Annotated in this window: 79 protein-coding genes, 1 tRNA gene and 2 pseudogenes (1 of these 82 cut by a window edge); 41 read left to right on the top strand and 41 right to left on the bottom strand. The window is 62.8% G+C overall.

The window, feature by feature from the left end; genetic code table 11:
* A partial coding sequence (ctrA, locus tag ACFE8X_RS10665) for a response regulator transcription factor CtrA (protein ID WP_375451441.1) occupies positions 1 to 586 on the bottom strand: 586 nt, incomplete at its 3' end.
* A 397-nt stretch (positions 587 to 983) separates the two neighbouring features.
* On the opposite strand from ctrA, the gene fliI reads away from it, so the two are divergent.
* Both fliI and fliJ read left to right on the top strand, forming a co-directional pair.
* Complete coding sequence (gene fliI, locus ACFE8X_RS10660) at positions 984 to 2,312, top strand: flagellar protein export ATPase FliI (RefSeq protein WP_375451440.1); 1,329 nt, start codon at positions 984 to 986, stop codon at positions 2,310 to 2,312.
* Positions 2,313 to 2,362: 50 nt separating this feature from the next.
* Positions 2,363 to 2,776 (top strand): flagellar export protein FliJ, encoded by a 414-nt coding sequence (fliJ, locus tag ACFE8X_RS10655; RefSeq protein WP_375451439.1) that lies wholly within the window; start codon positions 2,363 to 2,365, stop codon positions 2,774 to 2,776.
* 49 nt (positions 2,777 to 2,825) lie between these two features.
* Here the strand turns inward: fliJ and ACFE8X_RS10650 are convergent, their stop codons facing one another.
* On the bottom strand, positions 2,826 to 3,410 hold the full coding sequence (locus ACFE8X_RS10650; RefSeq protein WP_375451438.1) for a TetR/AcrR family transcriptional regulator: 585 nt from the start codon (positions 3,408 to 3,410) through the stop codon (positions 2,826 to 2,828).
* Positions 3,411 to 3,628: 218 nt separating this feature from the next.
* Here ACFE8X_RS10650 and ACFE8X_RS10645 point away from each other — a divergent pair, with 218 nt between their 5' ends.
* Complete coding sequence (locus ACFE8X_RS10645; protein ID WP_375451437.1) at positions 3,629 to 4,033, top strand: TspO/MBR family protein; 405 nt, start codon at positions 3,629 to 3,631, stop codon at positions 4,031 to 4,033.
* A 22-nt stretch (positions 4,034 to 4,055) separates the two neighbouring features.
* Here the strand turns inward: ACFE8X_RS10645 and ACFE8X_RS10640 are convergent, their stop codons facing one another.
* From ACFE8X_RS10640 to ACFE8X_RS10625, 4 genes are all read right to left on the bottom strand, one after another.
* Positions 4,056 to 4,985, bottom strand: coding sequence for a PRC-barrel domain-containing protein (locus ACFE8X_RS10640; RefSeq protein WP_375451436.1), 930 nt, complete (start codon positions 4,983 to 4,985; stop codon positions 4,056 to 4,058).
* A gap of 68 nt (positions 4,986 to 5,053) precedes the next feature.
* Entirely contained in the window at positions 5,054 to 5,767 is a 714-nt protein-coding gene (locus tag ACFE8X_RS10635) for a PRC-barrel domain-containing protein (RefSeq protein WP_375451435.1), read from the bottom strand.
* A 372-nt stretch (positions 5,768 to 6,139) separates the two neighbouring features.
* Positions 6,140 to 6,580 (bottom strand): GNAT family N-acetyltransferase, encoded by a 441-nt coding sequence (locus ACFE8X_RS10630; RefSeq protein WP_375451434.1) that lies wholly within the window; start codon positions 6,578 to 6,580, stop codon positions 6,140 to 6,142.
* Positions 6,581 to 6,644: 64 nt separating this feature from the next.
* Complete coding sequence (locus ACFE8X_RS10625) at positions 6,645 to 7,703, bottom strand: putative zinc-binding metallopeptidase (protein WP_375451433.1); 1,059 nt, start codon at positions 7,701 to 7,703, stop codon at positions 6,645 to 6,647.
* A gap of 143 nt (positions 7,704 to 7,846) precedes the next feature.
* Between ACFE8X_RS10625 and ACFE8X_RS10620 the strand changes: the two genes are divergently transcribed.
* Positions 7,847 to 8,458, top strand: a complete 612-nt coding sequence (locus tag ACFE8X_RS10620; protein WP_375451432.1) for a LysE family translocator — start codon at positions 7,847 to 7,849, stop codon at positions 8,456 to 8,458.
* A gap of 27 nt (positions 8,459 to 8,485) precedes the next feature.
* Here the strand turns inward: ACFE8X_RS10620 and flhA are convergent, their stop codons facing one another.
* The 6 genes from flhA to fliF form a co-directional block, all read right to left on the bottom strand.
* A complete protein-coding gene (flhA, locus tag ACFE8X_RS10615) occupies positions 8,486 to 10,618 on the bottom strand; it encodes a flagellar biosynthesis protein FlhA (RefSeq protein ID WP_375451431.1) in 2,133 nt (710 codons plus the stop codon).
* A gap of 253 nt (positions 10,619 to 10,871) precedes the next feature.
* Positions 10,872 to 12,236 carry a sigma-54 interaction domain-containing protein gene (locus tag ACFE8X_RS10610; protein WP_375451430.1) on the bottom strand — a complete coding sequence of 455 codons (1,365 nt, stop codon included), beginning with the start codon at positions 12,234 to 12,236 and terminating at the stop codon, positions 10,872 to 10,874.
* Positions 12,237 to 12,247: 11 nt separating this feature from the next.
* Positions 12,248 to 12,553 carry a flagellar motor switch protein FliN gene (gene fliN / locus ACFE8X_RS10605; RefSeq protein WP_375451451.1) on the bottom strand — a complete coding sequence of 102 codons (306 nt, stop codon included), beginning with the start codon at positions 12,551 to 12,553 and terminating at the stop codon, positions 12,248 to 12,250.
* Positions 12,554 to 12,591: 38 nt separating this feature from the next.
* Positions 12,592 to 13,236, bottom strand: coding sequence for a hypothetical protein (locus ACFE8X_RS10600; protein ID WP_375451429.1), 645 nt, complete (start codon positions 13,234 to 13,236; stop codon positions 12,592 to 12,594).
* 4 nt (positions 13,237 to 13,240) lie between these two features.
* Positions 13,241 to 14,320, bottom strand: a complete 1,080-nt coding sequence (fliG, locus tag ACFE8X_RS10595; RefSeq protein WP_375451428.1) for a flagellar motor switch protein FliG — start codon at positions 14,318 to 14,320, stop codon at positions 13,241 to 13,243.
* 2 nt (positions 14,321 to 14,322) lie between these two features.
* On the bottom strand, positions 14,323 to 15,954 hold the full coding sequence (gene fliF / locus ACFE8X_RS10590; RefSeq protein ID WP_375451427.1) for a flagellar basal-body MS-ring/collar protein FliF: 1,632 nt from the start codon (positions 15,952 to 15,954) through the stop codon (positions 14,323 to 14,325).
* A gap of 157 nt (positions 15,955 to 16,111) precedes the next feature.
* Between fliF and ACFE8X_RS10585 the strand changes: the two genes are divergently transcribed.
* The gene (locus tag ACFE8X_RS10585) at positions 16,112 to 16,732 is read left to right on the top strand and encodes a glutathione S-transferase family protein (protein ID WP_375451426.1); all 621 of its coding nucleotides are present in this window, start codon (positions 16,112 to 16,114) and stop codon (positions 16,730 to 16,732) included.
* A gap of 298 nt (positions 16,733 to 17,030) precedes the next feature.
* On the opposite strand, the gene ACFE8X_RS10580 is transcribed toward ACFE8X_RS10585, so the two are convergent.
* The 3 genes from ACFE8X_RS10580 to ACFE8X_RS10570 all read right to left on the bottom strand — a co-directional run bounded on the left by ACFE8X_RS10580 (position 17,031) and on the right by ACFE8X_RS10570 (position 19,818).
* The gene (locus tag ACFE8X_RS10580; protein WP_192658665.1) at positions 17,031 to 17,309 is read right to left on the bottom strand and encodes a DUF1153 domain-containing protein; all 279 of its coding nucleotides are present in this window, start codon (positions 17,307 to 17,309) and stop codon (positions 17,031 to 17,033) included.
* A gap of 289 nt (positions 17,310 to 17,598) precedes the next feature.
* Positions 17,599 to 18,303 (bottom strand): flagellar hook assembly protein FlgD, encoded by a 705-nt coding sequence (locus tag ACFE8X_RS10575; RefSeq protein ID WP_375451425.1) that lies wholly within the window; start codon positions 18,301 to 18,303, stop codon positions 17,599 to 17,601.
* A 9-nt stretch (positions 18,304 to 18,312) separates the two neighbouring features.
* A complete protein-coding gene (locus tag ACFE8X_RS10570) occupies positions 18,313 to 19,818 on the bottom strand; it encodes a flagellar hook-length control protein FliK (protein WP_375451424.1) in 1,506 nt (501 codons plus the stop codon).
* A gap of 253 nt (positions 19,819 to 20,071) precedes the next feature.
* Between ACFE8X_RS10570 and mnmA the strand changes: the two genes are divergently transcribed.
* Complete coding sequence (gene mnmA, locus ACFE8X_RS10565) at positions 20,072 to 21,223, top strand: tRNA 2-thiouridine(34) synthase MnmA (protein WP_375451423.1); 1,152 nt, start codon at positions 20,072 to 20,074, stop codon at positions 21,221 to 21,223.
* A 181-nt stretch (positions 21,224 to 21,404) separates the two neighbouring features.
* Here the strand turns inward: mnmA and ACFE8X_RS10560 are convergent, their stop codons facing one another.
* Positions 21,405 to 21,608: a hypothetical protein gene (locus ACFE8X_RS10560; RefSeq protein ID WP_375451422.1), complete on the bottom strand. Its 204-nt coding sequence runs from the start codon at positions 21,606 to 21,608 to the stop codon at positions 21,405 to 21,407.
* 110 nt (positions 21,609 to 21,718) lie between these two features.
* Between ACFE8X_RS10560 and ACFE8X_RS10555 the strand changes: the two genes are divergently transcribed.
* The 3 genes from ACFE8X_RS10555 (at position 21,719) to ACFE8X_RS10545 (ending at position 25,266) form a co-directional block, all read left to right on the top strand.
* Positions 21,719 to 22,273 carry an RNA polymerase sigma factor gene (locus ACFE8X_RS10555; RefSeq protein ID WP_375451421.1) on the top strand — a complete coding sequence of 185 codons (555 nt, stop codon included), beginning with the start codon at positions 21,719 to 21,721 and terminating at the stop codon, positions 22,271 to 22,273.
* Positions 22,274 to 22,485: 212 nt separating this feature from the next.
* A complete protein-coding gene (locus ACFE8X_RS10550) occupies positions 22,486 to 24,405 on the top strand; it encodes a von Willebrand factor type A domain-containing protein (protein ID WP_375451420.1) in 1,920 nt (639 codons plus the stop codon).
* A 162-nt stretch (positions 24,406 to 24,567) separates the two neighbouring features.
* Positions 24,568 to 25,266 carry a hypothetical protein gene (locus tag ACFE8X_RS10545; RefSeq protein WP_375451419.1) on the top strand — a complete coding sequence of 233 codons (699 nt, stop codon included), beginning with the start codon at positions 24,568 to 24,570 and terminating at the stop codon, positions 25,264 to 25,266.
* A gap of 80 nt (positions 25,267 to 25,346) precedes the next feature.
* Here the strand turns inward: ACFE8X_RS10545 and ACFE8X_RS10540 are convergent, their stop codons facing one another.
* The 4 genes from ACFE8X_RS10540 to ACFE8X_RS10525 form a co-directional block, all read right to left on the bottom strand.
* On the bottom strand, positions 25,347 to 25,697 hold the full coding sequence (locus ACFE8X_RS10540) for a helix-turn-helix domain-containing protein (protein WP_375451418.1): 351 nt from the start codon (positions 25,695 to 25,697) through the stop codon (positions 25,347 to 25,349).
* A gap of 42 nt (positions 25,698 to 25,739) precedes the next feature.
* A complete protein-coding gene (locus tag ACFE8X_RS10535) occupies positions 25,740 to 26,090 on the bottom strand; it encodes a type II toxin-antitoxin system RelE/ParE family toxin (RefSeq protein ID WP_375451417.1) in 351 nt (116 codons plus the stop codon).
* Between the two features lie 94 nt (positions 26,091 to 26,184).
* Positions 26,185 to 26,502: a hypothetical protein gene (locus ACFE8X_RS10530; RefSeq protein ID WP_375451416.1), complete on the bottom strand. Its 318-nt coding sequence runs from the start codon at positions 26,500 to 26,502 to the stop codon at positions 26,185 to 26,187.
* Positions 26,503 to 26,604: 102 nt separating this feature from the next.
* A complete protein-coding gene (locus ACFE8X_RS10525) occupies positions 26,605 to 27,555 on the bottom strand; it encodes a ring-cleaving dioxygenase (RefSeq protein WP_375451415.1) in 951 nt (316 codons plus the stop codon).
* A 310-nt stretch (positions 27,556 to 27,865) separates the two neighbouring features.
* On the opposite strand from ACFE8X_RS10525, the gene ACFE8X_RS10520 reads away from it, so the two are divergent.
* The 7 genes from ACFE8X_RS10520 (at position 27,866) to ACFE8X_RS10490 (ending at position 35,945) form a co-directional block, all read left to right on the top strand.
* Complete coding sequence (locus ACFE8X_RS10520; protein ID WP_375451414.1) at positions 27,866 to 29,101, top strand: putative DNA modification/repair radical SAM protein; 1,236 nt, start codon at positions 27,866 to 27,868, stop codon at positions 29,099 to 29,101.
* The gene (locus tag ACFE8X_RS10515; protein WP_375451413.1) at positions 29,101 to 30,555 is read left to right on the top strand and encodes a UdgX family uracil-DNA binding protein; all 1,455 of its coding nucleotides are present in this window, start codon (positions 29,101 to 29,103) and stop codon (positions 30,553 to 30,555) included. Before ACFE8X_RS10520 ends, ACFE8X_RS10515 begins: the two co-directional genes overlap by 1 nt.
* 101 nt (positions 30,556 to 30,656) lie before the next feature.
* Positions 30,657 to 30,733 (top strand) — tRNA-Met (locus ACFE8X_RS10510).
* Positions 30,734 to 31,073: 340 nt separating this feature from the next.
* Entirely contained in the window at positions 31,074 to 31,253 is a 180-nt protein-coding gene (locus ACFE8X_RS10505; RefSeq protein WP_375451412.1) for a hypothetical protein, read from the top strand.
* An 819-nt stretch (positions 31,254 to 32,072) separates the two neighbouring features.
* On the top strand, positions 32,073 to 32,456 hold the full coding sequence (locus ACFE8X_RS10500; RefSeq protein ID WP_375451411.1) for a hypothetical protein: 384 nt from the start codon (positions 32,073 to 32,075) through the stop codon (positions 32,454 to 32,456).
* Positions 32,411 to 33,634, top strand: coding sequence for a hypothetical protein (locus ACFE8X_RS10495; RefSeq protein ID WP_375451410.1), 1,224 nt, complete (start codon positions 32,411 to 32,413; stop codon positions 33,632 to 33,634). The genes ACFE8X_RS10500 and ACFE8X_RS10495 overlap by 46 nt, the downstream gene beginning before the upstream one ends.
* Positions 33,635 to 34,061: 427 nt before the next feature.
* Positions 34,062 to 35,945: a hypothetical protein gene (locus ACFE8X_RS10490; protein WP_375451409.1), complete on the top strand. Its 1,884-nt coding sequence runs from the start codon at positions 34,062 to 34,064 to the stop codon at positions 35,943 to 35,945.
* Between the two features lie 1,770 nt (positions 35,946 to 37,715).
* On the opposite strand, the pseudogene ACFE8X_RS10485 reads toward ACFE8X_RS10490, so the two are convergent.
* Positions 37,716 to 37,907 (bottom strand): annotated as a pseudogene (locus tag ACFE8X_RS10485) (toxic anion resistance protein); the annotation flags it as partial.
* A 250-nt stretch (positions 37,908 to 38,157) separates the two neighbouring features.
* Here ACFE8X_RS10485 and ACFE8X_RS10480 point away from each other — a divergent pair.
* The 8 genes from ACFE8X_RS10480 to ACFE8X_RS10445 all read left to right on the top strand — a co-directional run bounded on the left by ACFE8X_RS10480 (position 38,158) and on the right by ACFE8X_RS10445 (position 45,741).
* A complete protein-coding gene (locus ACFE8X_RS10480) occupies positions 38,158 to 39,216 on the top strand; it encodes a LacI family DNA-binding transcriptional regulator (RefSeq protein WP_375451408.1) in 1,059 nt (352 codons plus the stop codon).
* The gene (locus ACFE8X_RS10475; RefSeq protein ID WP_375451407.1) at positions 39,213 to 40,085 is read left to right on the top strand and encodes an inositol monophosphatase family protein; all 873 of its coding nucleotides are present in this window, start codon (positions 39,213 to 39,215) and stop codon (positions 40,083 to 40,085) included. The genes ACFE8X_RS10480 and ACFE8X_RS10475 overlap by 4 nt, the downstream gene beginning before the upstream one ends.
* Complete coding sequence (locus ACFE8X_RS10470; RefSeq protein WP_375451406.1) at positions 40,082 to 41,326, top strand: extracellular solute-binding protein; 1,245 nt, start codon at positions 40,082 to 40,084, stop codon at positions 41,324 to 41,326. Before ACFE8X_RS10475 ends, ACFE8X_RS10470 begins: the two co-directional genes overlap by 4 nt.
* A 60-nt stretch (positions 41,327 to 41,386) precedes the next feature.
* Complete coding sequence (locus tag ACFE8X_RS10465; RefSeq protein ID WP_375451405.1) at positions 41,387 to 42,433, top strand: ABC transporter ATP-binding protein; 1,047 nt, start codon at positions 41,387 to 41,389, stop codon at positions 42,431 to 42,433.
* Entirely contained in the window at positions 42,430 to 43,299 is an 870-nt protein-coding gene (locus tag ACFE8X_RS10460; RefSeq protein WP_375451404.1) for an ABC transporter permease, read from the top strand. Before ACFE8X_RS10465 ends, ACFE8X_RS10460 begins: the two co-directional genes overlap by 4 nt.
* A gap of 2 nt (positions 43,300 to 43,301) precedes the next feature.
* The gene (locus tag ACFE8X_RS10455; RefSeq protein WP_375451403.1) at positions 43,302 to 44,135 is read left to right on the top strand and encodes an ABC transporter permease; all 834 of its coding nucleotides are present in this window, start codon (positions 43,302 to 43,304) and stop codon (positions 44,133 to 44,135) included.
* A gap of 17 nt (positions 44,136 to 44,152) precedes the next feature.
* Entirely contained in the window at positions 44,153 to 44,956 is an 804-nt protein-coding gene (locus tag ACFE8X_RS10450) for a glycerophosphodiester phosphodiesterase (RefSeq protein ID WP_375451402.1), read from the top strand.
* A 512-nt stretch (positions 44,957 to 45,468) separates the two neighbouring features.
* Positions 45,469 to 45,741 carry a helix-turn-helix domain-containing protein gene (locus ACFE8X_RS10445; protein WP_375451450.1) on the top strand — a complete coding sequence of 91 codons (273 nt, stop codon included), beginning with the start codon at positions 45,469 to 45,471 and terminating at the stop codon, positions 45,739 to 45,741.
* Between the two features lie 156 nt (positions 45,742 to 45,897).
* Here the strand turns inward: ACFE8X_RS10445 and ACFE8X_RS10440 are convergent, their stop codons facing one another.
* The 3 genes from ACFE8X_RS10440 to ACFE8X_RS10430 all read right to left on the bottom strand — a co-directional run bounded on the left by ACFE8X_RS10440 (position 45,898) and on the right by ACFE8X_RS10430 (position 49,655).
* Positions 45,898 to 48,201 (bottom strand): putative bifunctional diguanylate cyclase/phosphodiesterase, encoded by a 2,304-nt coding sequence (locus ACFE8X_RS10440; RefSeq protein WP_375451401.1) that lies wholly within the window; start codon positions 48,199 to 48,201, stop codon positions 45,898 to 45,900.
* Positions 48,198 to 49,145, bottom strand: coding sequence for a FecR domain-containing protein (locus ACFE8X_RS10435; RefSeq protein WP_375451400.1), 948 nt, complete (start codon positions 49,143 to 49,145; stop codon positions 48,198 to 48,200). The genes ACFE8X_RS10440 and ACFE8X_RS10435 overlap by 4 nt, the downstream gene beginning before the upstream one ends.
* 69 nt (positions 49,146 to 49,214) lie before the next feature.
* Positions 49,215 to 49,655 carry a hypothetical protein gene (locus ACFE8X_RS10430; RefSeq protein ID WP_375451399.1) on the bottom strand — a complete coding sequence of 147 codons (441 nt, stop codon included), beginning with the start codon at positions 49,653 to 49,655 and terminating at the stop codon, positions 49,215 to 49,217.
* 443 nt (positions 49,656 to 50,098) lie between these two features.
* Here ACFE8X_RS10430 and ACFE8X_RS10425 point away from each other — a divergent pair, with 443 nt between their 5' ends.
* From ACFE8X_RS10425 to ACFE8X_RS10400, 6 genes and pseudogenes are all read left to right on the top strand, one after another.
* Complete coding sequence (locus tag ACFE8X_RS10425) at positions 50,099 to 51,028, top strand: RHS repeat domain-containing protein (RefSeq protein ID WP_375451398.1); 930 nt, start codon at positions 50,099 to 50,101, stop codon at positions 51,026 to 51,028.
* A gap of 3 nt (positions 51,029 to 51,031) precedes the next feature.
* The gene (locus ACFE8X_RS10420; RefSeq protein ID WP_375451397.1) at positions 51,032 to 51,298 is read left to right on the top strand and encodes a hypothetical protein; all 267 of its coding nucleotides are present in this window, start codon (positions 51,032 to 51,034) and stop codon (positions 51,296 to 51,298) included.
* 99 nt (positions 51,299 to 51,397) lie between these two features.
* Positions 51,398 to 51,685, top strand: a pseudogene (locus ACFE8X_RS10415) (RHS repeat-associated core domain-containing protein); the annotation flags it as partial.
* 10 nt (positions 51,686 to 51,695) lie between these two features.
* Positions 51,696 to 52,190, top strand: a complete 495-nt coding sequence (locus tag ACFE8X_RS10410) for a hypothetical protein (protein WP_375451396.1) — start codon at positions 51,696 to 51,698, stop codon at positions 52,188 to 52,190.
* Between the two features lie 176 nt (positions 52,191 to 52,366).
* Positions 52,367 to 52,924 (top strand): RHS repeat-associated core domain-containing protein, encoded by a 558-nt coding sequence (locus ACFE8X_RS10405; RefSeq protein WP_375451449.1) that lies wholly within the window; start codon positions 52,367 to 52,369, stop codon positions 52,922 to 52,924.
* A gap of 14 nt (positions 52,925 to 52,938) precedes the next feature.
* Positions 52,939 to 53,304: a hypothetical protein gene (locus tag ACFE8X_RS10400; protein WP_375451395.1), complete on the top strand. Its 366-nt coding sequence runs from the start codon at positions 52,939 to 52,941 to the stop codon at positions 53,302 to 53,304.
* Positions 53,305 to 53,408: 104 nt separating this feature from the next.
* Here the strand turns inward: ACFE8X_RS10400 and ACFE8X_RS10395 are convergent, their stop codons facing one another.
* The 5 genes from ACFE8X_RS10395 to ACFE8X_RS10375 all read right to left on the bottom strand — a co-directional run bounded on the left by ACFE8X_RS10395 (position 53,409) and on the right by ACFE8X_RS10375 (position 56,051).
* Entirely contained in the window at positions 53,409 to 53,693 is a 285-nt protein-coding gene (locus ACFE8X_RS10395) for a hypothetical protein (RefSeq protein WP_375451452.1), read from the bottom strand.
* Complete coding sequence (locus tag ACFE8X_RS10390) at positions 53,617 to 53,823, bottom strand: superinfection immunity protein (RefSeq protein ID WP_375451394.1); 207 nt, start codon at positions 53,821 to 53,823, stop codon at positions 53,617 to 53,619. The genes ACFE8X_RS10395 and ACFE8X_RS10390 overlap by 77 nt, the downstream gene beginning before the upstream one ends.
* A gap of 25 nt (positions 53,824 to 53,848) precedes the next feature.
* Positions 53,849 to 54,028, bottom strand: coding sequence for a hypothetical protein (locus ACFE8X_RS10385; RefSeq protein ID WP_375451393.1), 180 nt, complete (start codon positions 54,026 to 54,028; stop codon positions 53,849 to 53,851).
* A gap of 50 nt (positions 54,029 to 54,078) precedes the next feature.
* On the bottom strand, positions 54,079 to 54,438 hold the full coding sequence (locus ACFE8X_RS10380) for a hypothetical protein (RefSeq protein ID WP_375451392.1): 360 nt from the start codon (positions 54,436 to 54,438) through the stop codon (positions 54,079 to 54,081).
* A 533-nt stretch (positions 54,439 to 54,971) separates the two neighbouring features.
* Positions 54,972 to 56,051 carry an aldo/keto reductase gene (locus tag ACFE8X_RS10375; protein WP_375451391.1) on the bottom strand — a complete coding sequence of 360 codons (1,080 nt, stop codon included), beginning with the start codon at positions 56,049 to 56,051 and terminating at the stop codon, positions 54,972 to 54,974.
* Positions 56,052 to 56,291: 240 nt separating this feature from the next.
* On the opposite strand from ACFE8X_RS10375, the gene ACFE8X_RS10370 reads away from it, so the two are divergent.
* On the top strand, positions 56,292 to 57,182 hold the full coding sequence (locus ACFE8X_RS10370; protein ID WP_375451448.1) for an AraC family transcriptional regulator N-terminal domain-containing protein: 891 nt from the start codon (positions 56,292 to 56,294) through the stop codon (positions 57,180 to 57,182).
* 208 nt (positions 57,183 to 57,390) lie between these two features.
* Here ACFE8X_RS10370 and ACFE8X_RS10365 read toward each other — a convergent pair whose 3' ends face one another.
* Complete coding sequence (locus tag ACFE8X_RS10365; RefSeq protein WP_375451390.1) at positions 57,391 to 58,641, bottom strand: glycosyltransferase; 1,251 nt, start codon at positions 58,639 to 58,641, stop codon at positions 57,391 to 57,393.
* A gap of 13 nt (positions 58,642 to 58,654) precedes the next feature.
* Positions 58,655 to 58,918, bottom strand: a complete 264-nt coding sequence (locus tag ACFE8X_RS10360; RefSeq protein WP_375451389.1) for a hypothetical protein — start codon at positions 58,916 to 58,918, stop codon at positions 58,655 to 58,657.
* 31 nt (positions 58,919 to 58,949) lie between these two features.
* On the opposite strand from ACFE8X_RS10360, the gene ACFE8X_RS10355 reads away from it, so the two are divergent.
* Together ACFE8X_RS10355 and ACFE8X_RS10350 are read left to right on the top strand one after the other, a co-directional pair.
* Positions 58,950 to 59,795 carry a TetR/AcrR family transcriptional regulator gene (locus ACFE8X_RS10355; protein WP_375451447.1) on the top strand — a complete coding sequence of 282 codons (846 nt, stop codon included), beginning with the start codon at positions 58,950 to 58,952 and terminating at the stop codon, positions 59,793 to 59,795.
* 241 nt (positions 59,796 to 60,036) lie between these two features.
* Entirely contained in the window at positions 60,037 to 60,381 is a 345-nt protein-coding gene (locus ACFE8X_RS10350; protein WP_375451388.1) for a YciI family protein, read from the top strand.
* A 268-nt stretch (positions 60,382 to 60,649) separates the two neighbouring features.
* Here ACFE8X_RS10350 and ACFE8X_RS10345 read toward each other — a convergent pair whose 3' ends face one another.
* From ACFE8X_RS10345 to ACFE8X_RS10315, 7 genes are all read right to left on the bottom strand, one after another.
* Positions 60,650 to 61,525: a sigma-70 family RNA polymerase sigma factor gene (locus tag ACFE8X_RS10345; RefSeq protein WP_375451387.1), complete on the bottom strand. Its 876-nt coding sequence runs from the start codon at positions 61,523 to 61,525 to the stop codon at positions 60,650 to 60,652.
* A 149-nt stretch (positions 61,526 to 61,674) separates the two neighbouring features.
* Positions 61,675 to 62,271, bottom strand: a complete 597-nt coding sequence (locus tag ACFE8X_RS10340) for an NAD(P)H-dependent oxidoreductase (protein ID WP_375451386.1) — start codon at positions 62,269 to 62,271, stop codon at positions 61,675 to 61,677.
* Positions 62,271 to 63,671, bottom strand: coding sequence for an FAD-binding oxidoreductase (locus ACFE8X_RS10335; protein WP_375451385.1), 1,401 nt, complete (start codon positions 63,669 to 63,671; stop codon positions 62,271 to 62,273). Before ACFE8X_RS10335 ends, ACFE8X_RS10340 begins: the two co-directional genes overlap by 1 nt.
* Positions 63,668 to 64,993, bottom strand: a complete 1,326-nt coding sequence (locus ACFE8X_RS10330) for a cytosine deaminase (RefSeq protein ID WP_375451384.1) — start codon at positions 64,991 to 64,993, stop codon at positions 63,668 to 63,670. The genes ACFE8X_RS10335 and ACFE8X_RS10330 overlap by 4 nt, the downstream gene beginning before the upstream one ends.
* Positions 64,994 to 64,995: 2 nt before the next feature.
* A complete protein-coding gene (locus ACFE8X_RS10325) occupies positions 64,996 to 65,853 on the bottom strand; it encodes an ABC transporter permease (RefSeq protein WP_375451383.1) in 858 nt (285 codons plus the stop codon).
* Between the two features lie 2 nt (positions 65,854 to 65,855).
* Entirely contained in the window at positions 65,856 to 66,614 is a 759-nt protein-coding gene (locus tag ACFE8X_RS10320; RefSeq protein ID WP_375451446.1) for an ABC transporter ATP-binding protein, read from the bottom strand.
* A 132-nt stretch (positions 66,615 to 66,746) separates the two neighbouring features.
* Positions 66,747 to 67,754, bottom strand: coding sequence for an ABC transporter substrate-binding protein (locus tag ACFE8X_RS10315; protein WP_375451382.1), 1,008 nt, complete (start codon positions 67,752 to 67,754; stop codon positions 66,747 to 66,749).
* 205 nt (positions 67,755 to 67,959) lie between these two features.
* On the opposite strand from ACFE8X_RS10315, the gene ACFE8X_RS10310 reads away from it, so the two are divergent.
* Both ACFE8X_RS10310 and ACFE8X_RS10305 read left to right on the top strand, forming a co-directional pair.
* The gene (locus ACFE8X_RS10310) at positions 67,960 to 68,355 is read left to right on the top strand and encodes a RidA family protein (RefSeq protein ID WP_375451381.1); all 396 of its coding nucleotides are present in this window, start codon (positions 67,960 to 67,962) and stop codon (positions 68,353 to 68,355) included.
* Positions 68,356 to 68,357: 2 nt separating this feature from the next.
* Positions 68,358 to 69,143 carry a creatininase family protein gene (locus tag ACFE8X_RS10305; protein ID WP_375451380.1) on the top strand — a complete coding sequence of 262 codons (786 nt, stop codon included), beginning with the start codon at positions 68,358 to 68,360 and terminating at the stop codon, positions 69,141 to 69,143.
* 25 nt (positions 69,144 to 69,168) lie between these two features.
* Here the strand turns inward: ACFE8X_RS10305 and ACFE8X_RS10300 are convergent, their stop codons facing one another.
* Positions 69,169 to 70,566, bottom strand: coding sequence for a TolC family protein (locus ACFE8X_RS10300; protein WP_375451379.1), 1,398 nt, complete (start codon positions 70,564 to 70,566; stop codon positions 69,169 to 69,171).
* A gap of 256 nt (positions 70,567 to 70,822) precedes the next feature.
* Here ACFE8X_RS10300 and ACFE8X_RS10295 point away from each other — a divergent pair, with 256 nt between their 5' ends.
* Positions 70,823 to 87,529, top strand: a complete 16,707-nt coding sequence (locus tag ACFE8X_RS10295) for a hypothetical protein (protein WP_375451378.1) — start codon at positions 70,823 to 70,825, stop codon at positions 87,527 to 87,529.
* Between the two features lie 30 nt (positions 87,530 to 87,559).
* Here ACFE8X_RS10295 and ACFE8X_RS10290 read toward each other — a convergent pair whose 3' ends face one another.
* The gene (locus ACFE8X_RS10290; protein ID WP_375451377.1) at positions 87,560 to 88,879 is read right to left on the bottom strand and encodes an HlyD family type I secretion periplasmic adaptor subunit; all 1,320 of its coding nucleotides are present in this window, start codon (positions 88,877 to 88,879) and stop codon (positions 87,560 to 87,562) included.
* Between the two features lie 112 nt (positions 88,880 to 88,991).
* Between ACFE8X_RS10290 and ACFE8X_RS10285 the strand changes: the two genes are divergently transcribed.
* The 4 genes from ACFE8X_RS10285 to ACFE8X_RS10270 all read left to right on the top strand — a co-directional run bounded on the left by ACFE8X_RS10285 (position 88,992) and on the right by ACFE8X_RS10270 (position 94,456).
* Entirely contained in the window at positions 88,992 to 91,199 is a 2,208-nt protein-coding gene (locus tag ACFE8X_RS10285) for an ATP-binding cassette domain-containing protein (protein WP_375451376.1), read from the top strand.
* Positions 91,200 to 91,205: 6 nt separating this feature from the next.
* Positions 91,206 to 92,579 carry a hypothetical protein gene (locus tag ACFE8X_RS10280; RefSeq protein ID WP_375451375.1) on the top strand — a complete coding sequence of 458 codons (1,374 nt, stop codon included), beginning with the start codon at positions 91,206 to 91,208 and terminating at the stop codon, positions 92,577 to 92,579.
* A gap of 86 nt (positions 92,580 to 92,665) precedes the next feature.
* Positions 92,666 to 94,090, top strand: coding sequence for a hypothetical protein (locus ACFE8X_RS10275; RefSeq protein ID WP_375451374.1), 1,425 nt, complete (start codon positions 92,666 to 92,668; stop codon positions 94,088 to 94,090).
* A gap of 3 nt (positions 94,091 to 94,093) precedes the next feature.
* Positions 94,094 to 94,456: a PilZ domain-containing protein gene (locus ACFE8X_RS10270; protein ID WP_375451373.1), complete on the top strand. Its 363-nt coding sequence runs from the start codon at positions 94,094 to 94,096 to the stop codon at positions 94,454 to 94,456.
* Positions 94,457 to 94,529: 73 nt separating this feature from the next.
* Here the strand turns inward: ACFE8X_RS10270 and ACFE8X_RS10265 are convergent, their stop codons facing one another.
* Positions 94,530 to 95,183 carry a TetR/AcrR family transcriptional regulator gene (locus tag ACFE8X_RS10265; RefSeq protein WP_375451372.1) on the bottom strand — a complete coding sequence of 218 codons (654 nt, stop codon included), beginning with the start codon at positions 95,181 to 95,183 and terminating at the stop codon, positions 94,530 to 94,532.
* An 87-nt stretch (positions 95,184 to 95,270) separates the two neighbouring features.
* Between ACFE8X_RS10265 and ACFE8X_RS10260 the strand changes: the two genes are divergently transcribed.
* On the top strand, positions 95,271 to 95,677 hold the start of the coding sequence (locus tag ACFE8X_RS10260; RefSeq protein ID WP_375451371.1) for an efflux RND transporter periplasmic adaptor subunit. Its footprint extends 712 nt past the window's final position; the window shows 407 of its 1,119 coding nt (coding positions 1-407); it begins with the start codon at positions 95,271 to 95,273; its stop codon lies off the right edge, out of view.

Raw genomic sequence — 95,677 nt, 5'->3', positions numbered from 1 at the left:
TGCAGATGAAGACGTCGATGATCTTGAGTTCGGGTTCGTCCATGCCGCCATAGAGGTGGTTGAGGAACATTTCCTTGGTGAGCGTCGTGCCCTTGCGCAGCGAGAGCAACTCGAGCATCTGGTATTCCTTGCCGGTCAGGTGCACGCGCTGGGTCTGCACTTCGACGGTCTTGGTGTCGAGGTTGACGGTCAGCTCGCCGGTCGAGATGACCGACTGGGCGTGGCCCTTGGAGCGACGGACGATGGCGTGGATGCGGGCCACGAGCTCGTCCTTGTGGAAGGGCTTGGTCATGTAGTCATCGGCGCCGAAGCCGAGGCCGCGAACCTTGTCCTCGATGCCCGCAAGGCCCGACAGGATCAGGATGGGGGTCTGCACCTTGGCGACGCGCAAAGTGCGGAGCACTTCATAGCCGCTCATATCGGGCAGGTTCAGGTCGAGCAGAATAATATCGTAGTCATAAAGCTTGCCGAGATCGACGCCTTCTTCACCGAGGTCGGTGGTATAGACGTTGAAACTCTCGGATTTGAGCATCAGTTCGATGCTCTGCGCCGTCGCGCTGTCGTCCTCAATAAGGAGTACCCGCATTATATTCCCCTTGCCATTCGTTCCTGCTGGAACCGTGGGGCGTCGCTGCCGGGGCGCTGCCTCACTCCAACCCTACTGGATATGACTGAACTCTAAGCCTCAATAGTTAACAAAGTTTAATTCGGTTGAGCAATACGCAATATCGAGTAAGGTGAATTAAGTTTAACTCGTTGAAAATTAACGGTTAATTCTCTTCATTTTTCTTAAGAAAATGGTTTAAGTTGGCACTTTAAGCGACTCTTTGGACTCAAGGTATTGGGGGTTTGGCAGGGGTCGGGAGGGTGTCGGCGCCACAGTGGACGCGCACCGCTCCAAACGTCTCACTAACGCTTTGCCGTTAACAATCGGTTACCCTGCGATTCGCGTCGTGAGACGATTCGAGGCCAGGGAGTTCACCATGAAGGCGCTGAGCGCTGCCATCGATGCCATCGACGATGTGGAAATTTTCGGCCGGGTGAAATCGGTCCAGGGGCTGCTGATCGAGATCGTCGGGCCGGTGCGCGAATTGCGCGTCGGCGGGCGGGTCGCCATCGAGACCACCAATGGGGGCGAGTTGGGCGCCGAAATCATCGGCTTCAAGGACGGTCACGCCCTGTGCCTGCCGTTCGGGCAATTGGCGGGCGTGCGGCTAGGCTGCAAGGCGGTGTTCCAGCGCCATGACGGGGCTGCCTTCCCCTCCGAAGGCTGGCTGGGCCGGGTGGTCAATGCCAATGGCGAGGCGATCGACGGCAAGGGGCCGCTGCCGCGCGGCGCCGTGCCGTATCCACTGCGGCAAAATCCGCTGCTGGCGCATGACCGGGTGCGGGTGGGCGATCCGCTGGAGCTGGGGGTGCGGTGCCTCAACACCTTCACAACGGTGTGCGAGGGACAGCGGCTGGGTATTTTCGCCGGCTCGGGCGTGGGCAAATCGGTGCTGATGAGCATGCTGGCGCGCAATACCAATGTGGATGTCGCGGTGATCGGGCTGATCGGGGAGCGCGGGCGCGAGGTGCACGAGTTCATCCAGGAATATCTGGGCGAGGAGGGGCTCAAGCACGCCGTGGTGGTGGTCGCGACCTCGGATGAAGCGGCGCTGATGCGGCGGCAGGCGGCGTATCTGAGCCTGGCGCTGAGCGAGTATTTCCGCGACCAGGGCAAGCGGGTGCTGTGCATGATGGACAGCCTGACGCGGTTCGCCATGGCGCAGCGCGAGATCGGCCTGGCGATCGGGGAGCCGCCCACCGCCAAGGGTTATCCGCCCACCGTGTTCACAGAATTGCCACGATTATTGGAACGCGCGGGGCCGGGAACGGTAAATTCGGGCTCCGTTACCGGTCTATTTACCGTTTTGGTTGAAGGTGACGATCACAATGAGCCCATTGCCGATGCCGTTCGCGGCATTCTTGATGGGCACATCGTGATGGAGCGCGGAATTGCCGAGCGGGGGCGTTACCCGGCGGTCAACGTGCTCCGGTCCATATCGCGCACCATGCCAGGGTGTGTGCCGGCACCATTTCGACCGGTCCTGGCCAAGGCGCGCGAGCTCATGTCGATTTATGCCGACATGGAGGAGCTGATCCGGCTGGGGGCATACCGGAAAGGGTCAGATCCGAAAGTGGACCGCGCGATTGCCGTCAACCCGATGCTGGATGCGTTTTTAAGCCAGCAGCGGGAAGAGACCACAACGATCGCCGAGGGCTATAAACAGCTCGAAGCGATCGTGGAGGCGGCAGGTGCGACGGTTTGAGGGGTGGTATTGGCGCCCGGAGCTGACTTGGTGTGTAAGGAGTACGGGTCGTGAAATCGCGCAGCGAGAGCCTTATCAGGCTCAAGAAGTTCCAGGTGGACGAGAAGCGCCGCCAAGTCGCGCAGATCGAGATGATGGTCAACGACTTTACCCGGATGGCGGGGGAGCTGGACCAGCAGATCGAAATCGAGCAGACCAAGACCGGTATTTCCGATGTCGCCCATTTCGCCTATTCCACCTTCGCCAAGGCGGCGCTGGCCCGGCGGGACAATCTGATCGCCTCGGCCAACGACATGCGCGAAAAGCTGGAAAGCGCGCAGGATGCGCTGGCCGAAGCGATCGAAGATCTCAAAAAGGTCGAATTGCTCGATCAGCGCGAGCATCAGCGCGAAGCGGTCGAGCAGCTCAAGGTCGAGCAGGCCGAATATGACGAGATCGGCCGGCTAAGGTTTCGCGGGCAATAGCCGACATTAGCCACCAGCATGCCGGATTGCGCCCTGATCCATCGAGCGATCAGCGGCCGGAGAATCGGCGCGTCCAGAGATCCACCGCGACCTCCGTGGCCTGGTCGGCGGGAAATGCGGGTTCGATGACCGACTGGAGCCAGAGGCCGTTGCAGTGCGCGGCAAAGCAGTCGGCCTCATGCGCCATGCTGCCCTGATCGAGCCGGGGCGGGACGAGACGCAGCAGCGAGTGCGCCAGGGTATCCCGGTAGGCCACGAGCGCGGCCTGCAGATCGCCGGCCAGGGCTAGGTCGCGCCGGGCCTGCGCCATGACCTCCAGAAGCAGGATTTGCTGGGTCGCCGAGGTGCTCGGGCTGGTGGCCCAGGTGAGCATGCCGGCGACCAGGTCGACCAGGACCGGCGCATGGGCGATCAGAGCGGCCGGGGTCTGGAACATGCGGCCGATCTCGGCCATGGCGGCGTGGCGCAGCAGGGCGTCCCGGCTGCCAAAATGATAGTTCAGCGCGCCCAGGGGCACGCCGGCCCGAGCGGTGATCGAGCGCACGCCGGCGCCCTGCCAGCCCTCCGCCACGATCGTCGCCACCGCCGCCGTGACCAGCGCGGAGCGACTGCCGCCTTTGTCCGCAATCCCCATGGTCTTCCCTCGAACGATTGGACTTGAACACTCGTTCAAGATTCGATAGTGAGTCTGAACGATCGTTCAAAAGGATGGTACCATGACTGCGCATGATATTCACGGGGCAAGCGTTGCTGACGAACACCGGGCCGACCGAGGGGCCGGGGATCGGGTGGCGCTGGTCCTGATCGTCGTCGGCGTCACGGCGATCGGCTCGCTCGCCGCGGCGATCAGCTTTGCCGTTGCCGGGGGCAATCCGTCGGGTCAATGCGGCCCTGCGCTATCCGGCGATCTGGCCGCCCGACTGGGTGTTCTGGATGGTCTGGCTCATCATCTATCCCGCCTCCGGGGTGGCGGCCTGGCTGGTGTGGCGCGCGCGATCGCACATGGACGTGCGCGGGGCGCTCACGGCCTTCACGCTGATGAACGTGGCCAGCGCGCTGTTCCTGCCGATCGCATCGCTGGCCGGGTCCGAGCCGGCAGTGCTGACCCTGATGGACGCAAACGGGGTCGTTCAGGTCTATGCGATCGCCTGGTTGTTCGGGCTGGCCGATCGCCGCGCGGTGTCGTGGATGCTGCCATATTTGGTCTGGATGCCACTGACGGCCCTGCTCAAACTCTGGCTCTGGACGGTGAACTGACGCTCGCAGGCGATGGCACGCCTTATTGCGGCGCGATCATCATACGCTGGGTGGTGCGGTCCTGCGCATAGGTGGCGGGGTCGTAGACGGCCTGGGTTTCGAGTTGTTCGCGGCTGGCATTGATGAACAGATAACGGCTGCCGCTGGTATCGGACGAAAAGCTCAGATTGTCGAACCCAACGGCCACCGGCTTGGCGCCGAGACCCAGGAAACCCCCGACATCGACGATCAGCGCGTCGGGCGATCCGTCCTGGTTGAGCACGACGTCGCTGATGGTGCCGATCGGCTCGTCATTGATGCCGTAAACGCCGGTGCCGCGCAGTTCGTCGGCGGTCAGGCTGGTGCCGTCCAGATCGGTCAGGCCGGTGCGGTCCATGGGGGTGGCGATCGCCGGACGATCGGGCTGGTCGGTGGTGAGGTCGGGATCGGCCGGGGCGGCATTCGGATCGCCGGGCAACATCTGTTCCTGTTCCTCGGCGGGGGTCATGGCCGGGCCGTTGGCCTCCTCGCTGTCGGTCCAGATGAAGGCTGGAGCAGCGGTCAGGGCGTCGGCGGTAGTTTCGAGCGTCCAGCGGCGGCTGCCGTCGGGACGCTGGGCCCATTCGAGCTGGGCGAAATCGATTGCCACATCCTTGGTGCCGATATTGAGGAAACCGCCCACGCCGATGACCACGGCGGTAATGCCCTGGCCGGAGGTGACGACCATGTCGTTGATGGTGCCGATTTCCTCGGCATCGTCGGCAACCGAGGCATAGACCTTCTGGCCCAGGAGGCGCGTGACCAAGGTATCCTGCCCGCTGGTGGAATAGCCTTCGGACAGGACGGTGGGCGGGGTCAGTCCGCTTTGTTCAAGTTCGCTCGGCTGGGCCGGCGCGGCGGGCGCTTCCTGTGACCAGGCCGGTGCGGCCAGCACCAGGGCAAAGGCGGAAACAAGCAGGCGGGCGTGACGCATTTCAATATCCTTGGCGGGCAAAGGCCGACCCCGAAGGGCCGGCCTCATTCATAGAGCAGGTTGACCGATTACATTGCTGGCGCGGTGGTCGTGGTGTCGGCCGGGGCCATAGCCCCACCGTCGGCGGGAGCCATGGCGCCGCCATCGGTCCCGGTGGTGGCACCGGCGTCGGCGGGCTCGTCCTTGGCCCAAACGAAATCAGGTGCGGCGTTCAGCGCGTCGGCTGTGGTTTCGACCACCCAACGTTCGGTATTGTCGGCCGCGGTGGTGAATTGCAGCATCTGGAAGTCCACGGCGACTGACTTTTCGCCAATCCCGAGGAAGCCGCCAACGCCGATCACCACGGCGGAAATGCTGCCGTCTTCGGAAAAGATCAGGTCGCTGACATTGCCGATATTTTCGGCGTCGTCACCAGTGGAGGAATAGACCGGCTGGTCGATCAGTTCGGAAGCCAGATTGTCGGTGTCGACTGCGGTGTAGCCGGTCGCCATGTCCCATGGCTCGTCCATGTCGGTGGTTTCCATCGCGCCGGTTTCCGAAGGAGCGGGCGTTGCAGGATCCATCGCCGGATCGGCCGGTGCCATGGGGGCCGGGGCAGGAGCTGCAGGATCCATCGCCGGATCGGCCGGCGCCATGGGGGCTGCATCGGGAGCGGGCGGCGGCGGGGGAGCGGCTTCTACCGGCGGGGGTGCCGGGGGCGCTGCCGGGGCAGCGTCCTGGGCGAGGGCGCCGGCGGTCAACAGCACCGACAGCGCGGTGGTGGTCAAAAGGGTGCGGATCATTGTAGGCTCCGTGGGTTCATTGTTGTCATGAACAGGGCCGTGCAGCACAAAACTTTCCGGTGGCGTGCTGTGCGGCCCGTTATGGTTTGACAACGTGAAAAGCCCGGCATCGTTCCGGACGATCGGGCCCAACCGCAGCACCTCAATGCAAAAGGCCGGCATGCCGCAGGGTGCGGCCTGCGTGAGGGATATTTCCCGTCCGCGCTATCCGGGCCGTGGGCAAAAAGGCCGGATCAGGATGGCGCCAGGTTCGGCGATCCGGCGGCATCGCGCACAAAGCTTGCGGCATTGCCGACAATAGCCGCCATCATGGGGGCGCATGCCGGCAATGGCAGGCAGGTTATGGGTTGGCCCATTGGTGAACGCGAGGGCTCAGGGCTCGTAATTGCGCATGGCGCGATGCGGCATGCCGGCATCGTCAAAGACGGGGCCGAATGCGGTGAACCCGAGCTTTTCGTAAAGACCCAGCTTGTCGGTCTGGGCCGTCAGGTAAAGCCGGGGCTGGCCGGCGTCGCGGGCGGCGGCCATCGCCGCCAGCATCATGGCCCTGGCGACGCCGCGACCGCGATAGTGCCGCAGTACGGCGACGCGGCCGATCTTGGCATGCTCGGGAAAGTCCAGCACGCGCAGCGTGCCGGCGACCTCGCCGTCCAACACGGCGACGAAGTGGCTGGCGGTCAGGTCATGCTCGTCCCGTTCCAATTCGGGCGGGACGTTCTGCTCGTTGACAAAGACGGTATGACGCAGGGTGAGGGCCATTTCGCACAGGCTGGAGGGGACCGGGACGCGAAAGACGATTATCGGGAAAGGCATAGGTAACTCGGTTTGGATCTGCGGGCGCGCGGCGCACTTAACCTGAGTTAGGCTAGAGCCGTCGCTATGCCTTGCTATGCACCAGATCGTGCACGAAGCCGAGTTTTTCGATCACCATCGGGTTCAGGATGAACGGATAGGCGTCGGGCAGGCCCATGGTGCGATTGAGATTGTTGAGCAAGGAGGCCAGGGGCACCCAATGGTCGGCCAGGTTCTCGATGGTGCCCTGGCCATAGGGGTCGAAATCGAGCCGTACGGTATGGCTGCCATTGTCATCGACGCGCGGACGGGCGCGCAGGCCAAAATCGGCTGCCATTTCGGCGGTGTCGGTGATGTGCAGGTAATGCGCCCAGATTTCGGCAAAGTCCTCCCAGGGATGAGCGGTGGCATAGGCGCTGATATGGCTCTGCTGCCAGTCGTTCGGCGCGCCATTGGCGTAGTAGGTTTGCAAGGCCGCGCCGTAATCGCGGGTTTCGTCACCAAAGAGGGTGCGAAAACGCTCAAGCGCCGGTCCGTTGGCGACCAGCAGGTCCCAATAATGGTGGCCGATCTCGTGGCGGAAATGGCCCAGCAGAGTGCGGTAGGGCTCGCCCATGGCAGTGCGCCTGGCCTCGCGCTCGGCGTCGTCGGCTTCGGCCAAAGCAATGGTGATGATACCGTCCTCGTGGCCCGTCAGCACCTTCTGGGTCTCGATGGGCAAATCGGCCAGAAAGCGGAAGCTGAGGCCGTGCACCGGATCCTCATTGCGGGTTTGCAGCGGCAGCGCGAGGCGCAGCAGCGAATAGAAGAGGCGCTTCTTGGCGCGCTCGATAATCTGCCAGCGACCCAGATTGGCCGGAGCGTCGAAGGCGGGAATGGTTTCATTGTGGCAGCAGGCGGCGCAATAGACATCGGCGCCGGGATCGGCCGGCAACAGCCAGTTGCAGGCGCCAAATCGGGCATTGGCGCAAAAGACGTAGCTCTCGGCGGGGAAGACCGGCGTCGACCAGAGGCCGGCGTTTTCCACCAGCGACACCAGGGCATTGCGCCCGGGCAGATAGCCCAACTGATGGCCGCAGCGCTCGCAATGGGCGTTTTCGAAATAGACGGTATTGCCGCAATGGTCGCAGGCGAAGAGTTTCATGGACGGCCCCGGATCAGTGTTGGCAAAATGCGCGAACCGCCGGCGCGTTCCGCAGACGTTGTGCGCAACGGCGCGCTGGAGCCCAAAGGCAAAGTGTGGGCATGATTGCTTCTGGCGTTCAACCGCGAACAGGAACCGGGACCATGAGCATCGAATTCCTGATCACGACGCTGATCGTGGTGGTGTCCCCGGGCACGGGCGCGCTTTATACCATCGCGGCCGGGCTGAGCCGAGGCGGCACGGCAAGCCTGTGGGCAGCGTTCGGCTGCACGCTTGGGATCGTGCCGCATATGCTGGCGGCGATCACCGGTTTGGCGGCAATCCTGCATACCAGCGCGCTGGCGTTCGAGATCATCAAGTATCTCGGTGTCGCCTATCTTCTCTACATGGCCTGGTCGACGATCAAGCAAACCGGGACCCTGAACGTCGAAGCGGATCGGGTGGAGAAATCGGCGGGCAAGGTGATCATGGAAAGCATATTGATCAATATCCTCAATCCCAAGCTGTCGATCTTCTTTTTCGCCTTCCTGCCGCAATTCGTGCCGGCGGCGGCGCCCGATGCAGTGACGCGCATGCTGGCGCTCAGCGGGGTATTCATGGCGCTGACATTTGTCGTCTTCGCCCTCTATGGCCTGTTTGCGGCAGCGATCCGGGGGCATGTAATTTCGCGTCCGGCCATCATGGTGTGGATGCGCCGCACCTTTGCCGGTGCTTTCGTGCTGCTCGGGGCCCGACTGGCCATGACGGAGCGCTAGCGCCAAGCTTGCCTGCAGAATGTCGTGCTACACGCTGCCGATGGTTTTCAGCCGGATGCGGGGGTGGACTTCGTTTTGGCTCATCACCACGGTTTGGGGGCGGAAGCGCTCGATGATGGCGCGGACATGGGGGCGGATGGAGGGGGAGGTGATGAGCACGGGCAGCTCGCCAAGCTGGGCGGCGCGCTCGAAGCCCTGCTGGACGCCGACGATGAACTGCTGCAGGCGCGAGGGCGCCATGGCCAGGTGGCGATTGTCGCCATCGCCGACCATGGCTTCGGCGAAATCGCGCTCCCAGGTGGGGGAGAGGGTCAGCAGCGGCAGATTGCCGTCGGGGCCCAGATTGGCGGCGCAGAGCTGGCGCGACAGGCGCGAGCGGACGTGTTCGGCGATCATCTGGGTGGAGCGGCCGGCGCCGGCGACTTCAGCCACGCCTTCGAGAATGGTGGACAGGTCGCGGATGGAAATGCGTTCGTTCAGCAGGGCTTGCAGCACGCGCTGGATGCCCGAAACCGAGATCAGGCCAGGGACGATGTCCTCGACCAGTTTCTGCTGGTCCTTGGGCAGGCCGGTGAGCAGGGACTGGACATTGGCGTAGCTCAAGAGGTCGGCGACATTGGCCTTGAGCACCTCGGTCAGATGGGTGGAAATGACCGTGGATGGATCGATGATCGAGAGGCCGCGCAGTTCGGCCTCGTCGCGCAAAGCGGTTTCGATCCAGGTGGCGGGCAGGCCGAAGGTGGGCTCGGTGGTATGGTGGCCGGGCAGGGTAATCTGGCCGCCCATGGGATCCATGACCATGAGCTGGTTGGCCCAGATCTGGCCGTGGCCCGCCTCGACCTCCTTGATTCGCACCTTGTAGTCGTTAGGCTCGAGCTGCATGTTGTCGAGGATGCGCACGGGGGGCATGACGAAGCCCAGTTCGCCCGCCAATTGGCGGCGCAAGGCCTTGATCTGCTCGGTCAGGCGGTCGGAGCCGTTCTCGTCTTCCTTGACCAGGCTCAGCAGGCCATAGCCGAGTTCGAGCTTGAGCTCGTCGATCTTGAGGCTGTCGGCGATCGGCACTTCGCTGGGTGCGGCGGCGCCGGGCGCACCCGCTGCGGCAACCAGTTCGGCGGTGGCGATGGCGGCGCGGGTCTGGTTCTTGCCCATCATCGAGCGCCAGGCAAGATAGCCGACGCCGCCGGCAATGGCGATGAAGGGAATAAAGGGCATGCCGGGCAGGAAGGCCAGCAGCACCATGACGGCCGAGGACATGCCCAGCGCCTTGGGATAGCCGGTGAACTGGGCGGTCAGCGCCTTGTCGGCGGAGCCGGTGACGCCGGATTTGGAGACCAGCATGCCGGCGGCGGTGGAGACGATCAGCGCCGGTATCTGGGAGACGAGGCCATCGCCGATGGTCAAGAGGGTATAGACGTTGCCGGCCTCCTGGAAGCTCAGCCCCTCCTGCAAGACGCCGATGATCATGCCGGCGATGACGTTGATGAAGGTGATGATGAGGCCGGCAATGGCGTCGCCGCGCACGAATTTGCTGGCGCCGTCCATATTGCCGAAAAAGGCGCTTTCGCCTTCGAGTTCAGCGCGGCGCACCTTGGCGGTGGCCTCGTCGATCAGGCCGGCGCTGAGATCGGCGTCGATGGCCATCTGCTTGCCGGGCATGGCGTCGAGGTTGAAGCGCGCGGCGACTTCGGCGATGCGGCCCGAACCCTTGGTGATGACGATGAAGTTGACGATCACCAGGATGGCAAAGACCACGACGCCGATGACGAAATTGCCCCGAGTGATGAAATTGCCGAAGGCCTCGATGACGTGGCCGGCGGCGCCGGTGCCGGTATGGCCTTCGGACAGGATCAGGCGGGTGGTGGCCAGGTTCAGGCCCAGCCGCAGCATGGTGGCGATCAGCAGGACCGTGGGGAAAGACGAGAATTCCAGCGGCTTCTGGATAAACAGGGCCGTCATCAGGATCATGACGGAAAAGACGATGGAAATGGCCAGCAGTCCGTCGAGCAGCAGCGGCGGCATCGGCAGGATGAGAATGACGATGATCGCCATGACGCAGGTGGCGAGCGCGATGTCGCCCGAGCGCAGGACGTTGAAGACCGCGCCGGCGCTGGGGAGCTTGAAGGCGGGGGCTCTGCCGGAGGGGACGAGGTCGGTCATGGGTAGTGGTGTCCGACTGAATGGTCTTGGTGTGACATGATGACCCTGGTTCCTTCGTCCCCTCGCCCCTCAGGGGAGAGGGTAGCGGCGCCGGGAGCGAAGCGACCTGGCAGAGCTAGGGTGAGGGGTGCGATGCCGGGATATCGTTCATGCTGCAGCATTGCACCCCTCACCCGGCGCTGACGCGCCGACCTCTCCCCGGAGGGGCGAGGTGAGGAAAGAACTGAGGCCCGTGCAGCAGAACCGAAAGCCACTACGCGACCCGCTGTTCGCCGGGGCCGGGCACGACGGTGCCTTCGTCGGAATATTGGTTGAGCTTGTTGCGCAGGGTGCGGATGGAGATGCCCAGGATCGTGGCGGCATGGGTGCGGTTGCCCAGGGTGTGGTCAAGCGTGTCGAGGATCAGGTCGCGTTCGACGTCGGCGACGGTGCGGCCGACCAGGGCCTGGGACATGGTCTGGGCGGTTTGCGCCAGCTGAGCAGACAGCGAATGGGCCTGGACGGCGTCGGTCAGGCCGGTGCCATCGGGCATCAGGATGGCGTCGGGGCCGATGGTGTCGCCCGAGGAGAGGAGCACCGCGCGGTGCAGCGTGTTTTCCAGCTCGCGCACATTGCCCGGCCAGGGGGCATGCAGGAGCGCGTCGCGGGCGGCGGCGGAGAGGGTGCGGGGCGGCAGGCCGTTGGCCTTGGAATATTTGGCGACGAAGTGTTCCGACAGCGCGGCGATATCACCGGGGCGATCGCGCAGGGCGGGCAGCTTGAGGTTGACGACGTTGAGGCGGAACAGCAGGTCTTCGCGGAAGGCGCCGGCGCGCACCGCGTCGTTGAGGTTGCGGTTGGAGGTGGCGAGGATGCGGATATCGACGGGGACGGGCTTGGCTCCGCCGACACGGTCGATCAGCCGCTCCTGGATGGCGCGCAGGAGCTTGGCCTGGAGGCGGAAATCCATTTCGGAGATTTCGTCGAGCAGGAGCGTGCCGCCATTGGCTTCCTCGAACTTGCCGATACGGCGGGCGATGGCGCCGGTGAAGGCGCCCTTTTCGTGGCCGAACAGCTCGCTTTCCAGCAACGCCTCGGGAATGGCGGCGCAGTTGATGGAGATGAACGGCATGCTGGCGCGCTTGGAGCGGGCGTGGACGTATTTGGCGATGACTTCCTTGCCGGTGCCCGATTCGCCGGTGATCAGGATCGAGGCATCGGAGCCGGCGATCTGGTCGGCCATGCGCACCAGGCGCTCCATGGCCGGGTCGCGGAACAGGAAATCGGTGCTGTCGCGCGCCACGGCGGCGATGACGGCAGCGATCAGCTCGGCATCGGGGGGCAGAGGAATGTATTCCTTGGCGCCGGCGCGGATGGCGTTGACGGCGGCGGCGGCATTGGTTTCGACGCCGCAGGCGACGACGGGAATGGAGATGCGCTCGGCTTCAAGGCCCGCGATCAGGCCGGCGATGTCCATCATCACATCGACCAGCAAGAGGTCGGCGCCGCGACCGGCGCGCAGGGAGGCCAGGGCGATCTCGATGGAGGGGGCATGGGCGACCTTGGCGCCGCCGGTCATGGCCATCTTGGTGGCGGTGCTCAACTGGCCTTCGAGGGCTCCGACGATCAGCAGTCTCATGAAAAGCTCCCTTATTGCGGCTTGATGATTTCGGTCATGGTGACGCCCAGCCGGCTTTCGACCAGGACGATCTCACCGCGCGCGACCAGGCGGTCATTGATGAAGATCTCGACGGCTTCGCCGACCTGGCGGTCCAGCTCGATGACGGTGCCGGTATCGAGGCGCAGCAATTGGCTCACAGGCATCTTGGTGCGGCCGAGCACGACCGAGATGCGCACGGGAACATCAAAGACCGCTTCCAGTTCGGCAGCGGTGCGTTCGGCATAGCCCTCGTGCTCGCCGGGGGCGGCGGGTGCGTTCATCGCCTCAAAGCTCATTGGCTCGGCAGTGGTGACGTCGTCGGAAATGCCTGCGCTCATGGGTGGGTATCCTCCTGGCCTGGGCCGCTGTGTGCCGCCAGATAAGCGGAAATCCTGGTGTCGATCTGCTTGGAGATCGCGTTGATGTCGCGTGCGAGGCCGCCATCCACCCATTCGAGCCGGCCGTCGCCCAGGCGCTGGTCGGGATCGCCCAGAACGATCAGGCGGCCGGCAAAGCCGGTGGTCGCCATATGACCGGTGGCGATATCGCGCATGGCGTCGGCGATATCGGGATGGCAGCGAATGACCAGGTGCGGCACGGTGCCGAGGCTGGCCATGCATTCGGCGATCAGGGCATCAAGCTCGGCGGTAGGCTGGCGGGCGAGCAGGTGCACGGCCAGCTTGCGGCCGATGCTGGCGGCCAGATCCACTGCCTCGCGCAGATGGGCGGCGTTGGCGTCATCGAGCGAAGCGGCCATTTCGGCGGTGCGGGCAGCCAGGGCCGCGGCGGCGGTGGCCATGGTCTGGGCGGCGTGGGCGGTGGCGTTGCGCTCGCCGGCGGCAATGCCTTCGGCATAGCCGTCGCTGCGGGCCTGGGCCACGAGCTGGGCCACCAGATCTTCGGGCACGCTGGGGCGCGGCGCCGCCGTGGGGCGGCTGCCCAGATCAAGGTCGAAGGTGAAGCGGGCGGGGCTTGCCATGTCCTTAAGCCACCATCTGGTCGTCGGATTTGGTTTTCATGATGATGATCTCGCCCTTGGCCGCCAGGTCCTTGGCGGTGGAGACGAGCCGCCCCTGGGCCTCGTCGACATCCTTGAGGCGGACGGGGCCCATGGATTCCATGTCGTCCTTGAGCAGCTTGGCCGAGCGGGCCGACATATTGGTGAAGAAGAATTCCTTGATCGGATCGTTGGCGCCCTTGAGGGCCAAGGCCAGCTCCTTCTTGTCCATCCTGGACAGCAGCGTCTGGATGGCGGAGGCCTCGAGGCGCGCCAGGTCCTCGAAGGTGAACATCAAAGCCTTGATGCGCTCGGCATCCTCGCGGTTGTTTTCCTCGAGCGTCGTGATGAAGCGCGCTTCGGTCTGGCGATCGAAGGAATTGAAGATTTCGGCCATCTGTTCGTGGCTGTCGCGGCGCTTGGTGTGGCTGAGCGTCGACATGAATTCGGTGCGCAGAGTGGTCTCGATCTTTTCGAGAATTTCCTTTTGCACCGGATCGAGCCCCAGCATGCGCTGGACCACGTCCATGGCCAATTCCTCGGGCAGGACGGCGAGCACCTTGCTGGCGTGATCGGTGGCGATCTTGGACAGGACCACGGCAATGGTCTGGGGGTATTCGTTCTTGAGGTAGGCGGCGAGCACGTCTTCCTGCACGTTGGAGAGCTTTTCCCACATGTTGCGACCGGCGGGCCCGCGGATTTCCTCCATGATCGAGTCCACGCGATCGGAGGGCAGAAAGCTCAGCAGCAGGCGCTCGGTGGTGTCCGAATTGCCCGACAGCGAGCCGTTGGAGGAGACGGTGGTGACGAACTCGATCATCAGATCATCCAGCATGTCCTGGGTAATCGGGCCAAGACGGACCATGGCGCGCGACAATGCCTTGATTTCGAGCTCGTCCAGCTCGGAAAAGATAGGCTTGCCGTAGTCTGGCCCGAGGGCGAGCAGCAGGGCGGCGGCCTTTTCGTCGCCCTTGAGCACGCGCTGGCTGGCATCGCCTCCAAGGACGAGCTGGCCGCCTGCGCGGGTCGGGTCGGAATTGTCGCCGGATTGGGAAACCAGTGCCATGATTATGCCGCGCTAGAGAGCCAGTCGCGCACGATCAGCGCGGCCTGCTTGGGGTTTTCCTCGACCAGGGTGCCGACGGTCTTGAGGGTATTGAGCTGGCTTTCGCCCATGGATTTGGCATTGGCGACCCAGGAGGGCGTCTTGTCGCGCGGGGCGGGTTCCTCGGCGGGCACGATCTGGCCGCCGGCCCCGACCATGCCGCGATGGCCCAGTTCGGCCGCGGGTGGCAGTGCCAAGGGCTGGGTCTCGTTGGCAAGGGCTTTTTTCAGCAGCGGCCGCATGACGAAGAACACCAGCGCCAGGGCGATCAGCAGGGTCACCGCCATCTGCGCGCCGTTCATGATGTCGTCGCGGGTGAAGTCGAACAGTCCCGAAGCGGCGTCGGTGCCGGGGACGGCCAGGTCGGGGCGGTCGGCAAATTGCAGGTTGAGCACTTCGACGCTGTCGCCGCGCGCTTCCGAATAGCCGACGGCCGAGCGGACCAGGGTCAGCAATTGAGCAATTTCATCGGCGGTGCGCGGGGTATAGACCGGATTGCCCGAAGCGTCATTGGCATAGACGCCGTCGACCACGACGGCGACCGACAGGCGCTTGATGGCGCCGGCTTCGGTGACGGCGGTCTCGGTCCGTTTGGAAATTTCGTAATTGGTGATTTCCTGGGAGCTCTTGCCCTGCTCGGTGGTGCCGGCGGCGCCATTGTTCTGGCTGGCGCCGGGCAATTCGTTGGCGACGGTGACCTGCCCATTGGCGCCGTTGGCGAGGTTTTCGTTTTCGCTGGTCTGGGTCGAGCGCACGACCTGGCCATCGGGATCGAAGGTTTCGGAGGTGGTGGTGGAGCGATTAAAATCGACCTCGGCGGTGACCTCGACGCGGGCGCGACCGGCGCCGACCACATTGGCCAGCATGTCCTCGACGCGGGTGCGCACGAGGTTTTCGTAGTTGAGCGTCTTTTCGGCGGCCTCGCCGGCAATGGCACCCTCCGCTCCATCCTCGGTGCCCGAGGCGAGCAGGGAGCCGGTATCATCGACGATCGATACGCGGTTGGGGCTCAAGCCCTCGATGGCGGAGGCGACCAGATGCTGGATGGCGCGGATTTCGCCGGCGGAGAGATCGCCGCGCACGCCGACGACGATGGAGGCCGAGGGCTGCTTGGTTTCGCGGCGAAACAGCTCGCGCTCGGGCAGCACCAGATGGACGCGGGCGCTCTTGATGCGGGCAAGCGAGCCGATGGTGCGGGCCAGCTCGCCCTCGAGCGCGCGCACATTGTTGATGTTCTGCACGAACGAGGTGGCGCCCAGCGTGCCCTGCTGGTCGAAAATCTCGTAGCCGACCTGGCCCTTGGTGGGCAGGCCCGAGCCGGCCAGGTTCATGCGCAGGGTGGTGATCTGGTCGCGCGGCACGAGGATGGTGTCGCCCTCCCCGCGCAGCTCGAACGGAACGTTGAGGGTTTGCAGTTCGGTGACGATGGCCGAGGAATCCTCCAGCGACAGGCCGGTATAGAGCGGGGCCAAGGTCGGGGTCGAGGCGCGCATCACCAGGAAGCCGAAGAAACCCAGCATGAGCGCCGCGACGACGGCCATGGCGGCCAGGCGCGCCAGGCCTATGCGGTTGATGAGCTGGGTAATATTGTCCACGCCGGTACTCGATCTCGAACGAACCACCTGGCGCAAATGCGCGAAGCGGCCGTTAGGCAAAAATTACCTAGTGGATGGTAAACATTGTCTTAATTCTGCGTTGCAGTTTGCAAATTCCGGCACAAACTGCCGGGCAAGGTGAGCAAAGGATGAACGAATGACGCTGAAAATCCTGGGGCGGGTGACTTCGATCAATGTGCGCAAGGTGTTGTGGGCGGCAGACGAGCTGGGACTGGGCTATGAACGCGAGGATTGGGGACAGCCAATGCGCGATCCCAAAGTGCCCGAGTTTTTGGCGCTGAACCCCAATGGGCAGGTGCCGGTGCTGATCGATGGGGACTTGGTGCTATGGGAAAGCAATGCGATCCTGATCTACCTGGCCGAGAAAACCGGGATGCTGCTGCCGCAGGACTTGCCCGGGCGCGGGTTGGCGTTGCAATGGCTGATCTGGCAGGGGACCGAGCTCAATCCCCCCTGGGGATACGCGCTCAACGCGCTGGTGCGCAAGACGCCGGGCTTCAACGATGCGGACAAACTGGCCGATTCCATCGCGCGGTGGAGCCGGGTAATGCTGATACTGGAGGCACAATTGGCGGATGGAACGCCCTATGTGGCGGGCGCCAGCTTCAGCATCGCCGATATCGCCATCGGGCTATCGGTGCATCGCTGGATGATGACGCCGTTCGAGAAACCCGCGATGAGGGGGGTCGAGGCGTATTACGGACGGCTCAAGGCGCGGGCGGCCGGGCAGGCGTGGATGGGGGCGGGGACGCCTTGAAGGCTAGGGCCAAAGCGCAAGGCTTGGCACAATCCCGCCGGGGTCGCCGGGCGGCTTCTCCCCCTTGAGGGGGAGGTTGGGTGGGGGGTGTGGGAGCCGCGATATCGGGGATGGCAGACCCCCACCTTGATCCTCCCCCTGGAAGGGGGAGGTGTTGACTGAGGCATTTTGGCAGGAGCCCCGCCAGATACGACAGCCTGTTTGGGTGGGGGCGCAAACACATGATTGCGTCCAAACAGCAAAACCCGCCCTGGCAACCCGGGGCGGGTTTTGAAATTTCTGAGCGTGGCGCGCGCGCCTAGCCCTCGCGGTAATGCTGGATCCAGGTGGTGCGCAAACCGGCAAGACCGTGCTTGTCGATGGCAGCCTGCCAGTTGAGGAATTCATCGACGCTCAGTGTATAGCGGGCGCAGGCCTCTTCGAGACTGAGCAGCCCGCCGCGCACGGCAGCGACGACTTCGGCTTTTCGTCGAATGACCCACCGCCGAGTGTTCTTCGGAGGCAGATCTGCAATCGTGAGCGGACTTCCGTCCGGCCCGATAACGTACTTAACGCGAGGTCGCATTTGTACGGTCATTTTACTCTCTACTCAACCTGACCATATAGGTTGAAGACTACGGCACCGGCCTTAAAATTCGACTAAGGGGAAACTTACAACAGGTTAAGAATAGTCGCAGAATTCAAGGGGTTTGGTGAGAATTGAACCAATGTGAATGCCTGGACGGGGCAGTGCCGCCGCCGTGAGCCGGACGCATGGTCGCCGGCCGGTGAGACGGACGCATGGCGCAGCGCCGAGCGGGCATGAGGCGGGCCAAAACCGCGAGGCCGGGGCGGCCTGCGCGGGTGCTTGGCGCGATGGAAACGGATCAGGCCGCGGCGTCGTCCGTCTCGGGGGCGGTTGCGGCCGGGATGCGCACATTGGTGACGTCGGAGAGCTTGATCTTGGTGCCGCCCACGGTCAGGACCGGCTCGTCTCCGGAGAAGTCCACGGCGGACACGACGCCGACCGTTGCCGTGTTGATGGTCACGTTCTTGCCGGCAAGGTTCTTGCCGTCGATCTTGATGGTATAGACGCCATCGGGCTTGAGCTGGCCGTCCGAGCCATAGCCGTCCCAGAGGAAATTGCCCGGGCCCTTCTGCAGCGAGCCGGTTTCGGCATAAATCACATTGCCCTTGTCGTCGCTGATGGTCACCTTGGCGTCGGAAACGGCGGCTTCGGCATTGTAGGCCCAGGAGGCGCCGCCATCGGACAGGTTGGCCTTGGTGCCGGAGGCGGTCACTTCCTTGCCGATATAGGAAACGGCATCGACATTGCCCGAGTTCTGGCTGGCCTGCATCAGCGCTTCAAGGAAGGTATTGGTCTTGAGCTGCTGCTCGACACCGGTGAATTGCACCAGTTGCTGGGTGAACTGATTGGTATCGAGGGGATCGAGCGGATTCTGGTTCTTGAGCTGGGTGGTCAGGATGTTGAGGAAGGTATCGAAATTGTCGGCGATGCCGGCGCGCGTGGTATCGAGCGAGGATACCGATGTGTTGACGCCACTGCTGCCGGCGAGCGGATTGACGGCCATGGTGAACTCCTAGGCGATGATGTTGACGCCGCTGGCCGACAGGCTCGCGCGGTAGAGGGTGATCGTGGGGGGCGGCAAGTCCTCGATCTCGGGCTGGCCCTGATCGAACAATGGCAGGCGGCTGGAATTGCCCTGGCCCTGCTGGCCGGACGAATTCTGCTTGAGGGAAAATTCCAGATTGGTCTTGGCGCTGTCGAGCCCCGCCTGCTGCAGGGCTTTTTCCAGGCCGCGCTGGTCGCGCTGCATCAGGTCGAGCGTTTCGGCTTTCTCGACTGTGAGGCGGGCCGTGACCTGGCCGGACCTGTCGATATCGAGGCGCACGTCGATCTTGCCGAGCTCGGGCGGATCGAGCCGCATCTGGAAGCGCGAATTGCCGTCGTTGACCTGGCGGACCAGCTCGAACGCGATCTGGGGCAGGTTGAGCTGCTGCTGGCTGGTCTGGTAGCCGGCGATCACCGGACGAGGACCGGGCACGGCCTCGATGCGGGTGGTTTGATTGGCGGGGAGCGCGGCGGCTTGCGGATCGGCGCCGGCACCGGCAGGTTGCTGGGCGACAGTTGGGGCAGCGGCGGGCTTGGCGTCTTTGTCCTTGGACGGATCGGGCTTGTCGCCGGGGTCGCTATCGACCTTGGTGGCGGTATCGGTCTTGGCCACGGGGTCGGCGGCTTGCGGGGCCGGGGTGTCATCGACAGTGTCGGTTGCGGCAGCCTTGCCGGCCAAGGCGGGCTCGGAGGTTTCGAGCGTCGGCGCGGTGAAGGTCGGGGCAATCGTGGGCGCGATTTCGGCGGGCTTGGCCAGTTTGGCCAGTGCCGCCTGCAGATCGGCGTCGGGCACGCTGTCGTCGGCCAGGCCCAGGGCGGCGAGCTTGTCGGCATCGATGGCGCCGTCGTCGAGGCCCTTGAGCAGAGCGGCCAGTTTGTCGCCGATGGTCTTGAGCTGGTCGGCCTGGTTGGCGTCGGTGGGTGGGTCGGTCAAAAGGTCATAGGCCAAGGGCGCAAGAGCCGCCGTCAGGCTGGCCTGCGGTGTGTCGCCAGCGGCGGCCGGCTGGGCCACCAGGGCGGCGAGCTCATCCAGGGATGGCAGTTGATCCAGCGAAATGCCCAGCGCGTCGGCCAGGGCGTCGAGGCCCTGGTTCACGGCGTCGAGATCCTTGGGCGTTTCGCCGGCCTGAAGGGCATCGCGCAGGGCGACCAGGGCGTCGATGGTATCGGCCAGCAAGGCTTGGCCTGGTGGTGTCGCCGAGGGCTGGATCGGCAGCGTGGCCGGCATCGCCGCAGCGACAGCGTCGGGGGCCTGGTCGGGCGGCTGCTCGGTATCGGCACCGGCCTCGAGATCGGCTGGCTCGGCGGCACCGGTGCGTGACGGCTTGCTGACGGGCGGTTCGGCATTGGTGGCATGGTCCAGCAGGGCCGCGAAGGCGTCGCGTGGCGCGGCCTCGGCATTGGGCTGCGCGTTGAGGCCCTTGACGGGAATGCCGGGAAGAGCGGCGGAGGTGACGGTGATATGGCTTGCCACGGCGTGAGCGGCCCTTGCATGAAACTGATCTGGCTTGGTCAATGCAAGCGGCTTGCCAAGTCGGGAAGAATAGCAAGAACAATATGTTGGCGGAAATTCAGCTTTGGCTCTTTCGGCTCCGGCAGGCAGCAAGTGCCCGCGTGGCGGCAAAAACTGCCGGTGCGTTCGAGCGGTTGCAGGGGCGGGGCAAAGCGCGTAAAAGCGCCCGCACAGCTATCCGCTGGCCCTTGAACCCAACCGGATACCCACGAATATGTTGAACTCGCTTGATATTGCCAAGCGCCCCCAAGACACGCGCGTCGTCGTCGCGATGTCGGGGGGCGTGGATTCCTCGGTCGTCGCGGGGCTTCTCGCCCGGCAAGGCTATGACGTGGTGGGGGTGACCCTGCAGCTTTACGATCATGGCGAAGCCACGTTCCGCAAGGGGGCGTGCTGCGCCGGTCAGGATATCCACGATGCGCGCCGAGTGGCGGCCAGCCTGGGCATTCCCCACTATGTGCTCGACTACGAGGAGCGCTTCAAGAAGGCGGTGATCGCGCCCTTCGCCAATGCCTATCAGCAGGGCGAAACGCCGGTGCCGTGCATTGCCTGCAACCAGAGTGTCAAGTTCGTCGACCTGATGAGCGTGGCGCACGATCTGGGTGCCGATGCCCTGGCGACGGGCCATTATGTGCAGTCGCAGCCGGGTGCGGACGGGCGCCGGATCTTGCTGCGGCCGGTCGATGCCGAGCGCGACCAGAGCTATTTCCTGTTCGCCACTACGCAGGCTCAGCTCGACTATTTGCGCTTTCCCCTGGGCGGCATGGCCAAGGCCGAGGTGCGGGCGCTGGCGCGCGAGATGGGGCTGGAAATCGCCGAAAAGCACGATTCCCAAGACATCTGCTTCGTGCCGCAGGGTAAATATGTCGACATCATCCGCAAGATGCATCCCGAGGCAGTGGCAACGGGGGAAATCGTGCATCTGGACGGACGGGTGCTCGGCAGTCATGACGGGATCGTCAATTTCACCATCGGGCAGCGCAAGGGCCTGGGCGTGGCGGCGGCGGAACCGCTTTATGTGATCAAGCTGGAGCACAGGACCGGCCGGGTCATCGTAGGCCCGCGCGAGGCGCTCAAGACCCATACGGTGCGATTGCGCGACGTGAACTGGCTGGGCGGCACGCCCCTGGCGCAGTTGTCGAGCGGCAATGGCGCCCCTCTCGAGGTCAAGGTGCGCTCGACGCGCGGCCCGCAGCCGGCGGTGATCCAGGAGCGGGACGGGGATGTGTTCGTGACGCTGGTATCGGGTGAGTACGGCATTTCGCCGGGGCAGGCGTGCGTGTTTTATGCCGATGACAGCGCGACCGCGCAGGTGTGGGGTGGGGGGTTCATCGCGGAGGCAGTGCCGCAGGTGTTGGTGGCGTAGGCCCCCTCATCCGGCGCTGCGCGCCACCTTCGACCCTAAAATCGATCCACTGGATCGATTTCCCAGCTAAGGCCGTCGGGACGAAGTCCCACGAGGGGAGAAGGGGACCTCCACTCCTGCCACTCACTGAGTCCCCCTCTCCCCTCGTGGGAGAGGGTGCCCGAAGGGCGGGTGAGGGGGCCTAAGGCGCCGGCGCCTCCTGTCCCGGCAGGGGCTTGGGCAAGGGAATGGCGTCGGCGGGGGCGATGCCTTGTTCGGCTTCGATGCGGTCGTAATTGCCCCACATGCCGAAATTGGTGATGATCGTCGCGCCAATGGTGACGATACCCAGGATGATGAAAATCAGCAGGATGATGCGGCTGCTGTTCAGTTTGAAAGGGCTCATCGGGCGGCTCGCTCAATATTTCCTTGGGCTGACCCCAAGGAAGGCGTCGGCTGCGGCGTCTTAGCATTATAACGGCGCAGGGAACAGGCGAGCGCGGGTATGGCCAGGTGATGGGACTGTCTGCCGCATCGCTGATCGCCGGGCCTGCGGATGCCGCGCGGCTCCTGGTGGCGCGTGCGCAAAAGGGCGACAGCGACGCCTTTGCCGCCCTGATCGAGGCTCATTACGACGTGATCTATCGCACGGCCTACAAATGGAGCGGCAATCGCAGCGATGCCGAGGATGTCGCCCAGGATGTCTGCGTCAAGCTGGGGCAGGCGATCGCAAGTTTCGACGGGCGCTCGGCGTTCTCCAGCTGGCTGTATCGGATCACGCTCAATGGCGTGCGCGACCTGCAAAGGGCGCGCAGCCGGCGGACGAAATACACCGATGCCCTGGCCCGGGTCAGCCCCGAACGGGCGCTGCCCGAACAGGAAGAGGCGGCGACCAGCGGGCAATTGTGGGACGCGGTGCGGCGCCTGCCGGAGCAGCAGCGCGATGCGGTGCTGCTGGTTTATGCCGAAGAGCTGAGCCATGCGGCAGCAGGCCAGATCATGGGTTGCAAGGAAGCCACCGTCTCCTGGCATATCCACGAGGCGAAAAAGACCCTGAGGGGTTTGCTATGAGCGATGACATGAACGATCCGTTGGCGGGGTTGAAGACGATCAAGGCACCGCCGCCATCGACAGCGGCGCGCCAGAGCGCGGTTGCGGCCGCGATGGTCGCATTCGAGGCCGCCAAGACCGCGCCCGCGAAAAAAAGTGCAACCGCCACCCAAGGAGTTCGCCGGCCCAGCCGTCTCAGTTCCATCATCAGTTCCTTGAAAGGGATCAGGATCATGGACATGCGTCTTCCCATCGGCACCGCGGCGGTCGCCCTATTGCTGTTGCCGCTCGGCTACCAGCTTTACAATTCTACGGCGATGAGCCCGGCTGACCGACCGCTGCTCAACGAAAGCCCGACCGTGGTGCCCGAGCCGGATGCCGAGGCGGTCGTTCCCGCGGATGGCGTTGCGCGGACGCAGGCGCCGGCGGCCTTGAACGACATTGCGGCACCCAAACCGGCCGTGACGGTCGCGGCGCCAGCTGAGGCCGCCAAGGACGAGGCCGTTCGCGCCGAGCCGCTGGGGCAGGACATGATTGCCGGCCAGGCCGAAAGCGTTGCTCCGGCACAAGCGCCGCTGGCCGGGACCGTCATGGCGCCGCCGCCTGCCGCACCGCAGAATTTCGAGCGCCAGAGCAATGCGGCGGGTGCGGGGTCCGACGGTTTCGCCTCCATGCTGGCGCCGTCCCCGCTGCCGAGCGCGACCCAGCCGAGCGGCGATGCGTTCACCGCGTTCGAGGAGTCGCGGTTGACCGTGGCGGCGGACCAGCCGGTTTCCACCTTTTCCGTGGATGTAGATACAGCCAGCTATAGCTATGTCCGCTCGATGCTGGACGATGGCTATGTGCCCGAGCCCGATGCGGTGCGGCTGGAGGAATTGATCAACTACTTCCCCTATGATTATGCGCCGGCCGACAGCGCGGCGGTGCCGTTCAAGCCGAGCATGGCGGTTTATCCGACGCCCTGGAACCCCAGGACGCAATTGCTGCATATCGGCATCAAGGGCTATGTGCCGCCCGCGAGCGCGGACACGCCGAGCAATCTGGTGTTCCTGATCGATACGTCGGGCTCGATGGACGAGCCCAACAAATTGCCGCTGCTGAAGCGGGCTTTTGCCCTGCTGGTGGACCAGTTGTCGGCAAAGGACAGTATCGCGATCGTGGCCTATGCCGGCTCGGCCGGCGTGGTGCTGGAGCCAACCCGGGCCGATGACAAATCCAAGATCCTGGCGGCGCTGGACGCCCTTGCGGCCGGGGGCAGTACCGCTGGGGCCGAGGGGATCGCGCTGGCGTATCAATTGGCCGAACAGGCCAGGATCAGCAATGGCACCAATCGGGTGATCCTGGCCACCGATGGCGATTTCAACGTGGGGATCGACGATCCCGAGGATTTGGAAAACTTCATCAAGGCCAAACGCGAGGGCGGGGTGACCCTGTCGGTACTGGGCTTTGGCCGGGGCAACCTGGATGATGCCACGATGCAGGCGCTGGCGCAGAACGGCAATGGCAATGCCAGCTATATCGACAGCTTCCGCGAGGCACAGAAGGTGCTGGTGGAAGAGGGCGGCTCGACGCTGCAGATGATCGCCAAGGACGTCAAAGTCCAGGTAGAGTTCAATCCGGCGATGGTCAGCGAATACCGCTTGATCGGCTATGAGACGCGGGCGCTCAACCGCGAGGATTTCAACAACGATCAGGTGGACGCCGGCGATATCGGGGCCGGGCACACCGTCACCGCGATCTACGAAATCACCCCCGCAGGGGCGGGCAGCGTCGATCCGCTGCGCTATGGCGAGCGGGGCGATGCGACCCCGACAGCGGGCGGCGAGATCGCCTTTCTCAAGATGCGCTACAAGCTGCCGGACAGCGATGTCAGCCAGTTGATCGAGCAGGCGGTGACCCCGGACATGGTGCATGCCGATATTGGCCAGGTCAGCGACGACATGCGGTTTGGCGCCGCAGTGGCGGCCTTCGGGCAAAAGCTCAAGGGCTCGATCTATGGCGGGGATATGGGCTGGGGCGATATCATGGCGCTGGCGCAAGCGGGACGCGGCAGCGACGAAGGCGGCTATCGCGCAGAGTTCATGGGCCTGGTGAAGACGGCGTCGCTGCTGGAGCCGGATGCAGCGACCAAGGACGATGCAGCCATACAATAGAGCCTTGAGCCGGGCCAGGTCCCGGAAAGCTCGCTGAATATTGGAAAGGCCGGGAGCAATCCCGGCCTTGTCGTTTGCCGGGCGGTCTCGCGGTGGAGGCGAACGAACTTGGTCCGACCGTGTTAGGGTTTGGCGATATATCGAACCAATTGGGAGGCCGTATTGCGCGGTATCGATTTCAGCTCATGGACGAGCCTTGCGACCACGCTGCTCGGGCTGGCGCTTGTCACATTGATCGGCATCGGCCTGCGCCTGGTGATCATGCAAACCATCCAGCAGCGCCAGCAGCGGATGAACCGGCAGATCAACGAGCGGCTGCGGGCGCTGATGGCGGCCTACAAGGTTCTGGGCGGCTCGTTCACCGGCACATTGACCGTCGATCCGACGCATCTGCGTGATTTGCGCCACCCGGCCGAACCTGCTTTGGTGGACGGCGGCGCTGTGGCAACTGTGGCAGGGGGGCAATCGGAGTCGGATCGAGGGCGCCGTATCCGCGATGCCGTCGAGGCGGCGCTATCCGATATCATCCTGTTGGGAACCGAAGAGCACGTTCGCCTGGCGGTGCGGGCGGCGCGCGAATTGATCGCCGGTCATGCGGTGCATACCCATGAACTGGTGGTATCGCTGCGCACTTATATCCGCGACGCGCTCGACCTCGATCCCATTCCGGCCGACCTGGCCATTCCGATGCAGGGACCGACGCGGCCTTCGGGCAGCGCGGCGCGCGGCAAAGGCGAGGGAAAGAGCGAAGGGCAGGGAGCGGGCGGCGGTGGCGGCGCGATGGGTGGAATGGGCGGTGGGATGGGTGGAGGAGTTGGCGGCGGGACCGACGATCCGGACGATCCAAATTCACGGCGCTAGGCGCCGGCCTTTGTAGATGAGACCGATCCCCAGCGGGACCGTAACTTAATCACGTTTAGCGGGGAGGGGCGCACCAGGATCTAGCGCGTCCCCTTGGTAATCATTGCGCCATCGGGGTCGATTGCGATGTGCACTTCGGTTCCTTTGGCGCTACGCAGAACAAGTTCTGTCGTTCCACCCAGAGCTCGCATGTAGCGCGCTACGGACGACAAAAGCATGTCATCGCTATTTTCCGTCCGAGAAACGTTGCTCTGGGGGATTGCCGCTTTGGCCGCCAAATCGGCTTGGGTGACACCCGATTCCTTTCTCAACTCCGCCATCGCCTCGCCCGCCAGTCGCAAAGTCCGCTTTTCATTGAGCCTGTCCTGAACGTCAACTGGAAGCTCGTGCCTGATGTCCTTCCAAGAGACGGCTCCTTTCAAACCTGCCATTCCAACTCCTTTGGTGCGTGTTTGCGTGCCTAGTGCGATCGTTCAGCCTGCAGCAAGCCAAAGATCAAAACGGTTATCGGCATTGTGTATCAATCGGTCATAAAACCTGCGCTCGCCCACGCCGCTCTTGTCACCGCCGCAGATGATGATGGCCTGTCGACCAGGATCAAAAGCAAATGCTACTCGCCAGCAGCCGCCGCCCGCATCAACACGAATTTCTTTCATATTATCATGCCTGGAATTCTTGAGCGTATTGACATTGGGCCTGCCCAATTTTGGCCCCACATCTCTAAGCAAATCAAAAACTTCTCCCAAAGCCTCTTTTACCGCTATGTCCAATTCCCTGAATTCTTCGACAAAATCGGGGTAAAAGACGACCTCGTAAGTTTCCATTGCCCCTTCCTCGACGAGAACATGCCTATATCGTTAAGTGCATTTTGTCAAGAGCTATGCAGTTAACGATATGTTCGGCGGGTCTGCGTTGCCGTCATGCCGGTTGCAGGATCAGCAGCCAGGCTATTCCTTGCGCCAGCAGCAAGCCGGCCGTCGCGATCCAGGTGGTCCAGTCGATCCAGGCTGCCGGGCCCGGCAGCCAGCCGATGCCCAGGAGCAACCGGCAGACCAGCAGGACCAGGAAGACCAGGAGATAGACCGCGATGGCGTAGAGCCCCAGTGTCCAGCCGTAAAAATAGGGCGTGCCACCGATGCCGGGAATGCCCAATATCCAGGGGATGAAGGCGAGGAGGCACAGCGCCGCCAAGGCGCCAGGCAGGTAGTTGGCCACGAGTGCCGCCATTGGGATCATGCCGTCCGCCTCCTGTTCTCAGCAGTTACCGGCATCAGCAATGTGGCAAAGGCGTGGAGGGGCGGTGCCGTCCCCCCCTCGAATGGTTTCGCCAACCCTTGATTAAACCAGCGGCTTCAAATTGGCTTCGATGCTCGCCCGGCGACTTTCCAGAAAAGGCGGCAAGGCCAGGCTTTCGCCTAGCGTTTCCATCGGCTCGTCGGCGGCAAAGCCGGGGGTGTCGGTGGCGATTTCAAACAGGATGCCGTTGGGCTCGCGGAAATACAGCGAGGTGAAGTAGAACCGCTCGACTTCGCCGCTGGAGCGCATGCCGGCCTGAGTGACGCGGGCAATCCATTGGCGCAGCGTGTCCTGATCGGGCGTGCGGAAAGCGACATGATGCACGCCACCGGCGCCGGGACGAGAGGCGGGCTGGGTTGGGTCGGCCACAACGTGAAGTTCGGCTGCAGGGCCGCCTTCGCCCATCTGGAACACGTGGGTTTCCCCGGCGGTGCTGGTGGCGGGGTGGGTGCGCACCTTGCTCATATTCATCACCTGGGTGAGCACGGCTTCGGTGCGCTCGAGTTGCGGCACGGCCAGGGTGATGGGCCCCAGGCCGATGATCTGCCGGTCGGGCGGCACCGGTGACTTGGCCCATGGGATGACCGTATTCGCGCTATCGGTAACCATACGGAAGCGTTGGCCTTCAAAATCCTCGAAATCCAGCGACAGATGGCCGGCGCGCTCCTTGATGGCGGACGTGCCGACATTGTGCGTCTGGAGGTGATCTTTCCACCAGGCAAGCGTTTCTTCGCTCCCAACGCGCAGGCCAGTGCGCGACACGGTGTGATTGCCGCGCTTTTCAGGACCGGCTTCGAAATCGAAGAAGGTCAGGTCGGCGCCGGGGGAGGCGACGCCATCGCCGTAGAACAGGTGATAGGCGGTGGTCTGGTCCTGGTTGACCGTCTTCTTGATCAGCCGCATGCCCAGCGTCTGGGTATAAAAGGCCAGGTTCTGCTTGGCCTCGGCGGTGACGGCGGTGAGGTGGTGGATGCCTGAAAGCTGAAGGCTCATTGGGGTCTCCTTGATGGCGCGATGCGTGGTTGACCAAGATGTAGGGGATAGGTGTCGGGTCCGGAAGCGGGTTAATGACGACGGGCTGTTGCGCCTTGTTGAACGGACAACTTTTATTTTGGCGTCATTCCCGCGGAAGCGGGAACCCATCCTTGCGGTCTTGGAATTCGGCCAGGGTAGGTCCCCGGTTCGTGGGGATGACGCAGCATTGGATTGGACTGTCTGTTTACAATCGAGCGCGACCTGTCTTTTTGCAATGCAATGCAACCGCTGACGCGCTATGGCTGTTGTGAACGAAACGGGAACTTCGATGGCCGCCCTGACCCTTCGCCGAAAACTGGCCGTGCTGTCGGATGCGGCTAAATATGACGCGTCCTGTGCTTCGAGTGGCACGGAAAAGCGCGACAGCCGCAAGAGCGGGGGCATCGGTTCGACCGAAGGCAGCGGCATTTGCCATTCCTATGCGCCCGACGGGCGCTGCATCTCGCTGCTCAAAATCCTTCTGACCAATTTTTGCGTCTATGACTGCGTTTATTGCGTCAATCGCTCATCCTCCAATGTCGAGCGGGCGCGGTTCAGCGTCGAGGAGGTGGTGCAGCTGACGTTGGATTTCTACAAGCGCAATTATATCGAGGGGTTGTTCCTGTCCTCGGGGATCATCCGCTCGCCCGATTACACGATGGAGGAAATGGTGCGGGTGGCGCGCAGCCTTCGCCAGGACCATGCTTTTGGCGGCTATATCCATCTCAAGGTCATTCCCAATTCCGCCCCCGAGATTTTGGCGGAAGCCGGGCGCTGGGCCGACCGGCTCTCCACCAATATCGAAATGCCTACCGATGTCGGGCTGCAAACCTTTGCACCGGAAAAACGCCCCGGCGAAATCCGCACTGCCATGGCCAATATTCGCGGCAAGCTGGTGGAAGCCGCGCCCGACAAGAAAGCCAAGGCGCAGCCGGCCAAGTTCGCGCCGGCAGGCCAGTCGACGCAGATGATCGTGGGGGCCGACACAGCCGACGACAATGCCATCCTGACGCGGGCCTCCGGGCTCTATTCCGGCTATAAATTGCGCAGGGTCTATTATTCGGCGTTTTCCCCCATCCCCGACAGCAGCGCCCGGCTGCCGCTCAAGGCACCGCCGCTGATGCGCGAGCACCGTCTGTACCAGGCCGACTGGCTGATCCGCTTTTACGGCTTCGAAGTGCCCGAGATCGTTGCCGGGGGCAGCGATGGCCTGCTCGATCTCGCCATCGATCCCAAGCTGGCGTGGGCGCTGACGCAGCGGCAAAGGTTTCCGGTCAACATCAACCGTGCCGACAGGGAACTGCTGCTGCGGGTTCCGGGCCTGGGCACCCGCAGTGTCGATCGCATCATCGCCACGCGCCGGCATCACAGCCTTCGCCTGGACGATCTGGCGCGCATTGCCGGCGCGATCGACAAGGTTCGCCCGTTCGTTGAAACCGTGGACTGGACGCCGGGCGGGCTGACCGATGATCACCAGCTGCGCGCCAAGCTCGAGCCGCAACCGGAACAGCTGAGCTTGTTCTGATGCACACAGTGGTGCTGCAATCGCTGAACGATTTCGATGAATGGCGCGGCCAGGCGCGCGAATTGTTGCGCGCCGGGGTCGCTCCCGACGAGGTCGTCTGGCGCGATCCGAAGTCCGAGGCGGGATTGTTCGAGCAAAGCGAGCCAGACATCGCGCATGCCGGCGACGTTCGGCCCGTGGGCGCCGTGCCGCCCGCCTTCATAGAACTGGCGCCCAAGGTGCTCTGCCACAGCGATCCCGAGCGGTTCGGCCTGCTCTATCGCGTGCTGTGGCGGCTGCAGGCCGACCGCGCCATTCTGGAGGTCGCTTCCGATCCCGATGTCGTCCGGCTGGCCGGCATGGCCAGTGCCGTGCGCCGCGAAAGCCACAAGATGAAGGCCTTTATCCGCTTCAAGTCGATCGTCGACGACACGGGGCTGGAGCGCTTCGCGGCCTGGTTCGAGCCCGATCATTATGTGGTTGAAATGACGGCGCCGTTTTTCGAACGGCGGTTTACCGGGATGATCTGGGCAATCGTCACGCCGTACCGGTCGGCTTATTGGGATGGCCAGTCACTGGCCTTCGGCGAGGGCGGTACGCGCGCCGATGTTCCCTCGGACGACGCGGTGGAAGGGGACTGGAAAACCTACTTCGCCTCGATCTTCAATCCGGCGCGGCTAAAGGTGGCGATGATGAAATCGGAGATGGCGGTCAAATATTGGCGCAACCTGCCGGAGGCCGAACTCATTGCTCCCCTGATCCGGGGCGCCAAACAAGCGGAGCAAGCCATGATCAAGCGCGCAGCCAGCCAGCCGCCTTCCCATCATCTCAAGCGGGTGGAGCGTCACATCATCGAGCAGCCCGAACCCACCGAAATCGTCAGTCTTGCCGATGCACGGGCTGCGGTGCAGGGCTGCCAGCGTTGCCCGCTCTATGAGCATGCCACCCAGGCGGTGTTCGGCGAGGGACCAGGCGATGCCGACATCATGTTTGTGGGCGAGCAGCCGGGCGATCAGGAGGATCTGGCGGGCAAGCCGTTTATCGGCCCGGCCGGCAAGGTGTTCGATGCGGCCATCGAGGTGGTCGGGATCGATCGCAGCAGGGTCTATGTCACCAATGCGGTCAAGCATTTCAAATTCGAGCCGCGCGGCAAAAAGCGCATTCATCAGCGCCCCGACGCCGGGGAGGTGCAGGCGTGCAAGTTCTGGCTTAACCTGGAGCGTGCATTCGTCAAGCCCAAGGTCATCGTGGCGCTGGGGGCAACGGCTGCGCAGAGCCTGTTGGGAAAAACTGCGACCATTTCCAAGCTGCGCGGCGCCCCGATCACCCTGGAGGACGGCATCGTGCTGTTCGTCACCAACCACCCCTCGTACCTGTTGCGCATTCCCGATCGCGAGATGGCCAAGTTGGAAAGCGCCAAATTCGAGGCCGACCTGGCGCTGGTGCGCGATTATTGGCGCGGTCTCGAGAACTGATGCAGAACAGGCTTGTGCTTGACAGGGGATGGGCACAAATCTAAGAAGTCGGCGCGCTCCCCGAGCGTTCGACATGATGGCTTGCCCATCACGGTCCTTGGGGCGGAGTAGCTCAGTTGGTTAGAGCAGCGGAATCATAATCCGTGTGTCCCCAGTTCAAATCTGGGCTTCGCTACCATCCAAACCCTCGTGAAACCGGGGGTTTTTGTTTTAGAAGCGTTCGTCAAATATCGCGCGCCCGAGGCTAGGTAGCATATAGGTAGCACATGAACGCGCTCCTCTCATATGCCTTGGTTCCCAAGGGTGGGCGGGTTTTTGCGTTCTAGGCGCAAGGCTTGGCGAATGCGCTGACCTGACTGCTTGTGCCTCTGACTAGGCCAATTGGATTTCCCGGCTGATGCCAATTGATCTTTGCCCTATGCCAAAAGCTCTCGGTAAAGGGCAGTGCATCAACAGGAGACCTTCGATGGACAAACTCGAATTGCTCGGCTTTCGGCTCCAAGACTTACGCGACGACCATGAGCCTGATGAAGAAGACATGGATCCAGCGATACTGCGAGACGACCAAAATCTACGATTTGATGATCGCCAATGGTCATCTGACCCGTGACATGTTTGAGCTGGGCGGGATAGGTGACCAAGCCGATAACGCGCTGCCGCAGCGTTACGCGCAATACAGAACAACAATTATCCGATAAGCTTTGTCGTCTTTGCGGACGAGTTTGCTGCGTGGCTCTTGGGCAAGGACGGTCGTGACCGTCTCAACCTGATCGACCTCATAGCCATGAGTACGGAGTTTTCTTGGTTACGGATCAAGATCGTTCCGCAGCTAGACGGTTCGCTCGTAACGGTCCGCTCGACTCCTTATGCCGCATACAAGGTTCGTGAACGGGTGCTGGTAAGCATTTAGTCGACCGGTCCCTTGCTGGGAGCACTCCAGCTCCCGGCAAATACCGATTGGCAGTGGGACCCGAGAGGCCGCCCTCGTCAATGCGTCGGTTGGAGCAGGCATACCGCTTTCACGGTGCCTAGATGTCTGAAATGGGGCCGGCAGCGGACTGACGGCTTTTGGCGAAATGCCTAAGATAGCCGACATGCCGTTTTTATAGTGACGGGCTGAGGTTTGCGTTAATAAGCCGGTCAAGCCGGCATCGAGGTCCGAGCGCGAGGCTCGGCAGCGGTAGCACCATCCAGCAAACTGAGGCGCCATGCGCAAATGGCGTCGTCGTTCTGCTACACCCAATCCGCCAGCCTCTTTACCTCCTCGATTGCTTCCATGAGCCTTCCTCGGTTCGCTTCGGTGACGACCTGGTTCGGCGTGTCCTGAGCGAACGGCATTAGGTTTATGCACCGTTATCGCGATCTTCGACAGTCAGGCAGGTGCTGGTTGCCGGCATGGGTCCGCGCCGGCCGCACCTGGGTCGGTATGGGGGATGTTCCTGACCCGGCGTGCCGGGTCGACGTGCCGAAGTTGGTGCGTTAGCATTTGGACATCCTGCCTTATCGAGCCGCCGCCCATGTTTGACGTCGATCCCGCTCGCATCGAGGACCTTGATGCCAAGACGCTGGTTATTCTCCTTCGCAAGCTCTTGCATGCTGAAGCTCTGACCGCCGGCCTGTCCCTTGCAGCAGTGTCGGTTCCGCTGCAGATTACCGTCCCCGACAATGGAGAGGACGGCAGGATCGATTGGGAGGGCGGCATCGCGACGACCGAATTTTTGCCCGGACGGATCAATCGGTTCCAGAGTAAGGCCGGCAAGCTGGATCGCTCGGGCTGGAAGAAGGAATTCTGGACGAAATCCAGTCAGCGACCGGGGGGGCAAAACGCGTCCTTTCGGGCGCGCTCGAGAATGCCTTGGCCCTCGGTGGCAGCTACGTTGGGTTTACGTCCAAGCCTCTGACCAACGACAAGATCGACGACTTTGTCGCCGCGATCAGAGAAGGCATCAAGGATGCGGGCGGTGAGCCAACCTTGCTCCCGGCAATCAAAATCTATGATGCGAACAAGATCGCGGATTGGGCGTCGAGGCACGTGGCGGTCGCGACGTGGCTGGCGGAGTATGCGAACGGGCAAAGCGTTGCGGGATTTCGGACCGTTTCGGACTGGGCTCGCTCGGACGATTTCTCCGCAACGGTCCACGTGGAAGACGCCGAGCCTCGTTTCCGCAAAGGCGCACGGACCGAGCGGGATGAGGCCGGTGCAGAAAACAAATCGTCAGCGGCCACGGCATGGCGTTGGGTGCTCGATCACATCGCAGAGCTGCGCACGATCGTGCGGATTTCGGGTTCATCCGGCCTTGGCAAAAGTCGTTTCGTCTATGAGGGCCTGAAATCGTCCGAGGGCTCGCTTGCCGAGATACTACGGGCGACGACCGTGTTTGCCGACTATCGGGTCGTGCCCTCGACCTTGTTGGCGATCGCCACCCGGCTGGCGTCCGAAGGAAAGGCCGCCCTCCTGGTCGTTGACGAGTGCCCGAGGGCGGTAGCCGCCGATCTGGCTGTGATCGCGACCGCGGCCGACAGCCGCCTACGCGTCATCACGATCGACACCGACCATCGTCCGCTGGACGGGGAGCGGGTGCTCCATGTGGCCCTCGAGCCGAGTAGCGGTAACCTTGTCCGCGCGATCATCAAACAGAAAAACTCCGCCCTCGCATCCCCGGCCGTCGAACGGTTGCTCGAGATCAGCGGCGGGTTTCCCGTGTCGCTATCCTTGCGGCGGGAACTGCCGATGTGCACGCCACTGCCTACGAAACCGTTGACGACGTCGTCACTCGCCTCCTCGATGGGGCAGGCCTACGCCAGCCCGATCAAGTACGCTCCATCGAAGCCTTGGCGATGTTCGAGGCGCTCGCCTGGCGGGGGCACGACGACAAGCCTCTGCAACTGGATCTGGTCGCGCGGCTGTTCGGTCGGGTGGATCCGGATTCCATGTACGAATATCTACTCGCCGCCGAGCTCCATCATCTGGTCGGTCGGTATGGCGACAATCTGGCCGTTCAGCCGTCGCTCGTCGCTTTGCACCTGGCAGCGCGTCGCCTGTCGGTCCTGCGGCCGGCAACGCTGCAGCGCTTCGTGACCGAAACGGTCGACGATGGCTTGGTCATGGCCATGGTGGGCCGTTGGCGCGACCTTGATCGGCAACCGGTCGTGGTCGATACGGCAAAGCGTTTGGTTGGGCCGGGTGGACCTTTAGCACATGGGGAGGCGGTCTTGACCCGGCGTGGCGCGACGATGATCGACGCGCTGGTTCATGTCGTCCCGGACCGGGTCGCCGATCGTCTCGCCTTCGTGATCGCCAATGCCGAAACCAGGGAGCTCGTGAGCGCCGGTGACGCGCGGCGTGACTTGGTGCGCGCCCTCGCCAAACTCGTCTTCCGGAAGGAAAGCTTCGCCTCGGCATCGCGAGCGCTCAAGCGATTGGCCCTCGCCGAAACCGAAAACTACGCCAACAATGCTACCGGTGCCTTCAAGCAGCTCTTCTTCCTCTACCAAGCGGGACCGAAGTGGCGCCCGCCGAGCGTTTCGCCATGCTCGATGAGGGCCTCGAAAGTGCCGACCCGCAAGAACGGGCGCTCTGCGTTGACGCGTTGGCCAACGCTTTCCGACGGGACTCTACGCGCTTTGACGAAAGCGGGCGGATCGGAACGCGCGAGAAGCTGATCGATTGGGCGCCCGCGACGCGCGACGATGTCGATGCCTTTCACCAGGAGGCCCTCGAGCGGCTCGTACGGACACGCAAGGAACGCCCCGAACTGGCAGAGCGATGCGAAGCGATATTGGCACGGGCGGTCAGGGCAGCCCTGAGCGGCGATCGATACCTCGCGTTCGCGCAGATCCTGCGTGATATCTCCGAAGAGAAAGGGTTTTGGCCGGAAGCGGTCGAGTCCGTCGGCTCCTGGCTCTTCTTCGATCGTCGGCCCGAGGCTAGCGAGCGGGGGACATTCGTCCGGCGTCTCTACGATGAACTGTTTCCGTCCGATCCCGTCGACCGCGCCATTGTCTTCACCAAGTTCTGGCGTGCCAACATCCGGGATCCCGATATCCGCTACTCGGAAGACGACCGGGACCACGGTTACGCCAACCGGGCCGCGCGTGCCTTGGCCATCGAGATCGCCGGCGATCCCGACGCCGCGATTGAGGCCGTGCGGCGGATGTCCGCTCTCGATCTCAAGGAGGTGTTCGATTTCGCCGAAGAACTTGCGGCGAACGCCTCGGACAAGCTCGGCCTCATCGAAGCGGCGGTCGATACCCTGATTGCCGTGGGCCCGGGGACGGGCAATGCGTCCGTACTGCGTGGACTGCTGCGCGGAACGGACCGTTTGGATCGCGATGCCGCGGACCGCGGAGCCCAGGCAGCTCAAGAACGGCTTGATCCGGCGCAATGGCCCCTGGTGAACCTTCACAGCGCCATCTCGATCGACGGGAAGCGCCTTGCCCGAATCCTGACCGATATCGAAAGCGGTCTGCTCGAGCCGCAGCATTGCATCATGCTGTCCTACGGCCGCGGTCTGGACGAACTCGACCCGAGCGACATCGCCCGATTGGCCCTGACCTTGACGACCAAGGGGAGTGAAGGGGCGTGGGCCGCGTTGGAGATCGCGATGATGTATCGGCATGGCGCGAACGTCCCAGCCGAACACCGGCATCTTGTAGCCTTGCTCCTCGGGGCGCCGGTCCTGTTGGCGTCGGGTCACGATCGGGATCGCGATGCCCATCTGCTCGGTGAGTTGGCCACCAGCGTCAGGGCTACCGTGGGCATCGATCGACCAACGGCGCAGGCTTGGTGCGATCAAGTCATCCGGCTGGCGGTTGCCGATGACGGCGCCATGCTGTTCGCGCTTGATAGTGCAATGCGCAAGATCGTCGGGTTGGTTCGCGAGGATATGCCTGACGTGGCCTGGGGCAAGTTCAGTCACTTCTATGCGGCGGCGACCCCGATCGAACGCAACAGACTCAAGCGACTGGTCGGGTCCGAAGAGGACAGGTTCGAAGGTCAGGCCCACACCGATGCCGGCCCTCTTTTCGGCGTCTCCGAGCAATCGATGTTTGACTGGGCGGACGAGGCCGAGGATGGACCGTCTTTCCTCCTCGACTTTTATCCGATCCTTGAAAAATCAGGAGGCGACGCGGCGTGGCACCCCGCCCTAGTGACATTGGTGCAGCGCTACGGCAAGTCCAAGCCGTTTCTGGCCGCTCTCTCACGCCGGATACGACCCAGTTCTTGGTCCGGCTCGGTGGTCCCCCTGTTGGAGGTGTTTCTCAATCCGCTGCGCGGCTGGTTTGACCATCCCCTTCGACTGGTGCAGATCTGGGCGCAGGAGGAGTACCGTCGCATCGAACGCCGCATAGACCGCGAAAAGGAGCACGATCGGGAATGGATGGGCTAGGCCACTGGGGCCGTCGATCCCCTGTCGGCTAACGGCGGGATACTGCACTGCAACATGGATTCTGCTGAAACGGCTACAACAACTCTGCGCCGGCTTATGCACACCAACCTTGAATTGACTTGGAACGTTGCCCAGCCATTGCTTACGGCCGGCGGCCCACTGCGCGAAACGTGTTAACCTGCCTTGGAAGCACTAAGTTGCACCGTACCCAAGTGAGACGACACAGACGTCGTCATCGAAGTCCGCTTTCGACATTTCGCAGAAGACTATCAGACTGCGGAATGGGCCCGAAGCGGACACTATTACGACCCATCATCGCTTGCGTGGGAAGCGATTGGGATCCGACCTCTGTTCCCAACAATTGCGGCCCACTGCGGTAACAGATATTCATAGGCGATGGAGCACGTTTCCGACGACAAGCTGCAGGAGTTACTGGACGCTGCGGAGGGCCGTCCGCGCCCACGACGTAACCTCCAATTCAACCAAGAGCAGAGCGCCATCTACGGTGGCGTATCCGGAGCGCGGTTAGGGGTCGAGCAGTTCGAGGTGGCAAACGGGCTGGTTATCCGTCAAACGTTCGCGCACCTAATTTCCCCTTACATCATGGCCTTTGCCCCGCCCGATTCCCCGTCAAAGCTGCACCCAGGTCCGTGGCGTCCTGTATCGGGTGGTGCTGGCTTCGACGTCCGTATCGAGGTGGCGCTGACCGAAGGTACGTCGCCTGTAGGTTTCGACAGGGTGAATGCTATCTGGTGGACCCTGTCCCTGATGCGCCTGATGACCGGCCTGCCGTTGGTCCTCCCGGTGCTGTCCGATATTCGGTTCGCCGAGGCTGCGCATAGCGTACATGAACCGCGACTCTGGCCTATCGAGGTATCCAGGCCACGGCTGGGGCCAAGGGCGTCCGATGACACGATTGGCGGTGAGCACCTGGCGGCCGTGGCGACACTCTTCGCGCCTGGCGCTGCACTCATGGACATCGAGCATTCCACCGGGCCTACCAGACCTGGGATCAGGCTCCGTTTGCCCACTCCACCGGCGCGGCGATAGTGATGATATGGGCCGCCCTGGAAACACTGTACCGACCGGGTCCGAAAAACCTGACGAAGCGATTGTCCAAGGCGATAGCTACTCACCTAGAGAAGCCTGGCAGTAAGCGCGAGGCACTCCAGCAGAAGGTTGCGGCTCTCTATGAGCTTCGAGGCAGCAGCGTGCACGACTCCCAGGAGGCAACGGGAGGAGCGCTCGCTGACAGTGCCAGCCTAGCTCGGCGCGCGTTCATAGTCTATATGGGTGAGGGAGCTGTCTTTGACTGCGAAGCCTTGCTTCAGCGATGGTCCGCCGAGCACACCCAAAACCAATGAACCACACTCATCCGGGGCGGTGGCGGGGCAAATGACCGCTTTGGGCCTGATGCGGCCGTTGCGCTTTGGGTAGCCGCCAGTCTGCTACCCACCCCGTTGTTGCCATTGCCTCGACCTGAGCGGACCGACTGCTTTTGGGAAGTCGGAATGACGGGTCAACGACCGAAATGGGGGCGCATTTCCGCCCGGCGCTTGCCGACCCGTTCCAGATCAAATTAGAATTCTCCGAAAGCTCCGTTTGAGGTCCTAGGAGCACCTCCGCTTTGCGCCGCATATTGGTCACTCATAGACGCCGCGGACAAATGCAGGACTGCGGCCGGTCTACCCCCTATGATCGGAATGCAGCGGTGGGAAAGACTGCGCTTAGTTTGACGCTGGCGGTGCCCGCCCGAGTTCAGATGGTTCAACGATTGCGCACTTCGTCCAGGATTTTGCCGGCGTAGCTGCTCACCGATTGCTGGGCATTGGCGCCATAGACCGAAATGCCGGCCCGGTCCGTGATGTTGATCTGGTCGCCGATGTGCGCGACTTCGGCCCAATCGGCGGTGATGACCCGCAATATGCTAGCTGGAGCGATTGTGGTAGCGGTTTCGACCATCGCACGCCCCGTCGGTGGCAGATACATCAGCGCTTGTCGTGGCGACGCTGACAGGTCGCAGGACATTTGCAAGCCAATATGTCCCCGAAGACATCGCGGCGAAAGTTTCGCCGGGTTGCAACCAGACTGTCACAGAAGCTCGATAAGACTGCAGCCATTCAAGCAGAATCGGCGAGCGGATGACCAACAGCGACCTCGATGCAATCACGGTAATACGTAATACCATCCTGTGCAGCGGGCCGTGCAGCTGATGGCGCGTCTCAGCACCGCCAAAGCCGTCACTTCGCGCGACGTGGCGCGGGCCGCCAATGTGTCACAGGCCCTGGTCAGCCGGGCTTTTACCGGCAATGGCCGCATCGCCGCCGATACGCGCGAGCGCATCCTCAAGGTCGCGACCGAGATCGGCTGGCATCCCAATGCGCTGGCCGCCAGCATGGTCACCGGGGATGCGCCGCTGGTTTCGGTCATCACCACGCGGCTGAGCTTCGACTGGCGCGCCCAGGTCCTGTCGCACCTGCTCAAGGCTTTCGAGCAACGGCGCCTGCAGCCGCTGATGTTCTACGCGGACAATGACGACGAGGTCGATCGGCTGCTGGGCGAAACCATCAGTTGGCGCACCCGTGGTGTCGTGGTCACCGCGGGCGCCATATCGCCGGCTCGGGCCGAGGCAATCCTGTCGCGCGGGCAGTTCCTTGCGGCGCTCAACCGGCCTGGCAACCATCCCAATGCCTTCTCCATCGCCACCGACAATCTGGCTGGCGGCCAGCAGGCGGCGTCCGTGCTGCTGGCCGAAGGGCGCCAGCGGTTCCTGGTGCTAGCCGGGCCCGAGGATAGCTGGGCCAGTTCGCGCCGCGTTGCGGGCTTTGTGTCCGCGCTGGAGCGGGCAGGGCATCGTACGCTGGTGTGGCACAATGCCGAGATGACGGTCGACGCCGGCCAGGCCTGCGCCGTGCGCTTATTGGACCTCGCGCCCGGGAGCCGCGCCGATGCGGTATTTGCCACCAACGACGCGATTGCGCTGGGCTTTATCGACGGGTTGCGCGCGGATGGTCCCAGCTTGCCTTCCAAACTCTCGCTGATCGGCTTCGACAATCTGCCCGCGTCCGCCTGGGCGCCCTACCGGATGACGACGTTCGAGCAGCGCCTCGATGTCATGGTCGCCGGTGTCCTCGGCCATATCGAGGCGCATCAGAACGATGTTCCGGCCGGGCCGGTGACTCAGTCGGCGCCGCTTTCTCGCAGCGCCGATGGCGTCTGCTATTGCCCGCCACGCCTTGTGGTGCGGCAAACCACGATGGTGCAATCTTGAGTGTCGACCGCCGCCTGCTGCTCGCCGAAACCATCATGACCGGCGCCGGCGCCATCGCCCGCCTGGCCTTTGACAATGCAGCGCTCGAAGTCATCAGCAAGGGGCCGGGTGATGTGGTCAGCGAGACCGATTTCGCCATAGAGCGCATGGCGCGCGAGGCCATCGGCGCGGAATTTCCCGACGACGGTTTTATCGGCGAGGAACTGGGCGGCGGTCTCCTGACGACCGGCTATACCTGGCTGATCGATCCGGTCGACGGCACCGTCAATTTTACCCGGAAGCTTGGCTATTTTTGCGTGGCGCTGGCGCTGCTCGAAAACGGCCGGCCGATCGCTGCCTGGACCCTCGATCCGTTGCTGAACGAGCTGTTTCATGCAGGTCCCGACCATATCGCCCGCCTCAACGGCATGCCGATCCGCTGCGCTAGCCAGTCCGATTTCGGCGAGGCAGTCATCGGGCTCGGCTTCTCGATCCGTCACGACGCCGCGCTCAATGGGGCGATTGCGGATGGCCTGATCCGCTCCGGTGCCGAATACCGGCGCCTTGGGGCAGGCGCGCTGTGCCTGGCCCATGTCGCGGCTGGACGGCTCGATGCCTATTTCGAGCCGCATATGAACCCCTGGGATGCGATGGGCGGGCTTTATCTGGCCGCCTGCGCCGGTGCCGTCACCGCCGACTATATCGGCGCCGGCGGACTGGAGCATGGCGCCGTGGTCTATGCCGCGGCGCCCGCCATCTCATCCCAACTCCTGGCCGCTGTGCCGGGCCTGCTTTCCGGCACTCCGCTTCATCGGGAAAATGATCGGCGGAGTGCCGGAAATATTGCGAGCGATCGCAAGCCTTCCCCCAACGTGGAGACAAAACAATGAAAGCCTTGATTGCAGCGTCTATTGCCCTGCTTCTGAGCACCACCGCTTACGCCGTGGAGCCCGTCGGATCGGACAAATTCAACACCGACCCCGGCTTCGACCTCACCACGCTGACGGCTGACAATTTCTATGATGTCATCGTTCCGTTGGCGAAAAAAGAGGGCAGCGTCACCCTTTATGACTTTACCGACAGCTTCGGCCCGCTGTTCACCGAGCACCTGATCCCCGAATTCGAAGCCAAATACGGCATCACCGTTTCCTACGTTCGCGGTGAAGGCGACGCTGCCAACCAGCAACTGATCGCCGCTCACAATGCTGGAGCCAAGGCGCCGGCCGATGCCTATTTCGTCAGCTCGGGCAGTCTGCCGCTGTTGCGTTCCTCCGATGTCATGGCCAACATTCCCCTGGTCAGTATATTGCCGAGCGGCGCCGGGATCGATCCAAAGATCGCTACCATCACCGGCGGCATCGAGCATGGCGGCACCTTCCTGCCGTTCCATCGTAACCAGACCGACATCGTTTACAACACCACCGCCATCCCCGCCGAAAGCGCCCCGACCGATCTCGATTCGCTGGCTGCCTGGGCCATGGCCAATCCCGGCAAGTTCATCGTCACCTCGCCTGCTGGCGGCGGTTCGGGCAATGGCTTCATGCAGACCGTGGCCTTTGCCAAGGTCACCGATGAAGCCTGCCGCGCCGCCTTCGTCAAATACGACATTACTAAGGAAGAAGCCGACGCCTTCGCCGCCAGCGACTGCATGAAGCCGGTCTGGGACTACTACAAGGCCCTGCTGCCGGTGGTGGAAGTCACTAATGGCAATTCCGATACGCTGAACCTGATCGCCAATGGCGCCGGCGCTATCGGCACCGCATGGGAAGACATGGCCTATGACTTTACTGGCCGGGGCCTGTTGCCGCCGACAGTCCGCCAGACCCTCTTAAAAGAGGGCCAGGTTGGCGGCGGCGACGGCATGTTTTTCCCCGTCAACGGCACCGCGCCGGCTGCCGGCCTGCTGATGCTGGATTTCCTGATGAGCAAGGACGTTCAACTGGAAAAGCTGCAGCTCAACGGTTCGCGTTCGGCGCGTACCGATATCGACCCGGCCGCCAGCTTTACGCCTGAGCAGGTGGCGCGTCTGATCCCGACCGCCGAATTCAGCAGCCGCGCCATCGAGCGCATGCCGGCGATCCTCAACGATCAGCTGACCGCCTATTTCGTCGCCAATATCCTGGCCAAGTAGGTCTCGTATCCAGCGGTGGCGCTCCGGCGCCGCCGCCTCTCTTGCGCAAAAGGTCCACCCATGGACGCTTCCATTTCCATCCGCCGACTGACCAAGCAGTTCGACGCCACGTCCGTGCTCAAGGGCATCAATCTCGACATCCCGCCCGGCCGTTTCCTCATCCTGCTCGGCCCGTCCGGCTGCGGCAAGACCACACTGTTGCGTACCATTTCAGGGATCACCGATCCTACGAGTGGCGAAATCTGGTTGCGCGACAAGCGTATCGACGGCGTGGCGCCCGAAAAGCGCAATTTCGGCCTGGTGTTCCAGACCTATGCACTATTCCCCCATATGAGCGTCGCCAAGAACGTCGCATTTGGCCTTGAAATGCGCCGCGTCGGCAAGGCCGAGATCGACCGCCGGGTGGCGGCAGCGCTCGATTTGGTCGGGCTTGGCCATCTGGCCAGCCGCCTACCCAAGCAGCTCTCCGGCGGGCAGCAGCAACGTGTCGCGCTCGCCCGCGCCATCGTCATCGAGCCCGGTGTGCTGCTGTTCGACGAACCGCTCAGCAATCTCGATGCCAAGTTGCGCGATAGCCTGCGCGAGGATTTGCGCGCCCTCCAGCAAAAGCTGGGCGTCACTTCGATCTATGTTACCCACGACCAGTCCGAAGCCATGGCGCTCGGCGATGAAATCGTGGTGATGAAGGACGGCGCCATTGTCGAGCGCGGTACGCCGATCGAGCTGTACCGCCGCCCGATCTACCGCTTCACCGCCGAATTCCTCGGCATGACCAATGTCATTCAGGCCCAGATCGAGGGCGACCAATGCCGCCTGCCCTGGGGCGCCGTGCGCAGAATTGAAAACCCCGGCGAAAGCCAGGTCGAAGGCGTCGCCATTCGCCCCGAAGACCTGCTCATCGAGCCGGCCGAAGGCGAGCCTGACGGCGTCGTCGAGCAATCGATGTTCATGGGCGCCGCGACCCATTACTGGATCAAGGCGGCTGGAGGGACTCTGCGCGCCATTACCAGCGGCGGCAGCAATACCATCCTGCCGGTCGGCCAGAGGGTCAAGCTGATGCCGCCACCTGCGCTGCACCTACTCAAGTCGCTCGGTGCCCAGTCATGAACGCCGGCAAGATCAATCCCGCGACGCTATGGCTTTGCCTGCTGCCGGGGCTCGGCTATCTCCTGTTGTTCTTCGGCCTGCCCCTGGTCACCGTGGTGTTCGGTAGCTTCACCAGCCGGGAGCCCGGCGCGTCGGCGATTACGCTGGATACCTGGATCGCGCTGTTTTCCAGCCGGGTCTATCTCGACGGGCTGTGGTTTTCCCTATGGCTGGGCATTGCGCCGACCGCCGTCAGCTTGCTCATCAGCCTGCCGCTCTCGGCGCTGATGCAGGCCAATGAGACCAGCCAGAAACTGTTCGGCTCGCTGTATCGCATTCCCCTGGTCGTTCCCGGGGTCGTGGCCGGTTTCCTGATCCTGGTTATTCTCGATCGGGGCGGCATGGCATCGCGCTTGCTGGCGCCGCTCGGCATTCCCATGCCACGGCTGGTGCGTGACGAGTGGGGCGTAGGCGCCATCATTGCCTCGGCCTGGAAGACCGTGCCCTTCATGACCCTGATCATCGCCGGCGCCATGGCGGCGATCAGTAAGGACATCCTCGCCGCCGCCCGCACGCTTGGTGCCAGCCGCCTGACCGTGCTGTGGCGCGTCCAGTTGCCGCTGGCGCAGCCGGGTATCACCGCCGCGGTACTGCTCAGCTTCATCAGCTCGCTTGGCTCCTATGTCATCCCTAGCCTGCTCGGCCCGACCTATCCGCTGCCGCTGAGCGTTCACATGTTTGTCGAGGGCTTCCGCATGGGCAACTGGCCTATGGTCTATGCCATGGGCACGCTGCTCAGCGTGATGGCGATCGCAGTCTTGCTCGCCTATTACGCCATTGTCGGCTCGTTCAGCCGCGGCAGCGCCGCGGTCCAGACGAGGACTTGATCATGGCTACGCGCAGCAGCAGATCGCAGGGACTGATCGGGGCAGGGCTCTACGCCTATCTGGCGCTGACCCTGTTCGTGCCCCTGGTCGTCATCGCCCTCTGGGCCTTCTACGATCCCAAGGTCGGCTGGTTCCCACCCGATATCATTCCGCGCGCCTTTTCGGTCTCGGCCTGGCGCGAAGTGCTGGCCGACCGCAATGTGTGGCCCTCGGCCATGCTCAGTCTATTCGTCTCGGTGGTGGTTACGGCGTTGACCGGCGCGCTGGCTTTCCCCACCGCCTGGGCGCTGGCACAGTTCCCGTTCCGGCTTAAGCGCGCGGTGGAGGTCTTCATTCTTGCGCCGATCATCGTCCCCGGCATCGTCGTTGCCGTCAGCCTGGGCGAGATCTTCTTCCGCTTCGGCCTCGCCGGCACTGTGCTCGGCGTCATCCTGGTGCAGTTGATCGGTACCTTACCATTCATGATCCGCATCCTGACCGCGACGCTCGAAGGCATTCCCAACGAATTGATCTATGCCGCCCGCACGCTGGGCGCGTCGCCGCGGGTCGCAGTGATGCGCATCGCCTTGCCATTGGCCTGGCCGGGCTTTGCGGCGGGGGGCCTCCTCACCTTCATCGCCTCGTTCGAGGAGTTCGAAAAAAGCTTCATGGTCGGTGCGCCCAAGGTGCAGACGCTGGCCGTGCGGCTGTGGAGCTATCTCGGCGGCGACGTTCTGGTGCTGCCCACCGCGGCGGTCGTCACCTTCATTCTTCTCACCCCGATGCTGGTCATCTTCATCCTCGCCGAACGTCTCAGCAAGGATGACGTGATGGCCGCTGGCCTCGGCAAACTTTAATCCCTGGAGCCACCTGAATGAGCAATCCCTTCCTCGCTGCCGATACCGGTCGCATTCGTCTCTGCGGCCATCGCGGCCACAATGTCTCGGCGCCCGAAAATACCTTCGCGGCCTTCCGCGCTGCCCACGAGCTCGGCGCAAGCAGCCTCGAGATCGACACCGTGCTGACCGCCGATGGCCAGATCGTCGTCATCCACGATCTGCTGGTCGATCGCACCAGCAATGGCACCGGTGCCGTCAAGGATTTGACTCTCGCGCAAATCCAGGCCCTCGATGCCGGCGCCTGGTTCGATCCTATATTTGCCGGCGAGCGCATGCCGACGCTCGGCGAAACCATCGCCCTGGCCCATGAGCTGGACATGGTTCTGGAGGTCGAGATCAAGGAAAAGGTCCATCTCGACCGTTACGTCAGCGCCCTGCAGACGGCGCTGGCCGATCCGCGCGACCTGGCACGGGTGATGATGATCTCGTTCGACCATGCCAATCTCAAGGCAGTAAAGGCCGCGATCCCGTCTATTCGCACCGGCGGCATTGTCCATGAAAAGTTTCCTGACACGGTCGCTGTGGCGCGCATTTCCGATCTCGACGAGCTGTGCATCGATCTCGACGTCTTCGATCCGACGGGAGCCGAACAGCTCCACGCGGCCAGCATCGCCATCCGCTGCCACGCCTATAGCCCAAGCACCTGGGACAAGGCGCGCAAGTCGGGGCTGAACTGGAATGAGACGCTGCCGCAATATCTGCGCGCCGGCCTGATCGATACGCTGTCGGGCGACGATGTCGAATGGCTAAAGGACTTCATAGATACAGCGGGCGCATGAACGAACAAGAACCATTGCGATATACAAGTAAGATCGGCTGTTCTGATTTAGAATTAGCGAGCCTGCTTCACTTCGCCGATCGACGATGGCTTGGCAGATGCAACAGCGCCCGGCGCGCCGTGGTTTAGCCAGGGCCCGTGACGTTGATCTGCAGGCTAGCGAAGGACAGCTCCGCAAGTCAACATGACTCTTAACAACGCTGCGCGATGGCTCGCTGGCCCGCAACGTAGGTCTTAGGTGGCATGCCTTCTGGCGCGCTCAGAGCATGCAGAAAACCGACCCCTGAAGGCGAAATTGCTTTTGATACTGGATCGGTGTCAGAGACGTGACGATGCGGAAATGCCGATGCAGCGAGGTGACGCTCATGCCGGCGATCTCCCCGAGTTACTCACCGGGCAGTGCGGACGCCAGTGCGGTGCAGAATCAAGATTCGTGCACCAGTATTCGGGCCTTACAATTTCAACAGCCTGCTTGGTGTATAACTCAGGTTCGCTCAGGCCAAAGCCCAGGGCATCTACACCGGCGGCAAGCGACGTTTCGACCGTGAACAAGTTCGAGCGCTTAGTGCCGCCGGTCTTGGTCCTTCGGAAATAGCCAGCCAAGTCGGCTGCTCACGCATGCAGGTTTATCGAATCCTCCAAGCGAAAGCCGGTAGCTCATTCGAAGTGCCCCTTGCGGAGCACCTCAAACCCAAAGCTGCGCTTGGCACGGGCCGTGATCCTGCGACCGCTAGGCCGCAGATTGGCATAGCTGAACGACCCACTCCGGGAGCAAACATTCGTTAGGCAGTCCCATTTGGAAGGTCGACGCCTCATCCTTCCATTGACGGCATTCTATTCGGTGCGCACGAGCTGCTGTCAAGCTCGCCGACCTTGTTGCGCGTTGGGGCGTTTTCAGGTGAACGACAATTTCGGGCTCTTCGCAGCTAGGGAGGATCATGGCTAAGCTGCCGTTAGACCTGGCTGGTAGGCCAACATCTGGGCCGCGTCGCCTGGACGTCCGAAAAGGTATCCTTGCGCCACGTCACAGCCGATGCCCGCAAGGTACGCGCGCTGCTCGTCAGTCTCGACCCCCTCAGCGACGACAACCTTACCCAACCGCTTGGCCATGAGCACGATGGTTTCCACGATGGCTTGGTGGTGCAGATCCGGCAAAGCCCTCACAAACGATTGGTCGATCTTGATCTCGTCGACGGGTAGCCGCGCCAGATAGCTCAGCGAAGAATAACCCGTGCCGAAGTCGTCCAAGGCGATCGTACAGCCCATCGCCCGCAACGTTTCCAGCGCCGCAACGGTGGTGACAGCGTTATCAACAAAGAGGCTTTCGGTAATCTCGATGACGAGGCGGTGGGGAGATAGGCCCGAGATTGCCACGGCCCGCTGAACCGAACCGGCAACATCGGCCAGCTTGAATTGCACTGCCGAGACATTGACCGAAATGGTCAGGTCCGGATGCCAGTGCGCGGCCTGCCGGCACGATTGCTGCATTACCCAGTCGCCCAGCTCAACGATGAGGCCCGTCTCTTCCGCCAAGGGGATAAACCGAGCCGGCGAAACCATGCCCAGCGTCGGGTTTTGCCAACGAACCAAGGCCTCCGCCCCCAGGAGCCTGCCCGTCTTCAGATCGACCTGAGGCTGGAACAGGACCAAGAACTCCTGCCGAACGACCGCTTGGCGCAAGGCGATGTCCAGCGATCGACGTTGCTCGATTTCCGCGCTCTGGCTGGCTTCAAAATGGACCACGTCCTTGCCGCTCTGGCGCGCCTTGAGCAGGGCGATCTCAGCGCGACGAAGCCGTTCGGCGTCGGGAATCTGGCTGTCGAAAGCGGCAACACCCAAGGCCATGCCGAGAATGACGCTGTGCCCGTCAGCCAGGATTGGAATATCCAAGAACGCCAGCAGCGGCTGCAAGTCGCCGGACCAGGGAAGGGCAAAGCTGTCGGCGTTCAATCGTGCCGGCTTCGATCGAGCCAGCTTTGCAAGCCGGACCTTGACCTCGCCCGCAACGCGTTCGGCCACATGATGGCCAAGGCAGGTAGCGACACCATCGAACCGCAGCAACTGCAGCACGACGATGTCAGCCTTGCCGCCGCGTTGGGTGTCGAGAAAAGCCTCGCGATTGAAGGCACCGGTGGAGGTATCATGACGGGCCAGGTAGCGCAGGCGCGATCGTTGGCGACGCGACCGGCGCCAGAGATGGGCCCGGTCTTCCATGACCGACAACAGCGTCAGCGCCACGAGGCTGGCATGCACCACGCTGATATCGATAACAATCCGGCCATCGCGGAGGAGCAGCCAGGCGAACAGCTCCGCAAGCATGCCGATCACTGCCGCACCAATGGCGACCTGCCAGACCGGCCGTTGTCTTCTCGTGGTCAGGAACAGCAATGTGGCAAGGCACGCTACGATGGCTCCTGGGCCGACCCCCAGATCGTTCAGCGACCGGCCGGCCTTGAGAGTTTCCGTCGCAGCCAATTGGACCAATGGTCCGGGCACGACCCCGAAACGCGGCACTCGGAAAAAGTCGCGCAGCTCGATTGCCGTGGCGCCGATGACCACCTGCTTGTTTTGAAACAGGTCTGGAGGCAAGTCTGAGCCTTCCAGTAAGTCCTCCACCGGCAGACGCTTGATGGCGTTGAGGTCGATGCCGAAATCGATGGTGATGCTGGGGCCGGGAGCGTTCGATTGGGGGGCCAGCACCCGGGCTACGGATGGAATGGCCTGCTCGGGCAAGGAACTGGGCACTGACAGCAGCAGTCCCGTCCCGTCGCCGTCGACATTGACCAGCACTGGATCGCTGAATCGCGCAAATCTGGGCAATGGCCTGTTGAGCGTCAGCCGGCCATCCGCGTCGATCTGCTGGAAAGCCGCGAGGTAGGCGTACCCTCCCGCGCGCTCAAGGGCCGCCTCGAGGGCCGCGTCTCCCGCTTCGGTCGAGGCCGAGCTGAAATCGATGTCGAAAACGACTTCAGCCGCGCCCAGTGCGGTTAGCCGGTCGAGGATTTGCGCGTAGATTTGCCGCGGCCAGGGCCAAGTCCCGATCGCAGCCAGGCTGGCGCTGTCGATCTCCAAAAAAACCGTATCGTGGCTCGGAGCGCGATCGGTGAGCCGAAAGCGCCAGTCGCGCAGGGTTTGGTCGAGCGGGCCAAAGACGCCCAGCGCCGCGCAGCCGAACGCCACGGCCGTCAATCCACAGACGACAAGGCGCCGCAGGGCCGCTCTAGTTGCCGGGCGGAGGACTTTCAATCCTTTTTCTCGTTCCCTTTGTTTCCGCCATTCCCATTCCCATTCCCGTTGTTCCCGTTCCCGTTCCCGTTCCCGTTCCCGTTCCCGCTATTGCCATTGGCGCTCCCATTGTTGCCGTTGCCGTTGCCGTTGCTGCTACCGCTGCCGATGCCGCTGTTGCCGCTATTTCCGTTGCCGCTCCCGCTGTTGCCGCTGCCGCTATTCCCGTTGCTGCCACTGCCGCCGTTGCTACTGCCACTGGTATCGCTGCCGCCTTTGGTGTCGTTGCCAGATTGGCCGGGGGTGGTGCCGGCGTCAGTGGCGCTCGATGGTTTGTCGCCTTCCGGAACCGGATTGGTCTGCGGCGCGGCGGTTGCGGCAGCCGCAACCGCAGGGGTGGGTGAGGGCGGTAAAGTCCGCGAAATCGGCACGACCTGATCCACCGTGATCGGCTCGGAGCCTGAGGATACTTCCTGTCCAGCAGGAAGGTTGATCGAGGTGTCGTAAACCGCGTCGTCCACCTCCACCGTGCCGCGTGTTACGGCCACGGTGCTGTGCGCAGCATCGGACCGCACAACAAAAGCCGTGCCCTTGACGACCGCGGCCAGATAGGCGGTTTGGACGGCAAAATGCTGAACATTGCGGGCCTCGGCGTCGATGCCGACGACGCCCTCATGGTTGTAGACCGTTGTAAACCCGCCGGCATCCTCGATCTGGATTGTCGTATGGGGGCCAATTTCGATGGTTTCGGCGTTGCGGACGAACGTGGCCCGGCTGCCTGGAGCGCTTTTGATAACCCGCTCGTCACTGACGATGCTGCCACGATTGAGTTGGGTCCACTGCCCGTCGGTGAGTACAAAAACGCCACCGCGCAGACGCGTCACCTGCCATTCATCCGCTTGAGCAAGGCTTGGGCAGCAGAAAGCTAGCCCTACGCATAGGGTGAAAACGGATCCAGTAGCCATAACCATCCTCCAATGAGAGGACAGTGCGCCGTGACCTGCTGATGAAGGATGAATGCTGACGCAATGATTCTAGAAGTTGAAGACAATCCCGATCAACAGCAGGTCCTGGTCCGCGTCTCCGGACAGGTCAAAAGCGTGGCGGTACTGCCCACGCAAAGTCAGGCTGTCGCTGAACAGATAGTCCACGCTTGCCCCCAATCCAGCGAACGCGCCGTCGGCGCTGTCAGCACCGAGGCTGGCTTGCGAAAAAATCCTGACGCTGTCAGTCACTGGCAAACCCAGCCGCAGTCCAGCTTCGAGGGAGGACGATCCATCCTCGATCAGACCCATGCCTTCGAGCCCAAATACCACTGTATCCCCCACCACGGCTGTTCCGGCCACGACGCCGATGACACCACGCCCAGTATCATTGGTTGAGAAGCCGCCAACAATCCCGGCATAAAGGCCACCAACACCACCGGCTGGTGCATAATTTTCCGGCAATGGCGGAAGGTCCGGCAGGGTCGGCATGGGGCCAGCCAATGCTGTCGCGCATGAGCACAGAACGACCGCTAGACTCAGAAAAGATCGCGCCATGACACACCTGCTTTTAATAGTGAATAAGCAGTAACCCGGCTTGGTGAACGCTTTCCTAACTTTGGGTTCAATGCGTTTGGTTGCCCGGCCGCATCCATCATTGCCAACGGCCTATGGATATCCCCGCTTTGTTGCGACCGAGGGCCGGCTCAACAGTGGACGTCGGCCGGCGATCCCAGTGACAATGTGAGTTGGACAAAGTTGTGGAGCCGATTTACCAGCAGCAAATAACCACTTTGTATCACCGCAGTTCTTAAAACGCGGAAAAATTTAGAGTCAATGATCTAACTGCGGGATATTTGTCACCAATCCCCCCGATAGCTTCAGCTTCCGTCTTTTCCGCACGTCAAGCTAACTTGCCGCTGTCTGATCTGGTGATGTCGCAGCCTTTGGCTTTCACCCTACAAATTTCCCGCAATGGCGTTCCTGTGCGCTCCTTCACCTACGATGCTGCTGGCAATACGCTCAGCGATACCCTCAGCGGCACCGCCACGACCTACGGCTACAACGACGCCCACCGCATGAGTTCAGTGACCACCGCTGGCGCCCTACGGGGCGAATACATCTACAATGCGCGGGGGCAACTGGTCATCCGCTCGGTGACCAACTCCACGGCCAACGGCGTTACGGTCTATTTCTACGACCAGGACGGGCACGTCATCGCGGAGTTCGATGGCACGACGGGCGACCTCAAGCGGGAATATGTCTGGCTGGGCGATATGCCCGTGGCGATTATCGACCCCGGTACGCCTGCCGACACCTACTATATGACGACTGACCACATCGGCCGCCCGATCATACTGACCGATGCCAGCAAGAGCGTCGTCGCCGATGTCATCTGGTCGCCCTTCGGCGGAGTGATCAACTATAGCGGCTCGGTCGATCTGGATTTGCGGTTTCCCGGGCAATTGTTCCAGGGCGAAAGCGGGCTGCATTACAACTGGTTCCGCCAGTATGATCCGACCACGGCACGCTATACACAGCCTGATCCGCTGGGGCTAGTCGACGGGCCGAGCCGGTATGCTTATGTTGGGAATGATCCGCTGCAACGGATTGATTTTCAAGGACGTGCAGTTACGATAAATATGCCACGACCTGGCGTCACAATATCCTCTACGCGATCCGAGATGACCGCGCCCATGTGTGTCGGTGCTGCCATGGTGCCGTTTCCGGAAGCAATTACTAAAAACAACTGTATTCGTTATTGTTCTGATGTTGCCCTCCCAACAGGAGACTATGGAATGGCATTCGCGCGGTGTATGAATCAATGCATGGCGGGACAACCTTTCAAGGATTGGCTCAGGTAGAAAATGATGAACACAGAACACGGTACTGAAATCCTTCGAACAATGATCCGGGCAATGGCCTTGCTGAATAACTCGGTCGCCAAAATGCAAAATCAAATGAGTGAATCTGAATTCGTAATCTACAAACAAAAAGTCGCCAGCATAATGGGGGCCATTAGTACTGACATAATTGCCGAAATCTATCAGGAATTTCCGTATTTTGAACCGAATGACGTTGATGAATGGAGGGAGGCGGGAGGACTTGATCTTCCGAATTGGCTCGAATCTTAGTTCTGGCGTCTATTTGGAGCGTTATTTCCTAACGAAAACTCTGCAAGTTTTTCGGCCGAATTATGATGTCGAACCATGGACACGTAACGCCAGCATGATCCAACCACGGCGCGCTATACGCAGCCTGATCCGCTGGGGCTGGTTGATGGGCCGAGCCGATACGCCTATGTTGGAAATGATCCGCTGCAGCAGATTGATCCTCAAGGATTAGAGGGTACCCCCAGGAACAATCAGGCTCAGAACAAACAATTTAACGACGTTTGCAAACAACTTGGTTTGAACAAAGATCAGCGGCGTCGCCTTCATGATGAAATCTCCGGGATGAATTTTAGCTACCAAGAGATTATGGAGACTGCGATTTCCATGTTCCCAAACTGTGGTTGTTGAGGATTTGAAATTGCTAGAGGACATAAAAGGCAAATTGGCTTGGGGCTCTAAGAGAGGACTGGGAAATTACCTAACGATTGAGTTTGGGGAGCCGCATCTTAACATTAGAGAACCGCAGTCTGACATCAAGAGCACAATTCCATCAGTTGTTAAGCTGCTTCGAAAAAGGCGAGTTTGGCTCGTAGGGGATTATCAGTTGTGGATACAGGATTGCGACTGGGAGATTATCGAGGGCGAAACAGTCCATGGGGGCGTGTCTCCGGTCGACGGGATCAATAAGGCGCTCGAATTTATCGACGGCCAGATCGTAATTGACATAATAAATTTAGTCGAAGCGGCAGAGAAAAAAATAGTTATTGAATTCGACGGAGGGTCAAAAATTCATCTGTCGTGGCGTTTAGATATAACCAGCGCAGATACCGCATTTTCTCTGAAAGAATTTCGTGGGAAACTTACCTCAATTCTGCTCAGCGGCATTGAGAAATCGATGGAGCATAGCGTTTAGTGATGCAGGCAAGTGAAATAGCCCCAAGTGGGCAATTCCACGGGGAGTGCTTATTGCTTGTTAGCGAGCAATAACATAATGTCACAGTCTATTTCTACGATCAGGACGGTCATGTCATTGCCGAGTTCGACGGCACGACGGGCGACCTCAAGCGGGAATATGTCTGGTTGGGCGATATGCCCGTGGCGATTATCGACCCCGGTACGCCTGCCGACACCTACTATATGACGACTGACCACATCGGCCGCCCGATCATACTGACCGATGCCAGCAAGAGCGTCGTCGCCGATGTCATCTGGTCGCCCTTCGGTGGGGTGATCAATTATAGCGGCTCGGTCGATCTCGATTTGCGGTTCCCCGGGCAGCTGTTCCAGGGCGAGAGCGGGCTCCATTACAACTGGTTCAGGCAATACGATCCGACCACGGCGAGGTACACGCAGCCGGACCCGGCTGGGTTGGTTGATGGACCGAGCCGGTATGCGTATGTGGCTAATGATCCCCTACAACGAATAGACCCTCTCGGCCTTCAACTAATAATTATTCAACAACATGGCCTGAGACACTGGGGTTGGCAATATAGACCACGAGTGCTTTCCACCATTCGCCAATGCGTGGGTTTATTTGGGCCATTCGTACCAGGTACGAACTTTGCCGGTCAAGCGAATGACGTTCATTATCGAGGGTTTGTACTGTCTAATGGCACAATAAGTATTGGAACAACATTCCCAAACTAAATAAAGGACACGATATGAAATCTGATAAACGTGCGCTCACTGCCCAAGAGATACAACTTGTTAGTGCGGTTTTATCGCAGGAGAGGGATGCTCGGGACGAATTTGACGTTACGGCATCGCTGTACAAAGTCTCTATCCTGGACAAGTTCGGCTCTCTCCGTTTTTGGGAAGGGCCTGATCAACCAAGACAGGCTGACCTTAGTGGAGCGGTAGGTGTTGCGACAGCAAAAGTCGAAGGTTCTACCGATCCGGACGACAGTATTGAGTTACTCGTATTTTACTCGCGGGGGGTGATCACTGAACTACAAATCTACACATTGAATGGAAAAGGGCTTGAGCGACCTGTGACGGCCAATCAAATTGTCAAAGTAGGTTACTGACTAAGTAAGACAGCATTTCGTTGTCGATTTTTTACGCTGTTCCACTATGTCCCAGTCAAGGTCAGCGTTAAGGTACCCTCAACATGAACGATATGCATTCGCAGCTAATCCATTAGCGGGTTAACGATAGGCCGGCGCATAGCCGCATATTCTTCGGCGCTGAGCGACCCGCCATCAAACAGGTGCGTGAGCCGTTGCAGCTTTTCTGCAGGGTCATTGTCGGCGGGTTGCAGCGATCTTGGTTCCTCTCGCACGATTACCGCATCGTTGGCGAACAGGTTGATGCCGCTCTCGCCGCCGTGGCTGCCCCCTTCACTGCGATGCACGGCCTGGAACGCCCAAACCAGTGAGCCCAGCCAACCGATCGCGGTTCCACCCGAAGGCAACATTGATCACCATAATGAGCCACCGGTTGGGATGGCGTCGACCGAAGGCAATAAATGTTGGTATGAGGTAGATGGCACCTGCGATGACCGCAATCCAGAAGATCAGCCCAAAGCCGCTATCGTCGTCCTCCATGACCCTCATTGCCCTCGCTGCGCTATCACTGTACGCGAGCGCAATTGGACGCGCTGGTGTTGACCATCTGACCGTCCGGCGACAGGTCGAAAAACTGCACCGTGTCGTTGAGCGAGATCACCATGTAGCGGCCGCGCCCTTGGAAGGCTTGTCCGAGCATCATGTTGATACCAGCTTGCAGCGCTTGCACGCTTTCTTCGCTCATACCCGGCATAGTCGCTGGCACGCCCGAACTGCTTGCGGCGGATTGGCGGATTATGCGACGACAGCGATGGGAGCGCCGTCGCTGGGTGGGGGATCAGCGTATTGCGGCACAATGGTGGTACCGTTCACATGCAACTGACCACTCGCATCGACCGACAAGGTCATCCTCGTCGATTTATTTTCGCCTGAAATGTCCGGCAAACCGGTCAAGGCCGTAGCCGACACGTCGCACAGATAAGTCGCCAACATCGGTTGTTGGCTGTTTTGTAATGCGCTCTCTAGGTCCAGAAATTCGTCACTGCCGGGCGCGCTTTTCCCAACGTTAACATGATGTTTAACGCAACTCGACAGCGCCTCGAAAGCCTGCGTAAAGCCCATAATGTTTATGGTGACCACGGTGGACGCAGTCAAAATTTTCTAGTCGTCAGCAAGAACTTGAAGACGGATGCCATGTTCACAATTAGACTAGGTGAGAATGTGAGGGGCTGGAAGACTTCGAATTCTAACATTCTGGCCGCAGTTGAGGTCGCGATGGTTGGTGCGAGGCCTATAAGGATCAAAAGCAAAGCTCAATCTTGACTATTCCTATCGACGAGAAGTGAGCGAGGGGCCCTCATCGCTGCGAGTGCGGTACTCGTCTGTTCGCTGTAACCCCTTAGTGTTTCGACCGCATGGTCTGCATAGCGAAGGGCGGTTTGTGTTGATTTGTGACCTAGCATCGCGCCGACCTGCGCCAATGACAGGCCACCCATGACCGATCATGACGCGAAGGTGTGGCGAAGGGGTGTGCAGAGTTGCGGTTGCGTCAATTTCGGCAGCTTGACGAATTTTATACCGAGGGCGACGCAATGAAATAGCTGAACCGGTCATTGCCCCCTCGAATACGTTTTATTCAATCGGGACCTGCGCACACGCCGCTAGCGGCGTATGCGCAGGTCTTGATCTCAGTACGGCTTTTCGCCAGGCTGGATGAGCATTGGCGGCGCCTGAACACCGTTGACCGACGTGCCACCATTGTGGATCGCAGGAAAGAACGGCTCCATGCTCTGGGGGAAGCCGAACGTTGGCTTGGTGAGCCCGTCGAGATGGGCAAGATCGTCTTCGGTCAGCTTGACATCGAGCGCCTTCACGTTGCTTTCAAGCTGCGCCAGCCGCCGTGCACCGATGATTGTCGAGGTCACGCCTGCCTGGGCTTGCACCCAGGCGAGCGCCACGGCGGCTACGGAACTCTCATGCGCCTCGGCGATCTGCTCCAGTTCATCGATGAGCGCATAGGTCTTGTCGTTCAGAGCATTGGAGACGAGGAAGGTGCGATCAGGCTTTATCCGGTCGGCGCTGTCGCGGGTGTATTTGCCGCTGAGCGCGCCGCCCTTGAGCGGTGACCACGGTGTGATGCCGAGGCCGAACTCGGTTGCCATCGGGACCAGTTCGGCTTCGACCGACCGCTCGAGCAGCGAATACTCGATCTGCAAGCCGACGAACGCCGACCAGCCGCGGAACTGGGCGATGACATTGGCCTGCGCAACCTTCCAGGCCGGGGTATCTGACACGCCGACATAGCGCACCTTACCGGCACGCACGAGGTCCTCAAGCGCTGCCATGGTCTCCTCGATCGGGGTGTGGACGTCCCAATTGTGGAGCCAGTAGAGGTCGATATAATCGGTCTGGAGCCGCCGGAGCGACTGCTCGCACGCGGCTATGATCGATTTACGCCCCGAGCCGCCGGCGTTCGGATCGCCAAGATAGAGATTACTGCTGAACTTGGTCGCGATGACCAGGCGGTCGCGCTTGGCGGCGTTGTGGCCGACATGGTCGCCAATGATCTTTTCGGAATGGCCCTTGGTATAGCCGTTGGCGGTGTCGATGAAGTTCCCGCCCAATTCAATGAATCGGTCGAGAATTTGACCCGACTCTTCGACGCTGCTGCCCCAGCCATTGTCCTCGCCGAACGTCATGGTGCCCAGGCAAAGCGGGCTGACGCGCAGGCCCGAGCGGCCAAGGGTAATGTATTTATCAAGTGACATTTTTTCATCCTCTGTTCGAGAAGGCACGAAGAGCCTGTAGGTTGCCTGGCTGATCAGACGCCAAAATTGGCCATGTCCATGGCTCCAGCAGAAGGTTAAATCACGCGCCCGAGGCCATAGTTAGACTGATGCTGCCAAATTAATGCACGATCCTGCCAATGTTGGACAAATCCGGCAGGTGACAGCATCTGCCGGACGTGTGACATTGGGCGCATGACGACCGTTTCGCTTGCTGAATTGGTGACGCTGATCGCACGGCATGCCGGGCCCGACGCATGGCCGCTGCGCGGGATGCCCGGTTTTATTCTCGGGATCAAATCCGGGCCGACCTTGCCATGCCCAGTCGTCGTCGAGCCCATCTTTTCGCTGATTGCCCAAGGCGCCAAACGCGTCGAGGTCGGCCAGCAGACCTTTGATTATCGTGCCGGCCAATTTCTGATCGTGTCGGTGGATTTGCCAGCCGATGCGTATGTGGTTGAGGCAAGTGCTGAACGGCCCTATCTGGGATTTGGCCTGATCTTGAAAGCGGAGGCCATTGCCAGCCTGTTGCTTGAATCGGGCAGCCGGCGGCTGGTGAGCGATGACCGGCCCGGCATAGCCGTCAGCGATCTGTCGGGCGATCTGCTCGATAGCGTCGTACGCCTGCTGCGTCTGTTGGACTGCCCGTCCGACATGCCCGTGCTGGGCCCTGCCATCGAGCGCGAAATATTGTGGCGGCTGATCAATGGCCCGCAAGGCAGGTTGGTTCGCGAGATTGGCCTGGCCGATAGCCGCATGTCGCAAATCGGGCGGGCGGTGCGCTGGTTGCGCCACCATTTCGCCGAAACGGTTCGCATCGAACACCTGGCCGAGATCGCCGGCATGAGCGTGACGTCACTGCACCGGCATTTCCGTATCGTCACATCGCTGACCCCGATTCAATACCAGAAGCAGCTTCGCCTGCAGGCGGCGCGGGCACGCCTGATGGCGGCGAGAGAAGATGTCGCCGAGGTCGGTCTTGCCGTCGGTTACGATAGCCCGTCCCAGTTCAGTCGCGAGTACCGCCGGATGTATGGCAAGCCACCGGGCGAGGACGGCGCGGCGTTAAGAAAAAATCCGGATCTGGCTCCCGGTGCTTCCGGCCTGATCTGACGGGAATGGGCGGCGGTTTGCCAAGGCGCCGAAGCAGCTTGCTGAAACTCTTCCTGTCAGAAGGCGCATGCTTTTCGTTCCGGTATCGGCGTCCACGTCTGGAACCTGCGGGAGTGATCTCGATGACCGGCATGGGCGCAGTGCTCCCCGGCGCCTATCGAGCAACCCATGGCAAGGTCAATAGCCCTTTTTCCGGGGTGGCATGGTCTTAATTTTGGTTATTGGTCCAGGTCCGGCTCAATTTAAGCTCGCCGAGACGTGTAACAGCGCCGTGAACTCCATTTTCCTGGCGCAGGAGCGCGCCCAGGTCTGCCGCGCGTCGCTGCATGTCATGGTTGCCAATGGCTTCTGCAATGATCGTGGCAAGTGCTTTGCGGGTCAGTCGGCGGCGCGGAACCGGCTTCGGACCAACGCCCATCGCCACGACGCGGCTGGCCCAGAAGGGTTGATCCACGGCATATGGAATGATGATGGAAGGCCTGCCCGCAGTCAGGGCTGCCCCGGTTGTTCCGGCGCCGCCGTGATGGACGATGGCAGTCATCCGCGGAAACAGCCAGTCGTGCGGCAGGGCATCCGCCCAGAAGACGTTTTCTTGGCTGTCGGCATGGCGAAGACCGCCCCAACCCGACAGCAACACCGCGCGTGTCCCGGCATCTCGCACGGCGCCGAGAACCAGCTCGGTGACCGCGCCAGCATCCTGGTTGGCCATGCTGCCAAAGCCGATGCTGATCACCGGGCCGTCCTGCGCCAGGAATGCGAGCAGATCGGCCGGTGGTTGCCAGTCCGCCGGCGCGGCCAAAGGCCAATAGCCGGTAACGTGGCGATTGGGCGCCGGAGGCATCGGCACGACGTGGTTACTAAAGCCGTAAAGTGCCAACCGGTCGTCAGCAGGTTTTGGCCGTCCGGTGAGGCCCAGGGCTTGGCGCCGTGTTCTTGCCATGACGGGTTTGAACGACATCCAGAGTGCAGCATCGCTGAAAGAATGGCTGGCCCGGCGACCCAATGGACCAAGCCAGTCCGGCACGTTGGCCAGCAGCACGCCGGGATAAGCCGATGAAGGCGCCGCTATAGGTTGCAGGTGAGCCGCGATAAACGGAATGCCCAGCTTTTCTGCGACGGCCAATCCGATGACCATGCCTCCGACGCCGCCGACCATCATGTCCATATCGGCACAGGCATCCAGCGTCTCGACCGTCCAATTGGCCATCATCCGCGGCATGTGCTGGCGCATCATGCGAATGGCGGCCAGTGTTCCGCGCTCGGCACCGCCGGTTCGGAGCAAATCCTCGGAATGGCCGGACAGCGGTGCCATTGGCAGGCCCGCGCCCAGCACCATTGCCGAAAAGGCACCCGGCGCAATCACCCGAACCGTATGGCCAGCATCGCGCAGGCCCTTTGCGAGCGCGACATAGGGCTGGATGCCGCCGCGCGTATCGTTGCAGACAAGAGCAATGCGCATGATCTGGATCACCTTAGAGCAGGCGCAAGCATTGGCCGGCCTTGACTGCATTGTCGGGCGCCGCACTCATGTCGATCTTGCCGCTCATCACCAGTTGGCGGGCTGTGCCGGTTACAACAGCTTGGAGCTCACGGCCTTCTGCTATGGCTGGCGCGCTCGCCTCGAAAATGGCGAGGGCATCGGCGTTGAGGTCCTCGGCGCAGCGTGCCGACGCATTGGTTTGGGCGCTTGCCGGTGTGGCTGCCAATGCAGCCAGAACGATCGCGATCGGAAGCATGATGTGTCCTTCAGGGTTCATCTTGGCCGATATGGTGCGAGACGCCGCGCCTTGGCGCTACTCGCGTTCCCGCCGGATGCTGGTTGGCGGTTTCTTCCGCTATAACATTTTGATTAGTCTCATTTTTCTAGACGTTCGTGCGGGTCTGTCGTTCGTCCAAACGGCGGCGGCTCGTCTTTGCGCCGCGCATGGGAGAGTGATACCAATGACGGCGAGCCTTCCGGCATTTCGCAGGGCGGACCAAAATTTTCCGGAGACAGGCTGCGTGTCGCGAACAGTGCAAAACAGGCGCCGTACGCCGTCGCAGTCACGCTCCGTGGCAACGGTGGAGACGATCCTCGAAGCCGTTGCCCGGATTGTCGAGGCGGAAAGCGCTACTCGTTTCACCACCAATCGGGTGGCCGAAAAAGCAGGCTATTCGATCGGAACGCTTTATAGCTACTTTCCCAACAAGCAGTCCTTGTTGCAGGCTCTTGTCATTCGAGAAACACGCAAGCAGGAAGAACAATTGCGGCGGCTGCTTGCGGTTGAGACTCCCCTGCCGGCAGATCAATTGATCCGTACTATTCTGCGCACCGCGCTACGCCCTTTCGACGACCGGCGTGGCCTGCAGCGAGCCATGATGGAATTGCTGTTTTCCGACCAGGATATGATCAATGCGGCCATGCAGGTCGGTGACCGGCTGATGCCGCTCCTGATGCAGCACGTGGTGCCGCCCGAAACCGATGCGGTGGATTCGATCACCGCTCACGCCACGTTGGGCGCTGTCATCGGGGCGGTCCTGGCCCTGGGCCGCAACGGGTCTGCGGTGCTGCAATCTGCCGAGGTCGAAGACGAATTGGTCCGGCTGATGTTGTTTGCACTGCGGGTCCAGTAATCAACTTCGGAAGCCGCAACAGCTATTCACATTCAGGATGGCAGTCAGTCCGTTCCCCAACCGAATTTGCCAATCGGCGATGTCAGCTTTTCGACCGGGCTCGTTCGGAAGCGGCATCCGTCCCGGCTTTTTGGAGGAGTTGGGCTATCTGGTCACATTAGCTCTGGTCGGTACGTCAATGGTGGGTACGCCCTCGATCTGAGCGAGGGACGGACACATCTTTCACCGTGGAACCGCAATCATGAAATTCGTCCTGATGATCTACCAGCCATTTCCTTTCGATCCCAAGTCGCTGCCTGCCGAAGAACACGCCGCGATCGCGGCAGAGTATGGCGCGGTTAGCTCTACACCGCAGGTCACGCCTGGACCTCCGTTGGGACTGCCCGACGACGCCAAGACAGTGACCGTCCAGGATGGGAAGATCGTCACCACCAACGGACCATATGTCGGCGTTGCGGGAGCGGTCGGCGGCTTCATGATCTTTGACGCCGCCAGTCTTGACGAAGCCGTTGAACTCGCGGGCCGTGTTCCAGCAGCGCGGCTTGGTGGTGCAGTGGAAATCCGGCCCTGCGCGGTCTATTGGTGAGATCAGGCGCCAACGCGGTAGTCTGGCCGTAGCTTTTGCTGGAACGATCACTCCAGACAAACGCGGATCGTCCGGCACGGCCTAATCCCGTTTTTGTCATAGATCACGTCACTGCCAGTTCGCTATCGCTGCCCTGAGAGATCCGACTTCCGCCGTTGGAACAAGTCGGATCTCTTGCAGCGACACTTTCCGGTGGCATGTCGCTGATGGTTGGCGATGTGTGCCTGCTGCGACAGCCCGAACGGCTCGAATTGGCGTAACGTGTTGACTAGTCGAGGACAGTCAGCTGGAGCCGAGTCAAGGCACGCGGTTCGGCCAGGATGGTGATTTCCGTGATCTTGAAACCTGAGGTAAGGAAGGTCATTGCCAAGCCTGGCTTGCCGTTCGGCGCGACGATGATGCCGGCCCGGCCATTCACCAGCATGACCTGAGCGGCACGCTGGTGAGCGGCACCCAGTCGAGCTCGCCGCGCCACGGCATCCGCCCCACGGACGGTATGCCGGCCGCCGAGAACTGGATCGACAGTCAAGGTGACATTGGCATCGAGAACTCTAATCAAGGCCGCCATGTCACCGCCGCGGGATGCGGCGAAAAATGCCTCAACAAGGTCTCGCTGTTGCGCAAGGTTCGCGCTTGTGCCCTCGTTTTGGGTTCCCTGGATGGCGCGGCGGCCTCGACTGGCAAGCTGGCGCGCCGCGTCTGGAGAGCAAGCAATGATGGTCGCGATGTCCTTGAAGGGAAGTGCGAAAAAATCGTGCAGAACAAACGCCACGCGTTCCGCAGGTTTCAACCGATCCAGTACCACCAGCATCGCAATCCCGATCGATTCTGCCAACAAGGCTTCGTCTTCCGGGTCCAGATGGCTGCGTGCATCCCCGCGCTGTACCACGATCAACTGGTCGTCGTGGATCTCTTGGCGGCGCTCACGGGCTCGGAGCATATCGATGGCGATCCGCGAAACGACTGTCGTAAGCCAAGCGCGAGGGTTGTGAATTGCCTCTATGTCGGCTGTCTGCAAACGCAGCCATGTTTCCTGAACCGCGTCTTCCGCATCTGCGGCCGATCCCAACAAACGATAAGCAACGCCACGCAATCGATGTCGCTCGGCCTCGAAGAGCTTCATTGAGGCTGTCTGCTCGATCAAATTACCACCCACTTGCCGGTTGCAAGTGCGTTGACGACCGGAGTGGCGGGTTTGTGACCGAACCAGGGCTTTCCAGGCCTGCCGCATGGTCAATCCGCGCTTCGCCTCCGAGTTCGGCTTCCAGCCGTTCAGTCATCGCCAGGTTGCAACTAGAATTGCTGCATCTCGGCTTTGACCTTCTCGATAAAGCCGGTCAGTCGTTCGGGCGTATTGTTGTTCATGTCATAGAGCGCCAGGTAGCGCGGCGGCGTCCTGGTTCGAAAGGTCACCCAGGCCCAACGCCGCGCCAGGCGCCGCGGTGGGTCGCCCATGACCATGGTGCGCCAGCGATTGCCGCCATAGGTGGTGACGAAGGCGACTTTCTTGATGTGGGTGAGGTTGGGCAACAGCTTGCCACGGTCGCCACCGCCTTCGAGGATGAAGGAGACGCCGGGCAGGAACACCCGGTCGAAATAGCCCTTGAGGATGGCAGGGTAGCCGTAGTTCCACACCGGGTGGACGAAGACCAGCGCATCGGCGGTCATCAGGCGATCGACATAGGGCTTGACCGCAGGGGTCAGATTGCCCGGCACCTCGTGATAGTTGAGGCGTTCCTCGCGGCTGAGCGTGGCGGGGAAAGCCTCGTCATAAAGATTAAGCGCATCGACGGTGTGGCCGCTAGCCGTCAGCGCTTCGATGACGGTGTTGAACAGCGTGCGGTTATAGCTGGTCTCGACGGGATGGGCATGGATGACATGGACGCGCATCAGGCGGCGTTGACCGGATTGAGGCCGTCGAACAGCCAGGCCTTGCCGGCGTTAAAATCGAAATCGGGATTTTCCCAGGCGATCATTTTGCCCGGATTGAGCATGCCCTTGGGATCGGCCTCCTGCTTGAAGGCGAGCTGCTTGCGGTCGGTCTTTTTCATGCCGCCTTCCTCGAGCGTGTAGCGATGGGGATTGAACACGGCGCAATCATTGTCCTCGTGGATGCGCACGATTTCGTCGAGCCGCGCCTCGCTGGTGTAGCGCACCATGGGCAGGCCGGCGAAGGTCACCTCGCCATCCTGCCGCGTGATCTCGATATGCATGGGCAATTCGTCGCCGAGCAGGGCGACGATCTTTTCCACATGCGCCAAGGTTGGATAGCGGGTCTGCAAATAGGTAATGGTCGGATCGATCTTGAGCGCCCGCAGCGTGGTGTGGTTCCAGGCCAGCTCGTAGATCGGGGGCAGGCGCTTGAGCTCTTCGGGCGTTGCTTCGTCGGCGCGGTATAGCATGTCGCCATGGTGATGGTTGACGAACAGCGTCATCGCCTCGAGGGCGACGGGAGCGACCATCAGCAGCACGACGGACTGTCCGTCCTTGATATAGGGTTTGTGGCGGGCAAAGAACGCCTCGGGGATCGGCGCGGCGCAGGGCGAGACTTCCTTGACGAGGAGGCCATCCTGCAGCGCCACGGATTGGCCAAAGCGGCAGGCATCGATGAAGTCGTCGAAGCCCACCATCATGTCGACCCAGTCATAGCTGGTGGTCAGCGGCATTTCGGCTTCGACGATGATGCCATTGGTGCCATAGGCGTGGGCGACCTTGAGGATGTCCTCGCCCTTGAGATCGAGTTCGCGCGGCTCGGCTTCGCAGGTGATGACCTTGAGGCCCAGAATACTGCCCAGGGCCCGCAACCCGCCCCAGCGCACCGAGCCGACGCCGCCCGAACCGCCGGCGATGAAGCCGCCAAGACTCGCCATGCGATAGGTCGAGGGGTGGAAGCGCAATTCGCCACCGACGGCGGTCTTGGTCTGGTGATCGATCTGCTCGAGAATGGCGCCGGCCTGGGCGCGGACCCGGTCCGGCCTGATTTCGAGCACCTGGTCCATGGTCATCAGGTTGAGCATGGCGCCGCCGGCGAGCGGCATGGCCTGGCCGTAATTGCCGGTGCCGGCGCCGCGCGGGGTGATGGCCACATTGTGCCTGTAGGCGGCGGCGAGGATGGTCTTGACCTCCGCGTTCGTGCGCGGCGAGACGACGATTTCGGCGGTGACGTGATCGAGCTTGGCCTTGAGCACGGGCGAATACCAGTAATGGTCTCGGCTGCGCTGCTGCACGATGCGGGGATGGTCTTCAACCGGAATGTCGCCGAGGTCGGCGCGGAAGGCGGCAATGCTCATTGTGGGCGTCCCATCAGGTCGTCGAGTTCGCGATAATCGGGCGGGGTGGTGTCGACCGGCAGGCCTTTGCGGATGACGATGCGGTCGGATTGCGGCCGGCTCATCAGTTCGCTCCAGGCGCGGGCACGGAAGATGACGAAATCGGCGGGCTGGCCGACGGCGATCTTGGCCTTGTACATGAACTCGCCATGCGTGGCGGGGGCGCCGCCGACGGCGCGGACCCAGTCCCAGGCCTGGTCCTGCGGATGATCGAAATGGAGGATGCGGGCGCCCTCGCGGAACACTTCGGCGCCGTCTAGATCGCCATAGGCGTAGAACGGGTCGCGCGTATTGTCCGAGGCGATGGCGACCGTGGCGCCGGCCGCCTTGAATTCGTTGAGCAGGGTGACGCCGCGGCGGAGCGGCGTCCGCACCGCGCCGTTGCCGTTGTCGCGATCCTGCAGGTAGATATTGCACATGGGCAGCGAGACAATGGCGATGCCGGCTTCAACGACCTTGTCGATGGTGGTCTTGACGGTGCGCTCGTCCTGCACCGTCAGAACGCAGCAATGGCCGGCCATGACCTTGCCCTTGTAGCCGGTTTCCAGCACTGCTTCGGCGAGATGCAGCAGGGCGTGAGCGGCGGGGTCGCCGGTCTCGTCGGTGTGCAGATCGAGATCAAGCCCAAGATCGCCGGCCTTTTCCACCACGGCGAGCATGGCTTCTTTCGAGCGGTCATAGACCGCCACCGAGCCACCGAGCAGGCCGCCGGACGACTTCACCTGTCGCGCAATGGTATCAAGCGCCACCGGATCGACCATGGTATCGGGGCCGATGATCGCCACGGCTTGCAACTCGATGCGGTCGGCCCACCTGCCACGCATCTTTTCGAATAGCGCCCAGCTGATTTCATGCTGGGGCGGCGCGGAATCGAGATGCGTGCGGATGGCGGCGGTGCCATGGGCATAGGCGCAGCGGAGGGAGAAATCCATGCGCCGTTCGACATCAGCGGCAGCCCACATGTTTTCGCGGTCGGACTGCACGGCGAGCAGGGCGCCCATCCAGGTGCCGTCCGGGTTTTCCTTGCGCGGCCAGATATGGCCCTTGTCGAGATGGGTGTGGATATCGACGAAGGCAGGCAGGACCAGGCCATTGTCGCAGTCATAGATTTTGCCGTTGTCGGGTGCGTCCACGCTGGGCGCGATGGCGGCGATCAGGCCGTCGACAACCGCAATATCGTGCTGTTCGACGCGGCCGCCGCGCTGGCCCATGGCGGCAACGGGGAGGGTGGCGTTTTTGAGGACGAAGCTGCCGCTGGCGGGGAAGGAGGAGGGGTTTGGCACGCTCAGTTCTCCCGCCGAATGGCACTTTCGTGCCAGCGATGCAACGTTAGCCAGGAAATGAAAGAGGTCAGCCCATAAATGGCGATGCCGGTGCCGCACAGCATGATCAGCGCCGCGAACATGCGCGGCAGGTTGAGCCGATATTGGCTTTCCAGCAACCGGAAGGCCAGGCCCGAGCCTTGCCCGGCCGAGCCCGCGGCAAATTCCGCCACCACGGCGGCGATCAGCGACAGGCCGCCGGCAATGCGCAGGCCGGCCATGAAATAGGGCATGGAGGCGGGGATTTTGAGAAACACCAGCGTCTGCCAGCCATTGGCGCCATAGAGCTCGAACAGGTTGAGCAGGTTATGGTCGACGCTTTTGAGGCCCTGCACCATGTTAGAGAGGATGGGAAAAAAGGCTACCAGAAAGGCACAGATCATCAGCGCGCTTTGCGTATCTGGCGCATAGATCAGGATCAGCGGGGCGATGGCGATGATCGGGGTGACCTGCAGGATGACGGTGAATGGCGAGAGCGCCAGTTCCAGCCATTTGGACTGTACGATGATGATGGCCAGCGTGACGCCGCCCACCAAAGCGATGGCCAGTGCCATGAAGGTGATGCGCACGGTCACCCAAAGCGCGGGCCACAGCGTCGCCGAATCGGTGAACAAGGCGACCGCCGCGTCGCCCGGGCCGGGCAGGATATATTTGGGGATGCCGTTGGCGGTGACGATCCATTGCCAGGCGGCGATGCCCAGAGCCAGGGCCACCAAAGGCACGACGATCTGCATCAGTTTTTCGTTGTTGGACATGCGCGGCAGCAGGACGGCCACGGCGCTGTCGGTACCTTTTTCGGCCACGGCCTTGATGTCGGTCATGCTCAGCTCTCCGCCGATTGAATGGCGCTTTGCAGCGCGTCCGACACGGTCTGGCAATTGGCGCGGTAGAATTCGGAGACGCGATAGGCGCCGTCGCGCACTGCCGGCTGGGCAATGTCGAGATCTGTAAACACCTGGCCCGGACGGGCGCGCATGACCACAATGCGGCTCGACAGATAGGCCGATTCATAAACCGAATGGGTGACGAAAATCACGGTGATCCCAGTCTGCTGCCACAGCGCCAACACGTCGTCGTTGAGCTTCTGGCGGGTGATTTCGTCGAGCGCCGCGAACGGCTCGTCCATCAGCAGCAGCTTGGGGCGGGTGACCAGAGCGCGGGCGATGGAGACGCGCATTTTCATGCCGCCGGAGAGCACGCGCGGATAGGCCTCGGCAAACTCGGCGAGGCCAACGCTGGCAAGGTTGTCCATCACCTTGTCGCGCGCTTCGGCCTGGCGCACACCCTGCAGCTTGAGCGGCAGGTAAACATTGCCGAACACCGTTTCCCACGGCATCAGGGTCGGCTCCTGAAACACGAAGCCGACATCGCCCTCGGGCAGGCCGCGCGAATTGATCTTGGAGCTGGGCCAGTCGATGCTGCCGGAACTCGCGGCACCCAGGCCGGCGATGATACGCAGGGCGGTGGACTTGCCGCAGCCCGAGGGGCCAAGCAGGGAGATGAATTCGCCGCCGCGCACATCCAGCGACATGCCCTTGAGCGCCAGCGTGCCGTTGGAAAACACCTTGCTGACATTGTTCATAGCGACGACGAGGCGGCGTTGCGCAGGAGCAACCGAAGCCTGGGCTTCGGGGAAAGCTAAATCGGTCACGCGTGAACCCATGTTAGGGTTAAAACGGCGCGGACAGGATTACCCGCGCCGATGCCCGGCACTTTACTTGGCGGTGGCGAGTTCCATGCCGACGCCCTTGCAGACGAACTGGGTGGTATAGGCCTTGGTGATGTCGATGCCGGCCTCGTAAACCCCGGCTTCCACCATGCTGTCGTAGAATTCCTTCCAGCGCGCGTCGGTCATGCAGCCAATGCCCTTGGTTTCGGCATCGCCGGAGATCACGATGCCATATTCCTTCATCTTGGCGATGGAATATTCGATCTGGCCATCGGTCATTTCGGGATTGTCGGTCTTGATCAGGTCGTTGGCGGCCTTGTTGTCGCCGTAGAGGTAATTGTACCAGCCGATCGCGGTAGCATCGACGAAGCGCTGCACCAGGTCGGGCGTCTTTTCGACAATCTCCTGGCGCGTTTCGATGGTGGTGGAATAGGGCGCGTAGCCGGCATCGGCGAGCAGGAGAACCTGCGGCTCGGTGCCGGTCTGCTTGCCGATCTCATAAGGCTCGGAGGTCAGGTAACCCTGCTGCACCGCCTTGGGATCGGCAATGAACGGGGCCGGATTGAAGGTGTAGGGCTCATACATTTCGTCCGTGAAGCCCGGAAATTTCGCCTTCATCCAGGGCCAATAGCCAGCAAAGAAGCTGTCCTTGCCCATGATCAGCTTGCTGGCGCCGACGAGGCTCGCCACATCGGTGAAGCCGGCTTCGGGGTGAGCCAGAAGTACCTGCGGGTCCTTCTGAAAGATTGCGGCCACAGTGATGCCCGGAATGCCCTGCTTGACGTCATCGATGGTGGACATGCCGCCCATGTAGAAATCGATCTGCCCGGCAATCAGCAATTGCCCGTTCGGCGCCTGCGGTCCACCCTGGCGGATGGTGACGTCGAGCCCGTATTTGGCATAGGTGCCGTCGGCGACCGCCTGGTAATAGCCGCCATGCTCGGCTTGGGCGAGCCAGTTGGTGCCGAAGGTGACCTTGTCCTGCGCAGCGGCCATCCCGGTCAGGCCGCCCAGGAGTAGGATGGTGGCGGCGGCTCGTATCATCAACTTCATCTTGATCTCCAAAGCTCCGGACGCACCCCATCCGGTCGTGGTGAATTCTTGTGCGCCATTCAGAGGCATGCCCATTCTTTGCGTTATAATGGGACGATGTGAAGCTAAAAATGCGGCAGCAAAAAATATTGCCTTTGTGACGTGCAAACGGCCTTGCAATCGGCTTGTACGCGGCTAACATCCCCGCCTCAAGGAACACGCCCGCATGGCCACGCCGCTCTCCCCAACCGATATCCACCCACCCTTTGCGGCCTACAGCCATGGCATGAGCGTGCCGCCGGGGCAGCAATTGGTGTTTGTGTCGGGTCAGTTGGGCATTGATGCCGCAGGCTTAGTGCTGCCCGATTGCGCCGGACAGGCGCAGGTCTGTTTCGACAATATTGCGGCGGTCCTGCGCGAGGCGGGACTGGGCCTCGAGCACGTCGTGCGCATCAATGCCTATGTCACCGGCCGCGAGCACCTGCCAGCTTACATGGGTGTGCGCAATGGCCTGTTCGGCGCGCCGCTGCCGGCCTCGACGCTGATGATCGTCAGTGGCTTTGCCCGGCCCGAACTTGTGGTCGAGATCGAAGCCGTCGCCGCCGGTCCAATGAAGGAATAAGCATGCCCCGCAAGATCTGGTGGACCGACTTCTCCGCTTCCGAATTCGGGGGCCTCAATCCCAACAGGACCATCGCGATTCTGCCGATCGCGGCGGTGGAGCAGCACGGCCCGCATCTGCCGGTGGGCACAGATACGATTATCAACCAGTCGATGCTCGATCTGCTGGTGACAAAAATTCCGAACGTTATGGACGTGCGCATCCTGCCCGTGCAGGCGGTGGGCAAGTCCAACGAGCATATCTGGGCCAGGGGCACCATCAGCCACAAGGCCACCAATCTGATCGAGGCCTGGACCCAGATCGGGCTGGAGGTGGCGCGCGCCGGGATCAGGAAGATCGTGTTCATCAATTCGCATGGCGGCAATGAGGAGATTATGGGCATCGTAGCGCGCGAATTGCGGGTCCAGGCCGGCATGCTGGCGGTCAAGAGCGGCTGGCGCTTCACCCCACCGGGCGTGCTCAGCGATGTCGAGCGCCGCCACGGCATCCATGGCGGCGACGCCGAAACCTCGCTGATCCTGCATTTCCGACCGGACCTGGTCGACATGTCCAAGGCGGAAAACTTCATCTCCATCGCCGCCCGTGACGAGGCCGAGTTCAAGCATCTGCGCCCCACCGGCGCCTTCGGTCACGTTTATGCCTGGATCGCTTCGGACATCAATCCCGGCGGGGCGGCAGGGGATGCTACGCTGGCTACTGCCGAAAAAGGCCGCATCATCGCCGAAGCCAATGCCGCCGGCATGCTGGAGGTTCTCGCTGAAGTCGAACGCATGCCGCTGCCGCGTTGACCGGGCAATCCGCCGGTGCATAGGCCTATTTGGCTGCGGCTTTGGCCAGTTCGCCGGTCAGACGAAGCATGCGGTATTTGGCGCGCAGCAGATCGAACTGAGCGGTGATCTGTTCGGATCGGGCAGCACTGAGTTCCTGCTGGGCGTCGAGCAGTTCGAAAATGCTGCGGGTGCCGCTCTGGAACTGCTGGCCATACAGCGTCACAACGCCCTGGCCGGATTGAATCCGGTCGGCGATATTGCCCAACCGGCTGCCCGCCGTCTCGAGGATGCGGCCGGCGTCGTCGACATCGAACTCCAGATTGTCGAGCGCGCGGCTGTAACGGTAGCCGGTTTCCTCGATGCGGGCTTCAATCTGGGCGATCTTTGCAGCGCGATCGCCGCCGTCGAACAGCGTGCCGTTAATCGACAGCATGGCGCGGGCGTCGGTGCGGGCCGGATTGGTGCCGCCGGCATCCATCTGGATGCGAGCAGTGCCTTCAAGCGATATCTTGGGCAAGTAGTCCAGCCGCAGCGCATTCATCTGCGCTTCCAGGCTGATCTTGTCCTGCTTGAGCGAGAGCAGGAACGGATCGGTCGCCGCATAGTTGGCAATGTCGGCCTGGCTGACCGTACCGGTTGCGGCGGGCGGATGGGGGAGTTGCAGGTTGACCGGCTCCATGCCCGTGACGCGCTCGAACGTGCTCGCGGCCGTCCGGCGCTCGGCCTGCAGGTCGAGGGTTTGCGAGCGGGCGGCTTCCAGTCGGGTCAGCGCCTTTTGCACGTCGGCGATCGTGCCGTTGCCGCCTTGTTCGTTGAGGGTGACGATGCGGTGCATTTCCTCATGGGCGGCTTCGTTCTGGCGGCTGTTGGCGATCTGCAGATCGAGTTCGAGCACGCCGAGATAGGCCTCGATGGCGGCCGTCATGATCTCGGTGGTCTTGGCGTCGAGGCGCAGCGACGCAGAATCCTTCAACGCCGTGGCCCGTTCGACATCGGTGCTGGTCTTGCCGAAGTCGAATAGCAGCTGGGAGGCGCGAACCGAAGCCTCCTGGCGAGTCTCGTCGGTGGTGATCTCAGTGTCGTAGGCAAAGGTGGTTTCGGGTCCGATGCCGGCGCTGTAGTCGATCGTGGGCATGAAGGGGACGGCGGCAACATCGGTTCCCGCGGCCGCATCCTTGGCCTGGGAGCGGGCAATGCCGATATCGGGATTGTTGTCGACGGTATAGGCCAGCACCTGGGCCAACTGCATGGAGCCGCCCGGGTGGGGCAAAGCAGACGGCGCTGCGCCCAGCGCGTCCTGGCCGATCGAGCCGGTGACGATCTGCGCGTCCGTCACGCTTGGGGTCGCCGTTGTCGCGCAGCCGGCCAGAGCTGTGGTGCCGACCAGCATGATGGCAAGGGCAAATCCGCGTGCGGACCCCGCACCACTCAACGCAAACATGAACTCTGCCTCATCCTGTAGGTGAACGCAGAATTAATTTTTTTGGTTAAGGATCACTTAAGTAAATCCACTTGGGTGCGCATAAGGACTATTGCCTGGCCAATTCGTGATCAAATATTGACGTTTCAGGCGAGGGTCGGCGTCTTTCCGAATTGGTAATCATTATGAACCAAAGTTACTGGCCAACGCCAGAGCTGCGTCTAACTGGTGAATTGCCGTCCGGCCATTCGGCCTTTCACAGGTTCATTGCAGCGCCATGGTCGAAACTCCCAACAAGGATGCAGCAGGGGCGGTCACGGTTCAGGACCTGACCAATGGCGCGGCGCCGGACGGCGCCGACAAGGTCATCGACAAGCCCGATGCGGGCGGCACGCTGGTGGTCGATGTCAGCGAAGGCCAGCATCTGGTATTTTCGTTCGAGCTGCAGGACGTTTCGATCAATCTGTCGGACGTCGACCTGATCATTACCTTTCCCGACGGCGCCAAGATCATCCTGCTCGAATTCGGCCTGCTTTCGGCGCTGGACGCTATTCCCGCGCTGGAGTTCGACGGCCTTGAAGTGCTGCCCAAGGATGTGATCTCGCAGGTGGGTCAGTTCGACAGCGCCTCCCTGAGCGACGAGACGGTTCGCTCCTCCATGGCGCAGAGCAAGCTCGACAGCCCGCCGGCACCGGACGCGAAGCCGGCCGACACTGCGGCACCTGCTGCCCAGCCCGCCCAGGAGGTCCAGGCCCCGGTCAAGCCGCTGCCCAAGGATCTGATCGACAACAAGAAGGGCAATTCCTACGCCGAGTTCGACCGTTCCCATGTCGACGACGACATGGGTGCGGCCCAGCACAACCGGCGGTTCGACGAGAGTTCATCGAGCAGCGGCACATCCAACAAGACCGGCATTTCCAATATTTTGCCCGATTCGGAAATCTCGCTACGGGTATTCGGGATCACCGAGCAGACGATCTCCCGCCTCGATAGCGGCGAAACCCTGATCGTGGGTGCAACGGCACGGGCCCCGGCCGCGACCGATCCGAGCCATGCCGTGCAGGCCGCCGCCGAAGTGCTGACCGGCACGACAGGTCGCGACATCATTTATGCCGATGACGCCGACCTGGCGCCCAGCGGCACCAGCAGCCGCGCGGTAGAGGTCACCCTCGATCTGCCGTTCCTGGCCTATACGCCGACCAGCCTGATCGTGACTGCCCTGCCTGCGGGCATGTCCATCCTGGGCGCAACGCGCGTGGAGAACGGCTGGGCCCTGGCGGTCGATCCGACCCATCCGCTGGTGCAGACGCTGATCCTCAACTACACCCTGCCCGAAGACGGCAGTCCCAGCGATGCCAACGGCTTCTACAACACGGCGTCGCTGACGATCCAATACACGCTGCAGAAATCGGACGGGACCGAAGGCATTTCTGTCGCCACGACGACGATCGGCCTACGTGATGTGTTCAGCGACGCCGATCTCTACTTTACCGACCCCACCACCGGTAATGTCACCACCGCCATCGATGCGTTGCCTCCGGGCAATATAATCGACGCCGGCAATGGCGACGATCTGATCTACCTGGGCGCAGGCGCCGATCAGCTGGCCGGCGGCGGCGGCACGGACACCGCTTCCTATGCGCAGTCGAGCGCCGCGGTCAGCGTCGACCTCGCTGCCGGCACTGCCTCGGGCGGCTATGCGCGTGGCGACGTTCTGGCGGGAATCGAAAATCTCGAAGGGTCTCGCTACGCGGACCGGCTCACCGGCAATGGCGGCGCGAACGAGCTGCAGGGACTTGGCGGCGCCGATATGCTCGATGGTGGTGCCGGTATCGACACGGCCAGCTACGCCAAATCCGCCGCAGGCGTTGCGGTGGATTTGCTGACCGGGCTTGGCGCGGGCGGCGACGCGGCTGGTGACGTCCTGAGCGCAATCGAGAACCTGACCGGTTCGGCCAGTGCCGACGCCTTGCATGGCGACGCTGCCGCCAATCTGATCGATGGTGGTGCCGGCGACGATGACATCGGTGGCGGCGGCGGCGCGGACGTGCTGATCGGCGGCGCAGGGTTCGATACGCTCGACTATTCGCGCTCGTCCGCCGCGGTGTCGATCGATCTGGGTGCGGGAACCGCGAGCGGTGGCGAGGCGACCGGCGACAGTTTTACCAGCTTTGAGGGCGTGACCGGCTCGAGCTATGACGACACACTTACCGGCGATGGCAATGCCAATACGCTTGCTGGCGGCGCAGGTGACGATACGCTGTCGGGTGGTGACGGGAACGACACGCTGCGGGGCGGGGCGGGCGACGACTGGCTCGATGGCGGCCTTGGCGCCGACGCCTTGGATGGCGGGGCCGGCAGCGACACCGTTACCTATGCCGGCTCGGATCGCGCCATTGCCGTGGATCTGTCGGCCGGCATCGGCAGCAACGGCATGGCGGCGGGTGACAGCTATGTCGGCATCGAAAATGTCATCGGTTCGGATTTTGCCGATAGCCTGACCGGCGATGCCGCAAGCAACCAGCTCATCGGCGGGCTCGGCGACGACCGGTTGCAAGGGCTTGGCGGGGCCGATGTGATCGATGGCGGGAGTGGCACCGATACCGCTTCCTATGCCGCCTCGAGCCTGGGCGTGACCATCGACCTGGCGGCCGGAACGGGGCTGGGTGGCGATGCTGCCGGCGACACCTTGATCGGCATCGAGCGCGTCGAAGGCAGCGCCTTTGCCGACGTGCTGTTTGGCGATGGCGGCGATAACGTCCTCAGCGGTGGCGCCGGCAATGACCGGCTCGAAGGCCGTGGCGGTGCCGATCTGCTGCGCGGCGGTGTTGGCATCGACACGGTCGATTACGCGGCATCGGGGAGCGGGGTCACCATCGACCTGCTGCTGGGCACCGGCACCGGTGGCGATGCCCAGGGCGACCAGCTCGAGGACATTGAAAACGTTACCGGTTCGGCCTTGGACGATACGCTGCTGGGCACTGCAGCCGCCAACCGTCTGGAAGGCGGGGCGGGCGACGACGTGTTGGCCGGCGAGGGCGGGGCGGACCAGCTTTATGGCGGGGCCGGCAATGATACGGCCAGCTATGCCCGCTCGGCTGTCGGCATCGCGCTCGATCTGGGTCTCGGCGCCGGCACGGCGGGCGACGCGGCAGGCGATACGCTGACCGATATCGAAAATGTCATCGGTTCGGGCAATGCCGATACCATTGTCGGCGATGCCAACGGCAACCGGCTTGAGGGTGGCGCCGGCGGCGACGTGCTGCGTGGCCAGGCCGGCGACGACGACCTTTATGGCGGCGATGGCAATGACCTGCTCGAAGGCGGTGGCGGCGCCGACTTTATCGATGGTGGTGCCGGCATCGACGCGGTCGACTATTCCGGCTCCGGCACTGCCGTCATCGTCGACCTGCAGGCGTCGACGGCGACCGGTGGCGATGCCAATGGAGATACTTACCTGAATATCGAAAACGTCATTGGCTCGGCCCTTTCGGACCAGCTGTTCGGCGATGCCGGCGACAATACGCTGAGTGGCGGTGCCGGCAACGACATCCTGCGTGGCCGGGACGGCACCGATACGCTGATCGGCGGCACGGGGATCGACACGGCGGATTATAGCCAGTCGGCGGTTGCCGTGCAGGTCGATCTCACAGCCGGGCTTGCTACCGGCGGCGAGGCCGAAGGCGACAGCTTCGTCAGCATCGAGAACATCCTGGGTTCCGACCTGGACGACACCATCCGCGGCAATGCCCTGGACAACCGGCTCGAAGGCGGGCTGGGCAACGACGTGCTGGAGGGTGGCGCCGGAGCCGACGTCATCGTCGGTGGCGCCGGCGTCGACACCGCCAGCTATGCGGGCTCGTTCGAGGGCATTGCGATCGACCTGGCCTTGGGCCTGGGCAGTGGCGGCGATGCCACCGGCGACACGTTCACCGGCATCGAAAATATCGATGGCTCGGGCAGCAACGACACCATTACCGGTGACGCTCAGGCCAACCGACTACGCGGCGGCTCGGGCGATGACGCCATCAATGGCGGCGCCGGCAATGACCAGCTTTTTGGCGACAGCGGCGACGACGTGCTCGAAGGTGGCGCGGGCGCCGATAGCCTGCAGGGGGGCGCGGGCCTCGATGCGATCAGCTATGCCGGCTCCCTGTCCGCGGTCACCATCAACCTGACACTCAACAGCGCCACGGGCGGCGATGCGGCGGGCGACAGTTTCTCCTCGATCGAAGCGGTAATCGGCTCGGCCTTCAATGACACGCTGATCGGCAACGGCCTGGACAACCGGCTGAGCGGCGCCGCCGGCAACGACGTGCTGATCGGCTATGCCGGCGCGGACACGCTCGATGGCGGCGACGGCACCGATATCGCCGATTACAGCGCCTCGGGACAGGCCGTAACGGTCAGCCTGGCGACCGGCGTCGGTTCGGGTGGCGATGCGCAGGGAGACGTCCTTAACGGCATCGAAAATCTGATCGGCACCGCCGGCGATGACAGCCTGACCGGCAATGCGCTCGCCAACGTGCTGACCGGTGGTGACGGCGATGATGTCTTGTCCGGCCTTGCCGGTGCCGACCAGCTCAATGGCGGCGATGGCAACGACACCCTGACGGGCGGCAGCGGCGCCGACATGCTCGACGGCGGCACCGGTAGCGACACGGCCAGCTATGCTGGCTCGGCGGCCGGGGTGTCCATCGATCTGGGCACGGCGAGCTATGCGGGCGGCGATGCGGCCGGCGACACCCTGACCAGTATCGAGAACGTCATTGGCTCGGTCCTGGCGGATAGCCTGAGCGGCGATACGCAAGACAACCGGCTGTCGGGTGGCTCGGGGGACGACGCCATTTCAGGCGGTCTTGGTGCCGACACGCTGGAAGGCGAATTCGGCAACGATACCCTGATCGGCGGTCTTGGCAGCGATCTGCTCGATGGCGGCACGGGCGTCGATACGGCGGATTACAGCGCCTCGGGTTCGGCTGTGACTGTCAGCCTGAGCGCCCTTATCGGCTTTGGCGGCGATGCCGAAGGCGATGCATTGCTCAGCATCGAAAACCTGATCGGCTCGAGTTTCGACGACAGTCTGATCGGCAACAATCTGCTCAATACGCTCAGCGGTGGCGCCGGCGACGATACGCTCGAAGGCGGCAGCGCGGCCGATACTCTGATCGGTGGCGCCGGCAACGATACCGCGAGCTATTCGACCTCGCTGTCGGCGGTCAACGTGAATTTGACCACCGGCCTGGGGACCGGCGGCGATGCGCAGGGTGATACCCTGAGCGGCATCGAAAATCTTGCGGGTTCGTCCAATGCCGACACGCTGACCGGCGACGGCGCGGCCAACAGGCTCAATGGCGCCAGCGGCGACGATATGCTCTCCGGCCTCGGGGGCGCCGATATCCTGATCGGCGGCGACGGTGCGGACACGGCGGACTACGCCGCCTCGGGCGTCGCCGTCACAGTTGATCTGGCGGCGGGCACGGCCAGCGGGGGCGACGCGACCGGCGACAGTTTTACCTCGATCGAAAACGTGCGTGGCTCGGCCTTCGACGATCTGCTGACAGGCGATGTCGGCGCCAACCGGCTCGACGGTGGCGCCAGCAACGACCGCCTGCAAGGCGGCGTCGGCGCGGATACCCTGCTGGGCGGGACCGGCATCGATTTTGCCGATTATTCCGGTTCGGGCGGCGCCGTCACGGTCAACCTGACAACGGGCTCAGGCTCCGGTGGTGATGCGCAGGGCGACACGCTGAGTGGTATCGAAAACCTTGCCGGTTCGGCGGGCAATGACAGCCTTACCGGCGATGGGCTCGACAACCGCCTCGAGGGCAATGACGGCGACGATACGCTATCGGGCCTGTCCGGCTCGGACATGCTGGTGGGCGGGCTGGGCAATGACATTCTGGCGGGCGGCGCCGGGGCGGATAGCCTGGATGGTGGCGCCGGTCTCGATACGGCCGATTATGCAAGCTCGTCTGCGGCGGTCATCGTCAATCTTGGCACCGGCACCGGATTGGGTGGCGATGCCGCGGGCGACAGCTATACCGGCATCGAAAACGTCACCGGCTCCGCCTTGGACGATATTCTCACCGGCGACGGCAATGGGAACCTTTTGATCGGCGGCGCGGGCAACGACATCCTCGTTGGTGGCCTTGGCGCCGACACACTGGCCGGCGGGACGGGCAGCGATACCGCCGATTATGCCGCTTCGGCCAGTGCGGTTACCGTCGACCTGAATGCCGGCGCCGGCCTTGGCGGCAGTGCTGCCGGCGATGTTCTGAGTGAGATCGAGAACCTTACCGGGTCCGCATTTTCCGACACGCTGACGGGCGATAGCGCGGCCAATACGCTGACCGGCAATGCCGGCAACGACATGCTGGTCGGCAACGGCGGCAATGATACCCTGTCGGGCGGCGACGGCGACGACCAGCTCGATGGCGGGCTTGGCCTGGACAGCCTGCAGGGTGGACTGGGCAATGATATCCTGGAAGGCGGCGTCGGTGCCGACAGCCTGAGTGGCGGCGCGGGGACCGATACGGCGCGCTATGTCGCCTCGGCGAGTGCGGTGACGGTGAGCCTGGTCACCGGAATGGGTACGGCCGGTGACGCAACCGGCGACACGCTGAGCGGTATCGAGAACCTCACGGGCTCGGCCGGCAATGACGATCTGACCGGCGACGGCAGCGTCAACGTGCTTGACGGCGGCAGCGGCGACGACCGGCTGGTCGGCCTCGGCGGTGCCGACGTGCTGCGCGGCGGCTCCGGCTCCGATACGGCCGACTACAGCGGCTCCGCGGTTGCGGTCACCATCGATCTGTCTGCCAACACCGCGACCGGGGGGGACGCGAGCGGGGACACGTTCGATTCGATCGAAAACCTTTTGGGTTCGGACGGCAATGACGTGCTGACCGGCGATATTGGCAACAACCGTCTCGACGGTGGAGCGGGCAATGATCGCCTGATCGGCGCAGCGGGTGCGGACACCCTGATCGGCGGCAGCGGCATCGACACGGCCGACTATTCCGGCGCGGCGGGCGCCGTGACCATCGATCTGGCCAATGGCACCGGCCTTGGGTCGGACGCGCAAGGGGACACGTTGACCGGCATTGAAAACATCATCGGCTCGGCCGGCAATGACGTGCTGACGGGTGACGCCAATGCCAATCGCCTTGAAGGTGGCACCGGCAACGATCAGCTTCTCGGCCTGGCCGGCAACGATGCATTGGTGGGCGGGGACGGCAATGACGCGCTGGCCGGCGGGGTGGGCGCCGACATGCTGGACGGCGGTCTGGGTCTCGATAGCGCCGACTATTCGACTTCGAGTGCCGGGGTTTCGGTTAACCTCTCGACCGGCGTCGGCCTGGGTGGCGATGCGCAGGGCGACAGCTTCGCCGCCATCGAAAACCTCACGGGCTCGGGTTTCGACGATACGCTGACGGGCGACAGCGGCGCCAACGCGATCACCGGCGGCGCCGGCAACGACACGCTGATCGGTGGCTTGGGCGCTGACGCCCTGGTGGGCGGCACGGGCACCGATATCGCCGACTACGCCGCTTCGGCTTCTGCCGTCACGGTTGACCTCTTGGCCGGAACCGGGCTGGGCGGCGCGGCGGCAGGCGATACGCTGGCCGAGATCGAGAATGTGAGCGGCTCGGCCTTCGACGACGTGCTCGATGGCGACAACCTGGCCAATACGCTGTTGGGCAATGGGGGCAATGACATCCTGTCGGCCCTGGGCGGCAATGACACCGTCGATGGTGGCGCCGGCAATGATCGGCTCGAGGGCGGCGTGGGGACCGACACCCTGCTTGGCGGCATCGGCGACGACGTGCTCGAAGGTGGCACCGGCGCGGACGTGCTGACCGGCGGCAGCGGCATCGACACGGCAGCCTATGTCGGAGCCCTGAGCGGCGTCACCGTCAACCTGACCACCGGCATGGGCACTGCGGGCGATGCGACCGGCGACACGCTGAGCGGCATCGAGAACCTTACCGGCTCCAGCTTCGCCGATAGCCTGACCGGCGACGGCGCGGCCAACCTGATCGATGCGGGCGCGAGCGACGATATCCTGGCCGGGCTGGGCGGCGCCGATATCTTGCGCGGGGGCGCCGGCTCGGACACCGTCGACTATTCCACCTCGGCGGTTGCCGTGACGATCAACCTGGCGGCCAATACAGCCAGCGGCGGGGACGCGGCCGGCGACAGCTTCAATTCCATCGAGAACCTGATCGGCTCGGATGGCGACGATAGTCTTGCCGGGGACGCCGGGATCAATACGCTGGATGGCGTCGCCGGCAATGACCGGTTGACCGGCGGCAGCGGTGCCGACGTGCTCATCGGCGGCAGCGGCATCGATACCGCGGATTATTCGAGCGCCGCGGGCGCCGTATCGGTCAGCCTGACCACTGGGCTTGGCACCGGAGCAGATGCCCAGGGCGATACGCTGGCGGGCATCGAAAGCCTGATCGGCTCGGGCAGCGACGATATGCTGACCGGCGATGCCGGGGTCAACCGGCTGGACGGTGGATTGGGCAATGACAGCCTGCTCGGCATGGCTGGCGACGATGCGCTGGTCGGCGGCGGCGGCAATGACGTCCTGGCGGGTGGCCTGGGCGCCGACAGCCTGGATGGCGGCGCCGGCAGCGACACGGCGGACTATTCCACCTCGGCCTTGGCCGTCACTGTCAACCTTGGCGCAGGCACCGGCACGGGCGGGGATGCGACCGGGGACAGCTATGTCAGCATGGAAAACCTGACCGGGTCTGGCCTCGACGACGTTTTGACCGGCGACGGCAATGCCAATATCCTGACGGGCGGGGCAGGCGACGACACGCTCGTGGGTGGTCTGGGCGCCGATACGCTGATCGGTGGCACGGGTCGCGACACCGCCAATTATGCAGCATCGGCCATCGGGGTGACGATATCGCTGGACGGAACGGCGGGCGCCGGTGGAACCGCGGCCGGCGATACGCTGAGCGGTATCGAAGTGCTGAACGGCTCGGCCTTCGTCGATGCGCTGGGCGGCACCGCGGCAGACGAGTTCTTTTACGGCAATGGCGGCGATGACTTTATCGAGGGCCGTGGCGGCGCCGACGCCGTCGATGGTGGCGCGGGCAATGACACGGCGTCCTATGCCAATTCATTCAATGGGGTGACCATCGACCTGGCGGCCGGTACCGGCATTGGCGGCGATGGGCAAGGCGATACGCTGTTCAGCATCGAGACCGTGATCGGCTCGTCGCGCGACGACGTCTTGTCCGCGGCGGCCACCGGCAGCACCCTGCTGGGCGGATCGGGCGACGATATGCTTTACGGCAATGCCGGGGCCGATGTGCTGCGCGGCGGCGACAATGCCGATACGCTGGTGGGTCGCGGCGGCGCCGATACGCTCGATGGCGGTGCAGGCATCGATACGCTCGACTACCAGGCATCGGGATCTGCCGTCGTCGTCAACCTGGCACTCGGGAGCGGCATGGGCGGCGATGCGCAGGGCGACATCATCAGCGCTGCCGAAAACGTCATCGGCTCGGGGTTCGACGACAGCCTCGTCGGCGACAACAACAACAATACGCTCGAAGGCGGGCTGGGCGACGACCTGCTGGAAGGGGGGTCCGGATCGGACCGCCTGCGCGGCGGCGGCGGCAATGATACGGCACGCTACGCGGCTTCGGCGGTGGGGGTGATCGTTACGCTGGCCGGCGGGTTCGGCCTGGGCGGCGATGCGCAGGGCGACGAACTGCTCGATGTCGAGAATGTGGAAGGCTCCGGCTTCGACGACAGCCTGACGGGCAGTTCGGGCAGCAACGTGCTGGTTGGCGGGGGCGGCAACGATACGCTGGTGGGGCTGGCCGGCGCCGACCATTTCGATGGCGGCGTTGGTGCCGATCGCGTCAGCTATATCGACTCGATCCAGGCCGTAACGGTCAATCTGGACACGAACACGGCGAGCGGTGGCGATGCGGCGGGGGACACGTTTGCCGGCATCGAACGGATCGATGGCTCGGCCCTGGGCGACGTCTTGGTCGCGGCGGCCACGGGTAGTGACCTGCGCGGCTTGGCCGGCAACGACGTTCTGACCGGCGGGGCCGGTGTCGATACCCTTTATGGCGGCGATGGCGACGACACCCTGTCGGGTCTTGGCGGGGCCGATTTCCTTTATGGCGGGGACGCCAACGATACATTGATCGGTGGCGGCGGGGCCGACTTGCTGAACGGCAATGCGGGCACTGACACCGCCGACTATTCGAGCTCCGCAGCCCCGGTTACCGTCAACCTGGCATCGGGCACCGGCCTTGGCGGCGATGCCCAGGGCGATACGCTGATCGAAATCGAGAACCTGGTCGGTACCGTCGGCGACGACACGCTGATCGGGGACAACAACGTCAACCAGCTGTCGGGTGGCAACGGCGCCGATATCATCGAAGGCGGGGCGGGGGCCGACGGGCTGATCGGCGGCGCCGGGATCGACACCGGGCGTTATCTCAATTCCAGTTCGGCCGTTACGGTCGATCTTGGCGCGGGGACCGGCCTTGGCGGCGACGCGCAGGGCGATACGCTTTCGGGCATCGAAAATCTCAGCGGTTCGATCTATAACGATACGCTGATCGGCAATGGCGTGGTCAATACGCTGGACGGCGGCATTGGCGATGACGTCCTGGTGGGTGGCGCCGGAGCGGACGTGCTGATCGGTGGTGCCGGATCGGACACCGCCTCATATCAAACCGCGACCGCCGGCACGATCGCGAGCCTTATGACCCCGGCCAACAATACGCTGGATGCCTTGGGCGATAGCTATACCAGCATCGAGAACCTGACCGGGTCGGCCTTTGCCGATACCCTGACGGGCGATGCCGCCGGCAATATCCTGACGGGCGGGGCCGGCAACGACAGCCTCAACGGCAGCGCCGGCGACGACACGCTTTATGGCGGCGGCGATGACGATATGCTGGTGGGCGGGCTGGGCGCAGACCTGATCTATGGCGGGACCGGCATCGATACGCTGGACTATTCCGCGTCCGCCAGCGGCATCGCCATCCGGCTCGACGGTGCGGCCAGCGCGGGCGGCGATGCGCAGGGCGATCGGCTGTTCGAGATCGAGCGCATCATCGGCAGTGCGTTCAACGACAGCTTCGATGGCACCAGTGCCGCCGACTATGTCGATGGCGGCCTGGGCGACGACAATTTCAACAGCAGCGGCGGCGCCGATACCTATGTCGGCGGCACCGGCATCGATACGGTCAACTACGGCAATTCGGGCGCCGTCGACGTCAACCTGACCACGGGCACCCATTCGGGCAGCAATGCCGTCGGCGACACCTTGACCGATATCGACAACCTGACCGGGTCCAACAGCAACGACGTGCTGACCGGCAATGCCGGCGACAACCGCATTCTGGGCGGCACCGGCAACGACACCATCTCGGGCATGGATGGCAATGATGACCTGCGCGGCGGCTCCGGGCTGGACACAATCTATGGCGGGGTCGGCAACGACGCCATCATCGGTGAGGACGGCGCCGATATCCTTTATGGCGAAGCCGGCAATGACAGCCTGAATGGCGGCGACAGCGACGATCGCCTGATCGGCGGCGCCGGGGCGGACGCGCTCGCTGGCAGTCTGGGCATCGATACCGCTGAATACAGCACGGCGACATCGGCGGTCTCGGTCAGCCTGACCGCCGGTACCGGCACGCTGGGCGATGGCCTGGGCGACACCCTCACCGCCATCGAGAACCTGACCGGCTCGGACTACGCCGATACACTGATCGGGGACGCGTCCAACAACATCCTGACCGGCGGGTTGGGCGACGATATCCTCGAGGGTCGTGCCGGCAGCGATACCCTGGCCGGCGGCGCGGGCAGCGATACGGCCAGCTACGCCAATGCGACGGGCGGGGTAACGGTTTCGCTGGGCAGTGGTCTGGGCACTTCGGGCGAGGCGCTCGGCGACCAGTTGAGCGGCATCGAGAACCTCACCGGCTCGGGATTTGCCGACAGTCTCAGCGGCGACGCCAATATCAATATCATCAATGCCGGCGCCGGCAATGACGACATCGGCGACGGTGCGGGGGCCGACACGGTCAATGGCGGCGACGGCAACGACACCATCTATGGCGGCGACGGCGCCGACATCGTCGATGGCGGCAACGGGTACGACCGGCTGACATTTGAAGGCGTCGGCACTGCGGTTACCGTCAACTTGCAGACCGGGCTCGGTACCGCTGGCTACGCCGCAGGCGACACCTACGCCAATATCGAGGAAGTCACCGGCTCCAATGCCGGTGACACCCTGACCGCGTCCGATACCGGCAGCGTGATCGACGGCTATGGCGGCAACGACACGCTCAATGGCGGCACGACGGGCGATACCCTGCGCGGTGGCGATGGCAATGACACCATCTTTGGCAATGGGGGCAATGACGTCATCGGCGGCGGCAATGGCAGCGACACGCTTTACGGCGGCGATGGCAACGATACCATCAATGGCGATGCCGGCAACGATACAATCTGGGGCGACCTCGGCAACGACGCCATCAATGGTGGAAGCGAGACGGACGTCGTCGATTATTCGCTGTCCGGCGCGGTCACGGTAGACCTCAACGGCACCGGCATTGGCGGCTTTGCGGCCGGCGACACCTATGCCGGCATCGAAAACGTCATCGGCAGCGCCAATGCGGATACGATTTCGGGCACCGCTGGTGCGAACATGCTGAGTGGTGGGCTGGGCGACGATATCTTGGCAGGTCGCGCCGGCGCCGATACGCTGGATGGCGGTGGCGGGTTCGACTTCGCCGACTATTCGGCAGCGGGGACTGCCGTCAGTGTCAACATGACGAGCGGCGTGCATGCCGGAACCGACGCCCTAGGCGACATGCTGATCGCGATCGAAGGCATTACCGGCTCAATTTATGACGATACACTGACCGGCGACGCCGCCGTCAACACCATCCGGGGCGGGTTGGGCAATGACCGAATCTGGGGCGGCGCCGGCGGCGATACGCTTGATGGCGGCGGCGGCATCGATATACTGGACTATTCCGCCTCGTCCGCTCCCGTCACGATAAACCTTCTGGCTGCGACCGCGGCGGGTGGCGATGCGGCTGGCGACGTCCTCTCGAACTTCGAGAACATCATTGGCTCCGCCGGCGCCGACACCCTCACAGGCAATACGCTCGACAATCGCATCGAGGGCGGGGACGGCAGTGACACCTTATCGGGCGGCGACGGCATCGACACCATTTTGGGCATGGAGGACGACGACACCCTCTATGGCGGCATCGGCGCCGACTATTTGGATGGCGGCGACGACGACGACACGGTCTTTGGCGGCGATGGCGACGACACCATCCTGGGTGGCGACGAAGATGACGTGCTGGGTGGCGAAGCCGGCAATGACACGATCAACGCCGGCAATGGCATCGACCGTGTTGCCGGTGGCGCCGGTGCGGATGCGCTCGATGGCGGCATCGGTGTCGATACCCTGGACTACACCGCCTCGGGCGCTGGCGTCACGATCAATCTAGCCACGAGCACCGCCTCCGGCGGTGACGCTGCGGGCGACACCATCACCAATTTCGAGAACATCGACGGTTCCGCCCAAGCCGATGCGCTGACCGGGGATGCCGGCGTCAACGTACTCAAGGGCAATGCCGGCAACGACGTTTTGGCCGGCAATGGGGGAGACGACACGCTCGATGGCGGCAATGGCAACGACACGCTGATCGGCGGTCTGGGCGCCGATGCGCTCGATGGCGGCGCCGGAACCGACAGCGCCGACTACTCGGCCTCGGCCTTGGCGATCATCCTGCGGCTCGATGGCGTGGCCTCGGCTGGCGGCGACGCGGCCGGCGACCGCCTGACCGGCATCGAGACCGTTGTCGGGACCGCCTATAACGACACCATTACCGGTACGGCCGCCGCCGAAGATTTCACCGGCGGCGCGGGCAATGACATCCTGATCGGTGCCGGCGGCGCGGACCGGCTGGATGGCGGCCTGGGTATCGACACGGTCAGCTATACCGGCACCATCTCGGCCGTTACCGTCAACCTGACCAGTGGCGTCAATACGGGCGGCGACGCGGCGGGCGATATCTTTGTCTCGATCGAGAACGTCACCGGTTCGCTGGCCTCGGACACCATGACCGGAGATGGCAATGACAACGTGCTCGACGGCAGCCTGGGCAATGACGCGATTTCGGGCGCCAGCGGCAACGATACGCTGATCGGCAGCGATGGCGACGACAGTATTTACGGCGAGGACGGCAACGACACCATCGCCGGCGGCAACGACAACGATACCCTGGACGGCGGCACGGGCAATGACACAATCGATGGCGGTGCCGGCAACGACACCGTCACCGGCGGTGAAGGCGCCGACGTGCTGGTCGGCGGCTCGGGCACCGACACGGCCGATTACAGCGCCTCCAATGCCGGCGTCACCATCGACCTGGGAGCCGGGACCGGCCTGGGTGGACACGCGCAGGGCGATACCCTGTCCGGATTCGAGAATGTCATCGGGTCGGCCTTTGCCGATACCCTGACCGGCGACGGCAATGCCAACCGGCTGACCGGCGGGTCCGGCAACGACATGCTGATCGGCGGCGGCGGCGCCGACATCCTGGTTGCCGGCGACAGCGACGATACCCTGGTGGGCGGGGCCGGGGCGGACGATCTACAGGGGGATGCCGGCTTCGACACCGCGACCTATGCAGCATCGGCCTCCGGCGTCACCGTGTACATGAACCATGCGGTATCCTCGGGTGGCGATGCTGCGGGCGACGTGCTGGCCGGGATCGAGCAGGTCATCGGTTCGGCCTTCGACGACGTGATCGCGGGTACGGCGAGCAGCAGCGAACAATTGCGCGGTGGCAATGGCGATGACCGCCTCGATGGCGGTGCGGGCAGCGATATTCTCGATGGCGGCGCCGGCACTGACACCGCCGACTATTCGGGCTCGAGCAGCGGCGTCACCGTCGACCTATTGGCCGGAACGGCCGCCGGCGGCGATGCCGCGGGCGACACGCTGGTCTCGATCGAGCGGCTGGTCGGCTCGGCCTCTGCCGATACGCTGAGCGGCGATGCCGGCAACAACCAGCTCGACGGCGGCGACGGTGCCGATGCCCTCTTTGGCGGTGCCGGCAACGACATCGTCAATGGCGGCAATGGCGATGATACACTGGTTGGCGGCTCCGGCTCCGACACGCTGAGCGGTGGCGCGGGGATCGACACAGCCGATTACTCGGCATCGGCAAGTGCCGTGACGATCAACCTGGCCGCCGCGACGGCTGCGGGCGGCGACGCTGCGGGCGACGCGCTCAGCGGCATCGAGAACCTGATCGGGTCCGCCCTCAACGACACGCTGACCGGCGATGGCAATGCCAACGTGCTGAGCGGCGGGGTCGGTGCCGATACGCTTTCGGGCGGTGCCGGCAACGACACTCTCGATGGCGGCAATGGCGACGACAGCTTGAGCGGCGGCGCGGGTGCCGACGCGCTCACCGGCGGCGCCGGCACGGACACGGCCGACTATTCGGGCTCGGGCGCCGGTGTCACGGTTCGCCTCGACGGTGGCGCCTCTTCGGGTGGCGACGCTGCCGGGGATACACTGTCCGGGATCGAGCGCGTCATCGGCTCGGCGCTTGCCGATACGCTGACCGGCACGGCCGTCGCCGAGGAACTGATCGGCGGGGACGGCGACGACACGATGCAGGGTGGCGCCGGCGGCGACATTCTGACCGGGGGCCTCGGCATCGACACGCTGGACTATTCGGGCTCGGCAGGCGGGGTTACCGTCAATCTGGCCACCAATGCCGCAGCGGGTGGCGATGCGGCCGGCGACACCATTTCGGGTTTCGAAAACCTGACCGGCTCGGGCAGCGCCGATACGCTGGCCGGCAATGGCATGGCCAATCGCCTGACCGGCGGTGGCGGCAGCGATACGCTGATCGGCGCGGGTGGCGCCGATTTCCTCATGGGTGACGGCGGTTTTGACACGGCCGACTATTCCGGCTCGAGCGCGGGCGTGACGGTCTACCTGAATGGCGCGACCAGCACCGGCGGCGACGCGCAGGGCGATACCCTGGGCAGCATCGAGCAGGTCATTGGCTCGGGTCAGGCCGATACCCTGGTTGGAACGGCCAGCGGCGGGGAAACGCTCAATGGTGGCGATGGCAATGACACCCTGATCGGTGGCGGCGGCGCTGACAGCCTGATGGGCGGCAATGGCACCGATATTGCCGACTATTCGGCTTCGGGATCGGGCGTCACGGTCAATCTCGACGGCAACATATCTTCGGGTGGCGATGCCCAAGGCGATACGCTCAGCGGCATCGAGACGGTCAATGGCTCGGGTTATGACGATATCCTCAACGGCACCGGCGCGGCCGAGACGCTCAATGGCGGCAATGGTGACGATAGCCTGGTGGGCGGCGCTGGCGCAGATGCGCTCAACGGGGGCACCGGTATCGACACCGTCGATTATTCAACGTCTTCGGCGGGCATCACCCTGCGCTTTGATGGCGCCGCCGCGAGCGGCGGCGATGCGGCCGGGGACACGCTGAGCGGCATCGAGCGCGCGATCGGCTCGACCCACAACGACAATTTCCTGATCGACACGGGCATGATCAGCCTGCCCAATGCCCATATCGATGGCGGGGCAGGCAGCGATACGGTCACGTTCAACGCAGCGGGCAGCGTCACCGATGCCAGCGCATTGAGTTCGATCCTGACCAATACGGAAATCATCGACTTCAGCCAGGCCGGTGTCGCGGCCAATCTGACCATTTCTGCGGCCAATGTGCAGGCGATCACCGGTGGCGGCAACACCCTCGCCATGAACATCAATCTGGCGGGAAACGACAGTATCGCGGTGGATGCGGGGTCAGGCGTGGTCGATACCAGCACGGTCGGCAACAGCACGACCTATGACTTCTGGGACGCCGGCCACACCACGCAACTGGCGCAACTGATCGTCAATGGCAGCTAGGCGCGTTGACGATCGGGAAGCTGCGTTGGGCTACTGGCGCAGCGCGTTTTCGCTGATGCGGCGGATCGGCTGCAACAGGTAGTCGAGCACGGTATTGGACCCCGTCAGCACATCGACCTCGGCCAGCATGCCGGGCAATACCGGCTGGTCGGGCCCGAACGATTGCACACTTGCCTCCACCCGGACGCGGAAATAGGGCTCGCCGCTCTCGTCCTGCAGGGCGTCCGGGGAAATCTCGACGATCTTGCCGTGCAGGCCACCGTAGACCGAATAGTTGTAGGCGCTGATCTTGATGACGCTATCGAGGCCCGGATAGATATCGCCGCGGTCCTTGGGCGACACCCTGGCTTCAATCGAAACCGACGCGTCCGAGGGCACGATCTGCAGCAGGGTCTGGCCCGGCTGCACCACGCCGCCGACCGTGGAGACCAGCAGCCGGTTGATCCGGCCGCTGATCGGGGCGGTCACATTGGTGCGTTCCGAGCGGTCCGTCATGGCCGTGATGGTTTCCTTGAGCTTGGCAATCTTGATCTGGGCGTCGCCCCGGTCGTTCTCCGCATCGGCGCGGAACTGCAATTGGGCCTCGCTGCGGCGACGCACCAGTTCGCTCAGGCCGGATTCGTATTGCGGGATCTGAAATTGCAGATCGTCCATCTGCGTGCGGATATCCTGCAACTGGCTTTGGCGGTCGAGCAGGGTATTGCGTGAAGCGGCCCCCTGCTCCACAAGCCCGGTCAGGCTCGTGACCTGCTGCTGCATCAGGTCATAGGCCTGCCTGATATTGGTCAGGCGCGTCTGCCGCTCGACCAGGCCCAGCCGCTGCTGCTTGGCCTGATCATCAAAGATCGCCAATTGCTCGTCGAGATTGGCCTGCCGCCGTTCGAACAGCGCGGCCTCGTTATCGATCAGTTCGGGATAGCGGTCGCCCTCGATCGGGGGCGGGTTGAACGTCTCTGCGCCACTGGCCTCGGCATCGAGGCGGGCAAAACGCACCGTTTGTGCCGCCAGGTCGACGCGAATTTGTTGCATTTCGGCCAGGTTGAAGCTGTTTTGCACCCGCACCAGCACGTCCCCGGCTTTGACCAGGTCACCCTCGTGCACCAGGATGTCGGAGATGATGCCGCCTTCCATGTGCTGCACCACCTGGTTTTGCGCCGTGGGAATGACGCGGCCGTCGGCCCGCGTGACTTCCTCGATGGCGGTCGAGCCGGCCCAGATGAAAAAGCTGCCAAAGCCGAGCAATGTCACCAGGATGAAAATGGCGTTGGAGGATCGCCCGATCCGCTCGGTGGCAGGGGCGAAAAAGGTGGTGTGGGGCGGATCGGCGTTGTCGCTTGCGGCCAGGGTCATCGCAATATCCGCTACCAAGGGACTGAACTGCCTCTTTTACTACCAGTTAAGCTTAACCAGATGTTTAACCCCAGCGGCTACTTATAAGCGCAAGTGCCATTGGGGTCATTCCGTGCAATCGCAAACCGCGCCAGACGACAGCGCTACCGAACCAACGGTTTCCCCGGCATCCGTGGCTGGTCTGCGCCAACGGATCATCGACAATTTTTCATTCCGTCGCGGCAAGCCGAAGGGTCTGGGCCTGCCGCTGGTCCTGGCCTTGCGCCAGGCAATGGCGGTCGGGGCTGTTCCCGAGCTCCCATCCGATCATGTTCTGCTCGCGCGGTTTGGCGAGCAGCCAGCCTTCGACAACCTGATCGAACTGGCGCGCGAGCACGGCATGGCGCTGGCCGTCCGACAGCACGCCCGCTTGTTTGCCGGTGCACAGTTCCCCTATGCAATTGTTCTCAAGGACGGCTCGGCGGTCGCGATTACCGGCGTGGCTCCGAAGCGACAACTGGTGTGCCACACCGCCGATGGCGTCAAACATATGACGGCGCGTCACCTGCAGCGCCTGTCCTCGGGGCGGGTGATCGGGGTGTCACGGGTCATGCCGGACGCGGAGACTGCCGGCGCCCATTCGGCATGGGCCAACCTGATCCGCCTGGCCAAGCTCGTCGCCGGTGCCCGCAAGAGCCAGTTGACGCAGTTGATGGCCGCAGCCTTTCTCAGCAATCTGCTGCTGGTGGTGCTGCCGCTCTTCATCACCGCGGTTTACGATCGCGTCGTGCCCTACGGCGCCTTCGAAACGCTCGCTGCGCTCAGCATCGGGGTCGTCATCGTCTTTGCCATCGATGTTGGTTTGCGGCTCGCGCGGGTCAATCTTCAAGAGGCCATCGGCGTGACCATCAGCGTGGCGTTGCAGAACCAGTTTTATCGCAAGCTGGTGCGCGCGCCCCTGGCAGCCAATACGGGAGCCGCGTCTGGGGTCACGGCCCTGCTGCATGAGGTGGACGGTGCGTCGCTGACCATGCCGACGCTGATGGTCAGCCTCCTGGCCGATTTGCCGTTTGTCCTGCTGATGCTGATGCTGGTGGCCCATCTGGGCGGCGTCGTGGTCATGGTGCCGCTGCTGGGCGTCCTGCTCATCGCCGTGATATCCGCCGTCGGCAGCGGTCGTGCCAAGCAGGCGGCCGGGCTGGCGCATCGCCTGCGGATCAAGGTGCAGGACCAAGCCAACGAGTCGACCTCCATGCTGGCCACCATCAAGGCTGCCCGCGCCGAGGGACAGTTGATCGGGCGCTGGGCGCAGGCCACCGATGCCTCCGCCTATGCCTCGCACAGTTCGCGCCAGACATCGGCCTGGTCGGGTCAGATTTCGCTGGTCGCCACCCAGTTGGTCATCGCCTTCACGGTGGTTGTCGGGGCCATCCAGATCAGTGAAGGCGACATGACGCTGGGCAATCTGGCCGCCTGTGTCCTCCTGGTCGGGCGCATCATCGCGCCGGCCAATACCATCGTGACGAGTATCGGCTCGCTGGCCAATATGCGCGGCGCCATCGGCGGTTTCTTCGCGGTGATCGACCGCGCCGAGGAGGCGGGCGGTGACGAACGCGCGCTGGCCGGCCAATCGCTCAAGGGCACGATCGACCTGCATGCGGTACGCTTTGCCTATCCCGGCAATGCGACGGCCTCGCTCGATGGCGTGACGCTGAGCATCGCTGCCGGGGAACGCGTCGGCATCATCGGCCGCAATGGCTGCGGCAAGAGCACGCTGCTCAAACTGCTGCCCCGCCTCTATGAGCCGCAAAGCGGCACCATGCTGTTCGACGGTACCGATTCCCGCCAATTGGCGCCCCAGCACCTGCGGCGCTCGATCAGCCTGATGGCGCAGGATACGGTGCTGATGAACGACACGTTGCGCGCCAATATCTGCCTTGGCCTGGACAGCGTCGATCCGCTGGCGTTCGAGCAGGCCGCGACCCTGTCGGGCGTCGCCGAATTTGCCCGCCGGCACCCGCAGGGCTACAGCGTCAATGTCGGTCCGCGCGGGGAATTCCTGTCGGGCGGCGAGCGCCAGGCCGTCGGCCTGGCCCGCGTCCTGCTCAACAATCCGCGCATCCTGCTGCTCGACGAGCCGACCGCAGCCATGGACAATACGGCCGAGAACAACCTGATCCGCACCATGCCGGCCTTTCTCGAGGGCCGCACCTTGATCCTGGCGACCCATCGCATGCAGTTGCTCACGCTGGTCGATCGCATCATCTGGATGGAACAGGGCCGCGTCGTGGCAGATGGCCCCAAGGCGCAGGTCCTGGCATCCCTGCAGAAGGTCGCGTGATCGCAGATGGCAAGACTTGTCGAGGAAGAAGAGAACTACTGGCCGGGCTTCGTGGATGCGCTGTCCACCATCGTCATGGTGGTGACGTTCCTGCTGATCATTCTGGGCGTGGTGATCTTTGCGATATCCACCCAGGTGTCCAAGGCGCTGAGCGAAGGCACCATGATCAGCGAACAGGCCATTGCCAACCAGACCAGCGCCTTGACCGCCGAACTGGATGACAGCAAGCAGCAGGTCGCAGCGCTGACCGCGGCCCGGCAACAGGCGGCTGCGCAGGCCGCCGGCGCTGCCGATGCCCTTGCCGCAAGTGCCGCCGCCCAGGCAGCGGCCGAGGCTGAGACCAAGCGCATTGCCGAGGCGCAGCAAGAGGCCGAGACCAAGGCGGCCGAACTCGCCCAGCAACTGGCCCGGACCACGGATGCCCAGACTGCGGCGCAAGCTCAAGCCGTCACTTTGGCGGCCCAACTGCAGGCCAAATCGGCGGCAGAGCAGGCAGCACTCGCCGAGACAGCCACCGTAGCCGAGCAGTTGGAGACCACATCGCAGGTCGCGGCGCAGCAAGCGCTGCAACTGGCTGCCAGTGCCGTAAGCCAACAGGCAGCGCAGCAACAGGCCGACGCAGCAACCGCCGCACTTGCCGCAAAGTCGGCGCTGGCCGAGGCTGCAGAGACCAAGGCCGCGGCGGTTGCGGCGCAGTTGGACGCCACGACGCAGACGGTGGCGGAACAGGCGCGGAACCTGACCGAGCAGCAACAAGCCAATCAGTCCCTCGCGCATCAGGCGGCCGCAACCCAGGCGGCTCTGGACGCAGCCCAGGCTGAAGCCGCGGCCAAGACCGCCGCGCTGGCCGAAACGCAGCAGCAACTCGAACAGCAGGTGCAGGCCGTCGCCAAGCTGACCGAAACGATCGCCACCCAGAACGAAACTGCGGCCGATGCACCGACGCAGGACGAGGCCGTCACTGCCGACAACACGATGCAGGTCACATCGCGGCCCGACTTCAACGCCACCGAAATCGTCGTCCAAGCCGAAGAAGATGCCAAGGAGGAGAAGCCGGTGGTTGTCACTGCGGCGCGCGAAGTCCTGACCGTGCGCTTCCAGTCGGGCTCTGTCGACATGAGTGCCGATGCCGATACGCAGGCCCTGCAGTTCGTGACCGCCAACAAGACCATTCTCAGCCAGCGCACGATATCGCTGTGGTCGTTCTACGACGGCAATACCCTGGCGCTGACCCAAGCCAAGCGCAGTGCCTATTTCCGGCTGCTGGCGGTGCGCAATGCGCTTCTCGAGGGACAAGTTGCGGGGGCGAGTATCGACATCAGCGTTCGCGTCGCCGAAACCCCGGAGGACGTGGATACGGTAAAGGCTTTCTTGCAATAGTTCAGTCGAGCCCCGGCAAATTCAATCAATTTGCAAGGGTTTGTGCCGATAGTCATGCCAACCATTTGTATCGATTAGGTCGCGCAATGCCAAAACGGCTCAAACTGCCGCGTTTGATCTCTCCCAAGGCCTTCATTACCCCGTTTCTCGACCTGCCCAAGGCGGTCAAGGGGCCGATGGCGCGCATTTCGGTGGTCTTTGGCCTGTTGCTGGCGGTTGGGTCCTGGCAGTCCGAATTCGTCTACCACGCCATCATGTCCAACGTTTACCTGAACCTGGCGATCTGGGGGACGTTCTTTTTCGGCGTGGTGCTGACCTATCGCAATATGCTGCGCATGAAGAACGAGGACCTGGCGTTCCGAGCCCTTCGGGAAATGTACGAGGATGCCAAGAACCTGCGCATGGGGCGCGTGACCGACCCGATGTGGCGGCACTACCGCTGCAACGAACTGGCCGTCGTGTTTGACAAGCCCGAAGTGCTCGGCCACGCCTACCAGTTGATTTCCGAGGAACTGGCCAATGGCAAGGATGTGCACGTCACGACCGGGACGATGCAGACGCTGATCGATTCGATCCAGCTCCGTCTCGACGAGCGCCGGTCGCTGACGCAATATATCTCCGGCATCCTGATCCTGCTGGGCCTCATCGGAACCTTTATCGGTCTGATGGAAACCCTGGCATCGGTCGGCAAGATCCTGGGCGAGCTGGATATTTCGGGCGCCGATCCAACCGGCGCGATCGCCAAGCTCCTGGCGAACCTGCAAATTCCGCTGCGCGGCATGTCAGTCGGTTTCTCGGCCTCGCTGTTTGGCGCGATCACCTCGCTGGTCTTATCAATGATGGTGCGGTTCTCGGCCATGGCCTTTTCCGAATTCACCCAGGATTTCGAAGGGTGGCTGGCCAATATCGTGCAGATCGACGGCGAAGGCGAAATCACGGGAAGTTCGGTTTCCAACCTGATGGAAGCCAAGCAGCTCAACCTCGTGCTTCGGGCTGCCCGTATCAGCGTGTCCTCGAATGCGCGCCTCAACGCGCAACTCGACGCTCTTTCCACCAATATGGTGGAATTGGCCCGGGTCACCGCAGGTCAGACGCATGCGGTCCAGAGCGTCCTTGGCGGGATCGGCGAACTCCAGGAGCAGGGGCGCATTCTCGGCCAGGCCATGGCGAGAAATCTCGAGACCATCCGCTCCGTCTCCGTGAACCTTGATGCGAAGAGCGAAATCGTCGAGGCCACGCATTCACTCAGCCGCCAACTGGAAGCCAGAGACCATGCATTGGCTCAAAGCCTGTCGACGCTCGACCAGACGCTCACAGTCCTGCGGCAACGCGACGCCGAGGCGGCATTGCTGCCGACCCCCCAGGCCAACGAGGCCTTTCGCCTGCTTGAAGAACTCAAGGCAAGCCTGCTGACGGGCGAACTGGGGAAGGTGCGCGACCGGCTCTGGAACGACGACGACGCTCCCGTCGAGGCCAACATGATGTCAACTGCCGCAGCCCGCCAAGGATAGACGATGACCACGACCGAAAATGTTATCGATACCGCCACGCTGCGCCGCCGCCTGCAACAGGACGAACAAAAAAACGCGCACAAGCGCCGCTTCGAGCGTCACGCCACCTTCATCGTGGGGCGGCTGGTCGTCGTGAGCAATGCCCAGCACATCGACGGGGTCATCAACGAAATCTCGCTCGGCGGCATGCGCTTTCGTCCTGCATCGCAATATTTGCAGCGGCGAGATGGCGAAATCGTGAGCCTGCTTATCGAGGATCGCTCGTTTTCAGGGCGCATTCGCGCCTCCAGGCCTGACGGTTACGGTATCGAATTGCTTGAAATGATGTCGGAAGACACCATGATCCCGTTGCTGACCAAGATTTAAGGTCAGGCCCTCTCGCTCACCAGTCATGCCGCGCCCGCTGCACTGGATTTGACAACCGGGTCACCGGCGCGATTCAAGCGGGATCGTTTTCGGTTTGTATCAGCAAAGCGCGCAGCATGCTGAGATGGTTCTGATAATATGATGCGTGGTCGGAGATGTCTTCCAGGGCGACCATGCGCATGATGGTGGTGCCGATCAGGGGGCTGAGCAGGAACGATGGCGCGTAGTCGCGGGCGCTCTGCCGGAACTCGCCGCGTTCGCACCCACGTTCGATAATCAGCGACACGATCGAGAACGTAGGCTGGACAAAGTTGCGGTGGTGCCGCTCCAGCAGGTCGCGGAAGGTATTGCCCTCGGCGATCAGGAAGCGAATGATTTCCTTGGTATAGTAGTGATCGGTTATCACGGCGTAGAGGTCCGTGAGAAAAAGGCTGATGACCTCGAACGCCGAGGCGTCGTCCAGCGCGCGCTCATAGTGCAGGCTTTCGATGACGGGTTGGGACAACTCCCCCACCATGGCCTCGAACAGCTGTTCCTTGTTGGCGAAATACACGTAAAGCGTACCCTTGGTGACCCCGACACGGGCGGCGATGTCGTCCAGCCGCGTCGCGGCATAGCCTTTTTGCAAGAATTCCTCGAAGGCCGCTTCCAAGATTTCACGGGGGCGGGCCTGCTTGCGCGCTGCCCGTGGGCCACGGGGTGATTTGTCGACCTGCGTTTCACTCATTTTAAGCATGTCCTCCGTGCAACGATATTTTCATTGACTGATCAGTTAGTCAATACTATGTGTCGGCTATCGCGCTGGAGATATCGCATGTTCCCCTATCGCCCGCTTGCCAACGCCAAGCCGTCCCGATCGGTTCGACCCTACAGGCTATTGCCGTTGATGGCAGGCGCGGTCGCGCTGTTGCTGACCGCATGCCAGCCCAACATGGTGGCCGCACGCAAGACGCCCCTGCCGGTGGACACGGTGATTGCGGCCAAGACGGATTATGTGTCCAAGGCCGCCTTGACCGGCGAAATCCAGGCGCAGTTGACCACCAATCTGGCGTTCCAGGTAGGTGGCCAGGTCACCGAGCGGTTGGTGAGCGTGGGCGACTTCGTCCACACCGACCAGGTCCTGGCCCGGCTCGACCCCGCTGAGCAGATTGCCGACCGCGACGCGGCCGAGTCGGCGCTGGCTGTGGCGCAATCGCAATTAGCGCAGGCGCAACTGACACG

Source organism: uncultured Devosia sp. (genome assembly GCF_964244875.1).
Lineage (GTDB): Bacteria > Pseudomonadota > Alphaproteobacteria > Rhizobiales > Devosiaceae > Devosia.
Note: the sequence above shows the minus strand (reverse complement) of the source record. Positions and strands in the feature narration are given on the sequence as shown.

Coding starts and splice junctions, on each gene's coding strand:
- fliI (WP_375451440.1), top strand. CDS start 984: ATGAAGGCGCTGAGCGCTGCCATCGATGCCATCGACGATGTGGAAATT.
- ACFE8X_RS10650 (WP_375451438.1), bottom strand. CDS start 3,410: ATGGGGATTGCGGACAAAGGCGGCAGTCGCTCCGCGCTGGTCACGGCG.
- ACFE8X_RS10640 (WP_375451436.1), bottom strand. CDS start 4,985: ATGCGTCACGCCCGCCTGCTTGTTTCCGCCTTTGCCCTGGTGCTGGCC.
- ACFE8X_RS10635 (WP_375451435.1), bottom strand. CDS start 5,767: ATGATCCGCACCCTTTTGACCACCACCGCGCTGTCGGTGCTGTTGACC.
- ACFE8X_RS10630 (WP_375451434.1), bottom strand. CDS start 6,580: ATGCCTTTCCCGATAATCGTCTTTCGCGTCCCGGTCCCCTCCAGCCTG.
- ACFE8X_RS10625 (WP_375451433.1), bottom strand. CDS start 7,703: ATGAAACTCTTCGCCTGCGACCATTGCGGCAATACCGTCTATTTCGAA.
- ACFE8X_RS10620 (WP_375451432.1), top strand. CDS start 7,847: ATGAGCATCGAATTCCTGATCACGACGCTGATCGTGGTGGTGTCCCCG.
- flhA (WP_375451431.1), bottom strand. CDS start 10,618: ATGACCGACCTCGTCCCCTCCGGCAGAGCCCCCGCCTTCAAGCTCCCC.
- ACFE8X_RS10610 (WP_375451430.1), bottom strand. CDS start 12,236: ATGAGACTGCTGATCGTCGGAGCCCTCGAAGGCCAGTTGAGCACCGCC.
- fliN (WP_375451451.1), bottom strand. CDS start 12,553: ATGAGCTTTGAGGCGATGAACGCACCCGCCGCCCCCGGCGAGCACGAG.
- ACFE8X_RS10600 (WP_375451429.1), bottom strand. CDS start 13,236: ATGGCAAGCCCCGCCCGCTTCACCTTCGACCTTGATCTGGGCAGCCGC.
- fliG (WP_375451428.1), bottom strand. CDS start 14,320: ATGGCACTGGTTTCCCAATCCGGCGACAATTCCGACCCGACCCGCGCA.
- ACFE8X_RS10585 (WP_375451426.1), top strand. CDS start 16,112: ATGACGCTGAAAATCCTGGGGCGGGTGACTTCGATCAATGTGCGCAAG.
- ACFE8X_RS10580 (WP_192658665.1), bottom strand. CDS start 17,309: ATGACCGTACAAATGCGACCTCGCGTTAAGTACGTTATCGGGCCGGAC.
- ACFE8X_RS10575 (WP_375451425.1), bottom strand. CDS start 18,303: ATGGCCGTCAATCCGCTCGCCGGCAGCAGTGGCGTCAACACATCGGTA.
- mnmA (WP_375451423.1), top strand. CDS start 20,072: ATGTTGAACTCGCTTGATATTGCCAAGCGCCCCCAAGACACGCGCGTC.
- ACFE8X_RS10560 (WP_375451422.1), bottom strand. CDS start 21,608: ATGAGCCCTTTCAAACTGAACAGCAGCCGCATCATCCTGCTGATTTTC.
- ACFE8X_RS10555 (WP_375451421.1), top strand. CDS start 21,719: ATGGGACTGTCTGCCGCATCGCTGATCGCCGGGCCTGCGGATGCCGCG.
- ACFE8X_RS10550 (WP_375451420.1), top strand. CDS start 22,486: ATGGACATGCGTCTTCCCATCGGCACCGCGGCGGTCGCCCTATTGCTG.
- ACFE8X_RS10540 (WP_375451418.1), bottom strand. CDS start 25,697: ATGGCAGGTTTGAAAGGAGCCGTCTCTTGGAAGGACATCAGGCACGAG.
- ACFE8X_RS10535 (WP_375451417.1), bottom strand. CDS start 26,090: ATGGAAACTTACGAGGTCGTCTTTTACCCCGATTTTGTCGAAGAATTC.
- ACFE8X_RS10530 (WP_375451416.1), bottom strand. CDS start 26,502: ATGATCCCAATGGCGGCACTCGTGGCCAACTACCTGCCTGGCGCCTTG.
- ACFE8X_RS10525 (WP_375451415.1), bottom strand. CDS start 27,555: ATGAGCCTTCAGCTTTCAGGCATCCACCACCTCACCGCCGTCACCGCC.
- ACFE8X_RS10520 (WP_375451414.1), top strand. CDS start 27,866: ATGGCCGCCCTGACCCTTCGCCGAAAACTGGCCGTGCTGTCGGATGCG.
- ACFE8X_RS10515 (WP_375451413.1), top strand. CDS start 29,101: ATGCACACAGTGGTGCTGCAATCGCTGAACGATTTCGATGAATGGCGC.
- ACFE8X_RS10505 (WP_375451412.1), top strand. CDS start 31,074: ATGAGCCTGATGAAGAAGACATGGATCCAGCGATACTGCGAGACGACC.
- ACFE8X_RS10500 (WP_375451411.1), top strand. CDS start 32,073: ATGTTTGACGTCGATCCCGCTCGCATCGAGGACCTTGATGCCAAGACG.
- ACFE8X_RS10480 (WP_375451408.1), top strand. CDS start 38,158: ATGGCGCGTCTCAGCACCGCCAAAGCCGTCACTTCGCGCGACGTGGCG.
- ACFE8X_RS10470 (WP_375451406.1), top strand. CDS start 40,082: ATGAAAGCCTTGATTGCAGCGTCTATTGCCCTGCTTCTGAGCACCACC.
- ACFE8X_RS10465 (WP_375451405.1), top strand. CDS start 41,387: ATGGACGCTTCCATTTCCATCCGCCGACTGACCAAGCAGTTCGACGCC.
- ACFE8X_RS10460 (WP_375451404.1), top strand. CDS start 42,430: ATGAACGCCGGCAAGATCAATCCCGCGACGCTATGGCTTTGCCTGCTG.
- ACFE8X_RS10455 (WP_375451403.1), top strand. CDS start 43,302: ATGGCTACGCGCAGCAGCAGATCGCAGGGACTGATCGGGGCAGGGCTC.
- ACFE8X_RS10450 (WP_375451402.1), top strand. CDS start 44,153: ATGAGCAATCCCTTCCTCGCTGCCGATACCGGTCGCATTCGTCTCTGC.
- ACFE8X_RS10435 (WP_375451400.1), bottom strand. CDS start 49,145: ATGGCTACTGGATCCGTTTTCACCCTATGCGTAGGGCTAGCTTTCTGC.
- ACFE8X_RS10430 (WP_375451399.1), bottom strand. CDS start 49,655: ATGCCGACCCTGCCGGACCTTCCGCCATTGCCGGAAAATTATGCACCA.
- ACFE8X_RS10425 (WP_375451398.1), top strand. CDS start 50,099: ATGTCGCAGCCTTTGGCTTTCACCCTACAAATTTCCCGCAATGGCGTT.
- ACFE8X_RS10420 (WP_375451397.1), top strand. CDS start 51,032: ATGATGAACACAGAACACGGTACTGAAATCCTTCGAACAATGATCCGG.
- ACFE8X_RS10405 (WP_375451449.1), top strand. CDS start 52,367: ATGCCCGTGGCGATTATCGACCCCGGTACGCCTGCCGACACCTACTAT.
- ACFE8X_RS10400 (WP_375451395.1), top strand. CDS start 52,939: ATGAAATCTGATAAACGTGCGCTCACTGCCCAAGAGATACAACTTGTT.
- ACFE8X_RS10395 (WP_375451452.1), bottom strand. CDS start 53,693: ATGTTGCCTTCGGGTGGAACCGCGATCGGTTGGCTGGGCTCACTGGTT.
- ACFE8X_RS10390 (WP_375451394.1), bottom strand. CDS start 53,823: ATGGAGGACGACGATAGCGGCTTTGGGCTGATCTTCTGGATTGCGGTC.
- ACFE8X_RS10385 (WP_375451393.1), bottom strand. CDS start 54,028: ATGAGCGAAGAAAGCGTGCAAGCGCTGCAAGCTGGTATCAACATGATG.
- ACFE8X_RS10375 (WP_375451391.1), bottom strand. CDS start 56,051: ATGTCACTTGATAAATACATTACCCTTGGCCGCTCGGGCCTGCGCGTC.
- ACFE8X_RS10365 (WP_375451390.1), bottom strand. CDS start 58,641: ATGCGCATTGCTCTTGTCTGCAACGATACGCGCGGCGGCATCCAGCCC.
- ACFE8X_RS10360 (WP_375451389.1), bottom strand. CDS start 58,918: ATGCTTCCGATCGCGATCGTTCTGGCTGCATTGGCAGCCACACCGGCA.
- ACFE8X_RS10355 (WP_375451447.1), top strand. CDS start 58,950: ATGGTGCGAGACGCCGCGCCTTGGCGCTACTCGCGTTCCCGCCGGATG.
- ACFE8X_RS10350 (WP_375451388.1), top strand. CDS start 60,037: ATGAAATTCGTCCTGATGATCTACCAGCCATTTCCTTTCGATCCCAAG.
- ACFE8X_RS10340 (WP_375451386.1), bottom strand. CDS start 62,271: ATGCGCGTCCATGTCATCCATGCCCATCCCGTCGAGACCAGCTATAAC.
- ACFE8X_RS10335 (WP_375451385.1), bottom strand. CDS start 63,671: ATGAGCATTGCCGCCTTCCGCGCCGACCTCGGCGACATTCCGGTTGAA.
- ACFE8X_RS10325 (WP_375451383.1), bottom strand. CDS start 65,853: ATGACCGACATCAAGGCCGTGGCCGAAAAAGGTACCGACAGCGCCGTG.
- ACFE8X_RS10320 (WP_375451446.1), bottom strand. CDS start 66,614: ATGAACAATGTCAGCAAGGTGTTTTCCAACGGCACGCTGGCGCTCAAG.
- ACFE8X_RS10315 (WP_375451382.1), bottom strand. CDS start 67,754: ATGAAGTTGATGATACGAGCCGCCGCCACCATCCTACTCCTGGGCGGC.
- ACFE8X_RS10310 (WP_375451381.1), top strand. CDS start 67,960: ATGGCCACGCCGCTCTCCCCAACCGATATCCACCCACCCTTTGCGGCC.
- ACFE8X_RS10305 (WP_375451380.1), top strand. CDS start 68,358: ATGCCCCGCAAGATCTGGTGGACCGACTTCTCCGCTTCCGAATTCGGG.
- ACFE8X_RS10300 (WP_375451379.1), bottom strand. CDS start 70,566: ATGTTTGCGTTGAGTGGTGCGGGGTCCGCACGCGGATTTGCCCTTGCC.
- ACFE8X_RS10295 (WP_375451378.1), top strand. CDS start 70,823: ATGGTCGAAACTCCCAACAAGGATGCAGCAGGGGCGGTCACGGTTCAG.
- ACFE8X_RS10290 (WP_375451377.1), bottom strand. CDS start 88,879: ATGACCCTGGCCGCAAGCGACAACGCCGATCCGCCCCACACCACCTTT.
- ACFE8X_RS10280 (WP_375451375.1), top strand. CDS start 91,206: ATGGCAAGACTTGTCGAGGAAGAAGAGAACTACTGGCCGGGCTTCGTG.
- ACFE8X_RS10275 (WP_375451374.1), top strand. CDS start 92,666: ATGCCAAAACGGCTCAAACTGCCGCGTTTGATCTCTCCCAAGGCCTTC.
- ACFE8X_RS10270 (WP_375451373.1), top strand. CDS start 94,094: ATGACCACGACCGAAAATGTTATCGATACCGCCACGCTGCGCCGCCGC.
- ACFE8X_RS10265 (WP_375451372.1), bottom strand. CDS start 95,183: ATGAGTGAAACGCAGGTCGACAAATCACCCCGTGGCCCACGGGCAGCG.